The sequence below is a fragment of the Sporosarcina sp. 179-K 3D1 HS genome, assembly GCF_047228905.1.
Lineage (GTDB): Bacteria > Bacillota > Bacilli > Bacillales_A > Planococcaceae > Sporosarcina.
Genome location: NZ_JBFEGI010000011.1, coordinates 1 through 115343 on the forward strand (window position 1 = coordinate 1; position 115343 = coordinate 115343).

The 115343-nt window shown below is 46.6% G+C and carries 117 protein-coding genes, 2 pseudogenes and 2 riboswitches (1 of these 121 running past the window's edge); of the genes and pseudogenes, 92 read left to right on the plus strand and 27 right to left on the minus strand.

Translation table 11 applies throughout. The features are described 5' to 3' along the window. The first annotated feature begins 397 nt into the window (after nt 1-397). A complete protein-coding gene (gene hprK, locus AB1K83_RS13660; protein WP_413058877.1) occupies nt 398-1330 on the plus strand; it encodes an HPr(Ser) kinase/phosphatase in 933 nt (310 codons plus the stop codon). Between the two features lie 32 nt (nt 1331-1362). Here hprK and AB1K83_RS13665 read toward each other — a convergent pair whose 3' ends face one another. The 9 genes from AB1K83_RS13665 to AB1K83_RS13705 all read right to left on the minus strand — a co-directional run bounded on the left by AB1K83_RS13665 (nt 1363) and on the right by AB1K83_RS13705 (nt 8908). Next, nucleotides 1363-2343, minus strand: a complete 981-nt coding sequence (locus AB1K83_RS13665; RefSeq protein ID WP_413058765.1) for an LCP family protein — start codon at nt 2341-2343, stop codon at nt 1363-1365. Nucleotides 2344-2680: 337 nt separating this feature from the next. Then, nucleotides 2681-3472 (minus strand): ABC transporter permease, encoded by a 792-nt coding sequence (locus AB1K83_RS13670; protein WP_413058766.1) that lies wholly within the window; start codon nt 3470-3472, stop codon nt 2681-2683. Between the two features lie 5 nt (nt 3473-3477). Continuing rightward, nucleotides 3478-4245: an ABC transporter ATP-binding protein gene (locus tag AB1K83_RS13675; protein ID WP_413058767.1), complete on the minus strand. Its 768-nt coding sequence runs from the start codon at nt 4243-4245 to the stop codon at nt 3478-3480. A gap of 5 nt (nt 4246-4250) precedes the next feature. Continuing rightward, nucleotides 4251-5321, minus strand: coding sequence for an ABC transporter substrate-binding protein (locus AB1K83_RS13680; RefSeq protein WP_413058768.1), 1071 nt, complete (start codon nt 5319-5321; stop codon nt 4251-4253). 322 nt (nt 5322-5643) lie between these two features. Next, complete coding sequence (gene queE, locus AB1K83_RS13685) at nt 5644-6351, minus strand: 7-carboxy-7-deazaguanine synthase QueE (protein WP_413058769.1); 708 nt, start codon at nt 6349-6351, stop codon at nt 5644-5646. Continuing rightward, a complete protein-coding gene (gene queD, locus AB1K83_RS13690) occupies nt 6348-6773 on the minus strand; it encodes a 6-carboxytetrahydropterin synthase QueD (protein WP_413058770.1) in 426 nt (141 codons plus the stop codon). The genes queE and queD overlap by 4 nt, the downstream gene beginning before the upstream one ends. After that, nucleotides 6770-7435, minus strand: a complete 666-nt coding sequence (gene queC, locus AB1K83_RS13695) for a 7-cyano-7-deazaguanine synthase QueC (protein WP_413058771.1) — start codon at nt 7433-7435, stop codon at nt 6770-6772. The genes queD and queC overlap by 4 nt, the downstream gene beginning before the upstream one ends. A gap of 7 nt (nt 7436-7442) precedes the next feature. After that, nucleotides 7443-7486, minus strand: a riboswitch (PreQ1 riboswitch). A gap of 119 nt (nt 7487-7605) precedes the next feature. Next, the gene (locus AB1K83_RS13700; protein ID WP_413058772.1) at nt 7606-7899 is read right to left on the minus strand and encodes a hypothetical protein; all 294 of its coding nucleotides are present in this window, start codon (nt 7897-7899) and stop codon (nt 7606-7608) included. A gap of 106 nt (nt 7900-8005) precedes the next feature. Next, a complete protein-coding gene (locus AB1K83_RS13705; protein ID WP_413058773.1) occupies nt 8006-8908 on the minus strand; it encodes an aldo/keto reductase in 903 nt (300 codons plus the stop codon). Between the two features lie 81 nt (nt 8909-8989). Between AB1K83_RS13705 and AB1K83_RS13710 the strand changes: the two genes are divergently transcribed. From AB1K83_RS13710 to AB1K83_RS13765, 12 genes are all read left to right on the plus strand, one after another. Next, nucleotides 8990-9535: an NUDIX domain-containing protein gene (locus AB1K83_RS13710; RefSeq protein WP_413058878.1), complete on the plus strand. Its 546-nt coding sequence runs from the start codon at nt 8990-8992 to the stop codon at nt 9533-9535. Between the two features lie 55 nt (nt 9536-9590). Then, the gene (locus AB1K83_RS13715) at nt 9591-10106 is read left to right on the plus strand and encodes a hypothetical protein (RefSeq protein ID WP_413058774.1); all 516 of its coding nucleotides are present in this window, start codon (nt 9591-9593) and stop codon (nt 10104-10106) included. Between the two features lie 84 nt (nt 10107-10190). Then, nucleotides 10191-10658 carry a Fur family transcriptional regulator gene (locus AB1K83_RS13720; protein WP_413058775.1) on the plus strand — a complete coding sequence of 156 codons (468 nt, stop codon included), beginning with the start codon at nt 10191-10193 and terminating at the stop codon, nt 10656-10658. Between the two features lie 134 nt (nt 10659-10792). After that, the gene (gene xerD / locus AB1K83_RS13725) at nt 10793-11692 is read left to right on the plus strand and encodes a site-specific tyrosine recombinase XerD (RefSeq protein WP_413058879.1); all 900 of its coding nucleotides are present in this window, start codon (nt 10793-10795) and stop codon (nt 11690-11692) included. 38 nt (nt 11693-11730) lie between these two features. Further along, on the plus strand, nt 11731-12924 hold the full coding sequence (gene deoB / locus AB1K83_RS13730; RefSeq protein WP_413058776.1) for a phosphopentomutase: 1194 nt from the start codon (nt 11731-11733) through the stop codon (nt 12922-12924). A 14-nt stretch (nt 12925-12938) separates the two neighbouring features. Next, complete coding sequence (locus tag AB1K83_RS13735) at nt 12939-14237, plus strand: pyrimidine-nucleoside phosphorylase (RefSeq protein ID WP_413058880.1); 1299 nt, start codon at nt 12939-12941, stop codon at nt 14235-14237. A gap of 533 nt (nt 14238-14770) precedes the next feature. Further along, entirely contained in the window at nt 14771-15124 is a 354-nt protein-coding gene (locus AB1K83_RS13740; RefSeq protein ID WP_413058777.1) for an anti-sigma factor antagonist, read from the plus strand. Continuing rightward, entirely contained in the window at nt 15114-15560 is a 447-nt protein-coding gene (spoIIAB, locus tag AB1K83_RS13745) for an anti-sigma F factor (protein ID WP_413058778.1), read from the plus strand. The genes AB1K83_RS13740 and spoIIAB overlap by 11 nt, the downstream gene beginning before the upstream one ends. A gap of 3 nt (nt 15561-15563) precedes the next feature. Continuing rightward, nucleotides 15564-16352: a SigF/SigG family RNA polymerase sporulation sigma factor gene (locus AB1K83_RS13750; protein WP_413058779.1), complete on the plus strand. Its 789-nt coding sequence runs from the start codon at nt 15564-15566 to the stop codon at nt 16350-16352. 3 nt (nt 16353-16355) lie between these two features. Beyond that, entirely contained in the window at nt 16356-17804 is a 1449-nt protein-coding gene (locus AB1K83_RS13755; RefSeq protein ID WP_413058780.1) for a spore germination protein, read from the plus strand. Between the two features lie 74 nt (nt 17805-17878). Then, nucleotides 17879-19207 (plus strand): diaminopimelate decarboxylase, encoded by a 1329-nt coding sequence (gene lysA, locus AB1K83_RS13760; RefSeq protein WP_413058781.1) that lies wholly within the window; start codon nt 17879-17881, stop codon nt 19205-19207. A 207-nt stretch (nt 19208-19414) separates the two neighbouring features. After that, the gene (locus tag AB1K83_RS13765; RefSeq protein WP_413058782.1) at nt 19415-19780 is read left to right on the plus strand and encodes a GNAT family N-acetyltransferase; all 366 of its coding nucleotides are present in this window, start codon (nt 19415-19417) and stop codon (nt 19778-19780) included. On the opposite strand, the gene AB1K83_RS13770 is transcribed toward AB1K83_RS13765, so the two are convergent. After that, nucleotides 19777-20292, minus strand: a complete 516-nt coding sequence (locus tag AB1K83_RS13770) for a DUF309 domain-containing protein (RefSeq protein WP_413058783.1) — start codon at nt 20290-20292, stop codon at nt 19777-19779. The two genes, AB1K83_RS13765 and AB1K83_RS13770, sit on opposite strands and share 4 nt — an antisense overlap. Nucleotides 20293-20344: 52 nt before the next feature. Here AB1K83_RS13770 and AB1K83_RS13775 point away from each other — a divergent pair, with 52 nt between their 5' ends. From AB1K83_RS13775 to AB1K83_RS13830, 12 genes are all read left to right on the plus strand, one after another. Beyond that, entirely contained in the window at nt 20345-21094 is a 750-nt protein-coding gene (locus AB1K83_RS13775) for a segregation/condensation protein A (protein ID WP_413058784.1), read from the plus strand. Between the two features lie 2 nt (nt 21095-21096). Next, nucleotides 21097-21705 (plus strand): SMC-Scp complex subunit ScpB, encoded by a 609-nt coding sequence (gene scpB / locus AB1K83_RS13780; RefSeq protein WP_413058785.1) that lies wholly within the window; start codon nt 21097-21099, stop codon nt 21703-21705. After that, nucleotides 21702-22727 carry a D-alanyl-D-alanine carboxypeptidase family protein gene (locus AB1K83_RS13785; protein ID WP_413058786.1) on the plus strand — a complete coding sequence of 342 codons (1026 nt, stop codon included), beginning with the start codon at nt 21702-21704 and terminating at the stop codon, nt 22725-22727. Before scpB ends, AB1K83_RS13785 begins: the two co-directional genes overlap by 4 nt. Before the next feature lie 98 nt (nt 22728-22825). Continuing rightward, complete coding sequence (locus AB1K83_RS13790; RefSeq protein WP_413058787.1) at nt 22826-23557, plus strand: pseudouridine synthase; 732 nt, start codon at nt 22826-22828, stop codon at nt 23555-23557. Between the two features lie 261 nt (nt 23558-23818). Continuing rightward, complete coding sequence (gene resA, locus AB1K83_RS13795; protein ID WP_413058881.1) at nt 23819-24343, plus strand: thiol-disulfide oxidoreductase ResA; 525 nt, start codon at nt 23819-23821, stop codon at nt 24341-24343. Nucleotides 24344-24358: 15 nt separating this feature from the next. Then, nucleotides 24359-26017, plus strand: a complete 1659-nt coding sequence (locus tag AB1K83_RS13800) for a cytochrome c biogenesis protein ResB (RefSeq protein ID WP_413058788.1) — start codon at nt 24359-24361, stop codon at nt 26015-26017. Next, nucleotides 26017-27201 (plus strand): c-type cytochrome biogenesis protein CcsB, encoded by a 1185-nt coding sequence (ccsB, locus tag AB1K83_RS13805; protein ID WP_413058789.1) that lies wholly within the window; start codon nt 26017-26019, stop codon nt 27199-27201. Before AB1K83_RS13800 ends, ccsB begins: the two co-directional genes overlap by 1 nt. 136 nt (nt 27202-27337) lie before the next feature. After that, a complete protein-coding gene (locus tag AB1K83_RS13810) occupies nt 27338-28057 on the plus strand; it encodes a response regulator transcription factor (RefSeq protein ID WP_413058882.1) in 720 nt (239 codons plus the stop codon). Further along, nucleotides 28050-29831 carry an ATP-binding protein gene (locus AB1K83_RS13815; protein WP_413058790.1) on the plus strand — a complete coding sequence of 594 codons (1782 nt, stop codon included), beginning with the start codon at nt 28050-28052 and terminating at the stop codon, nt 29829-29831. Before AB1K83_RS13810 ends, AB1K83_RS13815 begins: the two co-directional genes overlap by 8 nt. 45 nt (nt 29832-29876) lie before the next feature. After that, nucleotides 29877-30413, plus strand: coding sequence for an RNA polymerase sigma factor SigX (locus AB1K83_RS13820; protein ID WP_413058791.1), 537 nt, complete (start codon nt 29877-29879; stop codon nt 30411-30413). Next, nucleotides 30406-31629: a hypothetical protein gene (locus AB1K83_RS13825; RefSeq protein ID WP_413058792.1), complete on the plus strand. Its 1224-nt coding sequence runs from the start codon at nt 30406-30408 to the stop codon at nt 31627-31629. The genes AB1K83_RS13820 and AB1K83_RS13825 overlap by 8 nt, the downstream gene beginning before the upstream one ends. Nucleotides 31630-31872: 243 nt before the next feature. Next, nucleotides 31873-32003: riboswitch (FMN riboswitch) on the plus strand. A gap of 277 nt (nt 32004-32280) precedes the next feature. Next, the gene (locus tag AB1K83_RS13830) at nt 32281-32862 is read left to right on the plus strand and encodes an ECF transporter S component (RefSeq protein ID WP_413058793.1); all 582 of its coding nucleotides are present in this window, start codon (nt 32281-32283) and stop codon (nt 32860-32862) included. A 60-nt stretch (nt 32863-32922) separates the two neighbouring features. Here the strand turns inward: AB1K83_RS13830 and AB1K83_RS13835 are convergent, their stop codons facing one another. Then, nucleotides 32923-33174 carry a ferredoxin gene (locus AB1K83_RS13835; protein WP_413058794.1) on the minus strand — a complete coding sequence of 84 codons (252 nt, stop codon included), beginning with the start codon at nt 33172-33174 and terminating at the stop codon, nt 32923-32925. Between the two features lie 196 nt (nt 33175-33370). Between AB1K83_RS13835 and AB1K83_RS13840 the strand changes: the two genes are divergently transcribed. From AB1K83_RS13840 to AB1K83_RS14030, 39 genes are all read left to right on the plus strand, one after another. Beyond that, complete coding sequence (locus AB1K83_RS13840) at nt 33371-34432, plus strand: helix-turn-helix domain-containing protein (protein ID WP_413058795.1); 1062 nt, start codon at nt 33371-33373, stop codon at nt 34430-34432. Next, nucleotides 34410-35879, plus strand: a complete 1470-nt coding sequence (locus AB1K83_RS13845; RefSeq protein ID WP_413058796.1) for a RecQ family ATP-dependent DNA helicase — start codon at nt 34410-34412, stop codon at nt 35877-35879. Before AB1K83_RS13840 ends, AB1K83_RS13845 begins: the two co-directional genes overlap by 23 nt. A gap of 144 nt (nt 35880-36023) precedes the next feature. Beyond that, on the plus strand, nt 36024-36713 hold the full coding sequence (locus AB1K83_RS13850; protein ID WP_413058797.1) for a LysM peptidoglycan-binding domain-containing protein: 690 nt from the start codon (nt 36024-36026) through the stop codon (nt 36711-36713). A 173-nt stretch (nt 36714-36886) separates the two neighbouring features. Next, entirely contained in the window at nt 36887-37579 is a 693-nt protein-coding gene (locus AB1K83_RS13855) for a metallophosphoesterase (RefSeq protein ID WP_413058798.1), read from the plus strand. A gap of 19 nt (nt 37580-37598) precedes the next feature. Then, entirely contained in the window at nt 37599-38576 is a 978-nt protein-coding gene (locus AB1K83_RS13860) for a YpdA family putative bacillithiol disulfide reductase (RefSeq protein ID WP_413058799.1), read from the plus strand. A 42-nt stretch (nt 38577-38618) separates the two neighbouring features. Then, nucleotides 38619-39302 (plus strand): glutamic-type intramembrane protease PrsW, encoded by a 684-nt coding sequence (gene prsW, locus AB1K83_RS13865; protein WP_413058800.1) that lies wholly within the window; start codon nt 38619-38621, stop codon nt 39300-39302. 129 nt (nt 39303-39431) lie between these two features. Next, nucleotides 39432-40208: a spore cortex-lytic enzyme gene (sleB, locus tag AB1K83_RS13870; RefSeq protein ID WP_413058883.1), complete on the plus strand. Its 777-nt coding sequence runs from the start codon at nt 39432-39434 to the stop codon at nt 40206-40208. 92 nt (nt 40209-40300) lie between these two features. Next, nucleotides 40301-41587 carry a PepSY1/2 domain-containing protein gene (locus AB1K83_RS13875; protein ID WP_413058801.1) on the plus strand — a complete coding sequence of 429 codons (1287 nt, stop codon included), beginning with the start codon at nt 40301-40303 and terminating at the stop codon, nt 41585-41587. 91 nt (nt 41588-41678) lie between these two features. Beyond that, entirely contained in the window at nt 41679-42437 is a 759-nt protein-coding gene (locus AB1K83_RS13880; RefSeq protein ID WP_413058802.1) for a flagellar brake protein, read from the plus strand. Nucleotides 42438-42572: 135 nt separating this feature from the next. Beyond that, complete coding sequence (gene cmk / locus AB1K83_RS13885) at nt 42573-43250, plus strand: (d)CMP kinase (RefSeq protein ID WP_413058803.1); 678 nt, start codon at nt 42573-42575, stop codon at nt 43248-43250. After that, on the plus strand, nt 43247-43828 hold the full coding sequence (locus AB1K83_RS13890; RefSeq protein WP_413058804.1) for a lysophospholipid acyltransferase family protein: 582 nt from the start codon (nt 43247-43249) through the stop codon (nt 43826-43828). The genes cmk and AB1K83_RS13890 overlap by 4 nt, the downstream gene beginning before the upstream one ends. A gap of 79 nt (nt 43829-43907) precedes the next feature. Next, nucleotides 43908-45050 carry a 30S ribosomal protein S1 gene (gene rpsA / locus AB1K83_RS13895; RefSeq protein WP_413058805.1) on the plus strand — a complete coding sequence of 381 codons (1143 nt, stop codon included), beginning with the start codon at nt 43908-43910 and terminating at the stop codon, nt 45048-45050. A gap of 107 nt (nt 45051-45157) precedes the next feature. Continuing rightward, nucleotides 45158-46468, plus strand: a complete 1311-nt coding sequence (gene der / locus AB1K83_RS13900; protein WP_413058806.1) for a ribosome biogenesis GTPase Der — start codon at nt 45158-45160, stop codon at nt 46466-46468. Between the two features lie 30 nt (nt 46469-46498). Continuing rightward, nucleotides 46499-47521: an NAD(P)H-dependent glycerol-3-phosphate dehydrogenase gene (locus tag AB1K83_RS13905; RefSeq protein ID WP_413058807.1), complete on the plus strand. Its 1023-nt coding sequence runs from the start codon at nt 46499-46501 to the stop codon at nt 47519-47521. A 36-nt stretch (nt 47522-47557) separates the two neighbouring features. Next, nucleotides 47558-47752 (plus strand): DUF2768 domain-containing protein, encoded by a 195-nt coding sequence (locus AB1K83_RS13910; RefSeq protein ID WP_413058884.1) that lies wholly within the window; start codon nt 47558-47560, stop codon nt 47750-47752. After that, the gene (locus AB1K83_RS13915; RefSeq protein ID WP_413058808.1) at nt 47752-48465 is read left to right on the plus strand and encodes a hypothetical protein; all 714 of its coding nucleotides are present in this window, start codon (nt 47752-47754) and stop codon (nt 48463-48465) included. Before AB1K83_RS13910 ends, AB1K83_RS13915 begins: the two co-directional genes overlap by 1 nt. An 87-nt stretch (nt 48466-48552) precedes the next feature. Next, nucleotides 48553-50031, plus strand: coding sequence for a stage IV sporulation protein A (gene spoIVA, locus AB1K83_RS13920; RefSeq protein WP_413058809.1), 1479 nt, complete (start codon nt 48553-48555; stop codon nt 50029-50031). A gap of 162 nt (nt 50032-50193) precedes the next feature. Further along, the gene (locus AB1K83_RS13925; RefSeq protein WP_239388627.1) at nt 50194-50466 is read left to right on the plus strand and encodes an HU family DNA-binding protein; all 273 of its coding nucleotides are present in this window, start codon (nt 50194-50196) and stop codon (nt 50464-50466) included. A gap of 562 nt (nt 50467-51028) precedes the next feature. After that, on the plus strand, nt 51029-51598 hold the full coding sequence (folE, locus tag AB1K83_RS13930; protein WP_413058810.1) for a GTP cyclohydrolase I FolE: 570 nt from the start codon (nt 51029-51031) through the stop codon (nt 51596-51598). 68 nt (nt 51599-51666) lie between these two features. Beyond that, a complete protein-coding gene (gene mtrB, locus AB1K83_RS13935) occupies nt 51667-51888 on the plus strand; it encodes a trp RNA-binding attenuation protein MtrB (protein ID WP_413058811.1) in 222 nt (73 codons plus the stop codon). A 50-nt stretch (nt 51889-51938) separates the two neighbouring features. After that, complete coding sequence (locus AB1K83_RS13940) at nt 51939-52673, plus strand: heptaprenyl diphosphate synthase component 1 (RefSeq protein ID WP_413058812.1); 735 nt, start codon at nt 51939-51941, stop codon at nt 52671-52673. Nucleotides 52674-52786: 113 nt separating this feature from the next. Continuing rightward, a complete protein-coding gene (locus tag AB1K83_RS13945; RefSeq protein ID WP_413058813.1) occupies nt 52787-53485 on the plus strand; it encodes a demethylmenaquinone methyltransferase in 699 nt (232 codons plus the stop codon). A gap of 24 nt (nt 53486-53509) precedes the next feature. Then, nucleotides 53510-54484, plus strand: coding sequence for a polyprenyl synthetase family protein (locus tag AB1K83_RS13950; protein WP_413058814.1), 975 nt, complete (start codon nt 53510-53512; stop codon nt 54482-54484). Nucleotides 54485-54565: 81 nt separating this feature from the next. Continuing rightward, a complete protein-coding gene (ndk, locus tag AB1K83_RS13955; protein ID WP_413058815.1) occupies nt 54566-55012 on the plus strand; it encodes a nucleoside-diphosphate kinase in 447 nt (148 codons plus the stop codon). A gap of 107 nt (nt 55013-55119) precedes the next feature. Continuing rightward, nucleotides 55120-55890, plus strand: coding sequence for a CheR family methyltransferase (locus tag AB1K83_RS13960; RefSeq protein ID WP_413058816.1), 771 nt, complete (start codon nt 55120-55122; stop codon nt 55888-55890). Nucleotides 55891-56021: 131 nt separating this feature from the next. Further along, nucleotides 56022-57203 carry a chorismate synthase gene (gene aroC, locus AB1K83_RS13965; RefSeq protein WP_413058817.1) on the plus strand — a complete coding sequence of 394 codons (1182 nt, stop codon included), beginning with the start codon at nt 56022-56024 and terminating at the stop codon, nt 57201-57203. Between the two features lie 2 nt (nt 57204-57205). Continuing rightward, nucleotides 57206-58315: a 3-dehydroquinate synthase gene (gene aroB, locus AB1K83_RS13970; RefSeq protein WP_413058818.1), complete on the plus strand. Its 1110-nt coding sequence runs from the start codon at nt 57206-57208 to the stop codon at nt 58313-58315. Beyond that, nucleotides 58312-58677, plus strand: a complete 366-nt coding sequence (gene aroH / locus AB1K83_RS13975) for a chorismate mutase (protein WP_413058819.1) — start codon at nt 58312-58314, stop codon at nt 58675-58677. The genes aroB and aroH overlap by 4 nt, the downstream gene beginning before the upstream one ends. Nucleotides 58678-58707: 30 nt before the next feature. Then, nucleotides 58708-59814, plus strand: coding sequence for a histidinol-phosphate transaminase (gene hisC, locus AB1K83_RS13980; RefSeq protein WP_413058820.1), 1107 nt, complete (start codon nt 58708-58710; stop codon nt 59812-59814). Then, the gene (locus AB1K83_RS13985) at nt 59811-60917 is read left to right on the plus strand and encodes a prephenate dehydrogenase (RefSeq protein WP_413058821.1); all 1107 of its coding nucleotides are present in this window, start codon (nt 59811-59813) and stop codon (nt 60915-60917) included. Before hisC ends, AB1K83_RS13985 begins: the two co-directional genes overlap by 4 nt. 15 nt (nt 60918-60932) lie before the next feature. Next, complete coding sequence (gene aroA / locus AB1K83_RS13990; protein WP_413058822.1) at nt 60933-62246, plus strand: 3-phosphoshikimate 1-carboxyvinyltransferase; 1314 nt, start codon at nt 60933-60935, stop codon at nt 62244-62246. A gap of 41 nt (nt 62247-62287) precedes the next feature. After that, the gene (locus AB1K83_RS13995; protein ID WP_413058823.1) at nt 62288-63550 is read left to right on the plus strand and encodes a tetratricopeptide repeat protein; all 1263 of its coding nucleotides are present in this window, start codon (nt 62288-62290) and stop codon (nt 63548-63550) included. A 1-nt stretch (nt 63551) separates the two neighbouring features. Next, on the plus strand, nt 63552-64103 hold the full coding sequence (locus AB1K83_RS14000) for a ReoY family proteolytic degradation factor (RefSeq protein ID WP_413058824.1): 552 nt from the start codon (nt 63552-63554) through the stop codon (nt 64101-64103). Between the two features lie 55 nt (nt 64104-64158). Continuing rightward, nucleotides 64159-64608: a DUF2487 family protein gene (locus tag AB1K83_RS14005; RefSeq protein ID WP_413058825.1), complete on the plus strand. Its 450-nt coding sequence runs from the start codon at nt 64159-64161 to the stop codon at nt 64606-64608. Between the two features lie 222 nt (nt 64609-64830). Further along, complete coding sequence (locus tag AB1K83_RS14010) at nt 64831-65334, plus strand: ubiquinol-cytochrome c reductase iron-sulfur subunit (protein WP_413058826.1); 504 nt, start codon at nt 64831-64833, stop codon at nt 65332-65334. A 22-nt stretch (nt 65335-65356) separates the two neighbouring features. Continuing rightward, entirely contained in the window at nt 65357-66031 is a 675-nt protein-coding gene (gene qcrB, locus AB1K83_RS14015) for a menaquinol-cytochrome c reductase cytochrome b subunit (protein ID WP_041074536.1), read from the plus strand. 44 nt (nt 66032-66075) lie between these two features. Continuing rightward, nucleotides 66076-66843 (plus strand): c-type cytochrome, encoded by a 768-nt coding sequence (locus AB1K83_RS14020; protein ID WP_413058827.1) that lies wholly within the window; start codon nt 66076-66078, stop codon nt 66841-66843. Between the two features lie 129 nt (nt 66844-66972). Next, nucleotides 66973-67569 carry a DUF1405 domain-containing protein gene (locus AB1K83_RS14025; protein WP_413058828.1) on the plus strand — a complete coding sequence of 199 codons (597 nt, stop codon included), beginning with the start codon at nt 66973-66975 and terminating at the stop codon, nt 67567-67569. Nucleotides 67570-67636: 67 nt separating this feature from the next. Beyond that, a complete protein-coding gene (locus tag AB1K83_RS14030) occupies nt 67637-68305 on the plus strand; it encodes a zinc metallopeptidase (RefSeq protein ID WP_413058829.1) in 669 nt (222 codons plus the stop codon). Between the two features lie 347 nt (nt 68306-68652). On the opposite strand, the gene AB1K83_RS14035 is transcribed toward AB1K83_RS14030, so the two are convergent. Continuing rightward, nucleotides 68653-69525, minus strand: a complete 873-nt coding sequence (locus tag AB1K83_RS14035; protein ID WP_413058830.1) for a YitT family protein — start codon at nt 69523-69525, stop codon at nt 68653-68655. Between the two features lie 106 nt (nt 69526-69631). Between AB1K83_RS14035 and AB1K83_RS14040 the strand changes: the two genes are divergently transcribed. The 14 genes from AB1K83_RS14040 to AB1K83_RS14105 all read left to right on the plus strand — a co-directional run bounded on the left by AB1K83_RS14040 (nt 69632) and on the right by AB1K83_RS14105 (nt 82948). Continuing rightward, nucleotides 69632-69970: a nucleotide pyrophosphohydrolase gene (locus AB1K83_RS14040; RefSeq protein ID WP_413058831.1), complete on the plus strand. Its 339-nt coding sequence runs from the start codon at nt 69632-69634 to the stop codon at nt 69968-69970. Further along, nucleotides 69967-70767 (plus strand): 4-hydroxy-tetrahydrodipicolinate reductase, encoded by an 801-nt coding sequence (dapB, locus tag AB1K83_RS14045; RefSeq protein WP_413058832.1) that lies wholly within the window; start codon nt 69967-69969, stop codon nt 70765-70767. The genes AB1K83_RS14040 and dapB overlap by 4 nt, the downstream gene beginning before the upstream one ends. 27 nt (nt 70768-70794) lie before the next feature. After that, nucleotides 70795-71931 (plus strand): N-acetyl-alpha-D-glucosaminyl L-malate synthase BshA, encoded by a 1137-nt coding sequence (bshA, locus tag AB1K83_RS14050; protein WP_413058833.1) that lies wholly within the window; start codon nt 70795-70797, stop codon nt 71929-71931. After that, nucleotides 71928-73118 (plus strand): CCA tRNA nucleotidyltransferase, encoded by a 1191-nt coding sequence (locus AB1K83_RS14055; RefSeq protein WP_413058834.1) that lies wholly within the window; start codon nt 71928-71930, stop codon nt 73116-73118. Before bshA ends, AB1K83_RS14055 begins: the two co-directional genes overlap by 4 nt. Further along, nucleotides 73096-74079: a biotin--[acetyl-CoA-carboxylase] ligase gene (locus AB1K83_RS14060; RefSeq protein ID WP_413058835.1), complete on the plus strand. Its 984-nt coding sequence runs from the start codon at nt 73096-73098 to the stop codon at nt 74077-74079. Before AB1K83_RS14055 ends, AB1K83_RS14060 begins: the two co-directional genes overlap by 23 nt. A 237-nt stretch (nt 74080-74316) precedes the next feature. Next, entirely contained in the window at nt 74317-75150 is an 834-nt protein-coding gene (gene panB, locus AB1K83_RS14065) for a 3-methyl-2-oxobutanoate hydroxymethyltransferase (RefSeq protein WP_413058836.1), read from the plus strand. Between the two features lie 4 nt (nt 75151-75154). Continuing rightward, complete coding sequence (gene panC, locus AB1K83_RS14070; RefSeq protein ID WP_413058837.1) at nt 75155-75991, plus strand: pantoate--beta-alanine ligase; 837 nt, start codon at nt 75155-75157, stop codon at nt 75989-75991. Nucleotides 75992-76008: 17 nt separating this feature from the next. Beyond that, the gene (gene panD, locus AB1K83_RS14075; protein WP_413058838.1) at nt 76009-76389 is read left to right on the plus strand and encodes an aspartate 1-decarboxylase; all 381 of its coding nucleotides are present in this window, start codon (nt 76009-76011) and stop codon (nt 76387-76389) included. A 204-nt stretch (nt 76390-76593) separates the two neighbouring features. Continuing rightward, nucleotides 76594-79377: an ATP-dependent DNA helicase DinG gene (gene dinG / locus AB1K83_RS14080; protein WP_413058839.1), complete on the plus strand. Its 2784-nt coding sequence runs from the start codon at nt 76594-76596 to the stop codon at nt 79375-79377. Nucleotides 79378-79452: 75 nt separating this feature from the next. Beyond that, entirely contained in the window at nt 79453-79932 is a 480-nt protein-coding gene (locus AB1K83_RS14085; RefSeq protein WP_413058840.1) for a hypothetical protein, read from the plus strand. Nucleotides 79933-79950: 18 nt separating this feature from the next. After that, complete coding sequence (locus AB1K83_RS14090) at nt 79951-81144, plus strand: pyridoxal phosphate-dependent aminotransferase (protein WP_413058841.1); 1194 nt, start codon at nt 79951-79953, stop codon at nt 81142-81144. Between the two features lie 87 nt (nt 81145-81231). Then, nucleotides 81232-81945, plus strand: a complete 714-nt coding sequence (locus AB1K83_RS14095; RefSeq protein WP_413058842.1) for a DnaD domain protein — start codon at nt 81232-81234, stop codon at nt 81943-81945. Nucleotides 81946-81951: 6 nt separating this feature from the next. Further along, a complete protein-coding gene (gene nth, locus AB1K83_RS14100; RefSeq protein WP_413058843.1) occupies nt 81952-82605 on the plus strand; it encodes an endonuclease III in 654 nt (217 codons plus the stop codon). Further along, complete coding sequence (locus AB1K83_RS14105; RefSeq protein ID WP_413058844.1) at nt 82595-82948, plus strand: YpoC family protein; 354 nt, start codon at nt 82595-82597, stop codon at nt 82946-82948. Before nth ends, AB1K83_RS14105 begins: the two co-directional genes overlap by 11 nt. Before the next feature lie 75 nt (nt 82949-83023). On the opposite strand, the gene AB1K83_RS14110 is transcribed toward AB1K83_RS14105, so the two are convergent. Beyond that, nucleotides 83024-83449: an Lrp/AsnC family transcriptional regulator gene (locus AB1K83_RS14110; RefSeq protein WP_413058845.1), complete on the minus strand. Its 426-nt coding sequence runs from the start codon at nt 83447-83449 to the stop codon at nt 83024-83026. Nucleotides 83450-83546: 97 nt separating this feature from the next. Here AB1K83_RS14110 and AB1K83_RS14115 point away from each other — a divergent pair, with 97 nt between their 5' ends. Next, entirely contained in the window at nt 83547-84653 is a 1107-nt protein-coding gene (locus tag AB1K83_RS14115; protein WP_413058885.1) for an alkene reductase, read from the plus strand. A 34-nt stretch (nt 84654-84687) separates the two neighbouring features. Continuing rightward, nucleotides 84688-85263: a dihydrofolate reductase family protein gene (locus AB1K83_RS14120; RefSeq protein WP_413058886.1), complete on the plus strand. Its 576-nt coding sequence runs from the start codon at nt 84688-84690 to the stop codon at nt 85261-85263. Between the two features lie 89 nt (nt 85264-85352). On the opposite strand, the gene AB1K83_RS14125 is transcribed toward AB1K83_RS14120, so the two are convergent. Both AB1K83_RS14125 and recU read right to left on the minus strand, forming a co-directional pair. After that, nucleotides 85353-88010: a PBP1A family penicillin-binding protein gene (locus AB1K83_RS14125; protein WP_413058846.1), complete on the minus strand. Its 2658-nt coding sequence runs from the start codon at nt 88008-88010 to the stop codon at nt 85353-85355. Further along, nucleotides 88007-88645, minus strand: a complete 639-nt coding sequence (recU, locus tag AB1K83_RS14130; RefSeq protein WP_413058847.1) for a Holliday junction resolvase RecU — start codon at nt 88643-88645, stop codon at nt 88007-88009. Before recU ends, AB1K83_RS14125 begins: the two co-directional genes overlap by 4 nt. 194 nt (nt 88646-88839) lie before the next feature. Between recU and AB1K83_RS14135 the strand changes: the two are divergent. The 9 genes and pseudogenes from AB1K83_RS14135 to adh all read left to right on the plus strand — a co-directional run bounded on the left by AB1K83_RS14135 (nt 88840) and on the right by adh (nt 100088). Next, nucleotides 88840-90512: pseudogene (locus tag AB1K83_RS14135) on the plus strand (DEAD/DEAH box helicase). Continuing rightward, the gene (locus AB1K83_RS14140; protein WP_413058848.1) at nt 90397-91179 is read left to right on the plus strand and encodes a YqhG family protein; all 783 of its coding nucleotides are present in this window, start codon (nt 90397-90399) and stop codon (nt 91177-91179) included. Before AB1K83_RS14135 ends, AB1K83_RS14140 begins: the two are co-directional and overlap by 116 nt. Before the next feature lie 969 nt (nt 91180-92148). After that, nucleotides 92149-93336: a sodium/glutamate symporter gene (gene gltS, locus AB1K83_RS14145; RefSeq protein ID WP_413058849.1), complete on the plus strand. Its 1188-nt coding sequence runs from the start codon at nt 92149-92151 to the stop codon at nt 93334-93336. 203 nt (nt 93337-93539) lie between these two features. Further along, nucleotides 93540-94793 carry a dicarboxylate/amino acid:cation symporter gene (locus AB1K83_RS14150; RefSeq protein WP_413058850.1) on the plus strand — a complete coding sequence of 418 codons (1254 nt, stop codon included), beginning with the start codon at nt 93540-93542 and terminating at the stop codon, nt 94791-94793. Nucleotides 94794-94941: 148 nt separating this feature from the next. After that, a complete protein-coding gene (locus AB1K83_RS14155; RefSeq protein WP_413058851.1) occupies nt 94942-95289 on the plus strand; it encodes a PadR family transcriptional regulator in 348 nt (115 codons plus the stop codon). Next, nucleotides 95279-95893, plus strand: coding sequence for a DUF2812 domain-containing protein (locus tag AB1K83_RS14160; protein ID WP_413058887.1), 615 nt, complete (start codon nt 95279-95281; stop codon nt 95891-95893). The genes AB1K83_RS14155 and AB1K83_RS14160 overlap by 11 nt, the downstream gene beginning before the upstream one ends. A gap of 48 nt (nt 95894-95941) precedes the next feature. Next, nucleotides 95942-96781 carry a DNA-3-methyladenine glycosylase family protein gene (locus AB1K83_RS14165; protein ID WP_413058852.1) on the plus strand — a complete coding sequence of 280 codons (840 nt, stop codon included), beginning with the start codon at nt 95942-95944 and terminating at the stop codon, nt 96779-96781. 676 nt (nt 96782-97457) lie between these two features. After that, a complete protein-coding gene (gene adhP, locus AB1K83_RS14170; RefSeq protein ID WP_413058888.1) occupies nt 97458-98471 on the plus strand; it encodes an alcohol dehydrogenase AdhP in 1014 nt (337 codons plus the stop codon). A gap of 75 nt (nt 98472-98546) precedes the next feature. Continuing rightward, entirely contained in the window at nt 98547-100088 is a 1542-nt protein-coding gene (gene adh, locus AB1K83_RS14175) for an aldehyde dehydrogenase (RefSeq protein WP_413058853.1), read from the plus strand. A gap of 244 nt (nt 100089-100332) precedes the next feature. Here the strand turns inward: adh and AB1K83_RS14180 are convergent, their stop codons facing one another. From AB1K83_RS14180 to AB1K83_RS14210, 7 genes are all read right to left on the minus strand, one after another. Then, on the minus strand, nt 100333-101364 hold the full coding sequence (locus AB1K83_RS14180) for a serine hydrolase domain-containing protein (RefSeq protein ID WP_413058854.1): 1032 nt from the start codon (nt 101362-101364) through the stop codon (nt 100333-100335). A gap of 279 nt (nt 101365-101643) precedes the next feature. Further along, complete coding sequence (locus AB1K83_RS14185; protein WP_413058855.1) at nt 101644-101805, minus strand: hypothetical protein; 162 nt, start codon at nt 101803-101805, stop codon at nt 101644-101646. Nucleotides 101806-101859: 54 nt separating this feature from the next. After that, nucleotides 101860-102147 carry a TIGR04104 family putative zinc finger protein gene (locus AB1K83_RS14190; RefSeq protein ID WP_413058856.1) on the minus strand — a complete coding sequence of 96 codons (288 nt, stop codon included), beginning with the start codon at nt 102145-102147 and terminating at the stop codon, nt 101860-101862. A gap of 150 nt (nt 102148-102297) precedes the next feature. Beyond that, nucleotides 102298-103020: a hypothetical protein gene (locus tag AB1K83_RS14195; protein WP_413058857.1), complete on the minus strand. Its 723-nt coding sequence runs from the start codon at nt 103018-103020 to the stop codon at nt 102298-102300. A gap of 222 nt (nt 103021-103242) precedes the next feature. Then, a complete protein-coding gene (locus AB1K83_RS14200) occupies nt 103243-104667 on the minus strand; it encodes a sigma-54-dependent transcriptional regulator (protein WP_413058858.1) in 1425 nt (474 codons plus the stop codon). Nucleotides 104668-104671: 4 nt separating this feature from the next. Next, on the minus strand, nt 104672-106306 hold the full coding sequence (locus AB1K83_RS14205) for an ATP-binding protein (RefSeq protein WP_413058859.1): 1635 nt from the start codon (nt 106304-106306) through the stop codon (nt 104672-104674). 9 nt (nt 106307-106315) lie between these two features. Continuing rightward, nucleotides 106316-107464: an iron-containing alcohol dehydrogenase gene (locus tag AB1K83_RS14210; protein ID WP_413058889.1), complete on the minus strand. Its 1149-nt coding sequence runs from the start codon at nt 107462-107464 to the stop codon at nt 106316-106318. 200 nt (nt 107465-107664) lie between these two features. Here AB1K83_RS14210 and AB1K83_RS14215 point away from each other — a divergent pair, with 200 nt between their 5' ends. After that, nucleotides 107665-109317, plus strand: a complete 1653-nt coding sequence (locus AB1K83_RS14215) for an alkaline phosphatase (RefSeq protein ID WP_413058860.1) — start codon at nt 107665-107667, stop codon at nt 109315-109317. A 225-nt stretch (nt 109318-109542) separates the two neighbouring features. Here the strand turns inward: AB1K83_RS14215 and AB1K83_RS14220 are convergent, their stop codons facing one another. From AB1K83_RS14220 to AB1K83_RS14235, 4 genes and pseudogenes are all read right to left on the minus strand, one after another. Beyond that, nucleotides 109543-110790 carry a DUF4153 domain-containing protein gene (locus AB1K83_RS14220; protein ID WP_413058861.1) on the minus strand — a complete coding sequence of 416 codons (1248 nt, stop codon included), beginning with the start codon at nt 110788-110790 and terminating at the stop codon, nt 109543-109545. A gap of 48 nt (nt 110791-110838) precedes the next feature. Beyond that, nucleotides 110839-110910 (minus strand): annotated as a pseudogene (locus AB1K83_RS14225) (helix-turn-helix domain-containing protein); the annotation flags it as partial. Between the two features lie 157 nt (nt 110911-111067). Next, nucleotides 111068-111556: a hypothetical protein gene (locus tag AB1K83_RS14230; RefSeq protein WP_413058862.1), complete on the minus strand. Its 489-nt coding sequence runs from the start codon at nt 111554-111556 to the stop codon at nt 111068-111070. A gap of 264 nt (nt 111557-111820) precedes the next feature. Next, nucleotides 111821-112672 carry a glycerophosphodiester phosphodiesterase gene (locus tag AB1K83_RS14235; RefSeq protein ID WP_413058863.1) on the minus strand — a complete coding sequence of 284 codons (852 nt, stop codon included), beginning with the start codon at nt 112670-112672 and terminating at the stop codon, nt 111821-111823. Nucleotides 112673-112960: 288 nt separating this feature from the next. Between AB1K83_RS14235 and AB1K83_RS14240 the strand changes: the two genes are divergently transcribed. Beyond that, complete coding sequence (locus tag AB1K83_RS14240; RefSeq protein WP_413058864.1) at nt 112961-113572, plus strand: hypothetical protein; 612 nt, start codon at nt 112961-112963, stop codon at nt 113570-113572. Nucleotides 113573-113680: 108 nt separating this feature from the next. Here the strand turns inward: AB1K83_RS14240 and AB1K83_RS14245 are convergent, their stop codons facing one another. Continuing rightward, complete coding sequence (locus AB1K83_RS14245; protein ID WP_413058865.1) at nt 113681-114469, minus strand: enoyl-CoA hydratase-related protein; 789 nt, start codon at nt 114467-114469, stop codon at nt 113681-113683. A 337-nt stretch (nt 114470-114806) separates the two neighbouring features. Between AB1K83_RS14245 and AB1K83_RS14250 the strand changes: the two genes are divergently transcribed. Beyond that, nucleotides 114807-115343, plus strand: partial view of an HD domain-containing protein gene (locus AB1K83_RS14250; RefSeq protein WP_413058866.1) — the 5' portion only. The gene runs 330 nt beyond the window's last position; only the first 537 of its 867 coding nucleotides appear in the window; it begins with the start codon at nt 114807-114809; the stop codon falls past the right edge of the window.

Here is a 115343-nt window from a genome sequence, read left to right on the forward strand (position 1 = left end):
CTTTCCGGATTAAAATCTATCCCCATTATTTCACGAGGCAGACATAGAAAGGAGGTGTTGTTCTATTGACGCTTACATATGATCGGTTCTCGAGAGTTATGATCGGTTGCTAGGAGATATAGGCGGTTGTCGATAGTTATGATCGTTTGCGAGGAGATATGAGCGGTTCTCAAAAGTTATGAACGGTTCTAGAAAGTTATCATCGCTTGCGCGAAAATATGAGCGGTCCGAGGGATTATCACTTCTGCCAAGAAGGCCTGCCCCTAGACGCTCTAGCGTGTATGTTGGTAAGCACGTCGATACTTTCCAACATATCCGTTAAGATTCTGCGGATCGCATGCTATACTAAATGAATAAGTTTCTAAGTAAATTTTCGAGTGAAAGAGGGTGGATCTTGGTGAGAACATTGACAGTGGCTGATATTGTACGAAAATTCCCGGTGGAAGTGCTCGTGGGCGAAGACCATTTGAACCGTGTCCTGAAAAAAACGAAAGTGAGACGACCGGGCTTGGAATTCTTGGATAAGTTCGATTTTATTGCGAAAGACCATGTTCAGATTCTTGGGAAGAACGAAATCAATTATTTGCATACGCTTTCCGACGAGGAGTGCAAATTGCGCATTCATAATATTGTTTATTATAATCCGCCATGCATCATTATTACGTCCCAGCAAGAGGAGCCGCTTGGGCTTCGGCAGTTTTGCACGAGAGAGAACATTCCGGTTCTCCGGACGCCTGATTCGATGACCGAGATGAGCGCAAAATTGGATGCGTATGTTGTGAAAGCAATGGCGCCCGAGATTGCGATTCATGGCGTATGTGTCAACGTGGCGGGGATTGGTGTTCTATTGCGTGGTAAATCGGGGGTTGGAAAGAGCGAGACAGCCCATATTTTAATCGGGCGGGGTCATCGGCTGGTGGCGGACGATATTGTGGTGTTAAAGAAGCTCAGTCCTCAAACTTTGCTCGGCACCCATGATGAGAAAAATAAGGAGTTTCTCGCCTTGCGGAGTATCGGACTATTGAACGTTGTCCGCCTCTATGGCCGGGCTGCTTTTCAGGAAGAGACTCGGATTGCTCTTGATATTGAGTTGACGGAGTGGCAGGAGAATAGCCTGAACAATGAATTGGAAGTTGATACGAAGTATAAGATGTATATGGACGTGCCCGTTCCGCATATTCAGATCCAATTACAACCGGGTCGTGATGTCGCCGGTCTGATTGAGGCGGCTGCCAACAATTGGTACTTGCAGCAACAAGGCTATAGTGCCGCAGAAGAGTTCATGAAGCGGCTAGAACAGGAGTTTTCAAAAGATGATCATAAGCAATGAAGAAAGAGGTCCCTTCAATCGGGACCTCTTTTCTATTGCTGTTCGGATTTCGGGGTGTTTTCTGCTGTTTCGTTGGATTCCTGCAAGAAGGTATTCAACGCATTAATATTCTCTTCAAAATCAATGTCCAAGACGTCCCCGACGTTGACTGTTAGGTCTCGGTAAGAGTTGTTTACGGGAATACGAAGCGTTTGGATGCCGTTAGATTTCTTGTCAAGCAAGCCTTTGCCGATCGAGAGCATTGTCTTTTTATCCAAATTCGTATCGATATAAGCCTCTGCAGCTCCCAGCAATTTGGGCAAGTTCATGATATTGTGTAACCCGACAGCTTCTTCCTTCAGTTTGGTGAGCGCTTCTTGCTGTCGTTCTACCCGGCCAAAATCACTTTTCCGATCATAGCGGAATCGAACGTATCCCAACAACTCTTCTCCGTGCAAGGTTTGTTGTCCGGGATGAAGCGTCATCCCGATACCATGTTCCATTTTATATGGAATATCAACTTCTATGCCATCCGGCGCTAAAATATCGACAAGCTTCGGGAATCCGTTAAAATCAACGATCGTATAGTAATGGACATCGAGTCCGAAGTTTTCCTTGATCGTCTGCCGTACCAATTCGGGGCCACCCAAAGAAAACGCGGCATTCATTTTTTGTTTTCCGTAGCCCGGAATCTCCACATACGAATCCCGCATAATGGATATGAGCTTGAGATTACCTGTCTTTTGGGAATAATGGGCGATCATCAGCGTATCGGATCGTCCTTCTTTTTCGTTAGCGCGAGCATCCGAACCTAGAAGAAGAATATTGATTTCCCCATATTGAGGTTCAGGCCCTTCGAATAAATCGAATTCGGAGGATTGCTCTTTCAACGTGCTTTCACCCGCCAATGACTGTCCCTGCTTATATTGATCGACCCAGTAAAAGGCGCCAATACCTATTAATAAAGCGAATATGATGAGGCTGATGCCAAGCCATTTTTTTCTATTCCGCTTCTTGTATTGCTGTCTTTTCATTCCTACAACCACCATTCTCACTAAGTGTACAAAGGTCCCCCTTGTATAAGACGCATCTGATATAAAAAAGTTTTACTTCATGTTTACGCTCAGAGTGGTGTGGCAAGCACAAAAGTCCACCCACTTTCAGAAGAGAAATTAATACAGCGTTTCTCTTCAACCCTATCAATAAATGAAATCGAATACAATCTAATTTTATTTCCATTTATTAGATAAGATATTTATTAACATGGCTGTTCGGAACAACCATCAAAGAATGATGGGATAAGGGGAGGAATGAAAGTACAACAAAGCCCCTTCGCTCCTCAAGGAATGCGAAGGGGCTATTGTCAGACCATCACTTCCATGGCAAGAGCTTGTTTTCCAACCATTGCAAGAAGCGGTTGAAAGTCAAGCCAAGGATGGACAGGACAAGGACGCCTACCATTAATTTGGATGTGATCATAAGGTTTCCGTAATGAAGTACCATGGACCCGATTCCGCTCTGGGCTGCGATCATTTCAGCTGCGACCAAGAGGAGCAGGGAAGTTCCCGCCGCTAGCTTTAAACCAGCGAAAATCATCGGCAAGGCACCCGGAAGAATCACTTTCCGGATCACGTTGAAGTGGTTGGATCCGAAAGTGATGGCCGCTTTGATCAGGATCTGATCGACATTACGGACACCGGAATACGTATTGATGACGACCGGGAAAAATACGCCCAGCGCGATGATGGTCACTTTGGATAACTCACCGATTCCTAGCCATAGCACGAACAATGGCAACAAAGCGATTTTCGGAATCGGATACAGGGAGTACACGACGGGAGTCCCGATGGCATCCGCCCATTTGGAAAAGCCGAGCAGGAGACCGACGATGATTCCGACAGTTGATCCGATCAGGTAGCCGATTCCGATCCGGTACAAACTCGGCCCGAGGTTCCGGGTGATTTCCCCACTTACGAGCATATCCCAACCAGTCAGCACGATGGCTGATGGGGCAGGTAGGAAGAGCGGGGAAACGATTTTAAGGCTACAAACGATTTCCCAAAGACCGAGCAAGCCGATCAGCCCCAAGACGGAAGCGTATAAAGGGACTTTTTTCTCCAGAAATGCGACTCGGTTGGTGATGATTTTTTTCTGATGCGCCATGAATATCACTCCTTTAAGGCTTCGACGGCATCATGGCGGATCATTTGCCAGATTTCTTCTGCATACCGTTCAAATTGTTCCCGATGTTGTTCTTCACCTCTGCCCATTTTAGGCATATCAATTGGAATGATGCTTTTAATTCGGCCGGGATGTCTGGACAACACAATGACACGATCTGCCAAATAAACGGCTTCTTGGATATTATGCGTGACGTATAGTGTGCTCAGTTGGGTCCGGTTCCAGATGGTCAACAATTCTTCCTGCATAAGTGTCCTCGTCTGGGCGTCCAATGCGGAAAACGGTTCGTCCATCAATAACAAGTCCGGTTCGACTGCCAACGCCCTGCCGATTCCGACCCGTTGCTTCATACCACCGGAGAGCTGCTTTGGATACGCATCCTTGAAATCCGTCAAGCCGACCATATCGATGTAATAGTCCGCTTTCTCTTTGATTTCCTGTTTGCTGACCTTTCGTTCCTCCAAGCCATAAATGACATTTTGATAGACTGTCCTCCATGGGAAGAGCGCAATTTCTTGAAAGACGATCGCCAAATTGGGATCCTTATCGATACCTTCAAAATAGACCGAACCGGTTGTGGGGGATAATAAACCGCCTACTATGTTGAGAAGGGTGGATTTTCCGCAACCGCTCGGACCGACCAGGACGACGAATTCCTTTTCGTGGATGGTGAAGTTAATATTCTCTAATGCTGTTGTGACTTCTTTCTTGGTGTTGGTAAATGTCTTCCCGACATCGTCGATGACAATCTTCATTTACATCACTTCCCTAATTGTTGCAGAGCTTCGTCCAAAAGTTCCGTGTTGACAATCTCACTCGGATCGATGGCATCGACCAATTTTTCCTTCACATACCAATCGACCTGTATTGGGATATCAGTAGCTAGAAGCTTGCCGTCCCGGTCCATATATGGAAGTCCCAATTTAATGAGCTCTGGTTCTTGGTCTGTGTATTTTGCTATGATATCGATAACTTCCTCAAAGTTTTCTCCAGGTACGATCTCATCGCCTTCTTTTGTAAGCACGGCATCATAATAATAGCGAGATGCTTTTGCATAAGCTTTCAAAAATTTAACAGCTGTTTCTTTGTCATTCGCAAAAGCTTCAGAGAAGAAAATCCCGGAAGTTTGGTAATCCATTTCATCTCCAACTTGGACGATGACTTTTCCGTATCCTTCCTTTACGACACGGGAAACGTTGGGCTCATTCAATAGAACTGCGTCAACTTGCTTACTCTGTAGTGTTTCCATTAACCCTGGAATACTGTTTACCGGTACTAATTCAACATCCGCCGTTGTTAAACCATGCAAATCAAGAAGTTGACCCGCCATATAGTGGAAAGTCGATCCCGTTTGCGTAATTCCTATTTTTTTGCCTTTTAACTCTTCGATTGTAGCTACGTCTGAATCGCTAGGGACTAAAAGTGCGGTGGATGAATATCCTTGTTGCTCTCGTCCTTTGTCTGCGACAATCAACAGTTTTTCGCCGCCCGCTACCATATTATAAAGGCTCGCTGTAATTCCGGTTGCACCAACCTGAACATCTCCGCTTGCTGTGGCGACGGAAATAGGTTGTGCTGCTTCAAACCACTTCGCATTTGCGTCAATGCCCTCGTCCGCAAAGAAGCCTTTCTCCAATGCAATAAATAAAGGCGCGGAACTTGTCAGTTTCAACATTCCGATATCGACCGATTTGGTTTCAGCCGAATCATTTTCCGCCTTTTGGCCATCCCCTGTAGAAGCAGGTTCTTTTTCGGCACCTTTCCCGCATCCTGCCAAAGCAAAAGCCAAGAGCATTACGGAAAATAGTGCAAACCATAATTTTTTCTTCATCTTGTATCCCCCTAAATATGTAATCTGTGAGTCTCTTTTCTTATTTACCGATGAATGATATGGGGCTTTCCCATTCCGTTCGGGAACTCACTTCTATTAGAATACCATAAAAAATTGTAGAAATTGTTGGATACTTTGAATTACTTGTCGAATTAGATAAATGTTTGAGTCAATTCCATAATTTCCAGTGAAATGTAAGAGGGAAAACAACTTATGTATTTGATATTTAATTGAAAAATAAAAAAGGCCGTTTCCTAAAAATAGGAATGGACCTTTTTTATTTCATCATAATAGATGAGTGTAAGACTTTAAGCTGCTAACTTTAAACGCCTCGTTTATTACCCCACACGAGGGCATGCAGTTGCGGCAACACTTTTACATCGTTCATAATTGGGGAAGCAACAGCCAAATCAATAAGCCATTCAAACCGTTTCAATAAGGTGGATACTAGATAGCTGTCATCTGTTGTCGTCGTGTCATCATTACCCACTTGTAAATAGAAAGGGACTGATGGATAACGTAGATGGACTTCTTCCGCAAATTTGAAATCTAATTCATCAAAGACAACGATTTTCAGACTTGCGTTTGCATCGGTCAGCTTTTCCATGAAGTGATCCAGTTTGTTGATATCCGTTGTCATTTTTGAGCTCGGCGGCTTCGGTGAAAGCGTGATATCGTCGATGTTCATCAACCAATCTTGCCAAAACGTAGCTTGCGTTTCGACGGCAACTTTCCAACCTTCTGCATGGCAAATATCGACCAGTTCTCCGATTCCTTTATGCAAAGCGGGATTTCCTCCTGAAATCGTCACATGCGAAAAGGACTGTCCGCCGATTGCCTTCAATTCCTCAATAATTTCTTGCGGGCGTTTCGAAACGCTTTTGCCTGTGCCGTCCCATGTAAAACTGGAATCGCACCAAGCACAAGAATAATCGCAGCCCGCCGTCCGGACAAACATCGTTTTTTGACCAATGACCATTCCTTCACCTTGGATTGTAGGGCCAAACACTTCCATTACAGGGATTTTCATTGCAACTCCCCCTGTAATGGCCGATAAACAACATAGCTAGTAGGCGTTTCCCGAACGATTACTTGGAGACACACAGGACGATTGTCTCTTGTATGAAGAACATCCTGAATGGTTTTCCAAATTTGTTCTGCCAATCGTTCAGTTGTCGGAAAGGTATTTTGGAACTCAGGATGATCATTCAACACGGAATGATCATATTTTTTATGAACGAGATCTTTCAGTTGTTTGAAATCAATCAAAAAACCGAGCGAATCCAGTTCATTTCCCCCGATGGTGACATTAATGAAATACGTATGCCCGTGCATCATTTGGCATTTTCCGGCGTCTTCATGGGGAATAAAGTGTGCAGCCGAAAAATGCATGTCTTTGTTCAATTCAAATCGATAGTCATGTTGCACTTGCGGATAAAATTGCTGCATCATTTAGAAGCACCTGCAGTCTTTCGCGCTTCATACGTCGCAAGTCCTTCATTGCGCAGCACACACGCAGGGCATTCTCCGCAACCTGAGCTCGGAACGCCGTTGTAGCAGGTGAGCGTTTTCGCTTGCACAAAATCGAGCGCGCCAAGTTCATCAGCCAGTTCCCATACTTCGGATTTATCAAGCCACATTAACGGCGTATGGATGACGAAGTTTCCATCCATGGCCAAATTCAACGTCACATTTAAAGACTTAATAAAATTATTGCGGCAATCAGGATATCCGCTAAAATCCGTCTCGCTCACTCCGGTGATCAAGTGCGGTGCGCCGATTGCATCAGCGTATACCGCCGCGAAAGATAGAAACAGATGATTTCGTCCCGGTACGAATGTTGATGGCAATTCGCCATCCACTTCCTTCACTTCAATGTCATCTCGTGTGAGCGCATTGGCTGACAACTGGTTGATCAAATTCATATCCAGCACTTTGAACGATACACCAAGTTCCTCCGCAATTTTTCGGGCACATTCAATTTCATCCGAATGCCTTTGCCCGTAGTCGAACGTCACTGTTGCGACTTCCCGGAAATTTTTCAATGCCCAAAACAGGCATGTCGTACTGTCTTGACCGCCGCTAAAGACGACCACCGCTTTTTCATTTTTCATTGTACCTATCTCCTTAGTTTTTTATAGAGGGAGTTTGCGAACCTCTTTTTTAGAACCTGTTTCATCATAACATAGGTGACCAGAGGGTGGAATGTTGTCAGTTGACTAGGTTATTACAACATAAAAAAGATTGGAGAGCGCAATCAGCGTCTCCAATCTTTGGGTGATCCTTATTGACTTTCCGTTGTTCCGTCCGTGGATGTATCGCTATCCGGAGTGTCCGAAGGCGTTGTTCCATCCGAATCCGGTGTGCCGGCTGGAGGCGTTGTAGTATCTTCATGGATATCCATGTCCACATCTGTGTCCGTACCGTCATCCACCTCTGCAGGCGGGTTATCGACATTTACGTCGATATCGTCATCTGGATCGTTGTCGTCTGCACAGGCGACGAGCATGCTCGCGGATAATATAGTAGCGGCTCCAAGCTTTAGCCATCTTTTATTTTCCCATTTTGCTAGTTTCATTTCAATCTCCTCCGTAAAATGTATTGATTTTCTAGGTTGCTACTTACTAGATACCCTAGTGGTCTCCAATTCAATCATTACACTTACGTTTCAAAAAGATTACAAATTATAGACGATGCTCCTTGTATTGGTTTTCTCGCACTAGTTTCTCTACCACCTCTATCTGTTTTGGGTCAACAGTTTTGGAATAGGCCACTATGGAATCATGAAGCTGGTCCATCGTCCGCGCCCCGACAAGAGCTGTGGCAACGGTGTCCTGTTGCAGCACATAGGAAATCGCGGTGGCATGTAAATCAACCGATTCTGTACGTAACGCGGCCAGCGTCTCCTGTAACTCATACGAACCATAGTCTAGGAAACCATCCATTTTCTGCGCTCTCGCCATACCTTCTTCAGTTAAAAGCCCTTTTGCGATCGTACCTCGTGTAATAACGGAAGCTCCTTGTCCTTTGATCATTGGAAACCATTCCTCCGGCCTCCGGTCCAATAAACTATATTGCATCATGACTGACACGGCTGAGCTGTTGTCCAAAAATCGTTTGATGACGGTTGGGCGGATAGATGAAATGCCATAGTGCCGGATCAATCCTTCCTTTTTCAAGCTTTCGAATGCCTCAATCGTATCATCGACATCATCTTCCATCGTGCCGCCGTGAAGTTGATACAAGTCGATATAATCGGTCCCAAGCCTCCGAAGACTTTCTTTTACGGCTCCGATAATATGTCGTTTTGTCGGATCCCAAGACCATCCGTTGCCATCGGGATTCAGTCGGTTACCCACTTTAGTTGCCAGAATGATATCTTCCCGTCTGTTCTTCAGCGCATATCCAAGAAGCTCTTCATTTTTCCCGCCATCATATAAGTCGGCCGTATCCAATAAGTTGATACCTGCATCCAAAGCGGCATCGATAATCCGTTTTGACTCCTGCAGGTCATCAGGCAGCGACATGCAGCCGAGCCCCAATTCAGAAACGGTTAGCCCGCTATTTCCCAGTTCTCTTTTCTTCAAGTCAGTGCACCTCCCATTTTCCCCATGGTACAATGCGCTTATAGCAAATGAAAGAAGTTCGCAATGGAAAGGGTGAAGGATTTGGATACTTATGAGGAAAAAACGGTATCGGGGGATACCCTATATGAAGGGAAAATCATCACATTGCGTGTGGAAGAAGTGGAGTTGCCGGATGGCAAGCGGGCGACTCGGGAATTAATTCGCCATCCTGGCGCAGTGGCTATACTGGCGATTACGACGGAGGGCAAATTGGTTGTAGTGGAACAATATCGCAAGGCGTTGGAACGGTCTCTAATTGAAATACCTGCCGGAAAAATTGACGCAGGGGAAGATCCGGAAGTGACAGCGATCCGTGAGCTGGAGGAGGAAACTGGCTATGGGGCACGTGAATTCTCCTACATCCAGTCATTTGCCACCTCTCCAGGATTTGCGGATGAAGTGATCCATCTTTACTTGGCGAGAGATTTATATCCGATTGAAAATCCGGCAGCCGGCGATGAAGATGAATTCATCAACTTGATGGAAGTGTCGATTGCCGAGGCGGAAGAACTGATGGCCAATGGTTCGATTTTCGATGCCAAAACGGCGTTCGCTGTCCTCTATGCAAAAAATCTATTGAATACTTGACCTAAATTGGAACGGACAAGCATATGTTGTACAAACTATGCGGAGGTGCAGGCCTATGGTCCGTTCATTGTCATTCATCCATTTATTCATCATACTAGCGGTCGGTTATATCGGAGGGGCTCTGTTGTTCCGTGAAATTCCTTCTGAAGCCGTGGAAAGATGGATTGCTTTTTACGATGCGCGCGTCGTGGAAGGGCGGGAAGCGGGAGTGATCAGGCCAATCGGTGCGCTAGTGTCCTTTTATATTGTGGCCTATGTATTTGCGAGGATTCGACAGACGCGTCCTTTAGTTTTATTCACAGGGGCGTTAAAGAGTGTTTTTTTTGGTCTGGCCTCATCCTATTTGCTCGGGTCTGGGATGAAGATGCTCGATTATACGGTATGGTGGTTCCCGTTTCAGTTCGCCTCTTGCTTTTTGTTTTTATTGTATTGCGCAGTGCTCCGTCCCCCTTACTTTATGCAGTCAACGATAGGGAAAAGACGCAATCCGCGTGCTTTACCGATACTGCTATTCTTGTCAGCCTGCGTGCTCCTAGGGGAAATGGCCATCTATTATTGGATTCTTCGATAGTTTCCCAATAGGCGACCATTTCCTTTCGGTTGTCATACGGAAAGCCCATTTGATATAATGAAGTCAGTTTGAGGGGGGCGTCGTATGGAGAGCCGGATCGATCGTATAAAGAAACAATTGCATGGGGCCAGCTATAAGTTGACGCCTCAACGGGAAGCGACAGTGAGAGTGCTTTTGGAGTATGAGGAAGACCACCTGAGTGCAGAGGATGTTTTTTTGCTTGTGAAGGAAAAAGCGCCGGAAATCGGTCTTGCCACGGTATATCGTACTCTAGAATTGCTGACAGACCTTAAAATAGTCGATAAAATCAATTTTGGTGACGGGGTTTCCCGCTATGACCTTCGACAAGAAGGGGCAGCTCACTTCCATCATCATCTAATCTGTATTGAATGTGGCACTGTGGATGAAATTCAGGAAGATCTCTTGGGTGAAGTGGAAAAAGTCGTGGAAAGCCGTTTTGAATTCGCCGTAAAAGACCATTGGTTGACATTCCATGGCATCTGCAAAAGATGTCGGTCTGATAAAGGAGAAAAGAAAGATAAGCAAGAGTGAGTAAAGGGATGGCACGCTGCTGTCCCTTTTGTCATTACAGATTTTGAAATGCAATGTGAGTCGACATGCCTTTCAGGAAAGGGGGAAGGGGCATGAGTACATATCAAGATGGAGAAGGAACCCCTCCAACAACGATGAAAGATGCCCGTTTTGCACTGGAAGATTACATTCACTTTCTGCAAGTGGAACGTCAGCTATCATCCAATACGATTTCTTCTTATCGGCGAGATTTGACGGATTATATCCAGTCGATGGAGGAGGAGGGCCATGTATCGATCAATGGCATCGATCGCACGGCCATCGTAGGTCATTTGCAGCGTTTAAAAGATGAAGGGAAATCCGCTAGGACCATTTCCAGGCATATTTCGTCGATCCGGTCCTTCCACCAATTTTTGTTGCGTGATCAAGTGACGAACCAAGATCCTACCGTACATCTGGAATTGCCAAAGATTGAACAAAAGTTACCGCGGATCTTATCGATCGAAGAAGTGGATCGTCTCATCCAAGCACCGGATGTTGGAAAACCGCAAGGAAAACGGGATGTTGCCCTTTTCGAATTATTGTATGGCACCGGCATGCGGGTCAGTGAATTGATCGGGCTTGATCTGCAGGACATTCATTTATCCATGGGCTTTGTCCGCGTATTTGGCAAAGGAGGGAAAGAGCGGATCATTCCTCTTGGCGGGAGCGCCATCCATGCGGTTCAACGCTATGTGGAGGAGGTGCGTCCGCAATTTACAGCGAAACAAAGAAATGTGGAGGCTTTATTTGTCAATATGCGGGGGTCCCGACTGACTCGGCAAGGATGTTGGAAGATTTTGAAGGGGCATGCCCTAAAAGCGGGTATACAAAAAGAACTGACGCCTCACATCTTGCGGCATTCCTTTGCTACGCATCTTATTGAAAACGGGGCCGATCTACGGGCGGTTCAAGAAATGCTCGGCCACGCAGATATTTCCACCACTCAAATTTATACGCATGTGAGCAAAGCCCGATTGAAAGAAGTGTATGTGAAATTCCATCCGCGGGCATAAGCTACAAGTGAGGCGCTGAAAATGGGAGGGACAGACAAATGGGTAAACAACGATTTAAGCGGGTTCATTTAATGGTATTGGATTCAGTTGGCATTGGTGAAGCGCCTGATGCCCATCTTTTCGGAGATGAAGGGGCGGATACGCTCGGCCATATTGGAGAAGCGATGAACGGTTTAGAGATGCCAAATATGGGCCAGCTCGGTTTAGGGAATATCGCGGATATTAAAGGAATTGCACCTGAAGCGAATCCGCAGGGATTTTACACGAAAATGCAGGAAGCCTCCGTTGGAAAAGACACGATGACCGGCCATTGGGAAATTATGGGTTTGCGTATCGACCAGCCGTTCAAAGTGTATCCGAATGGATTTCCCTCAGAGCTGATCGACCAACTGGAACAACGGACCGGGCGGAAAGTGATTGGCAATAAACCTGCAAGCGGAACGGCCATCCTGGACGAGCTTGGACAGGAGCATATGGAAACAGGAGCGATCATTGTCTACACTTCGGCCGATCCGGTACTCCAAATTGCGGCGCATGAGGATATTATCCCGATTGAGGAGCAATACCGAATTTGCAAAATCGCCCGCGAACTGACATTGCAGCCGGAATTTCTAGTCGGACGCGTCATTGCAAGACCTTTCATTGGAGAACCGGGTCATTTCATCCGGACGGCCAATCGCCATGATTATGCGTTGAAGCCATTTGGGCGGACCGTAATGGATGAATTGAAAGATTCCGGTTTTGATGTCATGGCAATCGGCAAAATTTCAGATATTTATAATGGGGCAGGCGTGACGGAAGCAGTGCGGACCGTCAGTAATATGGACGGTGTCGATAAATTGCTGGATGTCATGAAAAAGGATTTCAACGGCCTCAGCTTCGTCAATTTGGTGGATTTCGACGCGTTGTTCGGCCATCGGCGTGACCCGGTCGGATATGGTGAGGCATTGCAAGAATTCGATCGGCGTTTGCCGGAGATCATGGACGCCATGCGACCAGATGATTTGCTCATCATTACTGCAGACCACGGCAATGATCCCGTACATGCTGGGTCGGATCATACCCGGGAATATGTACCACTCCTCGTTTATACGCCGTCGATTTCGAAAGGCGAGGCTATGCCGTTACGGGAAACGTTTTCAGATATCGGCGCCACGATCGCAGATAATTTTAATGTGAAAATGCCTGAATTTGGCACGAGCTTTCTTGGTTTGATCGAAGAAAAGGTGTGATGAACTTGGTTAGAATGGTAGATTTAATTGCAAAAAAGAGGAATGGGGAATCACTTTCCGAACAGGAAATCCGTTTTTTTATTGACGGTTATACCGCAGGATCCATTCCTGATTACCAGGCAAGCGCATTGATGATGGCGATTTATTTCAAAGGGATGAATGCAGCAGAGCAAGGAAACTTGACGTTGGCAATGGCGGAATCGGGGGATCAGATCGATCTGACTTCGATTGAAGGAATTAAAGTCGATAAGCACTCGACTGGCGGAGTGGGCGATACAACGACGCTGGTATTAATCCCGCTCGTTGCGGCGTGCGGTGTCCCGGTCGCCAAAATGAGCGGCCGCGGATTGGGCCATACCGGTGGGACGATCGATAAATTGGAAGCCATTACGGGATTCCATACGGAGCTGACCGAGGCGCAATTCGTCCGCCAGGTGAATGATCTCAAGTTGGCCGTCATGGGACAGAGCGGCAACTTGACCCCGGCTGATAAGAACCTTTATGCGCTTCGGGATGTAACGGCAACGGTAGACAGTATTCCGCTGATTGCAAGCTCGATCATGAGCAAGAAGATTGCAGCTGGTGCGGATGCCATCGTCCTGGATGTGAAGACAGGAAATGGTGCCTTCATGAAAAAGGAGGAAGAGTCGGTCGCCTTGGCGGAAGCGATGGTCGCCATCGGCCGTCAAACCGGTCGACAAACAATGGCCGTCATTTCAGATATGAGCCAGCCGCTCGGGTTTGCGATCGGTAATGCGTTGGAAGTGATCGAGGCGATCGAAACGCTAAAAGGGAATGGGCCAGCTGATTTGACCGAGTTATGCCTGGTCCTTGGCAGCCGGATGGTCGTGGCAGGAGGAAAGGCTGCTTCTGTGGAAGAGGCGCGGGCAAAATTGGAGCAAGCGATGGCGGATGGTTCGGCACTGGAGCGGTTCGAGAGACTGATCGAGGCGCAAGGAGGTAACCCGGCCGTTATCGAAAATCCTACATTACTGCCTTCCGCTGCCTATCAAATTGAAGTGCCGGCACCCGCTTCCGGATTTGTTACCCAGATGGATGCCGATAGTCTCGGAGTTGCGGCCATGTTACTCGGCGCAGGTCGGGCTACCAAAGAAGACGTCATTGATTTGGCGGTCGGCGTCGTCCTGAAGAAAAAGATCGGGGATCCGGTGAAGCAAGGTGAATCGCTCGCTGTAATTCATGCCAACACGGAAAACGTAGAACAATCCTTGACTATGATTCAGCAACATATCCAAATTGGCACATCCCAAGTGGAAGCACCTCCGTTGATCGGGAAATTGATTGGCGGATGAGGAGACGCTTGGCTAAGCGAAGAAATGATCGCTCAACACGGGCGGTTCTAGGTAGTTATAAGCACTTGTCGGTAGTTATGATCGTTTCTCGTTAGTTATGGGCGCTTGCGTGGAAATATGATCGCGCGGTCGAAAATATGAGCGTTTGGTAAAAGTTATGAGCGTTTCACAGGAGTTATGATCGGTTGCGCGGAAATATGAGCGCTTGGTCAAAGAAATGATCGCTTGCATATAAAAAAGCTAAGGCCTTTATTCAATACCATTGTCTCAACTGAAAAATTGGTTTTCAACCCCCGTTCATCGGACATTTTCGATGAATGGGGGTTTTATTTTCAAGCTTTGGCGATTCCTCCAACAAATGGCGGAATTCTTTGCGTGAAATGTGTAAATCCCTTTTCGGTTGTCCATACTTCCAACGTAAGTGAAACTTGTCGGAAAATGGGAACCTTCCACTTTTCCTGACTAGTTCTGTAAGTATGAAAGGATTCGGCCCGTCCCGTGTGGAATAATCCGCAAGTAAGGAGGGGTTTTGTATGGCAAAGATGGAACTTGTCGACAACGGAATATTAGTAGTGTCATTACACGGTGAATTGGATAATCATGAGGCCAACCAAATTCGCACTCATATCTCAACTTCCATTTTCACCGGGCAGGCAAGAGCTGTCATTTGGGATTTGGATGGGCTTGGATTCATGGACAGTGCGGGAATCGGCCTGATTCTCGGCAGGATGAGAGATTTAGCTCCTCTTGACGGAGAAACACTTATTTTGAATCCATCCCCGACGATGGAAAAGATATTTCATTTTTCCGGTCTAGGTCCATATATTAGACATTACACGGTCGCTCAAGCGATCGGGGAAATCGGAGGGGTCTTACATGAACAATGAAATGAAATTATCATTCGTCGCAATTGAAGAAAACGAAGCATTGGCCCGGATGGCACTCACTTGTTTTATCACTCCGCTCGATCCGACAATCGAAGAGATCTCTGAATTTAAAACGATTGTGTCGGAAGCGGTAACGAACGCTATCATCCATGGCTATGAATGCGATGGGACAAGTTTCGTCGAAATTCACGCCCAAATTGAAGGCGATACCGTGAAGATGACTGTGAGTGATACAGGAACCGGCATCTTTGACGTGGACCAGGCGATGGAGCCGATGTTCACAACGCGTCCGCATATGGAGCGATCTGGCATGGGATTCACGATCATGGAGAGTTTTTCCGACAGCTTATCTGTCGAGTCTGAAATGGGAAGAGGAACAGTAGTTAGGTTCGAGAAAACGTTTTCTCCGGTAACGGAAGCAAGCAGAACGAGGTGACGTATGGACCTATCTGTTGATAAGCAAGACGTATTATTATCGCAAGAGAAAATGAGAGAGCTGATCCAAGCTTCGCAAGATGGGGATAAAGAGGCAAGACGGCTAATGGTAGAGGGCAACACGAGGCTTGTCTGGTCGATTGTCCAACGGTTTGCTTCGCGGGGAGCCGATCTCGAAGACCTATTCCAGATCGGCTGTATTGGCCTGATGAAATCCATCGACAAATTCGACCTATCGTTCGATGTGAAATTTTCGACTTATGCAGTTCCGATGATCGTCGGGGAGATCCAACGGTTTTTACGGGACGACGGGATGGTGAAGGTGAGCCGATCCATTCGGGAGCTCAGCTTCAAAATCCGGCATGCGACGGATGATTACGTGAAAAAGCACGGAAAATCCCCATCCATTTCGGAAATTGCGGAGGTGCTTGAAGTCTCGATTGATGACGTCATTCTCGCGTCTGACGCACTTAGGGATCCCGCTTCGCTTCATGAGCAGTTATATGAAAGTGAAGGGGATAGCCTGACTCTAATGGACCAATTGCGGGATAACCGGTCGGAAAAGGTGTTCGATCATATCCCTCTCCGTGATGTCATTTCCCGATTGAACAAACGAGATCAAACGATCATTTATATGCGCTATTATCTTGATTGTACCCAAAGCGATATTGCAGATAGAATCGGTATTTCCCAAGTGCAAGTATCCCGACTGGAAAAGAAAATCCTCGCCCAATTAAAAACATGGATGGGCGTCAATGCCGAAGAAAGTATTGAAAAAGTGAGGACGGAATAAACCATGAATAAGATTTTCAACTCGAAGACAGACGCACAAACATGGTTTGAAGGGCTTTTTGGGAAAGGGGAATCCTTTGATGCGACAGCCCGGACTGTGCATTTATGGGACGTCGAATCATTGATTTTGTATATTAACGGTTTGGTGGATGGGGACACCATCACGGCTTTGCTGACGCAAATGCAGTGGGGCAGTGAAGAGATGGAGAAGGAGAGGGACGGGGCTAGACGGTTCCTCTCCTTTTTTCCCTATCATGCCGTTACGGAAGTAGAAGATAAAAGGGGACTGCTAGACGCCGTATTAAGTGGGCAAGTCGCCTTCATAACGGCAGAAGGATTTGCTTTCACCATTGATGTCCGATCGTATCCAGGAAGACAGCCGGATGAGCCGGATAATGAAAAAGTGATTCGTGGTGCCCGGGACGGCTTCACAGAGAACATTTTGACAAACACCGCTTTAATTCGCCGTAGAATTCGGGTGCCGGAGCTTCGCTTCGAGATGCACCATACGACCGTCAAAGGGAAAACGGATGTGGTCATCGCTTTCATGAAAGGGGCCGCAAGTGAAGAGAACCTTGACTTCTTGAGAAAACGTTTGGAAGAAGTTTGTCATGATGGTTTGACGATGACAGACAAGTCCCTTGAGGAATTTTTATTGAAGCAAGGTTTTCATCCCATGCCTTTTGTCCGTTTCACGGAGCGTCCGGATATTTGCGCAGCTCATTTACTGGAAGGCCATATCGCCATCATCGTCGATACTTCCCCTTCCGTTATCCTCGTTCCCGTCACTATTTTCCACCATTTACAGCATGCAGAAGAGTATAGGCAAGCCCCGTTAATCGGGACATTTGTCCGTCTGGTCCGTTTCATCGGTACGGCAATGAGTCTTGTCCTGCTGCCTTTTTGGTATTTGCTTGCGACGCAACCCCGCTATTTGCCCGATAGCCTCAGTTATATCGGACCGAATGATGTCGGGGAAGTTCCTTTGCTGGTCCAATTGCTGATTGGCGATATCGGCATTGAAGTGCTCCGTATGGCGGCGATTCATACACCTACACCGATGTCAACCGCTATGGGACTCGTCGCCGCGATCGTCATCGGTCAAGTGGCGATCGACGTTGGGCTGTTTTCCCCGGAAGTGGTGCTATATGTGGCAGTCAGTGCTATTTTGACTTTTGCCATCCCGTCTTATGAATTGAGTATCACTACAAAAGTGTTCCGTCTCTCTATATTGGCTCTGACTGCCATTTGGGGAGCGACCGGTTTCTTCATCGGGATTTTCATTTTGTTCTATTATCTCTGCTCGCTGAAGCCGATGGGCATCCCGTATTTATGGCCTGCTGTGCCATTTTTCCCAAAAGCGATGACGCGTATTTTGGTGCGTGTCCCTATGACCATTGATGCGCCTAGACCTTATATCACCGATTCCCCAGACCGGAACCGTACATCATAGATTTGCGCATTGTCTTCTTTCTATGATAAAGTTTGGTTACCATTTGTTTTAGATTCTTGGGAGGGGAAACAGGAATGCATTTCTACGGAACACAGTCGGTCAACGGGAAAGGTCATCTTACAATCGGAGGAGTCGATACGGTCGACCTTGCCCAAATATACGGAACTCCACTTATCGTCTATGATATCGCTTTGTTCCGCGAGCGCGCCCGAGCATTCAAGGAAACGTTTAAAAGTGCGGGTGTCCAAGCCCAAGTGGCGTACGCTAGCAAAGCCTTCTCATCCATCGCTATTTACGAAGTGGCCCAACAGGAAGGCTTATCGCTCGATGTTGTGTCGGGCGGGGAATTATATACTGCAGTGGCAGCCGGTTTTCCGCGTGAACGGATCCACTTCCATGGGAACAATAAAAGTTTTATGGAATTGCAATATGCGTTTGATGAAAAAATCGGTTGTATCGTCATTGACAACTTTTCTGAAATCGCATTGGTGAAAGAAATCGCGGAGTCCCGGAAAGAGAATATGAATGTGCTAATCCGGGTTACGCCTGGCGTCCACGCTTCGACACATGATTTCATCACGACGGGTCAAGAAGACTCCAAATTCGGGTTCGATCTGAAAAATGGGCAAGCCGATGAAGCGTTCCGCCAACTCCACGATCATCCATATATTCAACTTCTCGGTATGCACTGCCATATTGGATCTCAAATCTTTGAAACGGATGCCTTCCGGCTAGCCGCAGAAGCACTTTTGGATAAGATGGAGTCATGGAGGGACGAATATGGATTCGTATGTACCGTCCTGAACTTAGGAGGCGGCTTCGGTATTCGTTATACCGAGGAGGACCGTCCACTTCATCCGTCCGCCTATGTCGATGAAATGGCGAAAGTCGTTCTATCCATGACTAGAAGTGCGAACTATCCAATGCCTGAAATTTGGATAGAGCCGGGCAGGTCGCTAATTGGAGATGCAGGTACAACACTTTACACAACAGGCAGCATGAAAGAAGTGCCGAATATTCGGACTTATGTAGCTGTCGATGGTGGTATGACGGACAACATCCGGCCTGCTTTATATGGAGCGAAATATACGGCTGTGACCGCCAATCGAGTGAATGATGCACATGAAGATAAAGTGACCATTGCCGGTAAGTGTTGCGAGTCGGGTGACAAATTGATTGAAGAGGCATACTTGGCTTCTCCTTCTGAAGGTGATATCCTCGCGGTCTTTTGTACAGGTGCTTATAATTACTCCATGGCAAGTAATTATAACCGGCTTCCTAAGCCAGCTGTCGTCTTTTGTGAGAATGGAGAGCATCGGCTAGCTGTTCGGCGAGAGACTTATGAAGATCTCATCCGACTGGATCTGTCGCTTCAAGCGGTTGAGCGAGGGGCAGTAAATTGAAGAAAAGGAACGTCATTCTTTTTTTATGTATCCTCGGTGCCGCTAGCCTATGGGGGGCGGCATATTGGTATTTCATCATGCCATATCTTCAACCGAAGTAAGGCAAAGGCTTAAGCCAAACAGTAGGAACAAGGTGTATCGCTTACCATTGTGAGTCTTTGTCTTTGAGAATTGACGAAGGATTTTCAGAAAAGAAGGGATCATTTGATGCTTTTACGTTATAAAAAAACTTATGAAAAGATTGCAATGGGTTTGCTTTCGTACATGCCCGGTGAAAAAAATGTTAAAAAGTTGCAAGAATTGATTCATCTCTACGAAACAGATAGTCGTTGGCAATTGTATTTGCTAAAGGAAAACGAAGATTTTATCGGACTGATCGGTTTGCAAATGGACGAAGATGAATACACGATTCAACATCTATCGGTCAACCCATCCTTTCGGGGAGAAGGAATCGGTCAGGAGATGGTGAAGCGGGTTCGTTCCCTTTTCCCTGAAAAAAAGTGTCGGACGACTTCAGAGACGGAATCTTTTATAGAGAAATGTTACGAAAAAGAAGAAGGAGCAGAACTTTAACGTCTGCCCTTCTTCTTTTCTTCGCGTTGGGATAGAATATCGCTCCGGTCCCGTAGCATATGTTTATAAACGACGGCATCGCTCTGGGCGGGAAGTAGTTCCATCGAGGGCTCTATATCGTCAGCAAGTTTTTGTAAACGGTCAGTCACTTGGAGCGGGAATGGTTCAAATTCCAATTCCTGTTCGAGCCGACCGATACTCTGTTGGACATCTTCCATTAGACGTGTATAATCGATCTCTTGAGCGTAAACGGGGTACTCGTTCGGCATTGATTGGAACTTGTCTTCCGCTTTTCGAAGGGTTTTTAGAGCTCCTTCGCCATTTCCGCGGCGCCAGTGGTAAAGTCCTGTCGCTAACAGGATATAGGCGGTCAAGGGATGAGCCTTTCCTCCGTCCGGCAGGGATTTCCAATATTCCTCCAACACTTCATGGCATTCAAAATAGTCTTGATTCCCATTGAAATACACAATAAACTTTACGAATAGTGGATGATGAAGCGGATGCATACTCATACTATCATTCCTCACATTATCAATCTTGTATAACAGGCAGGTGCAGTATCAAATGTCTTATAAAGTGAAGCTGGAAGTTTTTGAAGGGCCTCTAGATCTCCTGTTGCATCTGATCAACCGGTTGGAGATCGACATTTATGATATTCCGATGGCAGAGCTGACAGCGCAATACATAGAACATCTTCATGCCATGCGGGTCCTCCAATTGGACGAACTTAGCGAATACCTGGTACTTGCGGCAACCTTGATTGAAATTAAAAGCAAAATGCTACTTCCCGTTCATGAAGGGGAAGAATTGGACGGTGATCTGGATTATGAGATGGAACCCGACCCTCGTGATGAATTAGTTGCCCGGCTGATTGAGTATCGAAAATATAAAGAAGCGGCCATCAGCCTGAAAGAGTCCGCAGAAGAACGCTCCGAATATTTCACGAAATCACCGGAAGATTTGTCGGCACTCGGTGAAATCAGTATTGGCGAATCCGAGGAACAGTTAAACGTTTTTGACCTGATCGGCGCGTTTCAGAAAATGTTGGAACGAAAAAGGCTGCGTGCCCCGCGTACGGCCAGTATAGCAAGAAGTGAGCAGTCTGTCAGTGAGAAGATGGATGAAATCATGAAGACCTTGGAAACTAAGGGAGGAAGTTGTGATTTTTATTCGCTTTTTGCAGAAGGCGATGCTTCTGGATTGGTCATTACCTTCTTGTCTTTATTGGAGTTGATGAAACGAAGCGATGTCGTTGTCGAACAACGACATAATTTTGAAAGGCTGACGGTTTCGGTCTGTCGGGAGGTTAGTTGAAAATGGATGTGGAAGATCGATTACTTGGAATGATCGAGAGCTTTTTATTTTTAATGGGAGATGAAGGTTTGAGCCGTCCACAACTGGCTGCTTTGACTGGACGGGATGAGGACGAGATCGAGAAGGCTCTTGACCGGCTCCTTACAAGTTATGAAGAGCGGCTTAATAGCGGAATTACGTTGAGGGTGTTTGGCGGATCGTATCGTCTTGTCACAAAAGTGGAATTTGCGGATGATATGAAGCGCTTGCTCGAAAATCCATCCCCTAAGTCCATGACACAAGCTTCGTTGGAGGTTCTTGCGATCATTGCGTATAAGCAGCCAGTTACTCGTGTGGAGATCGACGATTTGCGTGGGGTGAAATCGGAAGGGCCGATTCATACATTGATCGCAAAAGGATATATTATGGAGAAAGGGCGCTCCGAAGGTACCGGACGAGCAATCCTTTACGGAACGACGGATCTGTTTCTGGATCGTTTTGGCTTGCAGTCGATCGCCGATCTGCCGCCGCTTCTTCATCAGGAAGAAGACGAAACTGAGGATGCGGATCTGTTTATGACCAGGTTTCAAGAAGCGTTTTCAATGGAAGAGGAAGGAGGAACTGATTTTTGAAACGGACACTTCTGCTGGCCGTATTTTGTGCATGGTTTACATTGGGAGGGGCAGCAAACGCTTCAGCCGCTCAAGCTTGGGCGGTGATCGATGCGGAGACGGGGAGACTGCTTGATGGAGCGAATGAAGACGCGCCGTTGCCGATAGCTAGTTTGACCAAGATTTGGACGGCATTGACATACCTCGAAAGCGGTGTGGAACAAGGTGAAATTACCATATCACCAGCAGCTGCCTCATCGGAAGGGTCATCCATTTATTTGAAAAGTGGAACGGCCGTTCAAGATAAGACGTTACTTTATGGTCTTATGCTCCGTTCGGGAAATGACGCTGCTCATGCGTTAGCCGAGCATGCTGGCGGATCGGTGGAAGGATTTGTCCAACTCATGCAGGAAAAAGCGATTTTCTATGGACTGGACAAAACGGTATTTACGAACCCGTCCGGCCTACATGATGAACGGCACCTTTCCACAGCATATGAAACAGGGCTTATGCTACGGTTTGCGATGGAAAATGAAACCTTTCGGGAAATTGCCACCGCCAAGAAACATGTGTATCAAAATGAGGAAAACACATACCATTGGAGAAACAAACATCGTCTTCTCCATTCAGAACCGACCGCAATTGCTGGGAAGACAGGCTTTACAAAAGCGGCCGGTCGGACATTAGCCACCTATTTTGAGAAAGACGATAAAAAAATTATTGTCGTGACGTTAAACGACCCAAATGATTGGGAAACTCACCTTGGGTTGGCTGAAAAGACTTTTTCAACGTTCAAACGGGTGACGATCGCTAAAAAGGGCGTGTATAATATTTTCCCCGGGGTACGGGCGGAATTGAAAGAGCCGATTGAACTGTTGATCAAAAAAGGGGAAAAGGAAAAATTATCGAATGTACTACTGGTCCCGCGAGGCAAACAACCAACAGCAACAGGCGTGTGGACTGTATCGTTCAACCATGAACCGATCGTGGCGACCGATGTGGTCATACGACAAACGAAGGAAAGAAGTGCGACAAGTAAATAAGATAAAGCGAAGAAGACGACTTGGTATAGGTCGGTCTTCTTTTCATTTGGCGCAAAATGTGACATAATTTTTTAAGTATGAAAGACGGGGTGACTCAGTTGGAGAGACTACAGAAAGTGTTGGCGCAGGCAGGTGTTGCGTCACGAAGAAAATCCGAGCAATTGATTTTGGAAGGTAAAGTGAAAGTGAATGGGATCGTCGTTACGGAACTTGGAACGAAGGTGACCAATTCGGATCGAGTGGAAGTGGAAGGGGTCGAACTCGTTAAGGAGAAATTTGTCTATTATTTGCTATATAAACCACGCGGTGTGCTTTCGACAGTCCATGATGATAAAGGTAGAAAAACCGTGTTGGATATTTTTCCAGAAGTCGAAGAGCGGATCTTCCCGGTTGGCCGGCTCGACTATGATACATCGGGCGTCATCATCCTGACCAATGATGGGGATTTTTCTTATTTGATGACACATCCAAAATTCGGCATCAAGAAAAAGTATATTGCAAAAGTAAAAGGGATTCCTCTTCGAGAATCTTTACGAAAGTTGGAGCGCGGAATCGAGCTGGAAGATGGTAAAACAGCCCCGGCCCATGTGAAAATGCAATCGGTCGATAAGAAGTCGGGTACGGCTCTGGTAGAGATTACGATTCATGAAGGCAGAAACCGTCAAGTCCGCCGGATGTTCGATGCGATTGGTTGTCCCGTACTGAAGTTGAGAAGGGAATCCTTCGCTATGTTGACGACTCACGGCCTCAATGCAGGAGAGTCCCGCCAATTGACAACCCACGAAGTGAAACAATTGCGCGTTCTGGCGGAAACCGGAAAAATCGGTTGAAAATGGTGAAGGGAAGTTCACTTTATCCTCAATCGAAACGTTCACAATCCTTTCATGAATGCCCGGCTTCCGAGGGAATCGTTTTGTTATAATGGTATACGGAACTCAATCTTTATTCAGCAGAACCGCTGAATAAAGATTAAGCCTCCGGCGGATGTCACGGATTTTTTAGGGGGAACTTTTCGAGCAGCTCGAAAAATCCGGACGCAATTACGCCGAGGCGTAATTGATTTTCAATAGGAGGGGACGAATGTGTCGATGATGGATAAAAAAAGAAAACGTCTAATCATCAGGACAATTGTTTTACTCACGCTCGTTGCGGCAGTCATCTATTCGATCGCCTCAAAAGAAAAAGTGGAAGTGCTGGTGGTCGGTGACAAAGCCCCGGACTTCGAGCTTGTTGACTTGGATGGCAATAAACATCGCCTATCCGACTATAAAGGTCAAGGGGTCTTCTTGAACTTCTGGGGAACTTGGTGTCCTCCGTGTAAAGAAGAAATGCCATATATGGAAAAGCAATATCAGGTCTTCAAGGACAAAGGTGTCCAAATCTTGGCGGTGGATATCGCGGAACCTCAGTTGAAAGTGGAGTCGTTTCGTGATCAATATGGGCTAACGTTCCCGATTGTGATTGACAAGAATAAAAGTGTTATGGAGACCTACAATATTGGACCGCTGCCGACGACTGTGTTAATTGATCCGGACGGCAAGATTGTCCATGTCGAAAAAAGGGGAATGAGTGAAGAGGTTATCAAGTCATTCATGGAACGTATCCAACCGAAGTAAGGAGTTTATTTCAAAATGAGCAAAATCAAATGCCAATGCGGTCATGAAAATCCATTCGGCACGGTGCTTTGTGAACGGTGTGGAAAACCTCAGACGGAAGAAACGAAAAATAGCGATCTCGTCGACATGCGGTATGAAGGGGCGGCGAGAAGGTCTCAGACATATAAAAGTTCCATCATCGACAAGATTTGGAACTTTTTCTCCAGTGTCAAAATCGGGATCAGCATCATCGTTGCGGTGTTGGTTACATCCGCCATCGGGACGATCTTTCCACAAAAGGACTATATACCGGTCAACCCAAACTCGGAAACAGAATTGGCCGCTTATTACGAACGCGTTTATGGCTTTATAGGAAAAATTTATTATCAACTTGGCTTCCATGACATGTACAGCAGTTGGTGGTTCAAGACGCTGATCGGCATGCTGGGAATCTCTATCATTATTGCTAGTGTTGACCGAGTAGTCCCGCTATATAAATCGCTGAAAAAGCAACGGACTAAACGTCATCCATCCTTCATGAGGGTGCAGCGTATTTTCGGAAAAGGTGCCGTCGCCAAACCGGATGATTCGTTGCAAAAGGCGGAAGAAAAACTGAAAGAGCTCCGGTATAATGTGAAAACGGAAAACGGAGCTTTACTTGCGGAGAAAAACCGCTTTTCCCGGTGGGGTCCGTATGTTAACCACACCGGCCTGATCATCTTCCTTTTCGGTGTCCTGATGCGCGGCATCCCGGGATTCTATGTGGATGAGTCTATGTGGATCCGGGAAGGGGAAACCCGTCCGATCAAAGGTGCGGAAGGGTACTACTTGGAAAATCATGATTTTATCGTGGAAAACTATACGAAAGAAGAAGCGGACGAAGTGTTCGGCGAAGCGCTCGAACGGGTCGGCAACATCGTGAAGAATTACCAGACCGATGTTACATTATATAAACAGGCGGAAGGTTCTTTACCTGGACAAACCGATCAGTTGGAGAAGATGCAAGACTATTCCATCATTGTCAATAAACCGTTGAAGTTTGACGGGTACAGTGTATTCCAAATGGATTTCCGCTCGGATGAACTCAGATCGATGACATTCGCATTGACGGAAAAGGAATCGCAAAAATCGCTTGGTGAATTCAAGATCGATCTCGAAAACCCGGAAAAGACATACGAGCTTGGCAAAGATACACGTGTCGACTTATTGGAATATTATCCGGACTACGATGGCATCAAAGACGGTGAAATTGTATCGAAATCACCGATCCCGAATAATCCCGCTTTCATCTTCCGTATGGTGACGCCGGAGAATCCAGAAGGGGAAAAAAGCTTCGTTGCTATCAGAAAGACGTTCGAAGTGGAAGAAAATGATTATAAAGTGAGCTTCGTTGCAGCGGAGACCCGGGATATTTCCGGTCTATCCATCCGTAAAGACAAAACCTTACCGATCCTCTTAATAGGGGGCATCATCTTCATGATTGGTGTCATTCAGGGATCTTACTGGCACCATAGAAGGATCTGGGTACAAAAAGGGGAAGACGGCGAGTTGCTCGTTGCAGCCCATACGAATAAAAACTGGTTCTCTTTACGAAAGGATCTGGACCAAGTGAAAAGTTTCGCCGACTTGCCAGACTACACTGACAAGCAGGATAAGGAGTCCGTATCGGAACTAGAGGAAGGGGAAACAGTCTAATGGATTTAGCTTCGTTAAGCGCTAATTTATTATTAGTTTCATTCATAACTTATCTTATCGCCACCGTTTTTTTTGGTGGTGCCGTAAGAGGGGCGAAATCAGAAGCGTCCTACCAGAACCATCGCTGGGGCAGGATAGGGATCATCATTACAATTATCGGGTTTATTGCCAATGTCGGGTATTTCATCACCCGCTGGATCGCCGGAGGGCATGCGCCTGTCAGTAATATGTTTGAATTTATGACGGCGTTCGGAATGATGTTGGTCGGAGCTTTCATCTTGCTCTTCTTCATTTATCGGACACCTTCGCTCGGTTTGTTTGCATTGCCGATTGCCATTATTATTATCGCCTATGCGAGCATGTTCCCACGGGAAATCACACCGCTCATTCCTGCGTTGAAAAGCTACTGGTTGACCATCCACGTCATTACGACAGTGATAGCTGAAGCGATATTGGTCGTCAGTGCGGTGGCCGGATTGATCTATCTATTGAAAAATGTGGATATGACAAAGAAGTCAAGACAACGGTTCTGGCTGGAGTCCATCATGTTCACCCTCGTATTGGTATTAGGATTCGTCGTTTCATCGCTTGTGTTTTCCGGTACCGGATACGAGGCGAAGTTCAACTATGTGGACAAGGATGGCCTGCCTGCACAAATGGTCTACAATTACCCGCCACTATTCGGGATGAATGAATACGAGGCACTCACACCGGGGGCGATGGAGCCATTGGTTGCCATGCCGGCCGTCATCAATGCGAAAACGTTGACGACGTTTGTATGGTCGGTTGTATTCGGTACGGTGTTGTACTTACTCATGCGTCTCATTATCCGCCGCCCGATTGCGTTGTTATTCCAACCATTTGCTAAAAAAGCGAACTCCCAATTAATGGATGAAATTTGCTATCGTTCGGTGTTGATCGGATTTCCGGTCTTTACATTAGGGGCTCTCATCTTCGCAATGATCTGGGCACATGAAGCGTGGGCCAGATTCTGGGGTTGGGACCCAAAAGAAGTATGGGCATTGATCACCTGGCTATTCTATGCGGCATTCCTTCATTTGCGGCTTTCCCGCGGATGGGAAGGGGAAAAATCCGCATGGCTTGCGGTTATCGGGTTTATCATTATTATGTTTAACTTGATTGCCGTTAACTTAATCATTGCAGGTTTGCATTCATACGCATAAGGAACGGCCAAGACTGCCCTACGTTTCAATTACGGGGGCAGTCTTTTTATTTCTTTTTAGCGGAGCGACTTGTACAATGGAAGTAGAAGCGATGCTAAGCGATGAAACGGATATATTGGAAAGGGGTTTTGGAAACATGGAAGAAAAAGTGAAGTTATTAGTGGTGGATGATGAGGAGCGGATTCTCCGTTTATTGAATATGTATTTGACTCGGGAAGGGTATGAGATCGATGAAGCGATCAACGGAGCGGAGGCTTTGGAAAAAGCGTTGGTCAATCCATACGACTGTATTCTGCTGGATGTCATGATGCCGGAAAAAGACGGGCTGGAAGTATTGCAGGAATTGCGGGAGAAGAAAATCATGACACCGGTCATTTTGCTGACCGCCAAAGGGGAAGAGTCCGACCGGGTGTCCGGCTTCGAATCGGGCGCAGATGATTATATTGTAAAGCCGTTCAGCCCAAGGGAAGTGGTGTTGCGCGTGAAGGCGATTCTCCGCAGATCGGTGGCATTCCCAGGTGCCGTGGCATCGTCCGCTTCGAAAGATCTCGTCGTCTTTCCGCAATTGACAATCGACCACGACGCACACCGGGTTACAGCAGAAGGGAAAGAAGTCAATCTGACGCCGAAGGAATATGAACTCCTTTATTTCTTGGCCAAATCCCCGGATAAAGTGTTTGATCGGGAACAATTATTAAAAGAAGTTTGGCATTATGAATTTTTTGGTGATTTGAGAACGGTCGACACCCATGTCAAGCGGCTGCGGGAAAAATTGAGCCGAGTCTCCGATCAAGCAGCTAAAATGATCGTGACGGTATGGGGAGTCGGATATAAATTCGAGGTTCCTCATGAATAGAATATGGAATTCAATCGTCGGGAAGCTATGGGCCACCATATTGCTTCTCGTTTCCTTTGTTCTATTCATTATTACCGTCCTGCTTCTTGAATTCTTGAGCAACTTTCATGCCAAGCAAGCAGAAGATTCATTACGCAGAGAAGCGTCTACCATTGGAAAAATTGTAGTCGATCATGATAGTGAGTCTTCCATGCAAATGATCATCCATGATATTCTGGATGAGGAAAAGAATGCTATGATTGTCGGTCCGGATGGTGAACTGAAATACAGTTTTCATTATGGAATGAACATAGAGCCGATAGAAAAGAAAATTCTGGAGGAACGTTCTTTATTTACATTCGACATGGATGATCAGGAACCAGTACTTAAAGAGATGATCCTTCCTTCCAATTCCGAAACAAATGTCATGGAACAATATTTTGTGTTAGGTTATCCAATTTCAGATTACGGAGAACTAGTCGGGTCCGTCATCATCTATCAAAACATGGATGCGGTTCATCGGACGACGCAGCGAACGACGCATATTGTTCTATTGTCTGCTTTGATAGCCTTTGTTCTGACGACTTTTTTTGCCTTCTTTCTATCGACTCGGATCACCTCTCCATTGCGGGGCTTGCGGCAAGCTGCGGGTGAGCTCGCGAAAGGGAATTTTGATACTCGGCTGCCAGTTTTCCAGAATGACGAGATTGGACAATTGGCCGTGGCGTTTAATCAGATGGGAAGACAGCTTAAATATCATGTCGAATTGATCAATCAAGAAAAGGAACAGCTATCCAGCATTTTGACTTCAATGACCGATGCCGTCATTACATTCAATCGGGACGCCACTATATTACTTAGTAATCCCCAAGCAGAACGGCTGCTTCAAAATTGGTATGTCAAAAATGAATCAATCGATGATACGATCCCTCCCGAAATCGTCCATATGCTGGACCATGTCGTTTCCTTTGCAGAAGAAGTGGAAGACGAATTGGAACTCGGCGGAAGATTTTATATGATCTCCATCAGTCCTTTGTACAGCGGAAACACCATCCGGGGAGCTGTTGCCGTATTCCGTGATATGACGGAACAGCATAAGTTAGATAAACTGCGATCCGATTTCATTGCCAATGTGTCCCACGAACTTCGGACCCCGATTTCCATGTTGCAAGGATATAGTGAAGCGATCATGGATGACGTCATTACAAATGAAGAGGAACGTAATGAGATGATTCAAATTATCCATGATGAATCCATGAGGATGGGCCGACTTGTTACGGATCTGCTGGATCTGGCGAGGATGGAATCAGGAAATATGCGGTTGTATGAAGAGGATATTTCGATGATCCCATTCCTAGGTAGGATTCTGAATAAGTTCTCGCAAATTGCGCGTGATGCCGATGTGGATTTGACGTTTCTGCATCCTGACGAGGGCGATATCATTCTCCATGTCGATGAGGATCGATTGGAACAAGTATTTACGAATTTAATTGATAATGCGGTCCGTCACACACCGGAAAGTGGCCATGTTGAACTGTCTATCTCAAAGAAGACGAATGTTGTTGAAATTACGGTTTCCGATACAGGAAGCGGAATACCGGAAGAGGATTTGCCATTCATTTTTGAACGGTTCTATAAAGCTGATAAGGCGAGGACTCGGAAAAAAGGTGGCACTGGCCTGGGCCTCGCCATTGCCAAAAATATTATTGACTCTCATGGCGGTACCATTGCAGCGCGGCGCGGGGAAGAAAAGGGAACGATATTCACATGCCGCCTGCCATTAAAGAAAATGTAACGTTTCTATTGCAGAAACGACTAATCCATTGAACGGGGGGATTGGATGAACGACTCCGTTTTCCACCGGCTCTATGATGAATATCACCACGATGTGTTTAAATTTCTCATTTATTTGACGGGCGACCGTGATCAGGCCGAGGATTTGATGCACGAAGTGTACGTGAGGGTGCTCAGGGCATATGCCGGATTCGAAGGGAAAAGTTCTGAAAAGACTTGGCTTTTTTCGATTGCGAAAAATGTGGCGATCGATCATTTCAGGAAGTCTGCAGTCCGAAAAAAGCATTTATTCGATAAGTTTGACTGGGAAAAGAGTGAGCTCGTTTCCACCAGCATCCTCCCAGATGACCTCGTTTCGCTGAATGACGAGATGAAGGAATTACTGCAAGCATTGGATACCTGTACAGGCGATCAAAAAATGGTTGTAGTCATGCGATATTTTCAAGATTTATCCATTGCGGAGACGGCCGAAACGCTCGGTTGGACGGAAGGGAAAGTGAAAACAACGCAGCATCGCGCGATCAAGGCGTTGCAGAAGAAATTACAAGCCCGTTCGGCAGAAGGGAGGAGACCGCATGAGTAAAGAGAAACGGGATGATGCCGAGATCGAGAAATTGCTAGGCAGCATGCCGGATATTCGAGATACTCGTTCCAAGTCTGAGATTCTGGATCGGTTACGAAAAGATGAAAGATTGCAGCGTCCCGAAGGGTCCCTCCCAACCCGTAGAAAATCACCTGTCAAATGGATGCCTGCGTTAGTAACGGTTGCCGCCATTTTAGTTCTTAGCTTGCTTCTCCCATCGATGTTACAAAACAACGATGGGGCGATGAGTGATGAGGCTGCCGAATCGCAAAATATGGAAATCAAAACATTCGGGGACGGTTCGCAAGATGATACGATGGATGCCTCCTCCTTTAAAAGAAGTGGAGAGGTGGAGGAATCCGCTGCTTATTCACTCGGTACCGCGGCCACCAGCTATGTCGTGTTGGCGGATGAATTAGCAGGGTACCATCCATTCCGGATCGGGCTGACGTATGCAGCCGATGTCATTCCTGTCACGTTCTTGATTCCTGAAGAGCGCGTTAGCGAAGATTTTCCGGGAGGGGACCGTGACAGCGTCCGTTTATACAATCGATATGCTTCGGAAATCCCTGAAGAGGAACTCGGATTCGACGACTATCATCCTTATATTGGTGGAATCATTGACGCGGGCGACGACATCAATCACCAAGTGCCGCCAGACCATGGCTATGACATGTCATCCGCTACATTAGAAGTGTATACCAATACAGTGCTTGAAACGTTTACCGATCATCTGAGACTGAAAACGATTGATGAAAAGGGAAATCTAGTTACTTTCGACCAAGTGGGGACGAAGGAACCGATTCCTCTGACAGCCGGCAAGCGCCCGCTGCCGTATTATAAATATAGTTTGCCATCGGGGAAAACGTATCTCGTGCCAAGTGGAGGGATACCTATCGAAAATGTGGAAAGCGCCTTGCAAGCAATGAAGGAAGCCCCGAATGATCTGGTCGACGCAATTGTGCCGGAAAATGTAGATTACGATGTAGAAGTCACGAAAGGAACCGTGACAATTTCATTCAAAGAGCCGTTGGATTTGGAGGGGATGTCCCCGGACGCCGCCAATGAACTGATCGAGGGTTTCATGTTGACAGCGAATAATTATGACATGGTGGTTAAACTAGAACATACAGTGCAGGACTATTTCTCCAAATATGATTTGACTACTGTACTACCAGAACCAGTTGGCGTCAATCCGATGCCATTTCCAGAATGAAGAAGTGAGAGAAAGGGCTATCCGAACCGTCGGATAGTCCTTTTGCTGTGGAGTGACAGTGCTGGAGTGTATAGGAGAACATGTTTTGTAGTAATGATCCAAACGCAATCAGAGTGAGTACCTGACGCAGGCGTCTCGGAGTCGTTTCAGTCCAACCTCGCAAACTATTTATTTACGTAGGTAAACTATCTTGTTTACAAAGTAGGGAAATTCGTATATAATAGAAAATGTAAAAGAATATTGATTCATCTTCGGGGCAGGGTGTAATTCCCGACCGGCGGAAATGGAAAGAAATTTCTTAGCCCGCGAGCGTAATAGCTGATTCCGGTGAGATTCCGGAGCCGACAGTATAGTCTGGATGGGAGAAGGTGAAGGTGCAGTCCTATTTTGTGAATTCCACAAAAAAGGGCGCTTATTTAAGCTTGGATTTGATAAGTCTAGATATAGACGAGAAAGCAAAAGGCATACGCCGGCTTGCTTCCTCCAGGCAGTTTGCTTTTTGGCAACTGACCGCTCGCTAGACATCAAACCTATGTCTTTTAAGTATGCCTGATAACTCCCTAAAGCGAACTTGCTTTGGGGATTTTTTGTGAAGGAACGATGGACGGCCTTTCCTCTTTTGAAGTGAATCGCAAAAGGAGAGAGGAAACAATGAAGAATAATAAATTGCGAAAGATGATTCTCATCGCAATCTTGGGAAGTATCGGTACGATATTGATGCAATTCAACTTCCCGCTGCCGGCATTGCCTGCATTCTTGAAAATCGACTTTGGTGAAATTCCGGCCGTCCTTGCGGTAATGACAATGGGTCCGGTTGGCGGAATCGCAGTTGAATTGATCAAGAACATTATGCACTGGTTCATGTCAGGAAGTCCTACTGGTGTCCCTGTCGGAGAAATTGCCAACTTTACAACTGGAGTTCTCTTCATCATGCCGATTTATTGGATTTTCAAGAGATTCCAGAATACAAAAGGATTGGCTGCCGGTTTGATTGCCGGAACAGTCGCAATGGCAGTCGGGATGAGCATACTGAACTATGTTCTATTCTTGCCAATGTATACGTATTTCCTGAATATGCCGGTCATGTCCGGGGATGCGCTTTACTCCATGATTGTATTGGGTATTCTGCCTTTCAACCTGATCAAAGGCATCATGCTTCTCGCTGTTTCACTATTGCTATTTAAAAGTATGGAGAGATGGATCATCCAACAAAGAACGCAGTTGTCTGCATAATATAAACGAAAAAAGTAAAAAACCGCGTCCCTCCATTAGAACAGGGGACGCGGTTTTTCATTATTCATATTTTAATGGATCGCCATCAAACGGTTCATCTGCCATTTTGATCGAGTCGGTTGGGCAGCCGTCGAACGCGTCTTCCAAATCATCCATCAATTCTTCTGGAACCGCCACAGTACCCGTGTTATCATCGAGGATAACGTAAGCGATCCCTTCATCGTCGTAATCGTAAATATCGGGCGCTGCGGCACCGCATGCTCCACAAGCAATGCATGTATCCTTGTCGACGATGGTGTATTTTTTTGACATAGTGTTTCTCTCCTCTTTTCTACATAAAACGATTTAGTTCTCATTCTATTCTAATGATGTTGGCGCTAGTTTTCAACAATCAAATCCAGCACTCGTAAATAAGCAACTTCTTTCGTATGGGTTTTTTCCATGAATGTATAAATGTGTAAGTTAGTGCATTTAAATTACATACACTGCGTTAAGGGGGTAGGAAACCTTGAAACTCTCCACCATTCTATTGGCGATCATCCACCGCATGGATGGTGAACGGACGATGACGGCCGGTTACCATCTGTTGCGGGGCAAGCGTTCTGGACAGACTCTGCAAGACGTGAATTATTATGGATTACAACCATTTTTCGGTATATTACCAAAGTTGGAGGAAGCGCAATTTAAAAAAGCTTCTAAAGATTTGCAACGAGCGGATTTTCTCGTGGTAGCTCCTAATGCGCTTGTCGCATTAAGTGATGCTGGGCGGGCAGCTGCGGAAAAATTGCCGCCTTTCCATTTCTGCGGGTTGGATTATCAAGGAAGGGAATTGATTTTTTTTGGAAGGCTATCGTTAACCGTCCAAACGCTTTCCCATTTCAGGGCAGGCCATTCGTCTTTTTTACCCGTCCAACAAGATCGCGACATCCAGCAGTTTGTCAAACGGCTTCTTGCACAACAGCCGATCCATGATCCTGCTTTTGCTGAACGTCTTCAAGACGAGTTGGAACAAGCTCTAGTCCGCAGTGGTATGTCGGATCGACAGAAAGTTATCTTCGTCCATCGTTTGGCGGGCTATCAGATGACCGGCTGGACTTGGGACCAGGTCGGGGAACGATTGCAGATGGATCCTTTCGATGTCCGTCTATTATTCATAGAAAGTTTGCATCGAATCCTGCGGGCGGTTGAAACGTCAGTAGATTTGTCTTTTTTGCATCATATGGCTGAAAACGTTAAAGTGACTTCCTATTTAACCGAATCATCGAGAAAAACAAAGCAGTTGTTTGAGTGTGGAAAGACGATGGAAGAGATTGCGGCAGCCCGCCATTTGAAAATGAGTACAATTGAAGATCATTTTGTGGAGATGGCCATTCATGATCCCTCTTTCCCTCTCTTCCGCTTCGTATCGGAAAAGGATGTGAATCAAGTGATTCAAAAAGTGCAGGAAATGGGAACCAAACGGCTTCGTCCTTTAAAGATGGAGTTTGACGCCTTATCGTATTTTCAATTACGCCTTATATTAAGCGCGCGGATCGGGAGGGAAGCGGATGGATTTGCGGAAAGCACTTAACACGTATTTTGGATATGACCAGTTTCGACCCGGTCAGGAAGACGTCGTCCGGCATATTGTGGACGGGAAGGACACGATTGCGATCTTGCCGACCGGCATGGGTAAATCGCTTTGCTATCAGTTACCCGCCTATTTGAAAAAAGGAGCCGTTCTCATCATTTCTCCTCTCGTGGCACTAATGGAAGACCAAGTGGCCATCATGAAGAAAAATGGGGAAAAGCGGGTCGTGGCGTTAAATTCATTTCTATCATTTTCCGACAAAAAGCAAATTATGGAGCAATTGTATCGGTATAAATTCATCTTCATATCTCCCGAGATGCTTGCCCAGCCTTATGTGGGGAAGAAGCTTGGTGAACTCGAGTTATGCTGCATTACAATCGATGAAGCCCATTGCATCTCGCAGTGGGGCTTTGATTTCCGGCCCGATTATTTGAGGTTGGGTGACTTTTTCAGCAGCCTTCCTAAGCGTCCACCAGTTTTAGCATTAACCGCCACGGCAAATGGCAGAGTAACGAAAGACATTGCACGTTATCTTCAATTGACACAGCCGGCCATTATTAGACAATCCATTGATCGGCCGAACATTTTATATTCGATCGTTCCATTAGATTCAGAAATCGAAAAGACGGACTGGTTGCGGATTCGACTACGGGAATCGGTCGGTCCCGGAATCATCTATGTTGCCTCGCGGAAGCGGGCCGATGAACTTTCACTTGAGTTGCGAAATGCGAATCGGGCCATCGCTTCTTACCATGCCGGCAAAGAGCCGGAAGACCGGGCGTTTATCCAAGAGCAATTCATCAATGGGGAATTGGATTGGATTTGTGCCACAAATGCGTTTGGAATGGGTATACATAAAGAGGACATTCGACAGGTCATCCATGAACACTTGCCTCAATCGATTTCCGGCTATGTCCAAGAAGTGGGACGGGCGGGTCGGGACGGGAAGGATTCGGCAGCGACTTTGCTCTATGCAGAGGAGGATGGACAGAGAATCCGTTTTATTATCGAGGAAGATCTGCCTCATGCAAGTGAAGTTCGCCTCTATGCGCAGCTACTGTCAGAAGGGATGGCACCGGAAGAAGCTGCGAATCAGGCAGGACTCAGTGAAACTGGAAAGCGTGTGATTGACTTTTATTTGGAACAGCTGTCAGTCGATGAAGTCAATGCCCGCATGGACGCCTTGCGGCATGAGAAGATATTGGAATTGCAGAAGATGATCCGCTTGGTTCATTCCGAGGTATGTATTCGTGAAAAACTTTTGTCTTTTTTCGACGAAAATTGTGAAATGAAACCGAAGTCCTGCTGTTCTGTTTGTGGGAGGGTCGACGATGGATGGATATGGGACACAGTAGCGAATTCGACAAAGAAAGAGTGGGTTGGCTGGGAGGAAAGACTTGCCGGTTTGCTGGGAAGTCGGTCGGTTGACCCTGAAAACGGATCATAGATTTCTTGATATTGTCATTTCCAGCTTTCCTTAATAGGGTTTCCTGGATGGGCGGAGAGTAATGCAATACGCGCGGGCAATTGATTTTTTGGTCGGAATTCGTCATAATAAGGAGAACAGCACGTCGGGATAGGAGAATGCTACATGAATAAAGATGATTTCAAAGCTGAATTCGAAGAACACCGGAAGGAGATTAACCTAGAAGAAGAGGTTGAATCGGAAAGTTTGCCGTCCCGTGTTGAATTGCATCGAAAAAAACGGAATCCGAATAGGAAATCCAATCATCTCATGCTCAATATTATTCTTGGCCTTTTTACTCTCATTCCTGTCGGGATATTAGTGTATGTCATCTCCGATTTTTATTCACCGGACGATAAAACATCAGCTCAAGTCGAGGATTCTGGCATACGTTTTGAAATCGGCAATACCGCTCCGGAAGAAGAAGCTGCAGGAACCGAGAAGGATCCTGATGAAAAGACATTAGCAGAAACAACGGGTGATCCTGAAAAAGAAACGGCTACGCCAAAAGTGCCAACTACTGAATCGAAGCCTGATCCGAAACCGGTATCGAAGCCGGAAAACAAACCAGCTCCGCCGAAAACGGAACAGCCTGAAAAGAAACCAGCCGCTCCACCTGTTGAAAAGCCGAAAGCGGACCCGGTGCCAACACAACCCTCCGGTAAAACGCATACTGTAGCCCAAGGCGAGACCTTATACCGCATCTCCGTAAACTATTATGGCTCAGGTTCTGAATCTTCTCTAGAGAAGATTCGTCGCGCCAACGGACTTTCATCCAATAATATTAGGGCGGGACAAAAACTGATTATCCCTTGATAGAAATATATGGTTCCTCATTGGAGATTAAAAAGGCAAAGTGCGTACTTTGCCTTTTTATACGCTTGTAAAGGTGGTGCATCATTACGGAAAAAAAGATAGTTTGGGCCTCCTTTTCCATACTGGCCGGTTTCTTCTCTTATATGAACTTAAATGCCAAGCGGAGAAACGTTGTGTTTCATTCGATGACCGTCAATGCCAAGGATGGCAAGAGTAACGAGTTGTCGGTCTTTTTTATTTCAGACATTCACCGCAGAAAAATTGATGAGAAACTACTTCGGAAATTACGAAAGACGGGTCAATTTGATCTCGTCATTATCGGGGGAGATCTGGTGGAACGAGGAGTGCCGCTTTCCCGGGTTGAACAGAATGTAAAGCTGTTGTCCCAGTTAGGCCCGCTTTTTTTTGTGTGGGGAAATAATGACAGGGAAGTGGGAGAGCCGCTCCTCCGCGATATTCTCGGCCGGCATGGCTGCACTATTTTAGAAAACTGCGCTGTTCCGGTTCCTGGGCATTCTGACTGGATGATTTGCGGAACGGATGACCCATCAAGCCGAAAAGTCGATATCGATTCTACTCTACGGTATATTGATAGAGATAAGTATAGTATTTTAGTCACTCATACACCGTCCGTGTTCCGGAAGGTGGAGCAACAATATAAGCCTTGTTTAATGTTGGCTGGCCACACGCATGGGGGGCAAATTCGACTTGGCAGGCTGGCCCTGCAAGAAAAAGGGAAGTTCTGGCTGGAAGGCGAGCGAGCGAAATTGATCAGCAATGGCTATGGAACATCCACTCTCCCATTTCGCTTGGGAGCGGATCCGGAATGTCATATTATCAAGATCATGTATGGGGATTTGCAGTGAAGGAGTGCAATGTAAAGAAATGATAGTAAAAGATGCAATTGTGGTCGGTGGCGGCCCATGTGGATTGTCGGCAGCCATCGAGTTGAAGAATAAAGGGTTGGATGTCTTAATTATTGAAAAGGGTACGATTGTGAATGCCATCTACCATTATCCGACCCATCAAACCTTTTTTAGCTCGAGCATCAAGTTATCGATTGGCGATATTCCCTTTATTACAGCTACGGAAAAGCCGAAACGCAATGATGCACTCGTGTATTATCGATATGTAGCGATGTTGAAGGAATTGGACATCAATAGTTATGAAAAAGTGCTGGATGTTGTAAAAGAACAGGACGGATTCCGAGTGGTTTCGGATAAGGCCGAATATCGAGCGCAGCATGTCGTCATCGCAACTGGATATTATGATAATCCCAATCGTCTGGGCGCTGAAGGAGAAGATCTTCCGAAAGTGTTCCATTATTTCAAGGAAGCACATCCGTATTTCCGGAAACATGTCGTGGTCATTGGCGGCAAAAATTCCGCGGTTGACGCAGCGATTGAGTTAGAACGTGCGGGCGCTTATGTGACGGTCGTCTATCATGGATCCGACTATTCCCCAAGCGTGAAGCCGTGGATCTTGCCAGGATTTGAAAGCCTTGTCCGCAATGGAGCGATTGCGATGCATTTCGATTCGTCTGTTGTGAACATCACCGAAGAGGCAGTGACGATCAGGAAAGGCGATGAAGTCTTTACGATCGACAATGACTATGTGTTTGCCATGATCGGCTACCATCCGGATCAAGACTTTTTCAGGAAGATCGGCATTCAAATTGATGAAAGTAATGGCAGTCCAGTATTTAATGACGAGACGATGGAAACGAACGTGGAAGGGCTTTACATTGCCGGCGTCATCGCCGCTGGGAACGATGCCAACCGGATTTTCATCGAGAATGGGAGATTCCATGGAGGATTGATCGCAGAGGCCATTGCGAAAAAACGAATTACGGTAAGCGAATAAGGTTGCGGTTCGATTGCCGGCTGGGATAGGGGGGCGCCATCCATGTTCATATTGCTCACTGTAGCGATTGCGCCTGGATTGGCGCTCTTCAGCTATTTTTATTTACGGAAACAGATTGCGAAAGAACCGTCCCGCACATTGTTCCATACATTCATCTATGGGGCCATCATGACGTTTCCGATTCTGTTCATCCAACATGTCTTCGAAGAAGAGGATGTCTTTTCTAGTGAATTCCTTCGAAGTGTCATCTTTACAAGCGGATTAGAAGAATATTTTAAATGGTTGATTTTACTGATCGCCATCTATCGTCATATGGAATTTGAAGACGCGTACGACGGAATTTTATATGGAGCGAGTGTGTCTCTAGGGTTTGCGACGGTGGAAAACATCATCTATTTGCTGACGTTCGGGACGGATACCGCCTTCATTCGAGCGCTGTTGCCGGTCTCCAGCCACGCGCTGTTCGGAGTCGTGATGGGCTATTATATCGGAAAGGCTAAATTCACTGTCGAGTCAAATAAGCGCTGGGTTCTCTTCATTGCGTTCCTTGCACCGTATTTTCTTCATTGTGTATATAACACAATCCTTCTCATCCACGATCTTTGGTTATATTTAATCATACCTTTCATGTTGTTCCTTTGGTGGTTCGGCTTGACCCGGGTGAAATATGCCCATATGTATGCAATGCGACAATTCAGAAGAAAAGCTCAAATTGACCAAAAGTGATCCTGCCCACCGCAGGATTTTTTTTATGGGGAAAATAACAGTCGAGTGCGAGGGAATCGTTCAGTTTTTGCTTAATAAAATTCCGTTCTTTGGGCAAGCTGATAGAAAGGAGGAATGCAAGTGAAACGAATGGTGATCCGGATGGTGGCTATCGTCCTATTATTAGGATCAGCGTATGCCACTTCTCCAATTCAAATCGAGGCATTTAGCGCACGCGATTTAGCACGGGGCGCAAACGGGGATGATGTCATTGAACTCCAGGCGAGACTCCAATATATCGGATACTATCACGGAGCCATTGACGGGAAATTCGGTTATTCGACCTACTGGGCATTGCGCAATTTCCAAGAGAAGTTCGGCCTTCCAGTCGATGGAATCGCGGGAGCTAAAACGAAGAAAAAGCTGGTGGCGTCGTCCAAGTACGATGAAAGTTTTGTGCAAAGCAATTTGCGGAAGGGCAATAAATTCACTCACTACGGTAATCAACCATTGTCAGCGCAAGTATCACAGGGTGGTGCCAAAAAAGAGAATATCCAAATGCCCGCCAAGTTCTCCGATCAAGATTTGAAACTCATGGCCAATGCGGTTTATGGAGAAGCGCGGGGCGAGCCGTATGAAGGGCAAGTCGCCGTTGCGGCCGTCATATTGAATCGCCTCGAACACCCTGATTTCCCCGATACTGTCGGCGGTGTCATCTTTCAGCCGCTCGCCTTCACCGCAGTAGCGGATGGTCAAATCTGGCTGGAGCCGAATGAACGGGCCAAAGAGGCAGTGTTGGATGCCATCAATGGGTGGGATCCATCGGAAAATGCCATTTATTATTTCAATCCGATCACAGCGACAAGCAAATGGATCTGGTCGCGCCCGCAAATCAAGAAAATTGGGCTGCATATTTTCTGCATGTGAATTTGGAAGGCAAAAAAGTGAAAACGGCATGAGAGGAGGCAGGCGATTGTGAACGGGAATCTGTTATTCCCTACGAAGCAATTTGCCGATTTATGAAAAAAATAATATTTGTTTTAGTATATGCCATCGCAGCCATTTCGATTTATGCCTATGGGAAAGCAACGGAGAATGACCGACTTGCTCTCGCGCTAAGTGGGCAATACGCGAAAGAAATGGCCGATGCCTCGGAAAAGTTGGGAGAGCTGGATACGGCGGTCAAGAAAACATTATTGTTCAATGAATCTGACGGCTCGGCAAAAGCGAAGGAAGATATTTGGCGGCTATCCTCTGATATTAAAAAATCCATATCCGCTTTGCCGCTCGACCCCAGTTTTTCCACGTCATGGATGAATTATTTGGGCCGTTTGGGGAATTACGCAAAAGTCGGCGACCAGCACCACGATCCCAATAAGTTCCATCAAGTGATGAGACAAGCTTCAAAAAACTTGGGCGAGCTGTCAGATGAGTGGGAAGTGGCGACAGCTGGCATGGTAGATGGAAGATTGTCAATGGATGGATGGACGGATCGATTGAGTAATGAGAAATCAGGCTACGATTGGTCTAAAATGGGGAATACGGTCAAACAGTATACGGAAGCAGACTTTCCGTTGACGGCCAGTGAGTCGGATTCAATGAAGAAAAAGGAACTCCGGGATTTGAATGATGCGGAAGTGACCCGTGAGCAAGCGATGGACCGTTTTAAAAAATTGTTTCCGTCCGTATCCAATGAAATCGTAGAAGTGGGGTCAAGCCAAGCTGGATCGCCTTATCCCTTCTATCACATCCGCTTTGCGGAAGACCAGTCGATCGGCTATATAGACATTACGAAAAAAGGAGGCCACGTCCTATCCTACTTGTCCGAAAGGCCTTTCGGAAGGGAACAATTGCCTTTCGAGGATATCCAGCGGAATGCGGAACGCTTTCTAAAAGCGGCAGGATATGATGACGTGGTTCAGGAAGAAGCCCGGGAAAACAATAATGTGTGGCATCTCGTCTATGTCCGGGTCGAACCGGAATATGGCGCTAAAGTCTTTTCGGATGTTATCCATCTTAAAATGGCCAAAGACAACGCCAGTGTAGTCGGTTTGGATGCTTCCGAATACATCCGAAAAGAAAAAACGGCAAGTCAGTCTATGCCTGGTATTGACTGGAATGCTTTTTTCCATTCTAATGTTGAAATTATCAAAAATGAATTGGCTTATGTGGAAAACGATCAGATGGAACAGCGACTGGCGCACTATTTGACGGTTATGTCCGATGAACATGGCATACCTGGCACATATGCTGTCTTAGTTGACACGGAAACGGCAGAAGTTATCAAGACGGAAAAATTGCAATAGAACATATGTCGTCCAAATTCCATATTGGAATTTACATCCTGACATGCGATAATGAAAATAGGAATAGTGGAATGGCATCAGGGGATGTTGCATGACTTTAGCCCGAGGAAAAGGGTTCTGTGGTCATCACATTGAAAGTCATGCGATGCGGCATCCCGCTGCCAAGAAACGGAATCGGATGACTTCAGGATGGCAGGTGTTTTCATTGCTATTAACTATCGGTACTATCGTTGTGATTGATAAAGAGCATACGAAGGATAGTGAACAGTATAAAAGCAAGGTGGTTGATATTGGGGAAGATTTTGTCTTAATCGATTATCCGACGCATATTGAATCGGGACGGACCACCTTCATCATTGATGGAACGACGTTGCTTGTAACGTTCATCGATCAAAATAAGATTTCATATGCGTTCAAGACGGAAGTTTGTGGCAGGTTAAACAAAGGGATTCCTATGTTGAAATTGTCATACCCGGGCGATGACCAACTTTACAAAATCCAGCGCAGGGAATTTGTCAGGGTGGAAACCCCGATCGATGTGGCGGTCCTTACCGAGGACGGCTTCCATCAATTTGTCGCGGAAGACCTGAGTGCGGGCGGCATTGCCCTTAATATTCCGCGTGACGTTCCTTTCAGTGAGGGGGATACGGTCAAACTGACAATTGTTCTCCCATTCATTAATAAGGAAATCAAATACGTCCATTCCAATGCTAAATTAGTTCGAGTATGGGACAAAAAAGGCCGGACCATCGCTTCTCTCCAATTCGAGGACATTGAAGATGTTGACAGGCAATATATCATCCGCTTTTGCTTTGAACGGCAATTGCAAACGAGAAATCGAGAGTCGTAAGCATTCTCATTTTCTTAAAATGCGTTTTGTTCCAATCAAGGCCTATATATTGAAAAGGGGAAAGTCTTCGTACGCGGGACTTTTCCCTTTTCAATATGATACAATGTTTTCGAATTGACTACGGGGGTAGATGAAATGGTATATGGCATTCAAATTGCGATTGATGGTCCGGCGGGCGCAGGGAAAAGCACTGTTGCTAAAATGACAGCCGAAAAATTAGGTTTCACCTATATTGACACAGGTGCGATGTATCGCGCCCTTACGCATAAGGCGCTAAGCGAGGACATAGATATAAATTACGAGGATGCGATGAAGCATTTGCTGGAGGATACAGAGATCCGCTTGTTGCCTTCCACGAAAGGGCAAGCTGTCCTGGTCGATGGGGTGGATGTATCGGAAGCGATCCGTTCACAGGAAGTGACGAAAAGGGTATCGGCTGTTGCCGCACATCCATCCGTCCGTTTATTGATGGTGGATAAACAACGCCAGTTGGCGAATGATAAAGGTGTGGTCATGGATGGTCGGGATATCGGAACGGACGTATTACCTGATGCACAATTGAAAATTTTCCTGACCGCTTCTGTTGAAGAGCGGGCGTTGCGTCGATTCAAGGAAAATAGTGTTCGCGGAAACGCTACTTCTTTGGAACAACTGCAAGCCGATATAAGTGAGCGTGATCGTGCGGATAGCGAACGGAAAGCGTCGCCCCTCCGGCAAGCGGATGATGCTGTTCTGATCGACTCCACCGCGATGACTATCGAAGAAGTCGTAGATAAGATTAGTGAGTTGGCGGAAGAGAGGATGGTCCGATGAATCTGTATCCATTGGGAAAGGCGGTCGTCAGCACGCTTTTTTATCCATTATTCCGCATTCAAGTGATCGGCACAGAACATTTTCCAAAAGAAGGCGGCGTTCTGTTATGTACCAATCATATACATAACTTCGATCCGCCTGTTGTCGGCATCACCTGTCCAAGAACGGTGCATTTCATGGCGAAAGAGGAACTGTTTCATACACCTGTGCTGAAAAACCTCCTTCCAAGCCTTCAAGCATACCCTGTAAAGAGGGGGATAAGTGATCGGGAGGCTTTTCGGAACACGTTGAAGCATCTTCGCTCTGGAAAAGTGGTCGGCCTGTTTCCGGAAGGGACAAGAAGCAAAACCGGCGAATTGGGCAAAGGTTTGGCGGGTGCCGGGTTTTTCGCATTAAAGGGTGATGCGGTAGTCGTTCCATGCGCGATCATTGGTCCCTATGCACCGCTACGAAAATTGAAAGTCGTCTATGGTAAACCGTTGGATATGACCCCGTATCGTGAGCGGAAGGCATCTGCGGAAGAGGTGACAGAAGTCATCATGGATGAAATCCGCAAGCTCCAACTACAAAATAAATGAAAAATAAGAGTAAATTTTTGTTTTTATGGATAGATTCGCATACTATAGAGTTAGGATCTTTATGGAGGAGGACTACATAATGACTGAAGAAATGAACTTTGAAACTGAAACAGGTTATAACGAAGGAGACCGTGTTACTGGAAAGGTAACAAAAATCGATGATAAATCGGTAACGGTTGAAATTCCAGGAGCACCTTTTGATGGTGTCATTCCAATCAGCGAACTATCCAGCCTTCATATTGAAAAGGCATCCGACGCCGTAGAGGTCGGCCAGGAGCTCGAGTTGAGCGTTATTAAAGTGGAAGAGGAAAATTACGTTTTGTCCAAGCGGAAAGTCGATGCGGAAGATGCTTGGGGCTCGTTAGTTGAAAAATTCAATAATGGGGAAATCATTGAGACAGAAGTGAAAGACGTCGTCAAAGGCGGACTCGTCGTGGATCTTGGCGTCCGCGGATTCATCCCGGCTTCGCTTGTCGAAGACTATTTCGTGGAATCATTCGATGAGTACAAAGGCCGTACAATGACGTTCAAGATTGTCGAAATGGATCAAGAGAAAAATCGCCTGATCCTTTCCCACCGTGCCGTTATCCAGGAAGAGAAAGCTGCACAAAAAGAAGAGGTGCTCGAGGACCTGAAAGCCGGCCAAGTGCTGGAAGGAACGGTACAACGTTTGGCTTCCTTCGGTGCATTCGTTGACATCGGCGGCGTCGATGGACTTGTCCACATTTCCCAACTGTCCCATGAACACATCGACAAAGTATCCGATGTGTTGAAAGAGGGCGACAAAGTGAACGTGAAAGTCCTTTCGGTCGATCGCGATTCGGAGCGCATTTCGCTGTCCATTAAAGACACTCTGCCTGGACCTTGGGAAGGGATTGAAGAAAAAGCGCCGAAAGGTTCAATTTTTGAAGGGGTTGTCAAACGCCTCGTTTCTTACGGAGCATTCGTCGAAGTTCTTCCTGGTGTTGAGGGGCTCGTCCATATTTCCCGCATCTCCCACAAACATATCGGCACGCCGCATGATGTGTTGCAAGAGGGTCAAACAGTCCAAGTTAAGGTGCTGGATGTCAATGCGGACGAAAAAAGACTGTCGCTTAGCATTAAGGACTTAATTGAAAAAGAAGAGGATAACAACTACGGCGACTATGAAATGCCAGAAGAAGCATCGGGCTTTTCCATTAGCGACGTCATCGGGGACCAGTTGAAGAAATTCTCGGAATAACCCCGTTCATGTGACAATCAAATTCTTTGAGGTGATGGTGCTTGTACGGGCATCATCATCTTTTTTTGTGTATACTATCAGAAGATAAGCTGGAAGGATGGTAACGAATGACGAAACCAACAGTGGCGATTGTCGGAAGACCTAACGTCGGGAAATCCACAATATTCAACAGAATCGTCGGGGAACGGATCTCCATCGTGGAAGATGTTCCGGGGGTGACACGCGATCGCATTTACAGTTCTGCAGATTGGCTGACCCATGACTTTAATATTATTGATACGGGTGGGATTGATATCGGAGACGAACCGTTTCTCGAGAAAATCCGAGCGCAGGCAGAAATAGCTATTGATGAAGCCGATGTCATCATATTCCTGACAAATGGACGGGAAGGCGTGACAGACGCGGACGAGCAAGTGGCCAAAATTTTATATAAAACGAAGAAGCCGGTCGTGTTAGCGGTGAATAAAATCGATAATCCCGATATGCGGGACATGATTTATGACTTTTATTCCCTAGGATTCGGCGATCCGTACCCTATTTCGGGATCCCATGGTCTCGGACTGGGCGACTTGCTCGACCAAGTCGCAGCTAGTTTCCCGGAACCGGGGGACGAGGAAATCGAAGAAGATACGATCCGCTTTAGTCTCATCGGCCGACCGAATGTCGGGAAATCTTCTCTCGTCAATGCGTTCATTGGTGAGGATCGTGTCATTGTCAGTGATGTGGCTGGCACGACGACAGACGCTATCGATACGACTTATGAGTATGAGGGGCAAAAATTTAAAATTATTGACACGGCAGGCATGCGTAAAAAAGGAAAAGTGTATGAAAACACCGAGAAATATAGCGTGCTGCGGGCCTTAAAAGCGATTGAACGCTCCGATGTCGTCCTCATCGTGTTGAACGGAGAGGAAGGGATACGCGAGCAGGACAAGCGCATCGCCGGCTATGCGGAAGAGGCTGGGAAAGGCGTCATGATCGTCGTCAATAAATGGGACGCCGTCGAAAAAGACGATAAGACGATGGATCTTTTCACGAAAGACATCCGGGAAAACTTCCAATTCCTTGATTATGCGCCGATCGCTTTTGTTTCCGCGAAAACGAAGCAACGGGTCCATAGCTTATTTGATAAAATTATCATGATCAGCGAAAACCATGCACTTCGCATCCAGTCTAGCGTCTTGAACGAGGTAATAGAGGATGCGGTCGCACGGAATCCGGCACCGACTGACAAAGGACGTCGTTTGCGTATTTATTATGTCACCCAAGTGGCTATCAAGCCGCCGACTTTTGTCGTATTTGTCAATGAACCGGAGCTCATGCACTTCTCATATGAACGGTTTTTGCAAAATCGTCTACGTGAATCGTTTGGATTCGAAGGAACACCGATCCGGCTCATTACACGGGCGAGAAGCTGATCTTTTTCCCATGGAAAGGATGGATTGACATTGAAAAAAGTTGCTGTACTCGGGGCGGGAAGCTGGGGCACTGCCATTGCCTTCGTCTTGGCCGAAAACGGGCATGACTGTCTCATTTGGGCGCGGCGTTCTGAACAAGCCGAAGAAATCAATCAGCGGCATTCGAATGAATCTTATTTGCCGGGCATGCAATTGCCGCACTCTTTGAAAGCGACAGCCGATCTGGCAGAGGCGGCGAATCACGGAGATGTGGTGATTCTTGCAGTGCCGACCAAATCGATGCGCGAAGTGTGTGCCGAATTGAACAGCATTTTGGATAGTTCTAAACTGGTTGTTCATGTATCGAAAGGGATCGAACCGGATTCGTTAAAGCGGATTTCCGAGATCATTGAAGAAGAAATCCATGCTTCGAAACGGGATTCGGTCGTAGTACTTTCCGGTCCGAGCCATGCGGAAGAAGTTGTGTTGCGACATCCGACGACGGTTACGGCCGCCTCATCTAATATGGAGGCGGCGGAACAGGTGCAGGATTTATTCATGAATCCGTATTTCCGGGTCTATACAAATAATGATCTCGTCGGTGTGGAAATCGGAGCGGCGCTGAAAAACGTCATCGCCCTCGCTGCCGGCGTCTCGGACGGGCTCGGCTATGGCGATAATGCAAAGGCTGCGCTTATTACGAGGGGGTTGGCTGAAATTACGCGTCTCGGTGTGAAAATGGGGGCTAGTCCGCTCACTTTTTCCGGATTGACGGGGCTGGGCGATTTGATCGTCACTTGTACGAGTGTCCATTCGCGAAACTGGAAGGCGGGGAATATGCTCGGGCAAGGGAAAAGCTTGGAAGAGGTCATTGCGGGTATGGGAATGATCATCGAAGGGGTACGCACGGCCAAAGCGGTCCATCAGCTGGCGATCCGTTATGACGTTCCAATGCCTCTCTCTGAGGCTCTTTATACCGTCCTGTTCGAAGACGTGCCGCCAAAAGAAGCGGTCGATCAATTGATGAAACGGATGAAAAAGCAGGAAGTCGAAGATCTCTTCGGCAACCGTTGATGTACGATGATGAAAGGATGACGAATCTTGTCAGCAATGGATAAGATGTGGCTGTCGTTTTATGCAATGGGATTCATGGCGATTTCCATGGGTCTCATTTATGCGAGCCGCCATAAACTGAAAAATCGATTTCTAAAAGTGATCTTTGCCCTCGTGGCCTATTCCCTTCTGATCATTTCGTTTTTTGCCATGGTCTATCTCGTATTTAATGGTCCTACAGGAGGGGCGTAATGAAATATAATGTAAAATGGATCGGAATCATCTTGCTTGTCGGGTCTTTGATGATGCTGACGGGCTGCATGTATCCCGGAGACGAGAAGGCAACCCGGGAAATTCCTTATGAGGACCAGCTGAACAGTGTGCAGCTGGCAGTGGATACATATCAAAAAAACTCAGGTGGCCTTTTGCCGATTAAAACCCGAGACCAAGAAACCGATCTTTATATCAAGTATCCGGTAGAGTTCTCAAAAATCGTTCCAGCCTATATGGAAAAAATTCCATCCAATGCCTACGAGACTGGCGGCATCTATCAATACGTATTAATGGACGTAGAAACCAAACCGGTAGTGAAATTGGTGGATTTGCGCGCCGCCGAACGGATCCGGGAACTGAAGCTGCGGCAGAATATCAATAGCTCCGTCCCATTCAAAGAATCGGTTGGGGAGCACGTCTATGCGATTGATTATAAAAAAATGGGTTTTAAAGAGCCGGTGACGGTCCCAAGCCCATATTCTGATGCACAATTGCCGATCGTTATCGGGGGCAATGGGGAATTTTATGTGGACTACTCCATCGATTTGCATCGAATTTTGCAAAATGAAAAGCCGAATGTCCAAGCAGGAGAAGATATCCGTCATTTATTGTCTGATGACTACCCGGTATTACCGGCGTATTCCCTTCCTTATACGGTGAATAGTGAAAATGAGCCCGTCTTCCTGAAATAGGCGGATTTTGAAAAACGTTTCATGTCTTAGGCATGAAACGTTTTTTACTCTCATAAACTACTATGCGCAGAAAAGGAGGACGATGGAATGAAAGAAGAATTGTATGAAAGTTTGGCTAGACGCACAGACGGTGATATTTATATCGGTGTTGTCGGCCCGGTCCGGGTAGGCAAGTCGACATTCGTGAAACGGGTTATGGAAGAAGTGGTCATACCGAATATGACAGAGCCGTCCGACCGAATCCGGGCGCAAGACGAACTTCCCCAAAGTTCACCGGGCCCTGTCATTATGACATCGGAACCGAAATTCGTTCCGGCACAGGGGACATCGGTTTCGGTTGGGGAGGGAGATTTGAAGTTCCAGATCCGGCTGGCAGATTGCGTCGGCTATGTGATCGATGGCGTGAAGGGCTATGAAGACGAAGATGGACCGAAATATGTCCATACACCTTGGCATAACGAACCGGTCCCGTTTGAAGAAGCCGCACGCATCGGGACGGATAAAGTGATCCGTGACCATTCCACGATTGGCATCCTCGTGACGACGGACGGGACGGTGAATAATATTCCGCGTGAAGCGGCGGAAGTGGCGGAGACGGAAATCGTCGGCAAATTAAAGGAGATCGGCAAACCGTTTGTCATCGTGCTGAATTCCAAAATGCCGGCGAACGAGCGGACGGTCCAATTGAAGCAGCAGCTGCATGAAACGCATGGCGTGCCAGTCATTGCCATTAGTGCCGATCAATTGAACGCGCAGGAAATCCAACTCATACTAAAAGAAGCGCTCTATGAGTTCCCGATTTCAGACATCGAATTGCAAAAGCCCGACTGGATGGACGTGCTCGGAAGTGAGCATATGTTAAATGCCTCTATCGATAATGTGATAAATGAAGGATTTCTCGGCATATCGAAAATCCGGAAAGTACAGGAGATTGCGGAACTGTTACGGGATGTAGACCATGTAAAATCTTCCGAAGTCGTCGAGGTTGATGCGGGGAAAGGGAAAGCCATCATCCGTATTGAAGTCGAGGAAGGCGCTTTCCGGGAAGTGTGCGAAGAAATTATGGAGCAAGAGATCGGCACGAAGAAAGATTGGCTCCTTTTTGTAAAAGAAGCGGCCAAAGCGAAAAAGTCGTACAATTTATATGCAGAAGCAATTGAAACGGCGAAGAAGGATGGGTACGGCATCGCTTTACCATCGCTGCATGATTTTAATCCATCCCCGCCGGAGCTTATTAAGCAAAACGACTTCTTCGGCGTCCGGATGAAAGCGACAGCTCCATCGTTACACGTCATCCGGGTAGATATGGAAGCCGAATTTTCACCGCTCATCGGCTCTGAATTCCATAGCCACCATTTGCTGAAAGAATTAAAGCATGCGTATCTGCATGATCGGGATGCTTTATGGCAAACTTCTCTATTTGGCACACCGCTGCACGAAGTGATGAAGGAAAGTATCCGCTTTAAAACGAACTCCGTCCCCGGCAATGCCCGGAATCGGTTGCGCGAAACGATTGAGCAAATGGTCAATGATGGGAATAAGGGCATGGTCACTTTCATCGTTTGAACCAAAAAGATCCGTGAAAAGCGGATCTTTTTTCGTTATTTTTGGAGAAACTGCATCATAATGGGGAAAACACGATAATATTGTTGCGTCGCGGATGCTGGTATGATACTCTTTTTACAGTGTTATCAGCGAAAGCATCCCCTTTGAGAGGAGGTGAATGGTGTGAATAAAACAGAATTGATTAACTCTGTAGCCGAAGCGGCAGGTCTTACAAAAAAAGATGCTACAAAAGCTGTTGAGGCTGTATTCGATACGATCCAGTCGACTCTTGCAAAGGGAGATAAAGTGCAACTGATCGGTTTCGGAAACTTTGAAGTTCGTGAGCGCGCTGCTCGTAAAGGACGTAACCCGCAATCCGGGGAAGAAATCGATATCGCAGCAAGCAAAGTTCCTGCTTTCAAAGCAGGGAAAGCGCTTAAGGATGCTGTGAAATAATTACGAACCTACATAGGAGTCCATCCATCACCCTTGCTTCGGCAGGATGATTGGATGGGCTCCTTTTCAGTGGGGCATGGTGGGTTTATGGGCGGTTGTTTGGAGTTATGGGCGGTTGTTTGGAGTTATGATTGGTTGTGGCGAGTTATGGGCGGTTATCTGGGGATATGATCGGTTGTGAGGAGTTATAGGCAGTTGTCTGTAGTTATGATCGTTTGCGGTGAGTTATGGGCGGTTATCTGGAGTTATGATCGGTTGCAGTGATTTATGGGCGTTTGTTTGGAGTTATGATCGCTTGCGGAGATTTATGATCGTTTCTCCGGGTAAATAATCGCTTGCTTGTATGGTTGATTTTGCCCGGATCATTTAAAGGTTGTAAACTGTACGGATATGCGGGAGTATGCTACTATTTTTGATGTACTCGCTCCCTCCGTTGAAACAGCGGTCCGCACCCCTACTATTAGGGCGGACAGATGAGGGTGCCGTACCGGTCCGATAGCGGGAAGAAATCCCCTCCGGTCAGCCATTACTTACATTCCGATTGAGGAGGTTTCTTAAATAAATGCAGCAGTTTGATAATCAGAAACTTGAAGAGGCGGTCAAGATGATCCTAGAGGCGATCGGGGAAGACCCGAACCGGGAAGGATTGTTGGAAACGCCAAAGCGGGTCGCCAAAATGTATGCCGAGGTCTTCGAAGGCATGGGGAAAGATCCGAAAGAATACTTTACGACCGTATTTAACGAAAACCATGATGAAGTCGTTTTGGTGAAAGATATACAGTTCCATTCAATGTGTGAACACCATCTCGTCCCTTTTTTCGGACTGGCCCATGTTGCATACATTCCGCGTGACGGTGTTGTAGCGGGACTCAGCAAATTAGCCCGGGCGGTGGAAACAACAGCGAAACGCCCGCAATTGCAGGAGCGTATCACCTCCACCGTAGCGGATACGATGATGGACATGTTGAATCCGTATGGGGTCTATGTGGTCATTGAAGCCGAGCATATGTGCATGACAATGCGGGGCATTAAAAAGCCGGGTGCCAAGACAGTTACGACTGTGGCGCGTGGTGTGTATGAGCATGATGAAGTGAAGCGTGCCGAAATTCTTTCCCTTATCCGGATGTCCTGACTATTTTGCGGCATTCTCCTCTTCTATGGTATGATGGGAACAACAATTTACAGATGGGAGAGGGGACTATGGTACAGCCCGAATATATCGTCATCAAAGCGAAAGAAGATGGTGTGAACGTCATCGGATTGACGAGAGGGAATGACACGAAATTTCATCACACGGAGAAACTGGACCGTGGAGAAGTGATGATTGCCCAGTTCACGGAACACACTTCAGCGATTAAAATTCGCGGGACCGCTGAGATTCACACAGCATTCGGTGTTGTGGAAAGTGAAGGGAAGGAATAACTGTCGCTTGGCAATCTTGTCGAGGGGCGCCTTTGATTGGAGATCCGATGATGGAAAGACAAAAAATGAAGAGGCAAATCGAAAATTACATACTTGAAGTGGAGCTTGCCATCCGGGAGCCGATTGTCGAAAGGGATATCGGTGGGACGGTGATTAATTCCAAAAAGGCGTTATTTCTCTTATTGCCCATGCTGAATGACGAGAGATGGACAGCCCGTTTAAATACGGCCGCCATTGCCGTGGGAGCGGTACATGCAGCATTTGATGCACATGATTCCATTTCTCCCCGATCAGTCTCTACGAAGAGGCAGCAATTGACTGTGCTGGCGGGAGACCATTTCAGCGGAGTGCACTACAAGCTGCTTGCCTCGCTTCCGGAATTCGACTTTATCCGATTGCTATCTCAGACAATTGGCCACATAAATGAAATGAAGACAATCTGTCATGAACAGATGCCCGATTCAGTTGAGGAGCTCCTAGTCGCATACCAGCTCATTGAAGCGGGTTGTGTTGTGGAGTTTCTAAACGCCTTCGGATTCTCGAGATACGCGCCGTTTGCTAGTAGTGCGTTGCCTTTGCTTCGATTGACCGCGATGCGAAAAGAGGACGGTGCCATGGTGGATGAACAATTTGGAAGACGACTGGAAGCTGAGAGCCACCAACGCCTCGTCACCCATTTGACTCGGCAACTACAGGAAGCCATTGACTCGTCCGATTTCCTTGCACCCTATTTGCGGAATGAAATTCAGCAGGTTATTGCGCCTCTTACAGGTAAAATGATTTGATGGACGTTGCGATGGAAGCGGCTGGGTCAGGGGTCTGTTGTTGATGTCCCACTCGGCGGCCTGGCGCCTCACTCGCGCCCCGAGTCGCCATTGAAAGAAAAGAGGTTAGTCCTTTGTCGATATCTAAAGAACAAAAAGTACATAAGGTATTTGAGAAAATATCCAGCGATTACGACAAGATGAACTCCGTGATCAGTTTTAACCAGCATAAAAAATGGCGGGAAGATATTATGATGCGTATGGCGATCCGGAAAGGCTCCCATGCGCTGGATGTTTGTTGTGGAACAGCGGATTGGACGATTGCCATGGCGGAAGCGGTCGGGCCGGAAGGTAACGTGGTCGGCCTTGATTTCAGTGCGGGCATGTTGGAAGCGGCACAGCCGAAAGTGGAGAGTTATTCCAATATTACGCTTCAGCAAGGAAATGCCATGTCATTGCCGTTCGCAGATGGATCGTTCGATTATGTGACGATCGGCTTCGGCTTGCGTAATGTCCCTGACTTTGCAACAGTTTTATCCGAAATGCATCGCGTGTTGAAACCGGGTGGAATGATTGCTTGCTTGGAAACTTCCCAACCTGAAGCCCCAGGCTATCGCCAGCTATTCCGTTTTTATTTTCGGTTCATCATGCCATTTCTCGGAAAAGTATTTGCAAAAAGCTACAAGGAATATTCATGGTTGCAGGAATCGGCTCATGATTTCCCAGGTATGAAACAACTGGCCCAATTATTTGTCGACGTCGGTTTCCGAGATGTCTCGTATAAATCTTATAGTGGCGGCGCGGCGGCAGGCCACATCGGATTCAAACAATAATTACCGCGAGGGAAGTGGGTCATTTTGGAAAAAATGAAGTTAATGTCGCTTTATGCCAATTTCCGGAAAGATCTCACCTATGTCGAGAAGGAATTGGAGCGCTCGGTCCACTCCGCTTCCCCCGTCATAGAACAGGCTTCTTTGCACCTTTTACGGGCAGGAGGGAAGCGGATCCGTCCGATTTTCGTCATATTGGCATCTAAATTCGGTGACTACTCGATGAAAGAGATGGCGAAGGTGGCTGTTTCCTTGGAGCTGATTCATATGGCGTCCCTTGTCCATGACGATGTGATCGATGACTCAGATATGCGGCGCGGAATGGAAACGGTGAAAGCGAGATGGGATAACCGAGTTGCGATGTATACAGGCGACTTTATTTTCTCCCGAGCCCTTACATCGATTGGCGAGATTCAAGTCCAACCGGTCCATCAGCTTCTTGCCAATACGATGCTGGAAATCTGCAAAGGGGAAATCATTCAAATTGAACATCAGCAAAAAGTGGAACAATCCATCCGCGACTACTTGCGTCGTATTAAGCGGAAAACCGCTCTACTTTTATCATCCAGCTGTGAACTGGGCGGCCTCGTCTCCAATGTCGAGCCCGCTCTTGTGAAACGCTTGGGCCGTTTCGGGTATTACGCAGGAATGGCCTTTCAAATCGTCGATGATATTTTGGATATTACCTCTACGGATAAAGAATTAGGGAAGCCGGCGGGTAGCGACTTGCTCAACGGCCATTTAACTCTGCCCATTTTATACATCAAAGATGATTTGGAATTTAGGCCCTATATGGAACAGGCCTTTGATGGCACCTTGACCGAGTCTGGGCGGCGTGAAATGCTGGCGTACATCCGCCAGTCGGATGCGATAGAAAAAGCCCAGAAAGTGAGCGATCTTTATTTGCGGAAAGCACTGGATGAAATCAAAGCCTTCCCGGACGGGGATGCCAAAAAAGCGTTCATGCAAATCGCGGCTTTTATCGGGAAACGGAAATATTGACTAAAAGTTGAAAGTTCCGATACCGGATGGTACGATTTATGAGGATAAAATCCGATACATATGTTGAAGGAGTGGACAAAAATGGAAAGAACATTTTTAATGGTAAAGCCTGACGGCGTACAACGTAACCTGGTCGGCGAAATCGTAAGCCGTTTTGAAAGCAAAGGATTCCAATTAGTCGGCGGTAAATTGATGCAAATTACACAAGAGCTTGCAGAGCAACATTACGGTGAGCATAAAGAGCGTCCATTCTTTGGCGAATTGGTTGAATTCATCACGTCCGGCCCTGTTTTCGCGATGGTTTGGGAAGGCGAGAACGTCATCTCGACTGCGCGTCTCATGATGGGAGCGACAAACCCGAAAGAATCTGCACCAGGCACCATTCGTGGTGACTTTGCAGTAACAGTCGGCAAGAACATCATCCACGGTTCCGACTCACCTGAATCAGCGGTCCGTGAAATCAATCTCTTCTTTAAAGAAGAAGAACTCGTTGCTTATGACAAATTAATGAACAATTGGATCAACTGATTTTGGAAAACAGCCATACGTCTCGCATGGCTGTTTTTTTGTTATACAAAACGTTTGATAAATCAGTTATAATGAAAGAATGGACGGGTGAAGCAGGAGGGTGAACATTGGCTGATTATGGAACTTTTATTGAAAATATCAAGCGGAAAACGGGCATTGATCTGTCGCTCTATAAAGAAGCTCAAATGAAAAGAAGGCTGACATCCCTTTATGAAAAAAGGGGATATCGGAATTTCAACGATTATTACGCAGCCATACATAATAATAAGGACATGCTGGAAGAATTTTTGGATCGAATGACGATTAATGTGTCGGAATTTTACCGCAATGCCCAGCGCTGGGACGTATTGGAAAAGAAAATCTTTCCGAAACTGCTCGCCAATAATAAAAAATTGAAGATTTGGAGTGCCGCCTGTTCGACAGGGGAAGAGCCATATACAATCGCAATGGTGTTATCCAACCATATTCCGCTGCGTGACATTTCTATCCTAGCGACCGATCTGGATGTGGGGGTTTTGGAAAAAGCGAAAGTCGGCCTCTATCCGGAACGTTCTTTGAAAGAGGCTCCAACCCCAATCGTCTCGAAGTATTTTAACAACGAGGGCGCCTTTTACCAAGTGAAGGATGAAGTGAAGCGCACCGTGACGTTCAAGCAGCATAACCTGCTGGATGATCGATATGATACGGGGTATGACTTGATCGTTTGCCGGAATGTCATGATCTATTTCACGGAAGAGGCGAAGGATCAGATTTATAGAAACTTTTCCAACTCCTTGAAACCGGGAGGCATTCTTTTTGTCGGAAGCACCGAACAGATTTTTAATCCCGGAAAATACGGCTTTGAATCGGAAGATACGTTTTTCTATAGAAAACTTTGACCGTCTGTCCAAATTCGTGAGCTATCCGGATATTCTCCGGATTTTTTTCTATTTTAACATGGTCAAAAACCCTTTAGTTTGATAAAGTGCATTCATACAGATGTTATCAAGGCCCCATAGGAGGAAATGAAATGAGATATTTTACTGCCGGTGAATCACATGGCCCACAATTGACGGCAATCATTGAAGGGCTGCCCGCCCAAATGGAATTGACTGCCGAGATGATCAATAAAGAACTGACAAGAAGACAAGGCGGCCACGGCCGTGGCAGACGCATGCAAATTGAAAAAGACCAAGTGGAAATCACATCTGGCGTGCGGCATGGCAAGACGCTCGGCTCGCCGGTCACGTTGACGGTCGTCAATGATGATTGGAAGCACTGGACGTCGATCATGGGCATCGAGCCGCTCCCGGAAGATACGAAACCGGAAGATATTCGTAGACAGATAACGAGACCGCGTCCCGGGCATGCGGATCTGGTCGGCGGCATCAAATACGGACATCGTGATTTACGAAATATTTTGGAACGATCCTCTGCACGGGAAACGACGATGCGTGTGGCGATCGGTGCGGTGGCGAAGCAGTTTCTTCGGGAATTGGGCATCCGTACAGTCGCTCATGTGACTGAAATCGGTGGCATTACAACAAATCCCGATACATATGCAGGGAAAGATGTAGAGGAGCTCCGAGTAATCATCGAGAGTGACCCTGTCTATTGTGCGGATCCGGAAGCTTCCAAGCGGATGGTGGAAGCGATTGACACGGCGAAGGAACGCGGCGATACGATCGGCGGCGTCGTCGAAGTGGTCATTGAAGGCTGCCCTCCTGGAATTGGCAGCCACGTCCAATTTGATCGCAAGCTGGATGGCAAACTGGCAGGCGCCATGATGAGCATTAACGCGTTTAAAGGTGTTGAAGTTGGCCTTGGTTTTGAAATGGCGAAAAAGTATGGTAGCGAAGTACATGATGAAATCGCTTGGGATGAAGAGCGCGGCTATTATCGGAAATCCAACCGGCTCGGAGGTCTTGAAGGTGGAATGACTTCCGGCATGCCAATCGTCATCCGTGGAGTAATGAAACCGATCCCGACCCTTTATAAACCCCTTGAAAGTGTCGATATAGATTCCAAAGAGCCGTTTGTCGCTACCATTGAGCGTTCCGACCCTTGCGCGGTGCCTGCAGCGTCTGTCGTTGCAGAGCATGTCATTGCTACAGAACTGGCGAAAGCGATCATGGATGAGTTCCGTTCCGATATGATGGATGCTTTGAAACAGGACATGGAAGCGTACAGACGCTATGCAAAGGAGTTTTGATTGTGGGGAAACTGACCGTCGAGATTAAAGACCATGAATATGAAGTCCATATCGGCCGGGAAGCGTATTCTTTATTCGCCACGGACTATGCAGCTCTGTTGGATAGCGCCGATCGCATTGGTATCCTGGCCGACGAGAACGTTGCCGAACTCCATTTGCCTTTATTGCAGGAAGCATTGCGGAAAAATGGAAGGGACATCTTGGTCAAGACGGTTCCGGCGGGGGAAAGCTGCAAGTCCCCGGCCGTCTACGTCGAATGCCAATCCTTCCTTCTCCAAAATAATTTCACGAGGAATTCCTTGCTCATTGCCTTCGGTGGAGGAGCATGCGGCGACTTGACCGGTTTTGTTGCCGCGACTTTTATGCGGGGGATCCGCTATGTGCAGTGCCCGACAACGATCCTTGCACATGACAGTGCGGTCGGCGGGAAGACGGCCATCAATATGCCGGAAGGGAAGAATATGGTCGGTTCTTTCCACCAGCCGTCGGGTGTCATTTTCCAAACGGAACTTTTTGAGACTTTGCCACCGCGTGAAATTCGATCCGGTATGGCGGAACTTTTGAAGCATGCTTTCATTTCCGACAAGGATTGGACAGATGCTTTGCTTTCCAACCCTTCATTTTCCAAGCCATCCGTTGAATGGCTGGCTACGGAGCTTTTGAAAGGAATTGACGTAAAAGCGCGCATCGTCGCGGAGGATGAATTCGAGCATTCCACCCGTAAATTCCTGAATTTCGGCCATACGTTCGGCCATGCGGTGGAAGCGGTTTGCGGCTTTGGCGGCTTGAGCCATGGCGAGTGCGTCATGATCGGGATGGCTTATAGCTTGATTTTAAGCGAAGAACAGGACGGATCGATTGACGCGGAAGTGACGAAACGCTTCATTCAATTCGCTTTATCTAACGGCTATACATTCCAGCCCGTGCATGAGCACTCCTTCGAACAATTCCTTCAATATATGGAAAAGGACAAAAAAGCGTCATTCGGCAAATTGAACTTTGTTTTATTGAACGAAGTTGGAAAACCGTATGTCACGGAGGTAACGAGAGAACATTGTGAATTTGCGTTTGATCGTTTAAGAGAGAAAACGGAGGGGGAACCGATTCGATGACAGTAAGAGGGATCCGTGGGGCGACAACCGTCCAGCAAGATGAAGAACAAGCCGTCCTTCAATCGACAGAAGCACTTGTGCAAGAGATGGCAGAGGCGAATAAAATAGCCCCATCTGATATCATTTCTGTTATGATATCAACAACCGTAGACGTGAAGTCAACGTTCCCGGCAAAAGCGGTCCGCTCCATCGAGGGGTGGAAATATGTGCCGGTCATGTGCTTTCATGAAATGGATGTACCCGGTGGATTGCCGCTTTGTATCCGGGTATTGATGCATGCGAATTCAGATACGCCACAAAGCGATGTGGAACACGTGTATCAAAACGAAGCGGTGAAATTAAGACCTGATTTACAAAAATAATACGAAATGTATGGACAGGTGGGAAAAAAGATGAAATGGAAAAAGGAACTCGGTGGAATGAGACCGTACAAACCAGGCAGATCAATTGAAGATGTGATGAGTCAGTATGGCTTGAAAGAAGTGCATAAATTGGCTTCCAATGAAAATCCATATGGCTGTGCGCCGTCAGTAAAGGAATTCATATGCGAAGGGCAGCTACAACCTGAAATTTATCCAGAAGGCCATGCGGGGGAATTGCGTACCAAACTGGCTAGTAAACATCAAGTGGGAGAGGACTTCCTCTTATTTGGGAATGGATCGGATGAAATCGTGTCCATCATTTCCCGTGCACTTCTCGGACCGGATACGAATACGATCATGGCGACTCCGACATTTCCACAATACGCTCATAACGCGAAAGTGGAGGGCGCCGAAGTGATAGAGCTGCCGTTGGTGGACGGACAGCATGACCTGGATGGATTCCTCAAAGCGATCGATGACAAAACGTCCGTGATCTGGGTTTGTAATCCGAACAATCCGACAGGGAATCTCATTCCAGCAGGCGTATTGGAAGTGTTCTTGGCGCAAGTGCCTGAACATATCCTCGTCGTTTTGGATGAGGCCTATTATGAATATATAACAGAGTCTTCACACGCCGATTCCATCCGGCTAATTGACAAATTCCCGAATATCCTGGTCCTTCGTACGTTTTCGAAAGCATACGGATTGGCAGCATTCCGTGTCGGTTACGCGGTAGGCCAGCCAGCCATTATCACCGAGTTGAATAAAGTGCGGAATCCATTCAATAACAACACCCTCGGGACTGCTGTGGCGGCAAAAGCGCTGGAAGATGAACAATTCATCGAACAATGCCGGGAATTGAACCATGTGCAACGGGAGCGGTTCAAACAGTTTGCCGAGGCGAATGAATTGGATCTGTTCGATTCCCATACGAATTTCGTATTGATCCAAGTTCCGGGAGATGCGGATGAAGCATCTGAGCATCTATTGCAATATGGCTATATTGTTCGTAGCGGAAATGCGCTAGGCACGCCTGGCTATGTTCGCGTCACAATCGGTTCAGAAGAGCAAAACAGCGGCTTCTTCCAAGCGATGGCGTCATTAATTTCCGAAAAAGGCAGGCATCCGGTAAAGTGAGAGTAGCAATTATTGGACTTGGCTTGATCGGCGGTTCGCTCGGTCTTGCCATCAAACGAAACCCTGCTATTCATGTAACAGGATTTGACAGATCGTACTCGACGGCGGACGAAGCGTACCGCCGTGGCATAATCGATGTGATTGCCCCATCCGCGAAATCCGCTTGTTCGCAAGCGGATTTCATCATCTTTGCGACGCCGGTCAATACGACCGTGTCCTTGATGTCCGAAATGTTGGATTGGGAGTTGAAAGAGGATGTCATTTTGACGGATACGGGCAGCACGAAGCAGCCCATCATGCAGGCTGCCCAGGCTCTGGAAGACAGGGGTTGGACGTTCATCGGGGGACATCCGATGGCCGGCTCGCATAAGAGCGGGGTTTCGGCGGCCAAAGCGCACTTATTTGAAAATGCCTATTTTATTTTGACGCCTTCCGAAAAAGCTTCCACGGAACAAGTGGACAGGCTTCGCGACCTGTTGGCCCCGACAAAAGGGAAGATTGTTGTCTTAGGAGCGGATGAGCACGACCGGATGACAGCCATTGTCAGCCATTTTCCTCATATTGTCGCTTCCTCTTTGGTCGGCCGGCTGGCGGATCAGCAGGAAGGACAACCATTCGTCAAAAAGCTCGCGGCGGGTGGATTCCGTGACCTTACACGGATCGCTTCTGCAGATCCGGTCATGTGGCGGGATATCACGATTCAAAACCGGGAAGAGCTATTGACGCAATTGAATGGCTGGATTGATGAAATGAGCAATATCCGCGAAATGTTGAAAATGAATGACCCGGACCAGATCTACGACTTCTTTGCAGATGCGAAGAAATTCCGGGATGAATTGCCATCCACTTATGAAGGAGCGGTCCAAGGAGCGCTCTATATGACGTTTGATTTACATATCGATATTCCGGACACCCCTGGGATTGTCTCGGAAATCACAAAAATCTTGGCAGATGAGCGGATCAGTTTGACGAATATCCGGATTGTTGAAACAAGGACGGATGTCTACGGCATCTTGGTGATCAGTTTTCAAACGGCGGAAGACCGGAAGCGAGCGAGGGCAGCCCTGTCGAAAGCGACGGATTATTCGATGCAAATCATCTAAGGGAGGAATCGCTTCATGACGCAAAAGAAAACGGTAGCGTTTAACAAGCCGCGACTGCATGGCGAAATTAGAGTACCGGGTGATAAATCGATTTCCCACCGGGCAATCATGCTCGGTGCCATCGCAAAGGGAAAAACGAATATCTCCGGTTTCCTAGAAGGGGAAGACTGCTTGCGGACGCTTGACATTTTTAAGCAGCTCGGTGTATCCATTGAGCGGGATGGGACGGACGTGGCGATTGACAGTCCGGGTATGGCTGATTGGCACACTCCAGCGGGTGAATTGTATGCAGGGAATTCCGGGACGACTGCCCGGCTCATGCTCGGCATCCTGGCAGGCTCCAACGTCGAGTCGGTGCTCACTGGCGATCAGTATCTGTCGAAGCGCCCGATGAAGCGGGTGACTGGCCCTCTTTTGTCGATGGGTGCTTCCATTACGGCGGAAGGAACGGATAGCGATCTGTTGCCGCTGCGAGTCAAAGGGACCCCGCCGTTGAAGGCGATCGATTACAAGATGCCAGTCGCGAGCGCCCAAGTGAAATCCGCTATTCTTTTTGCGGGTTTACGAGCAGATGGTATAGTAACCGTTCAAGAAGACTCGGTTTCCCGCGATCATACGGAGCGCATGCTTCAGCAGTTCGGTGTCGTTCTCCAGAAGGAAGGGGATACGGTATCTATGGAGGGGGGCCAGACATTGGCCGGCACCGATGTCGTCGTACCGGGGGATATCTCGTCGGCTGCATTCTTCATGGTTGCGGCCGCCATGGTACCAGGCAGTGAAGTCGTATTTACGGACGTCGGGTTGAACCCGACACGGACCGGCATCCTCGATGTGCTCCAAGCGATGGGCGCCCAAATCGAGTATCTGGAAGATAAAGGGCAGCAAGGCGAACCGTATGGCACAGTACGCATTTCACATGCCGATTTACGCGGTACGGAAATTAGCGGCGATATCATCCCGAGGCTGATCGATGAATTGCCGATTCTCGCTCTCCTCGCGACACAAGCGGCAGGCAAGACGGTGATCAAAGACGCGGAAGAACTGCGCGTCAAGGAGACGGACCGGATCAAAGCCGTTGTGACCGAACTGAAGAAGCTGGGAGCAGCTATCGAAGAGACGGAAGATGGTATGATTATCGAAGGGCCGACACCACTTTCAGGAGGAACCCTTTCTTCCTACGGGGACCATCGCCTCGGCATGATGGCTGCTATTGCAGCGCTTGCCGCTTCGGATGCTGTGACAATCGAAGACCCAGCTTGCATTGCCATTTCCTATCCGAATTTTTTCGAAGATCTGGAAAAATTGACAGCATTCCAAGGCGCTGAATAATATGCGGCTGGTGTATATATCACGAAAGAACAGGTGAAAATATGGGGCAGTTACAGGAAATCGAAACAATTATTTTGGACGGCGATCTCGACGCACTTCATCAGGCGATCGGAAAGCTGGAAGCTTCGACCGATTTCGATGCGCTCTATGACGCTGCCGGTTTATTAAGTGAATATGGTTTTATTCAGGAAGCGGATCGCCTATACGAGATGTTACGGGTCCATCTTCCTGATGAAGCCCAGTTGAAAATTGACCGGGCCGGCACGCTGCTGGAACTCGGAGAAGAGGATGAGGCACTTTTGCTTCTTTCCGAAGTCAAGCCGGATGATGATGAATATGTCCAAGCGTTGTTGGCGCTGGCTGACTTCTATCAAATGACCGGCATGGCGGAAGCGGCGCTTTCGAAGATTAAAGAAGCCCATTCTCTTGTTCCCCACGAGCCGATCATCCGTTTCGCATATGCGGAATTGTTGTTGGACGCAGGGAAATTTGGGGAAGCGGCCCGCCTTTATTTGGAACTGTTGAAAGAGACCGACGAAGTGGGGGGCGTCAGCATCGCTTCCCGGCTGGCGGAGGCTTACAGTGCAGGCGCGGCTTATGAAGAGGCCATTCCGTATTACGAAGAGTTATTGGATTCCCAAAGGACGCCGGATAATCTGTTTGGCGCAGCGTTTGCCTATTATCAGACACGTCAGTCGGAACAGTCGATTCGGTTGTTGACCGAATTGATTGATATGGATCCGGATTATTTTTCGGCTTATATGCTCATCGGACAGGCGTATGTCCTGACAGGAGACGATCGGAAAGCGTATGAATGGTTTCAGGAGGGGATTAAGCGCGACCCGTACGACAAGGAGCTCCGGCTAGCGGCGGGTAAGTCCGCTGTGAAATTGGGTCTGCCTGACGAAGCGGAACAGCATCTGGAAGAGGCGCTGGCGTTGGACCCGGAATATATCGAGCCGCTCATTACGCTCGCTTCCTTGTATAATGAAAGAGAAAAAGACGAAGAATTGCTTGATCTATTGGCCGATTCAAAAGAAGTGGCCGGCGATATCCCGCTTTTGAATTCATTTATGGCGTATGCTTCAGAACGGATGGAACAATTTGAGGAGGCATACGTATTCTATAGTAAGGCATATAATGGAATGAGAGAAGACTTCGGGTTTCTTGAAAGCTACGCCAATTTCCTTTTGGAAGAGGGCAAGCGCAAAGAAGCGATCGCAATTGTCCGAGAGTTGGTCGAGCTTGTTCCTGATGAGAATTGGAGGACTTTTCTAGAAGCGCAAAATGACGAGGAGGTGTGATATGACGGCCATGATTCCTGTCACAGCAAAAAAGGACTTTGTTCGATGGTTCTTGAAACGGTATAAATTGAAACGCCGTGAATGTGTGTGGATCTTGAATTATCTCCTAAGCCATGAGCACCTTCTACAGAACGTTCATTTTACAGATGAAGCGCATTATTGTCCGCGGGCGATGGTCATGTCGACAACGGATTCCGAAAGCATCCCGTTCCGCTTTTATAAAGGGAATTTGATGACGGCGGATGCCGAGAAATCATTTCATGACTTGCGGCTGCATCCGGATGACAAGATGTATATCCAGCTGAATTTCCCAAATAGCCATGCTTGTCCGCAATATGCGAGCGTTCGTGAGGAAAATCCGTTTCTTCCGGCCTATTTGCAAGTGAGTGAAAGCGACCGGAAATTGGCGGAACGATTGATCGAAGAAAGTATTGAGTCCATGACGATGGAGTCGTTGATGAAACGCGTTGATGAGGCGTTAGATTCTAACGATAGGGAACGTTTTATCAAGCTTTCTGCCATGCTGAACGATATGAAATTATCAAAAAACTGATGACTCCATCATTTGAGATGGAGTTATTTCATGAGGAAAAAAGGGGGATTTTCGAATGAATTGGACTGCAAAGGATTTGGATACATACTTGCAGCAAGTAGAATATATTGATACGTTGCTCGTCCCCCTTGTAAAAGTGGAGACGGATTTGGCAAAGATGAAGAGTGCAGCGTCTTCTTCCGATTTCCTTATGCACTTGACAATGTTTGTCGAATCGCAATTTAAAGGAAGAATGGTGCTCGTTCCGCCGTTTTCCTACACGCCCTCCGTTGATATGGAACAGATGGGCAAAGCATGGGGGGACGACTTGTCCCAAATGCCGTTCAAACATATATTCTTCCTGACAACAGATCCGGCATGGACAAGCATAGAGCTTAAAGGACAGGTGATCTGGCTTCCGGCGATTCCTCTTGAAAGCATGGACGCCCAATTGAAGCAATCCATTTTAGAAGATCAATTTCGTCAATTGGTCCCGAAATTTACGGCAGCTTGGTCTGGGCAATGAAAGAAAGGTGGCAGCAGGTAGGATACGCTGCGCTTTGAGAAGGCTTGACCTGCGGAAATGGACGGGTTCATCAAAAATTCAATATTTGTTCACAAACTGAAATACGTATGGAAAGCATGATTGAATTTCCATACATATTGATATATCATAGATATGTCCTAGTATTACAATTAGAAAAAGCATGTCCGTTGGACTGACCTTTAAGTAAGAGGAGGGAAATTGATGAGCAAGAAAGTGTCTAGACGCCAATTCCTTAGCTATACATTGATGGGTACAGGCGGCTTCATGGCTTCTGCAATGCTGATGCCAATGGTTCGCTTTGCAATCGATCCGGTCTTGCAAGCTTCTGGCGGTGGTGATTTCATCCCGACAGAGCATAAAGCGGACGAGCTGACGGAAGTACCGGTGCGTGTCGACTTTACCATCAAGGATCGCCAAGATGCATGGTATAAATCCGACGTATCCAACACGGCTTGGGTTTATAAAGAAGGCGATAAAATCATCGCGCTTTCCCCTGTCTGTAAGCATTTGGGTTGTACGGTGAACTGGGGAGGGGACCCGGCACACGCGAATGAATTCTTCTGCCCATGTCACGCAGGACGTTACTTGAAAAATGGCGAAAACGTAAAAGGGACGCCACCGATTGGTCCACTTGACGAGTATGAAGTCGAAGTGGTAGACGGTTATGTCTATATCGGAAAAACAATACCGAACACATTAGTCTAAAAAGTAAGGGGGTACGACCGAAGTGCTGAATAAAATTTATGACTGGGTTGACGAACGGTTGGATATCACCCCGATTTGGCGCGATATCGCTGACCACGAAGTACCTGAGCACGTAAACCCTGCACACCACTTTTCCGCATTCATTTATTGTTTCGGGGGATTGACGTTTTTCGTCACTGTCATCCAGATCTTATCCGGTATGTTCTTGACGATGTACTATACACCGGACATTGAAAATGCTTGGAAATCCGTTTACTATCTTCAAAATGAAGTCGCATTCGGTGAAATTGTGCGTGGGATGCACCACTGGGGGGCATCGCTAGTTATTGTCATGATGTTCCTACATACATTACGTGTATTCTTTACAGGTTCTTACAAGAAGCCACGTGAATTGAACTGGGTTGTCGGCGTGCTTATTTTCGCTGTCATGCTCGGCCTTGGATTTACTGGTTATCTATTGCCATGGGATATGAAAGCATTGTTCGCTACGAAAGTAGGAATTGAGATTGCCGCTTCTGTCCCGTTCATCGGTGAATCGATTAAAATCCTCCTTGCAGGGGATTCGACAATTCTCGGTGCACAAACATTGACACGTTTCTTCGCGATTCATGTATTCTTCTTACCGGCTGCTTTGCTTGGGTTGCTTGCGGCACACTTTATCATGATCCGAAGACAAGGTATTTCTGGACCGCTATAAGAGCGCGCGTCCAACGTTGATTTTTTAATTAAGGAGGGGACACTATGCAGCGCGGTAAAGGGATGAAGTTTGTCGGGGACTCACGTATCAAGGCTGAAGGTAAAATGCCGAACGTCCCGAAAGACTACTCAGAATATCCTGGTAAAACGGAAGCATTCTGGCCGAACTTCCTTTTGAAGGAATGGATGGTCGGAGCTGTATTCCTCATCGGTTACTTGATCTTAACAGTCGCTCATCCGTCTCCGCTTGAACGTCAAGCAGATCCGACGGACACGACATATATGCCGGTTCCGGACTGGTACTTCCTGTCGATGTACCAATTGCTGAAATATGAGTTCGCTTCCGGACCATGGAACGTCATCGGAGCGATCGTAATTCCTGGACTAGCTATGGGTGCTTTGATGCTTGTCCCGTTCATGGACACGACGAAAGAGCGCCGTCCGTTTAAACGCCCACTTCCAACGGCATTCATGTTGTTGACTTTCGCAGCACTTTTCTATTTGACTTGGGAATCATACGTGAACCATGACTGGGAAGCAGCGAAAGCACAAGGTGCGATTGTCGAAGAGGTTGAATTTGATGCAGAGGCTGAAGGATATCAAATCTACGCAGCTTCATCTTGTATCGGATGTCACGGGGATGCCTTCCAAGGCGGGCTCGGTAAACCGCTTTCGGGTACCGGCTTGACAGCGGAAGAAATTGTAACTATTGCACATGACGGGGTTGGCGACATGCCTCCTGGAACATGGGATGGTTCAGAAGAAGACCTCCAAGTCATGGCTGAATTTATTGCGGAATTGGGTGCTGAATAAGCATCTCATGCAGGAGCGCATTAAAATGGCCCTTGGAGCATAACAGTTCGAAGAAAAAAAGAGTCAGGAAACTGGCTCTTTTTTTCATACATAAGATAAGATGAAGGTAAACCAATCGGAGAGATGTCCATGGGTTCATTACTAAAACTGGCTTGGTCAATTTTATCGCATAAATCGTTTTTATGGATTTTGCTGTATGTCAACATATTCGGAACGGTATACGGTTACTATTGGTATATGTGGCAGCTTGAATTGACAGAACCGGTCTTCTGGATTTTTGTGCCCGATAGCCCAACAGCGAGTCTGTTTTTTTGCTTGGCAATTGTCGGCTGGCTTATCGGACGGAATTTCAAATTAATCGAAGCGCTGGCCCTCATCACATTGGTGAAATACGGCTTATGGGCAGTCGTCATGAATTTGCTGACATTGTATGAAACAGGTTCTATCGGGCGGGTTGGCTGGATGTTGGTCCTCTCGCATTTTGCGATGGCAGTCCAAGCCGTGTTATACAGTCCGCTGTACCGTTTCCGTTTGATCCACATTGTGGTGGCAGGAGTTTGGACACTGCATAATGACATCATTGACTATGTGTTCGGCCAAATGCCGATTTATCACGATTTGATGAAGCATATGGAGCAAATCGGCTATTTCACATTCTGGCTTTCGATTGCGTGCATCTGGCTCGCCTATCAAGTTTGGAAAAAAAGACCTCGCGCGGCATCATAGCAAATAGTTGCGGTTCGGGCAGGGGCATACTAAAATAAAGAATAGAGAGAAAGGGAGGGAACTGACAATGTTTTGGATTTACTTCGCAGCGATTATCATCTTGCCGCTATATGCTCAATTCAAAGTGAAAAGCACATACAAAAAATATGCGAAAATTCCTTCGACATCCGGCAAGACGGGTGCCGAAGTGGCTCGTCTAATTTTGGATCAGAACGGATTGCATAATGTCAAAGTGGTAGAAAGCCAAGGGTTATTAAGCGACCATTACAATCCACTAACGAAAACTGTCGCCTTGTCGACGGCTAACTTTCATGAAGCTTCGGTTGCGGGAACAGCGGTCGCTGCGCATGAGGTCGGACACGCCATCCAAGATAAGGAAGCCTATTCATTCTTACGCTTGCGCCATCGCATGGTGCCTGCCGTCAACTTGACTTCCAACGCTTCTTGGATTTTCATAATGATCGGTCTCATCTTCTCCAATTTGAATTCGATGTTGCTGATCGGGATTGTCCTATTGGCTGTCGGGGTCGTGTTCCAGCTTGTCACACTTCCAGTGGAATTCAATGCCTCCAGCCGCGCGATGAATCAAATCGTAGAACTTGGCGTTATCCGCAATGAGGAAGAGGCACATGCGAAAAAAGTGTTGAGCGCCGCCGCGATGACATATGTGGCAGCCGCTGCTGTCGCCGTTCTGGAATTGTTGCGTCTCATTTTGATTTTTACAAACAGAGAATAAAGGAAAGGGCTGTCCGGGAAGGGCAGCTTTTTCTGTCTCGAAAAATCTAATTCTTCTCGCCGCGTTCATATTTCAGAAATTTGCTCATAAGCCTGCAATAAGCTCATAACTTCGGCTATGCGCTCATAAATCAGGCAAAACGCTTATAAGTTCGAGGAAGCGCTCATAACTCCAATTACGCGATCATAACTCGATAGAATCGCCTATAATTCTGCGTAAGTGCTCATAATTTTCATTGTGCGCCCATAACTCGACAGAAGCGCTCATAATCGGGGGATGGCCTTCTTGCTGTAATGCCCTGATTGCAAGAAAAAAGGTTGTCCGGGTACACGGACAACCTGCTTCCATTACCGATCAATCGGCCGTTTCTGATCATCGAGAGTGAATCCTTCGCCCATGACATCGTACACATCGGTCAAGGTGACGAACGCATGCGGGTCGACTGAGGTGATAATGTTTTTCAGCCGCATAATTTCATTGCGGCCGACCACGCAGTAGAGGATTTCCCGATCGCCTTTCGTAAAATGGCCGTAACCGCGAAAAACGGTAACACCCCGTTCCATGTCCAAAGTGATTTTCTTAGCAATTTCATCTTGGTGCTCCGAGATGATGAAGGCTCCTCTGGCAGCATAAGCCCCTTCTTGGACGAAGTCGATGACACGTGCACCGACATACAGGGCAACGAGCGTATACATCATCGAGCGGTGATCTAAATAGACGGCCCATGATACCAAAATGACGAGTGCATCGAACATGAACATCGTCTTTCCCATGCTCCAGCCCATATATTTATTCATAAGCCGCGCAATAATATCGACCCCGCCTGTCGTCCCGCCGTTCCGGAAAATGATGCCGAGCCCGATTCCGATAAAGACGCCGGCGAAGAGGGCAACGAGGAACATATCGTCTTGCAAATGGACATCGATTTGATACTTCATGAACACTTTTATGAAAATGGATACGGCGACGGTCCCGATAATCGTATAAATGAACATCCGCTTGCCGAGCAATTTCCAGCCGAGAAAGAACATTGGGATGTTCAACACCAAGTTCATAATGGCCGGGTCCCAATCAAAAGCGAAAAGCAAAATGAGCGTAATTCCTGTGAAGCCGCCTTCCGCAAGCGCATGTTGGATGTTGAAATGGACAAGGCCAAAACTGAAAATGGCTGCGCCGAGAATGATGAAGAGTATATTTTTGATTTTAATTTGTTCGAGCAATCGTGGCACTCCTTCCCATTTGGTACAATAAGGCCATTATCAATGATATTTTTTATTTTGACAATACTGGCGTTAATGAATACGATGAATAAGGGAGTTGGCGTTCATGGAACAAGCAAAAACGTTGGAAAACTGGCAACAGGAAGTCGATCAATACATAAATGGTTTTAAAGAAGGGTACTTCCCCCCGATGGAGTTGCTGGCTCGGTTGACTGAAGAGCTTGGGGAGTTATCACGGGAAGTGCAACATGTATATGGAATGAAAAAGAAAAAGCCGGAAGAGGCGATCCGTTCTATGGAGGAAGAGGTGGGCGATCTGTTTTTCGTACTCGTCTGTTTTGCCAATTCCCAAGGCATCAGCCTGGAAAGTGCATTGAGTACCGTCCTGCACAAATTCAAAGTGCGGGATGCGGATCGCTGGACTAAAAAGGAGGAACTGGAATGACGATTAAAGTAGCAATTGCAGGAGCACGAGGCCGAATGGGTGCGACTGCAATCCAAGCGATCACTGAAGCGCCCGACATGGAAGTAGTCGCGGCACTTGATTATAAATTTGAAGGGCAGTACATAAAGGATGGCGAGGTCGTCCCGGACGGAGGCGGGATACCGATTTATACATCACTTGCCCATCTGGCCGATTTCGACAAGCCGGATGTCTTGCTCGATGTGACCGATCCCGATGCGGTCTTCCAAAATGCGACAGAGGCGATCATGCAAGGTATCCGCCCCGTCATCGGTACGTCCGGCTTAACCGCCGAAGAGATCGATTCGTTGACCGATATGGCCCACAAAGCCCAGATAGGCGGTATCATTGCACCGAATTTTTCCATCGGCGCTGTTTTGATGATGAAATTTTCCGTTATGGCAGCCCGCTATTTAGGGGATGTTGAAATCCTTGAAATGCACCATGACCGCAAGCTGGACGCTCCATCAGGAACAGCTGTCAAAACTGCGGATATGATCAAAGAAGTGCGGACGCCGCATATCCAAGGGCATCCGGAAGAACAGGAGCACCAACCGGGCGCGCGGGGTGCCGATGTGGATGGCATGAAAATCCATAGTATCCGCCTACCGGGTCTCCTGGCTCATCAGCAAGTGCTACTTGGCGGCGAAGGCGAACTGCTTAGCATCCGTCATGATTCATTCGACCGCAAGTCTTTCATGCCGGGCATTATCATGGCAATCCGACACGTCATGGAAGGGGAAGACTTCATCTATGGACTGGAGAACATTATCGATTAAGAAACGGTTTCGGAAGGGTGGTCGCGATTGAATAAGCTGAAAGTGGGCGTCATCTGCTATCCTTCGTTAGGCGGTTCGGGCGTCGTGGCGACGGAGCTCGGACAAAAAATGACGGAACGGGGCCATGAAATGCACTTCATTTCCTCAGGCCGTCCGTTCCGTCTTACTGAAGAAAATCCACGGATCATTTTTCATGAAGTGAAAATCGATGACTATGCCGTATTCCAGTATCCACCCTATGATATTGCGCTTGCCAACGAGATTGCCCAAGTGATCGAGGAGGAAAAGTTGGATCTGCTCCATGTCCATTATGCGGTGCCTCATGCGATTTCCGCATCGCTTGGGAAAGACATGGCCCAGTCTGATATCGGCATTATCACCACATTGCACGGAACGGACGTCACGATCCTTGGCCATGACCCGGGATTGCGCAATACGGTTCGCTATGGCATCAACAAGTCGGATCGGACAACCGCTGTTTCTGAATTTCTTGCGCAGGAAACGATGGAATTGATTCGTCCCGACCGACCCATTATGAGAATTCATAATTTTATTGATGAAAATCGCTACCGTCCAGTAGAACCTGGACTCCTCAAAGAAGAACTCGGAATCCGGCAGGAAGAAAGAGTGATGATTCATATCTCCAATTTCCGTAAGGTGAAACGGATTCCCGATATCATTATGAGTTTCCAAAAAGTGGTCGAGAAAATGCCCGACGTCAAGTTGCTGCTTGTCGGAGAAGGACCGGAAAAGCCGGACATGGAGCAACTCGTCCTGGACTTACACCTCGAGAGCCACGTCATCTTTACCGGTAAACGGAATGATTTGCCTGAACTGTTAGCGATTAGCGACGTCATGTTTCAAATGTCCGAAAAGGAAGCGTTCGGCCTTGTGCTGCTGGAAGCCCTCGCGTGCGGTGTCCCGTCCATCGCAACGGATATCGGAGGCATTCCGGAAGTGATTGAGGATGGTGTCAACGGTTTTCTCGTGCCGCTCGGAGACTGTGAGGAAGCGGCCGCTAAAGCGGTCACGCTGCTTCAAGATGATGCTTTGTTGGATACTTTCAAAAGACATGCCTTGGCGATTGCCAATGAAAAGTTCGATACGGAAACGATCGTTTCCCAATATGAATCACTCTATTATGAAGTGGTGGGAAGAACATGATCCAACATTTCGGGACTGCTGCGGGGCGTAAAGTCATCTCCGCATTAGAGAGAGAAGGGTACGAAGCGGTTTTTGTAGGGGGCTCCGTAAGGGATCATCTCCTTGGAAAACCGGCAAAGGACTTTGATATCGCAACATCCGCGGAGCCAACAGAGGTAAAAGCGATTTTTCCATCCACGGTGGATGTCGGCATCGCCCATGGCACTGTCCTCGTGTTGATAGATGGGGAAGCGATCGAAGTGACGACGTACCGGACGGAAGGAACATATTCGGACCATCGGCACCCGGATGAGGTTCGATTTGTCCGATCATTGCAGGAAGACTTGGCCCGTCGTGATTTCACAATCAATGCCCTAGCGGTGACGCTGGAAGGTGAATTGATCGATCTATTCGGCGGCAAAAACGATTTGGAACAAGGTATGATTCGGGCAATCGGGGAAGCGGCAGAGCGATTTAATGAAGACGCTCTCCGGATGATCCGGGCGATCCGCTTTGCTGCCGTGTTGGATTTTACAATCGATGAAAAGACTTGCCACGCGATCAGAGAGCAGAAGGCGCTTCTGCGGCATGTCGCCGTCGAACGCATCAAGGCCGAAATGGACAAACTATTTACTGGTGTCAATCCCGGTAAAGCATTTGACTATGCCGTGCACACCCAACTTCGCGAAGATTTACCGCTGTTCCCGCAGGACAGCACGACGCTCGGCAAGACAGCTCCGTATGAAACAGCGTTGGAAGGCTGGGCCAGCTTGATGGCGGTCGGTAATTTCGGACCTTCCGAGATGGTGCGAGCTTATAAATTGTCCAATCGGGAAAAACAGTTCCTCCACGCCGTCGATGACATGATGGAAAAGCGGAAAGTCCGTCCGTATACTGTAGAAGACTTTTACACATATCCGATGGATGTCCTCATCGTATGTGAGAAACTGGTACGCAAGCTAATGCCTGGGGCTGAGCCGGTATCTTTCGAAGAGATGGAAAGAAGGAAATGCGACTTGCCGATCCGCTCAAAAGCGGAGTTGACCGTAAGAGGCAGCGATTTGATCAGCTGGGCAGGTGTCAGGGGAGGCCAATGGACCGGCGAATGGCTCCAAAAAATTGAATCGGCCGTTCTCCATGGGAAATGCATCAATGACCCGGACGATATAAAGGGATGGTTTTTGAATGAGTTCAATCGTGAAGAATGAATTATTGAAAAGGTTGTTTGAAGCAGGAGGCGAACCGGTTTCGGGTCAAGAAATCGCGGAACAATTCGGCCTCTCACGAACAGCAATTTGGAAATATGTCAAAGAACTGGAACAGGACGGTTACGAAATCGGAACAATCCGCAAAAAAGGGTATTACTTAATCCAAGCACCCGACTTGGTCAATGAAGCCAATGTCCAAAACCACCTGGCGACGAAAACATATGGAAGGAACATCCTCTATTATGAAACATGCCCATCCACTCAACTCATTGCGCATGATGAAGCTCAAAACGGAGCAGCGGATGGCACGGTTGTCATATCGGAAGAGCAAACTTCCGGAAAAGGGAGGCTGTCCCGGCCATGGAGCTCGGTGTCAGGTAAAGGCATTTGGATGAGCGTCATCGCACGTCCGCAGCTCACTCCGCAACAAGCACCCCAAATGACGTTGGTGGCGGCAGTCGCCGTGACGCGAGCCATCGAAGAGCTCACGGGGATCGAACCGTCGATCAAATGGCCGAATGATATTTTGGTCGATGGAAGAAAAGTGACCGGCATATTAACCGAACTTCAAGCGGATCCCGATCGTGTGAAGGCGATTATTCTAGGGATTGGCATGAACGTCAATCAGGAGGAAGCCGATTTCCCGGAAGAATTGCGGGACATTGCAAGCTCTTTGAAGTTAGCTACGGGAAAAGAAGTGGACCGGGCGAAATTGATTGCAAAAATATTGGGTTACCTTGAATTATACGTCGACATGTACGTCAAACATGGTTTTGCGCCGATCAAGCTCGTGTGGGAAGGCTACTCGAACACGATGGGTAAGCGGATCCGCGCTGTCATGCTCCACGAGACGATCGAAGGGACGGCGATCGGCATTTCTGATGAAGGCGTGCTCGAAGTCCGTCTCGATGACGGTTCGATTCGAGGCATCTTTTCCGCGGACATCGAAATTCCAAAATGAATCATATACAAAATAGTCCCAATTTGGTATAGTAATGTCGAAGGGCGGTATCAATCGGAACTGCACCTACCCAGAACATCTAGAAAACTGCATAAATCAACAAGATCTGCCTTGATCTTTCAACAGACAGGGACGGAGGAAACCATCAGAATGATGCCTACACAACCCTTCTGTCCATTTTCGGCGGAAGGGTTTTTTGATTGAATTCTGGTTTTCTCCCCGAGAGGAGAGGAAAGTGTGAAGAAGAGTACACAGGATTTTATTAAGATGAAGCAAGCGGGCGAGAAGATCGTCATGCTGACTGCCTATGATTATCCGTCGGCAAAATTGGCGGAAGAAGCGGGCGTCGATGTCTTGCTGGTCGGTGATTCGCTCGGGATGGTCATCCTTGGATACGATTCGACGACGGCGGTGACGGTGGATGATATGATCCATCATGGCAAAGCGGTCAGAAGAGGAGCAGCCAACACGTTTACGGTTGTTGATATGCCATTTGGTTCATACCATGGTTCTGATGATCGGGCTTTGACGGAAGCGATCCGCATCTTCCAAGAAACCGGAGCGGATGCGCTAAAAGTAGAGGGCGCGGGCGATGTGATCGAGAAAATTCGCCTCATGACCTCGACCGGCATTCCGGTTGCTGCCCATCTCGGTCTACTGCCGCAATCGGCTGCCGTGCTCGGTGGGTATAAAGTGCAAGGGAAAACAGCGGATGCCGCGAAACAACTGATCGATGATGCGATCGCCTGCGAGCAAGCCGGCGCCTGCATGATCGTGCTCGAGTGCATACCGTACCAATTGGCCGAACAAGTGACGGCGGCAGTTTCCATCCCGATTATCGGCATTGGCGCCGGAGCCGGGACGGATGGCCAAGTGCTTGTATACCATGATACATTGAAATATGGCAGTCACCGGATTCCAAAGTTCGTTCAATCGTACGCGGATCTCAGCCCGATCATCCTGGACGGGATAGGCCAATATGTCGCCGCGGTCAAAGAGGGTTCATTCCCTGCTGAACAGCATCGCTTTACGATGAAGGAAGAAGAACTGGCTGTCTTGTATGGGGGTTGAACCAATGGAGATCATTCATTCAATTGAGAAATTACAACAGATATTGAACCGCAACGAACGGGGGAACCGGACAGTCGGACTTGTCCCAACGATGGGCTTCTTGCACGAAGGCCATTTGGCGTTGGCGGAGCAAGCAAAAGAGCAAAATGATACGGTTGTCATGAGCATTTTCGTCAACCCAGCTCAATTCGGTCCAGGGGAGGACTTCGAATCGTATCCTCGGGACACCGAACGGGATGCCAAGCTTGCGGAAAGCGCGGGAGTCGATTACCTGTTCATCCCGTCAGTAGAAGAGATGTATCCGACGGACGGGGGCATCCGGATTCTGCCCGGACCGCAAGCGACCGCACTTTGTGGAGCGTCCCGCCCAGGCCACTTCGACGGCGTCTTGAAAGTCGTCTTGAAGCTATTCAATATCGTCGATCCAGACCGTTCCTATTTTGGAATGAAAGACGCACAGCAATTGGCGATCATCGAGACGTTTGTCCGGGATTTCAACTTGCGCACGACAATCGTCCGGGTGCCGACGGTCCGGGAAGAAGACGGACTTGCAAAAAGTTCACGCAACGTCAACTTATCCGAGATGGAACGCAATGAAGCGCCCGCCATTCGGCAAGCGCTGGAGCTCGGAGCGAAACTTTTTGCGGAAGGAATTTCAGCGAAAGAGATTGAAACGAGAGTGGCGGCGTATATTACGGAGAACAGTTCGGGGACAATCGACTATGTATCCATGCTGACCTATCCTGAATTGACCAAGTATGAGCCGTCTTCGAAGGAAGCCATATTAGCCTGTGCTGTGAAGTTTGAGAAAACTCGATTAATTGATAATATAATCTTATAAATAAAGGGTGGGTACTTATGTTCAGAATGATGATGAACAGCAAATTGCACCGTGCGACCGTGACACAAGCGGATTTGAATTATGTGGGGAGCATTACGATCGATCAGGATTTGCTCGATGCGGCAGGTATGTTGCCAAATGAAAAAGTCCATGTCGTCAACAATAACAACGGAGCCCGTTTCGAAACGTATATCATTGCAGGGGAGCGCGGCAGCGGCGTCATTTGCGTCAACGGTGCAGCGGCGCGTCTCGTACAGCGTGGCGACATCGTCATTATTTTGTCGTATGTCTATATGACCGATGAAGAAGCGCGCACCCATGAGCCGACTGTGCTGATCATGGACGAAAACAACGGTATTCAGGAAATCATCAAAGAAAAAGAAGCCATGACCGTCTAACAATTATATGAGAGTCATCTGGAAACGAAGAAGTTTAACATCCGGATGGCTCTTGTTTTTGCTTCTTTTTGGGCGCCTGTCACCCGGCGGCGTCATCCGGCAGACCGGTGGTTTTCACGGTGGTTCTATGTGTTTCTATGTCTAACGCCGCCCAGAGTATGATACAATTTGCTGTAGTATGAATAACAGGAAGTTGATGATGGAATGGATAAAAGAACTTATGCGGTAGTGGATTTGGAAACGACGGGTCATTCTTCGACCAACGGAGATCGGATCATCCAGATTGCCATCGTGTTCATTCAAAATGGCCGGATTGGAGATGCGTATGTTCGATTCGTCAATCCCGGGAAGGAAATCCCCGCGTTTATCCGACAGTTGACGTCGATTTCGGATGAGGATGTCCTTGAGGCGCCCTCCTTTGAAGAAATCGCGGAGGAAGTGGCGGATCTGCTCGAAGGATCGGTTTTTGTTGCGCATAATACGGATTTCGACCTCGCCTTTTTGCAAAATGAATTTCAACGCTGTGGCATCAGACCATGGTCGGGGCAAAAGATTGACACCGTGGAATTGGCGAAGATCATGTTCCCGTCCTCTCCGAGTTACCGATTGCAGGATATTACAGAGGAGCTCGGCATTCCGCTCGTTTCTGCGCATCGTGCCGATGATGATGCTGCTGCAACGGCACAGCTTTTCATGGCCTGTCTTGCTAAATTGGATGATTTACCAAGAGAAACGTTGGAGTTGCTGCATCGGAGATCCTTCTTGCTGAAATCCGACCTGTCGACCGTTTTCTATGAAGCCTTAAAAGCTGCACGCACGAGAGCGGATGACGATCGCGCCATTTCGTCTTATCGTGGGATTCCTTATCGAATTGCCAAAGCTCCTGCTGAGAAGGTCACAGAGTTGCCTAATTATCCTGAGAGCGAGGAGGCGAAAATCGCTTTATTTTCGAAGCGGTTCAACGGATTCGAGAAACGGGATGCCCAATTCGATTTCATGGATGCTGTCCGGGATGTCTTCGCGGAACATTCGGAAATGGCAGCGGAGGTCCCGACAGGCATCGGCAAGACCATTGCCTATCTTCTGCCAGCTGCCATCCATTCCGTCCAAAGTGGAAAACCGGTTGTTGTCAGTACATACACCAACCATCTCGTCGATAAGATTGTCGGGGAAGAAATGGATAAAGTGCGTCTTTTGCTAGGGGCTGAACTACCGGTAGCTGTACTGAAAGGCAGGGAGCAATATATATCCTTAGGGAAATTCGAGGAATTGCTCCGGATTACGGATGAGTCGTACGATGAAACATTCACGGCCATGCAAATTCTTGTCTGGCTGACTGAAACGGTGACCGGTGATTTGGAAGAGCTGAATGTCTCAGGCGGTGGGCAGCTCTTCCTGAACCGGATTCGCAAACGGTCGGAGCAAATGCCTCCTGACGAGAAAGCGGCAGACTATCATGCAAAGCAGATCACCGCTTGTCAAAGCGCTAATCTAATAATAACGAATCATTCGATGCTGCTTTCAGACTTGAACCGGGAGCAAACCGTATTGCATCCGCTGGCCGGGGTGATTGTCGATGAAGCCCATCAATTCGTTCAAACCGCATCCCGTATGAATGAAACCGTATTTTCCTACACCAATTGGAAATATTGCATGGGGCAGGTCGGGTCGGATGCAGAAGGACAATTGCTCCAACAAATGGAGTCGCTGAACATAGATTGCCGAAGAGAATCCTATCGTCCGATTGAAAAAGCGAAACTGGATGCGGCATTCATTGATTTTTCCGTAGCCTTTGAAAATGCGGTCGATTATTTAACCGGGCACAAGCCTACCACTTCGGAAAAACAATCCGGCAATCGAATCACCTATCCGCTCCCCGATACGGAAGCGGATCCATCCTTCCGGGAGGTCGCCTTCCGCTTATCCGTTTATTTAGATCAAGCCGACCGGTTCGCCCAAGAAGTGGTGGAAAACCGCAACCGATTGACGAAAAAAGGAGCGGCCATTTTAGCGGAGTGGGAGTACTGGGTCCGGGAATTAAAGATTAAGGCCGGCGAATGGATCGAGATTTTCTTGGACGATGAACGGCAAGATTATGCTGTCTGGGTCGAGAAAGACCGCCGAAGTATCCCGGGCAGTTTGATGGTCATGAAAACTCGTCTATACGGCACGGGATTGGTCCGCCAATTTGCTGAACGGATGAAAACGGAGCAGGCCGGCATCATGTGGACATCCGGGACACTCTCAGTGGCTGGTGATGAACGATATGTGACGAGACAACTCGGCATGGCCGATTCGGTGCCTCTATTGAAATTCGATGCGCCGCCTCATTTCTATGAAGGGGCTGAGATCTTCATCGTCGAAGATATGCCGGACATCCAGCAGGTCGCCCAGAGTGATTACATCGAAGCGGTCGCCAATGCGGTCGTGCAGACGGTGCTCGTGACAAACGGCCGGCTTTTTGTCTTATTCACTTCGCAAGATATGTTACGAAAAACGTATGAACTTATCGTCGAAAGTGAGCAATTGGAAGATTTTGTGCTTATTGCGCAAGGGGTCAGCTCTGGCAGTCGGATGCGGCTGTTGAAATCGTTCCGCCAATATAGCAAAGCGGTCCTGTTTGGAACGAGCAGCTTCTGGGAAGGGGTCGATGTGCCGGGTGAGGCGTTATCCGCCGTCATCGTCGTGCGTCTTCCGTTCTCATCGCCGGACGATCCTTTATTCAAAGCGAGGGCGGCCAAGTTGACAGAGCAGGGAATCCATCCGTTCAACGGCTATTCCTTGCCGGAGGCGGTCATGCGTTTGCGGCAAGGATTCGGGCGGCTGATCCGTGCCTCGTCTGACAAAGGATTTTTCATTTTGCTGGACCGACGGATTGAGACAAAGTCGTATGGACGCCGGTTTCTCGAGTCGTTGCCCGATGTGCCGATCCGGAAAGTGACGCTAGAAAACATGGTGACCGAGCTTGAAAATTGTTATAATGACTAAGGATTCAAATGAAAATGAGGCAGGGAAATAAATGAGGCAATTGAAGATTCCAGACCGGATAGGACGTGTGGTTTCATGCTGAATTGGATCAAGTTCATCACCACTTTCCTTTTGGCATTAACGGTTGTCATCGCGATTATTGTGCTGTACAACGCAAACAAGCCGTTTACCCAAGCGGAACAGGCTGCCATTGAATCGGTCATGGGAACGGGCCAGTTGAAAGACGTTCAGCGGGCGGATACGTACCAAGGAAGCGCGGCGTGGGTGACTGTCCGGGGAGTGGACGGCGAAGGGGTGGAAAAAGCCGTATTTGTCGGTCCACAAGCGGAAGAGGCCTATAAGGAAGTCAAACTTGCCGAAGGGATTTCCGCCGATACCGCCATCGAGACGGTGAAAAAGGAACTGGACGTCAAAAAAGTGCTCCATACGGCACTCGGCATGGAAGAAATCGGTCCCGTCTGGGAAGTTGCGTTTACAAGCGCGGACGGCAAACTAAATTATGTCTATGTCCAATTTGAAAATGGACAATGGTGGAAAAGAATTCTGAATTTATAAGTAGGGAGCGAATTAAAAATGACAAAATCATTGGCATCCAGAGTTAGCACGCTTTCACCTTCTACGACTCTTGCTATCACGGCGAAAGCAAAAGAAATGAAAGAGTCGGGAATCGACGTCATCGGGCTCGGTGCAGGTGAACCGGATTATAATACGCCGGATCACATTATCGAAGCAGCCTATCGATCGATGAAAGAAGGAAAAACGAAATATACGCCATCCGGTGGGCTCCCAGCACTGAAGGATGCCATTATCGCAAAACTGAAAAGAGACCAGGGCCTCGACTATGCGCGCAATGAAATCATGATCGGCATTGGCGCAAAACATGTCCTGTATACATTGTTTCAAGTCATCCTGAATCCGGATGATGAAGTGATCATTCCGACACCGTACTGGGTCAGCTATCCGGAACAAGTGAAGCTTGCTGGCGGACAACCGGTCTATGTGGAAGGGACGGCTGAATCACAATTTAAGGTGACGGCTGATCAAATCCGCAAAGCTATTACCTCAAAAACGAAAGCGGTCATCATTAATTCACCAGGTAATCCGACAGGGATGATCTATACACAGGCAGAATTGGAAGAGATCGCAAAAGTGTGCCAAGAGAAGGATCTGTGGATCGTATCCGACGAGATTTACGAAAAATTGGTGTACGGAGATGCGGAACATGTCTCCATCGCAGAGCTTTCAGAGGATGCGAAGAACCGGACATTGATCATTAACGGTGTTTCCAAATCGCACTCCATGACAGGCTGGCGAATCGGCTACATCGCAGGTGACGCGGCAGTTGTCAGCGCGATGACAGACCTCGCAAGCCACTCGACGTCCAATCCGACGACGACATCACAATACGCGACGTTGGAAGCGTATAACGGTCCGCAAGAGGCAGTCGAAACGATGCGCCAAGCATTCGAGTCCCGATTGAATCAAATCCTACCGAAGCTGTCTGCCATTCCGGGCTTCAAAGTGATCAAACCGCAAGGCGCTTTCTACTTGCTTCCGGAAGTAACCGAAGCAGTGGAGAAAACAGGATTTGCCAATGTCGATGACTTTGCAAAGGCTTTGCTGGAGAAAGCAAACGTCGCGGTCATTCCGGGATCCGGTTTCGGTTCTCCGACAACGATTCGTTTGTCCTATGCGACATCGATCGATCTATTGGAAGAAGCGGTCCGCCGCATTCATGCGTTTGTAGAAGAAAACTGGAAAGCTTGATCGATAGGGTTCATTACAGGTGCTGGGGACTGCGAATTGTCGCGGGCCCTTGCTGCTTGTACATAGATAATAGAGAGGAGTTCGGACATGCAGCACGAAGAACGGCTCCGGATTTGGATTGAGCAGGGGAATGTACAAGTTTCTCAGCTTTTTTTTCACCACTATAAAAATTTGGGAATGAAAGACTTGGACGCCATGCTGGTTCTACAGATGACGTCTTTTCAAGCGGAAGGAAATCAGTTCCCAACCCCCGCCGATTTTGCAGATCGGATGGAGCTGACAGAAAACGAGGTGTCTCGCATTTTGCAGCGTCTCATGCAGAACGGCTTCCTTCAAATTGTCCAAAGCAAAGATTTGGATGGAGTCCTCATCGAAACTTTCACGCTTCAGCCACTCTGGAATCGCCTGGTCGATCATGTTTTATTGACAGCATGCGATACAGAGGTAGAGCAGAAGAAAGAGGAAGAGGGAGAAATTTTCACGCTGTTCGAGCAGGAATTCGGGCGTCTGTTATCCCCGATGGAATGCGAATCGATTACGATGTGGCTCGATGAAGACGGCCATTCCGTCGAAATCATCCGCGCAGCGCTGAAGGAAGCCGTGCTCGCTCAAAAATTAAGTTTGCGGTATATCGACCGGATTTTATTCGAATGGAAAAAGAAGAATGTCAAAACATTGGCGGATGTTGAACGGCAGACGAAATCGTTCCGGACCGTCAGCGGGACACGCCCACCGCAATTCCAACAGAAAATCCAGGTCAAACGGGTGCCTTTTTATAATTGGTTGGAAGAACGGGAGTAGATCTAGATGTTGACGAAAAAACAATGGGAATATTGCCTGGAGCAATTCGGGGAAATGTTCCCGGATGCGCATTGCGAACTTGTACATGCGAATCCGTTTGAGTTGCTCATCGCGACGCTTTTATCCGCCCAATGCACGGATGTATTGGTGAATCGGGTGACGGCGGATTTATTCAAAAAATACAAGACGCCCGAAGATTATTTGGCGGTAGAGGTGGCGGAGCTCGAAAACGACATCCGCTCCATCGGCCTCTATCGCAATAAAGCGAAGAACATCCGGGCACTCAGCCAATTGCTGATCGACGAATATGGTGGCATCGTGCCACCGAACCGGGATATCCTCATGACCTTCCCGGGAGTAGGGCGGAAGACGGCAAATGTTGTCGTCTCAAACGCATTTGGCATTCCCGCCATGGCAGTCGACACCCACGTCGAACGGGTGGCGAAACGGCTTGGCATGAACCGTTGGAAAGACTCTCCACTGGCCGTTGAAGAAAAGATCATGCGCTGGACGCCGAGAGAACAATGGACCGACACGCATCACCGGATTATTTTCTTTGGACGTTATCACTGTAAGGCGCAAAATCCCAACTGTCCGGAATGCCCGCTGTTGCCGCTGTGCAGGGAAGGGAAGAAGAGGATGAAAGAACGTGCTGACTGACGGGAAACGGTTTAATAAGGAAATTTTCGCCCCGTATTTTGCAGAGTGGGAAGCAAAGCGGGGGACGATTGAAGCGTTGTATGGAGAGAAGGATGAGCGGGCCGTGGACAAGATGCGGGAAGCCATAGCGATGTATGAAGGAATGTTAGCATTGGGCGGCGTGGAGATCGATGCACGGAGCGGACGTGAAGTCTACCGTTTATCTCCTTTGAACGGCACCGAACGGCTGGAGTTCGTGAAAGCGAAACTGGCTAGCCATTATGCGTTTGTGCAGCTGGATGCGTTGTTTGGGGAAATGAAGAAGAAGGTAGCTCGGTTGGCGTTGCAGGATAAAAGGAAATGAATTGCAGGCGGCGGAAAGCGACAGGTTTTCAGCCGCCTGCTTTTTGTTGAACTTCTTATTTCAAGAAATTCTCCATCAAGGGAGAATTTTTTTGTTTACGATGGGAGAGGAGAGGACAATTAGAGTAGTGGAGTCCCCATACGTTCCCATAGCATTAATTTGATCCTCCAAGGTTTGCAAAGATTCAGTCACCAATTTCACTAAAAAGTTATATTGCCCGCTAATTCGATGGAGTTCCACGACATCGGGAGAGCTTTGGCAAAAAGAAACAAAACGCTCACAGCCTTTCGTATGGAATAGTAGAAAGGCAGAGATTTGTTTATTAATCTTCTGAGGGGAGACAATTGCCCGGTAATGATCGATGATGCCTTTGTCTTCCATTCTCCGCACTCTTTCGGTAACCGCAGGCTGGGAAAGAGCCACCGCTTTGCCCAACTCCGTCATGGAGATTCGGGCATGGTCTTGTAATACCATCAGTATTTCTTTGTCCAATTCATCCATTTCAAGCACTCCTTTCTTTTTAATGCAGTTCGGTAAAATAAACAGGAAATAATAAGTAGATTAAGCTTAATAACTTTATCGCCTTATGTAAAGGTTACTGGATTTTTTGTACCATTATTCTAAAGAAGCCTTTCATGAAGGAGTGGAAGAAATGGAACAGAACCAGTTGTTAAATCGCGTCACGATAGGGGATTGGAATCTCCGAAACCGGATCGTCATGGCACCGATGACACGTAGTTTTGCTGATAACGAAACTGGGGTGGTGGGACCGGATGTAGTGGAATACTATCGTAGACGGGCAGCAGATGGCATTGGGCTCATTATTACAGAAGGGATTAATCCAAGTCCGAGAGCAAAGGGCACTTTTGGCGTTCCTGGATTGTATACGCAAAATCAAATCGCGGGGTGGAAAACCGTAACACACGCTGTCCATCAAGAAGGAGGAACGATTGTGGCACAACTTTGGCATGTCGGCAGGCTGACCCACCAGGAGCTAACAGGCGGATCCCCACCCCAGGCACCTTCTTCTTTAAGAGCCAAAGGATTGGTTCACCGCTTGCGCAAACCGTATGAAATGCCGGAAGAAATGTCAGCGGCCGCCATTCAAACCGTCATAGAAGAGCACGTACAAGCAGCACGAAATGCGATGGTTGCCGGATTTGACGGAGTTGAAATCCACGGAGCCCATGGATATTTGATTGACCAATTCAATAGCGAAGCTACCAATTTGCGTCAGGATCGGTACGGAGGAAATTTGAAGCAGCGGCTTACTTTTATGAAAGAGCTCATCGCAGCGGTGGTTCAAGAAATCGGAGCAGAAAAAACAATTGTGCGCTTTTCGGAAATAAAGGACGACATGCCGAATTATAGATGGGAAGACCCGGAAGAAACCATCAAAACATTTGTTCAAACCTTCCGGGAAATCGGATTACAGATCCTTCATCCATCGACCAATCATTTTACGGAAATTCTTACAAATGGAATGACTCTGCATGAATTGGTACGAAAACATTGGAAAGGGATCATTATTGGAGTAGGAAACTTAGAGGTGGAACTGGCTGCTCATTCAATTGGAAAAGGGACGATTGACTTAGCTGCATTCGGACGTCCGCTACTGGCAAACCCCGATTTTGTTCAAAAGGTGACACATGGAATGGCTTTGGAACCTTATGATGCACAGCGACATCTTAGTATTCTAGTGTAAACTTAAGAAATAGCGTTTAAAAGGAGGCAGAATGATGTCACATCACACAAGATCCAGAAGAATAATTTTAGATTTAGCTGTGTCGTTAGATGGTTTTATTGAGGGAAAAAATGGGGAAGTGGATTGGTGTATTATGGATTCCGAGATGGAGTTTATTGATTTCCTCCATCAAATTGATACGATTTTATACGGAAGAAAAAGCTATGAGTTATGGGGAGAGTATATGCCTGAAAATGAAGCCGAGGTCACTCATGCTGAAAAAGAGATGTGGGAAGTCCTTCATCGAAAAGAGAAATATGTATTTTCCAGAACCCAAAAGGGGAATGGAAGTAATGCAGTATTCATAAATGAGGACATTCAGGAAGAAGTAAACAAATTAAAGAACAAGCCGGGCAAAGATATCTGGCTATATGGCGGGGCGAGTCTTATTACGACGTTTCTCAATTTAGGGCTTGTCGATGAATATAGATTATCGGTTCATCCGGTTGTATTGGGAGAGGGCAAACCATTGTTTGTGGATCTCAAACAAAGGATGAACTTGACTTTGGTTCAAACCAGAACGTTTTCTTCCGGCGTTGTTCAGCTTTGCTATCAAACGCTAAGAAGCTGAGTTTCTATGATGTACATTCATTTTACAATTGAATAGATAAAAACCGGGCTGGCAGTCGATTGTTAACTGCCAGCCCGGTTCATTTTCAATTATGGAGTGGGTTCGGCTTCCGTTCCGCCCTCAGGAATTGGATTCTCGATACCTGGGTTGTTCGGATCGGTAGGGGTATTGGGATTGCCACCTTGGCCTCCGTTGCCCTGATTACCAGGGTTCCCTTGGTTGCCAGGATTCCCCTGATTCCCTTGATTCGATCCATTGTCGTTCGGATTGCCATTTCCATTGTTCCATCCGTTATCCGGATTTTCCTCATCGTCCGGAGTTTCTTCCGGTTGTTCTTCTTGCGGTTGCTCATCTGTGTATTCCTCGATTTGCAGGCTTGTCGTAGCCGGAGCACTCTTCAGCTCGCCTACTTTCGCAATGACGGTAAAGGAATAGGTGCGTCCCAGTTCCGCGGAATTGAATGTGACGGACATATTCGATGTCGTCGTCATCAATTGCGGTTCGCCGCCATCGACACCGACATACACTTCAAATTCAACCGGTCCTTCGATCACCGCCGGATCTGGAGGATTATGGCCCCATTGAAGCGTGAGCGTGTTCGAATTGGCATCAAAGTTGGCATTTAATCCGTTCGGCGCTTCCAGCTCTACAGTTTCCTCTACCGGCGCTTGCTGTTCCGGTAGGGTGCCTCGGACAAACAATTCCGTTCGCTGTAAATTGGATGGTGTCGAAGAGCTGGCCAAGACGAGCGGGTTCGAACCATATACGATATTCGCTTCCTCTACAGACCCCGGACGTTTGAATGAAGCGGTGTTTTTCCCGGCGGAAATTTCACCCATGACTGTCCGGAACAGATTTTGCGGAACTAGTCGTCCCGGGTTGTACGTGGTAATCGGGGTCGTATAGTCTTTGTACCCGCCCCAGACAGCGATCGTATAATCGGTCGTGTATCCCGCAAACCAGGAGTCCGGTACAGCGCCACTTGGTATGCCGTGTTTCTGAATGGTTTCTGCCGAATAGTTGGTCGTTCCGGTTTTCCCGGCATCGTCCAGCCCGCTGACATTTGCATTTTTCCCGGTTCCGTCCGTCATGACATCACGTAAAATATCGGTCACCATGTAGGCTGTGGAGTCTTTCATGACAACTTGCGGTTTTGGCGTCAGATCGTGTTTCGATTTGCCGTCCCGGAAAATGACTTCCTTCACCGCATGAGGCTTCGTATAGACCCCGCCGTTGCCGAACGCGGCGTAAGCTCCGGCCATCTGGGTAGTCGAAAACTGGACTTCGCCGCCTCCGAGGGCATTGGAAGAGTTCAATTTATCGACCGGTAGCCCTAGGCTTTTCGCGAAATCGGCCGCTTTTGACGGTCCGACTTCTTCAAAAATTTTCACCGCTGGTACGTTCCGGGAACGGTACAGCGCTTCTCGTATCGTGATGGCGCCTTGGTAGCGTCCGTCCACGTTCCGGATAGGCTGATTTGTGCCGCGGTAGTTATATGGGTCATCATTGGTGATTTGTCCAGTCGACCAGCTAAAGTATTCGATAGCCGGGCCATAGGACAAAATCGGTTTAATGGCCGATCCGGGTTGACGTTTCTGGTCGGTCGCAAAGTTCAAATCCCGTCCGGAATAGTCACGTCCCCCGCCGATTGCCACAATGGTACCCGTTTTCGTATCGACAACCGTCATGCCAGCTTCCATTTCTTCAGATTCGTACCAGTTCGGATTATTGATTGCTTTTTCAACTGCATCTTGTGCAGCCGGGTCTAAGCCTGTCTGAATTTTAACACCTTCAGATAAAACATCTACCATCCCCGCTGCTTCCAATTCATCCAGCACGACATCGACATACGCCGGATATTTTGTATCTGACGATGGAAGCTTCTCCTCCGGCAAAATCAGCGAAGCGACGGGGACCGCTTTTGCTGCGTCTGCTTGATCCTGCGTAATTTTTTTGTGCTGCACCATCAAGCCCAGCACGATATCGCGTCGCTTTTCGGCGCGCTCCGGATTTTTATACGGATTATAGCCGTTCGGAGATTGAGGCATCCCCGCCAGCATAGCGATTTCCGGTAATTCTAGTTCATTGAGCTCCTTGCCGAAGAAATAATCGGCTCCCGTTCCGAAGCCGTGTACCCGTCCCGACATGAGCATTTTATTGAAATACATCTCGAAAATTTCTTGTTTGCTATACTTGCGCTCCAGCTGGAAGGCGAGCCAAGCTTCCTGCGCTTTCCGTTTCAGTGTCTTCTCATTGGTCAGGAAGGAGTTTTTGATTACCTGTTGGGTAAGTGTACTAGCCCCTTGGGAACCAAATCCGCTCCGGAAATTGGCCAAGACCGCGCCGCCGAGTCGCCAAAAATCCATCCCATGGTGGGAATAAAACCGGACGTCCTCCGTCGCAAGAATCGCATCTTCCATCAGTTTCGGGATTTCGTCATACGGTACATACTCCCGCCGTTCCGCTCCGAATTTCATGAACACATTGCCATCTTTGTCCAAAAACTCAGAGGTTAATGGATCTTTTAGTAGCGCTTCATCCAATTTTGGCGCCGAGCTCGCATAATAGGCGAACAAGCCAACACCGCCAAGGAATAGCGCCATTCCAATGGCAAGGACTGCAATAACTATCTTTTTAAATAAGCCTTGTTGCTTCAAGCCTTTTTTCGGCTTTTTCCCTTTTTTCTTCGCCCGTTCCGCCTCCATTTGTTTGCGGCGGGCGGCACGTGAATTTATTTGATCACTCATAGGTTTTCCTGCCTTTCGATTGGTTCACCGACTTGGGGGAATAATGGTATGATGCCCGGCAAGTAGTCTAGCACGGGATGAAAACGAGGCGTGATCTCGCTAGCGGCCTCTTCAAATTCTGCCAGTGTGATCGATTTCCGACCGCCGGCTAGCATACGCTCCCATTTTTCTTCGAGACTATCATACGGGAGGATGAAATAGCGGTCAAGCGTCGTAAATTTCACGACGAGAAACGCGATTCCGCCCTGTACTGTCACTTGCTTCATATGGTCTACTTGGTGAACATGGATATTTTGAAGCGGAAAGGACGTTGCACTTTTCGTCTCCTTCGCTTCAAAGTCGATGTAATGCCCGCGCCATACGCCGTTGAAATCGGTCGTCGACGGGGTCCGGAAATATGCTTCCGTGATAACGGCGGCACTCCGGGCGGGGTAGTGGACATTGACGACTTGGATCGGGATCGGCTTTTTATGGATGACCGCGATGCCTTGACTCAGGTAGTAGGCATTCGAGTCATTCAACTCATCCTCCAATGATTTACCCCGGTTGCTATAGGAGATATCCGCCTTCTTCCGGCTGCCCGTCTGCTCGGCCGGTCGCACATACTTCTTCCCATTCGGGTATCGGATCGTCATTTACCTCACCTCACATCTACTAATCATACCACAAGCATTAGACGGATTTGAGAGGAGAAGGTTGCAAAGGTGCCTGTGCACCACACAGTCATTTTTGTTTAAACTTTTACATTTGTTTGGGCGCCTGGCACCAAATACATAGAAATTTCTTCTTTGGACAATCTAACAGGAAAGAAAATGTGGGGGGAGAGGGGATGTTCATGCGAATCGAAAGGTCGTCCGAATGGAAGGAAGGCTTGTTGGAACGATTGGAAAACCGGAAAGAATGGGACCGGAGTTGGACGTTATATAAAATGTGCTATGACGTGGAAAAAGCGAGGTTGATCCCGGATTTCCACGGTCTTCAATGTCCAAAGTATTTACCCGGCCTCACCCCCTTGCCCCATCAATTGGAAGCAGCGGAGACGGTCATTGAACGGATGAATGGAAAGGCCATTTTAGCGGACGAGGTCGGTCTCGGGAAAACGATTGAAGCGGGTTTGATCCTCAAGGAATACATGATCCGGGGCCTTGTGAAGAAAGCGCTCATTTTGACGCCGGCCTCTTTGATGAATCAATGGATCCTCGAATTGAATCAAAAATTTCACATCCCCGCCGTGCCTTTTCATAAGAAGTATGATTTAAACTACTGCAATATAGTCGTTGTCAGTATCGACATGGCCAAAAGAAGTCCGCATAAGGAAAACATTTATGAGCAGGATTTTGATTTGGTCATTATCGATGAGGCGCATAAGTTGAAAAACCAGAAGACGAAAAACTATGAGTTTGTCCAAAATCTTAAGAAGAAGTTCTGTTTGTTGCTGACGGCAACGCCTATTCAAAATGATGTGTTTGAACTCTTTAATCTGATTTCTCTTCTGAAGCCGGGCCATTTGGGGAATTTCGAGACGTTTCAAACTGTGTTTTCTGCGAGTAAACACCATGTGGATGAAGATGACTTCCTGAAAGAACTGATCCATCAGGTGATGGTGAGAAATTCAAGACAGGACACACGGATCGCCTGGACCCAACGCCGCGTTCAGATCATACCGATCGAGTTCACGGCACAAGAAAAAGAAATCTATGAGCTCGTTTCACAATTAAAAGACGTGTCCTCTCTTTTTTCGGATGCCTTCACGCTAATTACCTTGCAGAGGGAACTGTGCAGCAGTATGGCAGCGGCTTTTCTGACACTAGAAAAAATTCGCCAAAAATGCAGTGAACCGGAAGAGATTTCTATTGTGGAAGGAATCCTTCAAAAAATGAAGGAGCTCACAATCAATTCAAAAGCCGAAAAGGCGTATGAAATCATTCGGCAGGCAAACGACGACAAAGTTATCATTTTCACCGAATACCGGGCAAGCCAGGCCTATTTGCAAGCTTACTTGCACTCCAAAGGCATCACAAGCGTCCCGTTCAACGGACAGTTTAATAAAAGCAAGCGAGAATGGATGAAACAACTTTTCAAAGATAAAGCCCAAGTGCTGATCGCAACGGAATCCGGAAGTGAAGGGATCAACTTGCAATTTTGCCATCATGTAATCAATTATGATTTGCCATGGAACCCGATGAAGTTGGAGCAGCGCATCGGTCGTGTCCATCGGCTAGGGCAAACGAACGACGTCCATATTTACAATTTAGCCATAAAACATACAATTGAAGACTCTATTTTGGAATTGCTCCAGGCGAAGATCGGCGTCTTTGAAAAAGTGGTCGGGCAACTCGATGATATTTTATCGGAATTCAGGTTATCCATATAGAGGAGTGTGCCCATGTATCCACAACAGATTCATCAGTATGTTCGTCAATTTTTCAAAGAAAACAAATGTCCGATTTTACAGGAGAGCGACCATTACCTTTGTGTCCAATTGACGGTGGAAATGGATAAACGAATCATGAATCGGCCTTTTTACTGGAGTTACGTAGAAAGTACAGGAAGCGAGCCCCGGCCCGCACAACTGACAGTAATAACCGATAAAAGCAAGCTAGTTCAACAGATGCCGGGAGAAGTGCTGCACTACGGATCTCCCCGACTTCATCAACTATTTCAGGTGACAAGAGAACAAGCCGCCTTCGTGCAAATGTATGAAAGGGCAACAAATGAGTCGGGACCACAAACGATTTTAACGCCTTGGCTGGGTGTGAACTACAAAATCACCTACTCCAGTGACCGCACGAAAGAAATCCTTTATTCCCTCGGCATGAACTTGATGACAGGGGCTATCGTAAATGGATTTCAGGAAGACTTGAGCAAACGGGAAATGGAAGCGACCATTTCGGCAAACACCTTCCATTTGCCGTATATTATCAAACCGCTGCGGGCCTTGGAGCGAATGGATGACTTGATCGAAACGTTGATCCAAGAAGATGATCACACTTGGGCGGAAGAGGCAAAGACCAGAAAGATAAAGGATTTGCGAGTGCTCGAGTACTTTTATGAAGGGGTCGAGGAGAGGCCGGAATGCTATGAAATGGAAAAGCGGGCGATCGAGGAACAGTATGAAGCGAGAATCCGAGTCGAAATTATCAATGGAGGGTTGTTTTATTTAAAGTGAGCCATGAGCGGATTCGTATTGATTTCCCGAAAAGGCTGTCCGCCCTCCGAGTCAGGCGACTGTTGAAACAGGCGATGTTCCATTGGGGCATCGTTTTTTTATCGCTTAGGAAATTATAAAATTTTGGCCTGTGGATAATCTACTAAGCCAGAGTATTTCCGTCTAGGCTCCGGGCGCCAGAGGCTCGGGGTCATAAGTAAAAGCTGCTCAAGAAACGTGCCTTAATTTCTGCAAATTACGCATAAATACGGCAAATCGAACCCTTCGCTGTTCGATTGGCAAAAGACGCCACGCCGCATCTTCGTCTTATGCCTGAGGCCGGCAGGATGCCGGTCATGCAGCCGTTGCGACAGGACGTCGCGAACTTAGGCTGCGAACCCTAACTAGGCAGGCGCCCTGCGCTTTTGTTCTCGGGGAAGCAGTTTCCAGGAAATAGTCCTAACGGCATAGGGTACAATGTGCGGTTAAAGGGAATCAAGGAATAAGAGGGACGAAGAAATGATGGATCAAGCCGAATGAATGGGAATCGGTTTTCCTTCTTTTCGGACTGATTGAATTTAGACAAGCAATGCACTTTTGTGAATAGTACGCGTTTGATTGAAACTATTGCAAATGATTCCGTGCAGAGACTATACTCTAAAATGTGCATTGTTAGAGAAGCAGACTGTTTGAATCAAAGAAAGCGATTCCAGAATCTTCCCATTGCGGTTTCTCCGAAAAATTCTGCAACGGCGAAGGATTTGATTCCTGGTCGCGGCGACATTGCCAGGCCTACGTGTCCCGATCCGCAGTTTGGCGGTCCGGGATAGCGGTGGGAGCATGATGAAAACGCTGTCTGTGCAATTGCGGATGCGTGTCGGAACTTGAGAAAGCGGTTCAAGGTCGGCACAGCAAAACATTATAGTATGAACGGTCAGGTCCGATACGGTTCCGAAGCCGTCATGATTTTTTTAGGAAAGGTGAACGGATATGATTGAAATCAACCAGATTACGACGTTGTTCCTAGCGGTGGCGCTATTCCTCCTGGGGACGGCACTCGTCAACCGGATCGGCATTCTAGGACGGTTTTTAATTCCAGCGCCGGTCGTCGGCGGCCTAATATTTGCCATTTTGGCATTAATTCTGCAAACAACGGGAACTGCGGAAATTTCCCTCGATACGTCCCTGCAGTCGCTGTTCATGATTGCATTTTTCACGACGGTCGGGCTCGGAGCCAGCTTTAAGCTCATTAAACTCGGCGGTAAGCTACTGATTATCTATTTGCTGTTGTGTGGGGTCACCATTTTCATGCAGAACTTCATCGGCGTCTCACTGGCGAAGGTATTCAATATTGAGCCGCTGCTCGGAGTCATGAGCGGAGCCGTGACCATGAGCGGTGGGCACGGCGGTGCTGCAGCCTATGGAACGACGATTGAGCAACTTGGCATTTCATCTGCCGTGACAATCGGGATGGCCGCGGCCACTCTCGGCCTGATTTGCGGTAGTCTTTCCGGAGGCCCAGTCGCACGTCATTTGATCAATAAGTATAATCTCAAGCCTGCAGAAGGCAAAATCGAAGAATATGTAGAAGAAGATGAAAAGCCGGTCAATGAGCGGTCCTTCATGATTCAGGTCGCAATGATCACGGTTTCCATGGCTGGTGGGTCGTTCATCGGCGAAATGTTCACGGAAGCTACCGGCTTCGTCCTCCCTGGTTATATTGGAGCGATGTTCGTCGCGGTCATTGTCCGTAACCTGATGGATCGCTTCCTTCCAGGAACGGTTAACATGAAGGAGATCGACTTGATCGGCGGCGTCTCCCTTTCGATTTTCCTTTCCATGGCATTGATGAGCATCAAGCTTTGGGAGTTGGCAGGACTGGCACTTCCACTTATCGGCATCATCGCTGTCCAAGTTCTGTTTATCGTCCTGTTTGCTGTCTTCGTGATGTTCCGGGCGCTTGGCAAGGACTACGATGCAGCTGTCATGATTTCCGGATTTTTAGGACATGGACTCGGCGCTACGCCAAACGCGATGGCGAATATGGGTGCGACGGTCAATAGGTTCGGCCCGTCCCGTACGGCATTCCTCGTTGTACCGATTGTAGGTGCTTTCCTGATGGACGTCATATTCGGGGCACCGATCATCATTACGACGATCAATATACTGGCACCGTAACTAGTTGAACAAAACCTCGGAACCCGATTGGATGGGTTCCGAGGTTTTTTTGGTGATAGCGTATGGGTGTCAACGGGAGTCTTGTCGAAAAAGCTCGATTTTTGCAGATTGAAAGATTGACAATTTAGCAAGTGTATTGATAATATAAAGTAAGCGCTTTCATAGTATTGTAATCACTCAAATAAAATCCGAGGAGGGGTTTCATGAAACTGGCAAGAAACATCATCATTGCGCTCATTGCAGGAGTCATCATCGGTCTGATTCTGAATCTCTTCGCGCCCGGTGCATTCACAAAGGTGGATGCCTTCTTATTCAAACCGCTCGGCACCATATTTCTCAACCTCATGAAGATGCTTGTCGTCCCGGTTGTCTTTATCTCAATTGTGCTTGGAACCGTCGGTATTGGTGATCCGAAGAAGTTGGGGCGGATTGGTGGAAAAACGATTGGATACTTCCTTATCACTACAGCGATCGCCCTCGTCATTGCCTTGTCGCTTGGTCTGCTTCTAAAACCGGGTGCGGCAGGGGACTTTGAGACGTCCACCGCAAATTACGAGGCGCAAGAAGCGCCGCCAGTGGCCGATACGCTATTGGGTATCATCCCGACGAACCCGATCACCGCGATGGCAGAAGGGGATATGTTGCAGATCATCTTTTTCGCAGCTTTGATTGGTTTCGGAATCGCAATGCTCGGTAAGAGGGTCGAGAAGATCACGGAGTTGTTCGAGCAGGGGAATGAACTGGTCATGTACCTCATCACCTTCGTCATGAAGTTCGCGCCGTACGGGGCTTTCGGCTTGATCGCATCCGCAGTCGGCAGCCAGGGTATCGACGCGCTCAGAGCAATGGGCATGTACATGGGTGTGGTCCTGGGAGGCCTTCTTATCCATTCGATTGTCGTTTACGGCGGTTCGGTTGCGTTACTCGGCAAGCGGAATCCGGTCTGGTTCTTTAAGAATTTCTTTCCGGCACAGGTGGTCGCATTCAGTACGGCCAGCTCCGCCGCGACGCTTCCAATTTCAATGAAAACGGCACAGGAGAAGCTGAAGGTGCCTGAGTCGATCAGCTCGTTCACCCAGTCGCTCGGCGCCACGATCAATATGGATGGAACAGCGATCATGCAGGGCGCGGCGGTTGTCTTCATCGCGCAGGCTTATGGCATCGACCTGTCGATGGGGCAGCTGATGACGGTTGTCCTGACCGCGGTGCTGGCGAGCATCGGAACGGCTGCTGTACCGGGTGCAGGTCTGATCATGCTGGCCATGGTACTGACGTCCGTCGGTCTGCCAGTGGAGGGCATCGCACTTGTCCTCGGTGTCGACCGCCTGCTCGACATGGTTCGTACCGCCGTCAACATCACAGGCGATGCGGCATGCGCGGTCATTGTCGCACAGACGGAAGGCGTTCTCGGCGAGCCGGACGCAGAAGGTGTTTTGACTGGTACGGAGAATGCCTGAGCTAACTGAAATGAAAAGGAACGCAGCACCCTGTCTCGTGGGGGAGCTGCGTTTTTTGTCCAAATTTTTTTCTTGAAATATACAGTCTGACTGTATACAATGTAACTATATAGTTGAACTGTATAGTCGGTTTGAGGGGATGAACTGGATGGAATTACACAAGTATTTGCCGATGACTGAAACGACGTATTATATTTTATTGTCGTTGCTTGAGCCGGCTCATGGTTATCTGATGATGCAGAAAGTGGAGGAACTTAGTAATCATCGTGTAAAAATTGCCGCGGGTACGATGTATGGGGCGATTGAGAATTTAGTCAAACAGGAATTGATCACAGCAGTAAAAAGTACGGATAAACGGAGAAAAACGTATGTCATCACTGAAAAGGGGCGGGAAGTATTGCGTCTGGACTGTGAGCGGATGAGACATCTCGTACAAACGACTGAAAGAGTATTATCTATTGAAGTAAGAGGAAACGGAGGGGTTGATAATGTATAGGATGCGGTTTTTCATCGACTTTGAAAAAGAGGAGAAATGGCTGGAGCAGATGGCGAAGGAAGGGAACCATTTACGGGGGACCTTCTGCGGGTACCAATTTCAAAAGGGGGAACCTGAAGAATCCACGATCAAGATCGACTTCAGACGATTCCGGAAAAAAGACGATTTCATCGATTACTGCACGATGTTCGAAGACAGTGGCTGGCAGCATCTTGCCGGCACGAAGAACTCAGGGATACAGTACTTCAAAAAAATAAGGAATGACGCGGGGGATGAGATCTTCTCCGATCCCTTTTCAAAAGCTGCCCGATATAAGAGGTACGCGAATATGTGCTTTGAGACCGCGATCAGTTATCTGCCGCTCTTGCTCATATTCTATTGGTCGGGTGTCATTGATTTGAAGGCATTCGTCGATCCGAAAGAGCTCTATTTCACTCCGGGTTTATGGGAGAAGACCGGGTCTTCTTTCTGGTTTTCCTTCCTCTTTGAAACGCCTTTCGCCTTGATGCGTGGGATCGCTTGGACCTTTATCCCGCTGACGATGATCTTCTTTTTATTCTTCGGTTATCAATCGAATCGGCTGTATTTGCAAAGTAAAAGGTGATCTTGGTTTTTTCCTTAAAGACTTTGGGGGAAGAAAGGGGGAAGCGAGATGCAAATTTCACTACCGTTCCAATATGATTTTGACCGTGCAATGCAGCGATTGGCGGCGGATCCTGTCAATGCGGTTGATTTGCAAAAACGGGAAGTGCGGATTCCCATGGAGGAAGGGAACATTGTCACTCTTCGTGGTGTAGGCTCCATCGAAGCGCCTTTGTTTGAGCTGGAAAACGTAAGGGGTGATGCCCAGGTAGAGAAAGTGAAATCCATATTTCATTTTAATCGGCGGCTGGACACGATAGCACGCCATTTCTTGAATACCGATCTGGAACAGCTCTTCATCGATCATGCTGGAACACCGCTCATTAAAAGTTTCTCGCTTTACGGAACATTGATGAAAAATATTATTCATCAACAGCTGAACCTAGCTTTTTCCCATGTGCTGACGATGCGATTCGTGGAAAGCTACGGGAAGAACGAGGACGGGGTTTGGCGCTATCCAAGTCCTGAAACAATCGCGTCGTTGAATGTGGAAGACTTGCGGAAACTTCAATTCAGTGGAAGAAAAGCGGAATATGTCATCGGTCTTTCCAGGTCGATTGTCGAGGGGAAATTGGATTTAAACAAGTTTGAACGGATGGAAGACGAAGAAGTGATGCAGGAACTCGTAGCTCATCGTGGCATTGGACCATGGACGGCCCAAAATTTCCTGATGTTTGGGTTGGGGCGCCCCAATCTGTTTCCGCTGGCGGACATCGTATTGCAAAATGCGTTGAAAAAATTATGGGGTCTCGACCGGAAGCCGACTAAGGAAGAGATGGTTGGCCGCTTTCCTGAATGGTCCCCGTATTTGAGTTATGCTGCCTTGTATTTATGGAGAAGTATCGAATAACCCTAGACATGTAGGGGTTTGCGACACAACCTGAAATTTGAAAGAGCAGCTGAGGTCGTATGAAAACTGGGATGAACCAGATGAAGATCCATGAAATTCATCCGTTACAGTCGGATCGAAATTCCGTCAATCGAGAAATTAATGGTAATCTTAATAAAATAAATGTGATGATGACTTATGGAAAAATTTATTTGTAAGCGGATAAGACTTAACCCTGTTATTAGAAATCAACAGCCCTTTTGCATAATCGACATGATTTGAACTGTCTAATTTGCGAAAGGGCTGTTTTCTTTATTGCATGGTACTGTGGTCCTTCTTTATTGCTACGGGTTGCACATAATGAGCTCCCTATCCAACCTTTTATCGACAGCCTAAAATCTCGGCACTGTTTCATGCAAATGAATGCGTCTTTGTCGACGGCTCGTACTGAGATAAATTTTTTTCTCCCTATTTGTAAGCGATTGGTTCTTTACATTTTGCCGTTTTCCTGTCAATTCGAGCCGGAAAATCGGCCCATTTCGCCGTATTATCGATTCTTTCGCTTGAAAAACAAACTGTCAGCGGGAATTTAGAGTTGGCACGCTTTTTGCAATATTTAGAATGAACAACAAAAAAGGAGGAATTTCTTATGAAATCAGCAGTTGAAAGAGGAACGGTAACAGGGAAGAAGTCGGTTATGAAGGCGGCTGTTGTAAGCGAATTCAGACATGAGTTGGAAGTTATGAATCTACCTAAACCAACACCAGGGCCGGGTCAGGCACTAGTGAAAATGGAAGCGTGTGGGGTATGCCATACCGATCTGCATGCAGTGAATGGGGATTGGCCGGTTAAACCGAAACTTCCACTCATCCCGGGTCATGAAGGGGTCGGCGTCGTGGAGGCAATCGGGCCGGGCGTGACGTCCGTGAAAGTGGGAGATCTTGTCGGAATTCCATGGTTATATTCTGCATGCGGAGAGTGCGATTATTGCCTAAGCGGCCAGGAAACGCTTTGCCTTGACCAAGAGAATGGTGGGTACTCCGTTGATGGGGCTTACGCAGAATATTGTCTGGCAGCAGCGGACTATGTGGCAAAAATTCCGGATGGTCTCAGTTCAGTTGACGCGGCACCTATTTTATGCGCAGGGGTGACGACTTATAAAGCACTTAAAGTATCTGGAGCCAAGCCAGGCGATTGGGTAGCGATTTATGGAATCGGCGGACTTGGGCATGTCGCATTACAGTATGCAAAAGCGATGGGATTCAATGTGGTAGCGGTTGATATTGCAGATGGAAAACTGGAACTTGCGAAGGACTTAGGGGCCGATGTAATGGTAAATGGACTAAAAGAGGACCCGGCTGAAGCGATTCAATCACAGGTCGGCGGAGTGCAGGCGGCTATTAGTGTGGCCGTGACAAAGATTGCATTTGAACAGGCATATCGCTCGGTTAAACGGGGAGGTACGCTGGTCGTAGTCGGATTGCCAAATGATGAATTGCCGATCCCTATTTTCAACACTGTGTTAAATGGGGTTTCCGTGAAAGGTTCCATCGTCGGCACACGAATAGATATGAAAGAGGCACTTGATTTTGCGGCTCGTGGAAAGGTGAAGGCGCAGATCGAAACAGCACCGCTTTCCGAGGTCAATACGATACTGGACAAAATGGTCAATGGCAAAATCAATGGAAGAATCGTCTTAACGTTTGATTAATGGAGGAAGTTTTTTGAATGAAATGTCTATCTCAAGTTGGCAGAAGAACGTGTAGGATGCGAGGAGGAATTAAGGATGGTGCAAGCTGTAGAGAACCAAGTATATGCCTTTCCGAATACAGAAGGTGCGAAGGTGAATTTCAAGAAACGTTACGACAACTTCATCGGTGGAAAATGGACGGCTCCTGTGAGTGGTCGCTATTTTGATAATATGACACCGGTAACGGGTAAAAAGTTTACTGAAGTTGCACGTTCGACAGCTGAAGATATTGAGTTGGCTCTGGATGCGGCACATGCTGCGAAAGAGGCATGGGGCAAGACATCTGTTACAGAGCGTTCCAATATTTTATTGAAAATTGCGGAACGAATGGAACAGAATCTGGAAATGCTGGCCGTGGCGGAGACATGGGAAAATGGAAAAGCGGTACGTGAGACGTTGAATGCGGACTTGCCGCTTGCGATTGATCACTTCCGCTATTTCGCCGCCGCGATTCGAGCCCAAGAAGGTGGCGTGAGTCAGCTGGATAACGATACGGTTGCTTACCATTTCCATGAGCCAATCGGTGTCGTCGGACAGATCATTCCCTGGAATTTTCCATTGCTCATGGCTGTCTGGAAACTCGCTCCCGCGCTTGCTGCTGGAAATTGTGTGGTGTTGAAACCGGCGGAACAGACGCCTACATCCATTATGGTATTAGTGGAATTGATTGAGGATTTATTGCCGCCGGGTGTCCTGAATGTTATAAATGGGTTCGGTGTGGAAGCAGGGAAGCCGCTTGCATCAAGTCCTCGGATTGGGAAAATTGCATTTACGGGTGAAACGACAACCGGACGTCTGATCATGCAGTACGCCTCACAGAACATCATTCCGGCAACGCTGGAGCTTGGTGGGAAATCGCCAAATATCTTCTTTGCAGATGTGCTGGCCGAGGACGATGCGTTTCTGGATAAAGCCGTCGAGGGATTTGTCATGTTCGCGCTCAATCAAGGCGAAGTTTGCACTTGTCCATCGCGTGCTCTCATCCAAGAGTCCATCTACGATCAATTCATGGAACGGGCATTGGAGCGGGTGAAGGCGATTAAAATCGGAAATCCACTGGATCCGACGGTTATGATGGGGGCTCAGGCCTCGTCGGAACAACTGGAAAAAATCCTTTCCTATCTGGCTATCGGAAAGCAGGAAGGGGCGGAATGCCTTGTAGGCGGTGCGCAAAATAAATTGGATGGCGAGTTGGAAGGTGGGTATTATATCCAACCGACAGTCTTTAAAGGTACTAATAAAATGCGTATTTTCCAGGAAGAAATTTTTGGTCCAGTCGTATCTGTTACTACATTCAAGGACCAAGAAGAAGCATTGGAAATCGCAAACGATACACTATATGGCTTGGGCTCTGGTGTATGGACGCGAGATATGAATACGGCGTACCGATTCGGTCGTGGGATTCAAGCGGGACGTGTGTGGACAAATTGCTACCATGCGTACCCAGCGCACGCTGCATTTGGAGGCTACAAGGCTTCAGGTATCGGTCGGGAAAATCACTTGATGATGCTAAGTCATTATCAGCAGACGAAAAACATGCTTGTTAGTTATTCGGAAAGTAAGCTAGGATTCTTTTAAATGATATGAGATCAGAGAAAAAGAGTAATGGGTTCGGTTGATTGGGAGAAAGACGCTTTTAACCGTGTGAATATTATGCTGATATGTTTCAACAGTAAATTAACTATATAACAAAAAAACGCTCAAATTGAGCGTTTTTTGATGTATATATACTATCCTTATTTTACTATAGCACCTGTTAGTTGAAGAAGGATTTACAAGTAGGGACACCCTACTCTCCAAAATTCGTCCGATTAAATTAGACCTATTCTGTTATTTTCACATTTTTAATTATTTTCATCATCATCTTTGAAGCAGCACTATGCCCGTAAAACTGATTGACCGTTCCTGTAAAGTATAGGTCAGTCTTTGGATGGTAAAATGAAAAAGCACCTGTCTGCCCCCAATGTCCAATTAATCCATTTTTTAATTCTTTAATAGATATGGGTTGATTTGCAATCCCAACACCATAAAAGAATAATCCTGGACCAAAAAGAATTTTCCAATCTTTAAGCTCATTGAAATATTCTTTGGGAAAGAAATGCCCATTGATAAATGCCTTTAAAAATATCATAGTTTCCTTCGCTGTCGATATAATGCCTCCTTCTGGTCCTATTGATGACATATATTTGGGTAAGTAGATTTCTTTATCTTTGTAATAAATAGGGGCTGGTCGTTTATCATTCACATTTTCATATAAGTACGTATTCTCCAATTTTAGTTCATCAAAAATAAATTCCTTGAAAACAGTATGGATGTCTTTTTTGGTAATCGTTTCAATAATCTTACCTAAAAGCTGATAATTTGTATCGGAGTATTGAGCCTTTTTACCAGGAGCAAATTTTGGTTTCTTTTGTTTTACACTTGCTATTGTTCTTTCAAAGCCCCAACTCTGATCTATTCCTGCCGTTAATTCCCCAATTACATCAGAGGAGAAGTAATCAGGTATTCCTGATGTATTGGACATTAAATGTTTGATTGTTATATCTTTGGTGTGTTCTATGCCTTTATATAGGTGGAGTTCATGTAGAATTTCATCAGAAAAATATTCGGAGATTTTATTTTGGAGATTCAGACATTTTTCTGATCTTAATTTTAATAAGACAGCCGTGACGTATAATTTTGTTACGCTTGCTATAAAATATGGCTTATCTGAAGTTAGATTTCCAGCTCCGTATAAGAGCGATAAAGAGTTGCTTCCATCTTCGACACATAATACAGCACCATATATGTTTTTCTTTGATACTGCAGTTGACACTAATTCCTCAACAAATGATGGCTCAATAGTTGTTAACAATTATAATAGCCTCCTCTCTTTCATAATGGATCTTTTACTTTTATCTTCCATCTTCCAAAAAAATAAATTCTTCAAGTATCAATAGTTCATGATGGTCCTTGATCTAAAGATATATATTCACAACCTCAATTCTTATAACCATAATACTGATAGCATTATTCTCGTTTAACTATCCTGCCCCGTTGAACAAGAAAAAAGAGCCGTCTAAGCAGCTCAACGATCTTCAAGTAAAGCACCTGTTAGTTCAAGAACATTGACGTCTTAGTAGCTCAACGTTTTTCAAGTTACGCACCCGTTAGCTACTTTTTTTCTTTTTAATAAGCGATTTATTCCAACCACCAGAACAATTATTGAAATCGGTAGAGTAATAAAATCACTAACAGGAGTAAGGAAGCCAAAAAGAAATATTAAAACACCCAGAATTATTAAGCCTATCCCCAAGTTAATCCCCCCTTTAATTAAAAACCTCTTATTAAACTAAACTGCCCCGTTAGTTCAAAAAGACTTTTTATAAGTAACGAGAAAAGGTGCCAACATAGAACCAATAATTAGAATAAAAATAGCTATACCAAGTGTCACAACACCATTGCTAAAAGGGGACAGAAAAAAACCGAAAGAGAGCATAGGGAAAATAGTTAAAGAGACAAAAATTAATCTGCTTGGCATTGTTATCTTATATGTTGTATCGCATTCGTTACATTTAATAGGATTATAATTCCACCATAAGGATTTATATATTTTACGCCAACTAAAATGTGCATTGCATTTCCCGCATTTTTGCAAAGCTAAAGACCTCCATTATTAGTTCTAAATTTCTTAGTAACCTGCCCCTTTAGTTGAACAAGTAAAAAGAGCCGTCTAAGCAGCTCAAGCTCAATGATATTCTAGTAAAGCACCCGTTAGTTTAAGCACAAAGACCTTTGCCTTTCACTATCAACTAATTCCACCATTTTTATCACAATGAAATTCTAATTCTATGTTATGAAAAGAAATAATACCATTTTCGGAGTATTTTCCTCCTACAGCAATCATGTATGAGATTCCATCATCAATTAGTAAAGAGTCATGTCCTGTTTGACTCCAACTTCCATCATTCCCCTCTATTTCTGAAGAAATAGAGTTGAACTTTGAAAATAGTTGTCTCCCACCGGGTGTATTAGAATTTAACTGTGTCTCGAACGAACCTTTAAAATTAATAGTTGTTACATTTGAGCCTATATATAATTTTGCTATCTTCGGCACTGAAACCGGTGAATATTTATCGCTGTTCTTTGACACAACAAACTTATCATTTGCTCTTTCTTCTACCCTTTTCTCAAATTCTTCTATTTCAACCCAATCTTCATCTTTAAAATTGTCAATAGGTTCAATTTCTAGGACTGCATTATGATACTCTGACTTTGCTAACTCTATGAGAGTAACGTATTCCTTGTAATAGTTTTCTTTTTGTTCTTGTGTTAAATCCAAAGGAGGCACTGACACAACTTCTTCTTTATCCGTATCAGGTGAAGTCTCAACTTCTACTTCTTGTCCATTAGTTACATCTTCCACTTTCTCTTCTTTTGCTGGTACTTGTTCTTCTGTTACCTCATTTGCACTACACCCAGCTAACACAATAGTTCCAAGTAAAATCCCCGTGTAAAGATATTTCTTCAATATTCCCACTCCTTTATAATTGCCATCTTACCATAAAAAACCAATTGTTATTGAACTAACCTGCTCCGTTAGTTTAAGTGAACCTTTCACAATATTTAAAATTAACTTACCATAAAATCTCCAAATTCTATTAATTAATGTTTCTCACCATTAACCGAACCCGTTAGAAAAAGAGGGTGCCTTCCAGGTCGGTATGTGACGGACTGGAAGTGGCCCTCTTTTTCATGTTTCATTTAAGTAATAGCGGATTCTCCTTGGAGAGACACCGAGTTTTTGGGCTGTTTCTTTGCGACTGCCCGCCGTTTCATGAAGTGATTTTTTGATAAGGGCGGCAGCTGTACGTTTTTCCATCTTCTTGATGAGGGACAGTACGTCATCAAGAGATTGTTGTTCGTCCCCGTTATAAATGGCCATTACTTTTTTTGAAAACTTGTTCCACTCATCGGGGAAACGAACAGGCTCAACGGAAGGGGAGACAGGAAAAGTTCGGGTTTGTCCGGTTATTCTAGTTGGAAGCAAATCGGGTGTGATGATAGCTCCTTCGCTAGAAATAGCAGCTGTTCTTCGGATCACATTCGACAGTTCACGCATATTTCCCGGCCAATCATATTGACTCAGTAGTTCCAATGAGTCAGGTGCAAAAGTGATCGTCTCCCCGTAACGCTTCACTAATAAGTCAACTAATAGGGGAACGTCTTCCCGTCGTTCGCGTAGGGGAGGGATGACCAGTTTCACGACATCCAGACGGAATAATAGGTCTTCCCGGAATGTCCCGTGCTGTACGGCTTCTTCGAGATTGACGTGTGAAGCTGCAATAATACGAGCGGAGGTGCGCTCTGTTTTCGTTCCGCCGATTTTCATGAACTCGCCCGTTTCAAGCACCCGCAACAGTTTTACCTGTGTGGAGTGGGTGGCTTCCGCGATCTCATCGAGAAAAAGAGTGCCTGATGAAGCGACTTCGAAAAAACCGGCCCGATCGGCCAAAGCACCTGTGAAAGCACCTTTGACATGGCCGAATAGCTCAGTCTCCAAAAGCGATTCAGATAGGGCGCCACAGTTAATGTTCAGTAGGGGGCCGGCGGAACGGGCGCTTGCCGCATGTATGAATTTGGTCAGCACTTCTTTTCCAGTGCCTGTTTCGCCTTCGATTAACACGGTAATCTGTTTGGAGGCAATTTTATAGGCGAGCTCATACAGCTGATGCATAGGGCGGCTGTTCCCTAAAAAACAACCTAATTCACGGGCGATCAATTGATATTCCGCCTCTTCCCCTGCAATTGGTGGTTCGTTCAATAGAAGACGGTCAATCAATTGATCAATGACGTTAATATCTTCAAATGGTTTTTCTATAAAATCAGTCGCTCCATGTTTAATGGCATCCACTGCAATTTTCACCGTGCTGTAACCGGTCATAATGACACAGTGGCAGTGTGGCGCTTTACTCTTCATCATCTTCAACACATCGATACCATTCCGATCAGGAAGCCGAACATCGATGAACGCTAGTTGAAACGACGATAAATCAGGGAGGGTATCCAATTCAATTCCGCTTTTGACATGTGTTGCATGGAAACCTTTTAATTCAATAAGACGTGTTAAGAATCGGCCAAGTTCTATTTCATCTTCGACAATTAAAATGCGCTTCAAGTTTTCACAGCCTTTCAGCAGATAATGGAATAGACAGAGTAAATGTGGTCCCGCTGCCTTCCTTGGTAGTGACAGACAATATCCCTCCGTGCGCTTGAGCAATCCCGAAACTGACGGACAAGCCGAGCCCGGTCCCATTGTCGGCGACTTTCGTAGTGAAGAAGGGATTGAAAATGTCGTCAAGCACTTCATTTGCAATGCCCATGCCATTATCCGTAATCGATAACATGGCGGATCCGTCCAGTACTCCAGTCTGAATGAGAATTTTTTTTTCGTCGATCGAAGCGATGGTCAAAGCATCTTTCGCATTCATCAGCAAGTTGACAGCCACTTGTACAAGCTGCTGTAAATTCCCATTCAATACGGGAAGAGCAGGATCGAAGTTCACTTCAATTGAAATATGATGTTGTTCAATTTGCCTGCGGGTCAAGCTTAGGGCTTCTGTGACGGCATCGTTTAGTGAACAGGATTTAAAGGTAGGAATCTCCTGTCGTGAAAAGGCGAGCAAGCTACGAATAATCGTTCGGCATCTTTTCCCACACTGGTCGATGTCATCGAGCAATGGTTTAATTTGGTCATTAGAAGATTGGGTCCTCAAGAGAAGTTGCGTATTCCCGATAATGGCAGTCAGCGGGTTATTGAGCTCATGTGCCACACCTGCAGCCATCTCTCCAATGGCTGCCAGCTGTCCCGAGTGCATGAGCTGCATTTCCATCAGGCGTTTTTCTGTCACATCTTTACGATAGAGAATGACTGCGTCAATAGAGTCATCGATTCCCATAAGCGGATAGCAAGAACAATCATAGATTTTGTTTTCAAAATACAGTTCGGCCGACTGCGGTTTTTTGGATTGAAGGGTCATCTGAAAAGGGTCTTCCGTAGACCGAGCAGCTTGCTCCATAAATTGGCCGATATTTTCTCCGATATGAAAAGGCCAGTCCAACCGGGCGGCATCATTTCTGGATAAAATGGTGCCATCAGGAGCGATGATCAAAATCGCGTCAGACACGGCTCGAAAGGTTTCTTCCCACTGCTGTTTTCCAGCTAGAACCTCACCGTAAAGCCGTGCATTTTCCATACAAACCGCAATCTGGTCTGCAAAATGAAAAAAGAAAGAGAGGTCGTCTTCATCGCACTGAAAATGGGTTCGGCTGCCGAGCGATAAAACCCCTATCGTTTTTCCGCTGCTTTTCAATGGGAAAAGGTGCACGGAGGCGAGACCAAGGTGCTGGAATCCTTCTTTCTCAAAGTATGCTTCGCTTTCATTTTCGTCATAAAAGGCATATTGTCCTGTTGTAAAGACCCTATGATAGAGAGAACCTTCCTTCGGGAATAGCGTGCTTTTCTCGAAATAAATATCATGTTCGGGATATACATAGGATAGGACGAGTTTCTGTTCATCTACAAGGGCAGCACTGACTCGATCAATCGGGTACAGGGCCTGTAACTTGGCAAGAGCTTTTTCCAGCATATGCGCCACCGAGAAATCAACGGTAAAACTCCTCATCACTTCATTGATGATTTCCAATTGGCTGTTTTTCTTTTTTAATTGGTCCACGGTTGACTTCAACTCTGAATAATAATTTTGTTTGGATGACTGGACACCCGTTAATAAATCAATCATTTCAAGTCGATTCATCGCAAACACCTACAAAGCCTGCCGAAGAAGAAACGCTACTTCTTCCGCTGAAATATCTCGTGGATTGGTGATCATACAAGCATCCAATAGCGCTATTTCGCTAATGACGGGTATGGCTGATTCCTCGAACCCCATTTCAGTTAACGTCAAAGGAGCACCGATATCAACGGCAAGTTTTCTGACGTGGCTAACTGCTTTTTCACAGGCACTGGAGACGGAAAGGGAGCTGACGTTTTCTCCCATCAATGCAGCGATCGTCTTAAATTTTTCCGGTGCAGCCAGGGCATTAAACTCCATGACATGGGGCAGCAGGACAGCATTAATATCCCCGTGCAAAAAAGGGTAGCGTCCACCGATGGTATGCGCCATGGCATGAACAGCACCTAGGATGGCATTGGAAAAGGCGAGCCCGGCATGAAGGCTAGCCATCGCCATTTGCTCTTTTGCTTCTATATTAAAGCGGGACGCAACAGAGGGTCGCAAGTATTGAGTAGCCAACCTGATGGCTTGTTTAGCATGCACATCTGTCAGCGGCGTAGCGGCCATGCTGACGAAGGATTCGATGGCATGTGTTAGCACATCTAGCCCAGTGGATGCGGTAAGGCGGGCACTTTTAGTAGCCAACACGTCAGGATCAATGATTGCGATATCTGGGACCAGTGATTTTGAAACAATCGTCATTTTAATATGACGTTCACTATCCACGATTACGGAAAATTGAGACACTTCCGAACCGGAACCAGCCGTCGTCGAGACCATCACTAGTGGGGGAAGAGGTTTGGAAATACGATCGACCCCTTCATAATCCCGGACCTGTCCGCCATTGGTTGCGAGTATCGCAGCGGCTTTTGCAATGTCAATGGCACTGCCGCCTCCGACTCCGATGAGCGCATCGCATTCATTTTCAAGATACACTTGCGCACACTTTTCCGCTTCCATCCCTGTTGGATTGATACTGATGTCTGAAAAAAGAACAGAAGCCAGTCCCGCTTCCTGGCAACTTTGTTCAATAAACTCCACCCAACCCGCATCGATCACACCTTGATCTGTGACAATCAGCACATTTCGCGCGCCTAGACGCGCACAGCTTTCCCCGGCTTGTTTGATGGAACCGCTTCCAAAAATGACTTCAGGCATAACAAATTTAAACATATTGATACACCTCTCATTAATTTGACTATTCTATCTATTGTAACATTATTTGCTAGAAATTTTCATTCTAATTTAATAGGGGTCTGTTCTGAATATTTGTAGAGAACTTCATTTAACAAATAATTAACCAATAATTCATACTAGATTAATAACCACCCTCTATGATAACTAATGAGTTACCTACTTTCATAGAGGGGGATGGCAACATGAAGAATGTTTGGAGAAAGAAAGCAGCAGCTGTGTCACTGGCCGCTGTTGTCGCTTTTTCATCGTTAGGTTTTGGCTACAACCATATCACTGAGGCGAAGAACAACAAGAATGAACCGACCAATGTCATTATGATGGTGATGGATGGAACGAGTGCAGGGGCTACTTCGCTTGCCAGATGGTACAAAGGCGAGAACCTGGCGATGGATGAAATCGTGATCGGAGGCGTGCGCACGCATTCAGCCGAGTCAGCGATCACCGATTCTGCTCCAGCTGCCACGGCCTTGGCGACGGGCCATAAGAGTAATGATAAGATTGTTGGCCTTCTTCCTGAGTTAGTGAATACACCAGGTGTCGAAGCGGTGGATCCTGAGGATGCTTTCAAACCAGTTGCGAATGTATTAGAGGGTGCAAAACTACAAGGCAAGGCAACGGGCATCATTTCCACATCTGAAATTCAACATGCAACGCCTGCGGGCTTCTCTGCTCACGCAACACATCGCAGCAACTACCAAGATATCGCTGAGCAGCAAGTGTATCAGGAAATCGATGTCGTGCTTGGGGGAGGAAAAGAATCGCTATTACCTGGCGAAGGTAGAAATTCCCGAGTGGACGGTGAAGATTTAACGGAAGTCCTTGATGAAAAGGGCTATGACTTTGTCGAAACACGTGAGGAGCTATTACAATCAAATTCAGATAAAATTTGGGGATCCTTTTCTCCCTCCGCTTTAGCCTATGACTTTGACCGTGAAGCAACGAGCAATCATGAACCAACTCTTGCCGAAATGACGAAAAAAGCAATTGACACGCTCTCCACAGATCAAGATGGCTTCTTCCTATTTGTGGAAGGGAGTAAAGTGGACTGGGCGGCACACGCTAATGACCCGATTGGCATTATCAGTGATGTATTAGCATTTGACGATGCGGTGCAGGAAGCATTGGACTTTGCGAAGAAAGACGGAAATACAATGGTCATTGCAGTAAGTGACCACGGGAACAGCGGGATTACAATGGGGAATGTAAACACAAATGGCAACTACCCTGAAATTCCGGTTTCTGCGTATATCGATCCTTTGAAGAAAGCTACGATGACGGTGGAAGGCGCGTTAAAGCAATTGAACGACGATCGTTCCAATATGAAAGAAGTAGCAGAATTATACGGTTTGGACAATCTGACAGAAACAGAAATCGAAACGCTCAAAGCATCAAAATCGTTACAAGCGGACATGACGAAAATGCTGTCAAATCGAGCGAACATCGGCTTCTCTACAGGAGGCCATACAGGTGAGGATGTCTTCCTGTACGCCTATGGTCCATCTAAACCGTACGGATTGGTAGATAACACAGATCTTGCGAAAACAATGGCGTCCTTCTTAAGAGTTGATCTGAATAAAACAACGGACAAGCTATTTGTCAATGCAAGAGAGTCTTTCGAGCAAAGAGGATTCGAAACTCGCATTGATGTGACAGATGAGCACAACCCGGTATTTATTGCAGAAAAGAACAATATCAAGATCGAACTCCCTGTTAATAAAAACGAGGCGCATGTAACGAAGAAAAACCAGTCATACATGAAGCAACTAGACGGGGTGACCGTTTATAACGAAAAAGATTTCTATGTATCCGAATCTGCATTGGACCTATCTAAATAATCTTGTAAACGAATGCTTCCCCTATGTAGTTAGTCTAGGGGAAGCATTCGATTTTTATTGAATAGTGTCGGTGTCTGTATGTGGTAACTAGCGTTGCAGCATACAAAGTAATCAAACTTTTATAATGAAGTTGTATACCAAAGAAGAGTATGTTTTGAAGATGGATCAAACATGTAACGGGTTTGTAATAGAAGATTAGCATTTCGTTACATTAACAGAGCCTTTCTATTTAAAAATTATAGGAAAAGTAAATGTAACGAAAGCTGCCCAAAGTCCGTAGACCGGCAAATACTTAGTAACGGCATCTTGGATAGTGGAAGGTCCGGATTTGTTTTGTAGAAAACGCATATAGGAGAGCATAATCCAAATTAGATTTGCCCAGATAAGTATGTTTACTCCTAAAACAGCAAGTCTATTAGGCGTAATTCCATAAGAAGAAAGTCTGAACACGATGGCTGACAAAGCCACACTGTCAATGATAAGCGCAAGAACAATTAAGGCAAAATTTATATAATCTGAAATGTTCTTTTTCTCGTTTGAGTCGCTCTCGATAATGGAAAATATGGTAACGGCCAATACACCAAGGAGTATTCCGTTGAAGGCTATCAGGAAATTGCGGTCCAAGAATGGGTTTTTTCCGACCCATAAAACCGTTATTAGATAGACCAATAATGTGACCAGGACAAGAGGACTAAAAATTTTAGCTATATATGGTGTAATATTCTTAGCAAGTTTAAGATTCATTGATACCAGGTATGCAGCCACAATAGCGAGCGCGGCAGCACCAAATAAAACAACATTCCTAAAATAGAAGTCTTCTATATCCAAGCCAACAAAGCTAAATAACTGCATGGTTAATGCTGCTAGTACCATTCCGCTAACTGCCATGCTGGCGTAGAGAATACAATATTCCAAATTAAATTTAATATAGGCTAATCTTGTACTACCTTTCGAATATTCATTTCCTGTAAATGCAAGTCCTACCAATACCCATAAGAATATGGGAAGGTGTAAATAAGCAAGGATAATACTGTCTTTATAATTTAATGGCAGCATATTAAGATAAAACCCGGAAATCAGGAACAACGCAGCAAGGGAATAAATAATACTTTTTTTCGGAGTATTATTGTAAACAAAATAGGCAGCGATAAAGGGAATTATACCAAAAGCCAGGTTAATAGGAGCAATTGCTTCCTGTTCGACAAAATGGAAAATGATCCTGGTGCTTATCCCGGCCAGAATGGCTAAAATGCCCATGAATAAGAAACCTTTTTGAAGCAAGGAAGATTTTTCTGTATTTGCCCTCTCCATGAAATGCAATCTTTCATACCAAACACCAAGAACCTGAGAATCAGGATTTTGTTCCCAGGCATGTGAGAATGACTTTTTAAAAGCTTTCGGGTCTTTTCTATACATTCTCTCCAGCTCATGAGGATTATCAATGTTTTCAATAATCAAATCGTTAATGTCCATAGTTATACCTCCCCCAATAATTGTTATATTAAGTTTCCTCCACAATGTTTAACTGTCTTCGTCACTTTTGTATTCTAAAATATCTCCAGGCTGACATTCTAAAGCCTTACAAATTGCCATAAAAAGCACCTCCCTTATTTATTTTGATTTTAATATATATTTTATCGTTTTACAATAAACTTTTATTGAATTGAGCAACATTTTTATTGCGGGTTTTGTTTTAAGCAAAAATAAAAAGCATTCCTCATTCAAAGAAATGCTCTATAACTTTAAACCATTAATTCATAACTGTTACAGCTAACCTACTCCGTTCAACAAGGTTCCAGTATTTTTTCAAGTACAATAGGCCCGTTTTCTTTGTCGTTGTATTGACTGTCCGAACTTTGATACGAGTAGGTCGCATTACAGGAGAAACTTCATCCAAATTCCCAGCCCAAGTAGTTTCTCCATATTTAGTTAAAGGAGACAATGAGAAAATCCAACTTATTTCCTGCGGAATATATGCTAATACTTCATAACCATCATAATCCCCAAAACTAGCTGGTTTTGGTAAATGGAGTGCGTGAACACTGAGACTTGTTCGTTCATCATTAAACTTTCTCTCAATATTGTAAATCAGTGCTACTCCTCTGGCATTTTTAGGCATGTTTTTTGTTGGTTCAAGTATTGCTGAACAAGGTGGCAACTCTTCAGTTTTATTTTCAGAGTGTGTTTGTGAAGGAAGAATTACTAAAACGAAGATAAGGCTAAAAAGCAATTTATTCATTTCTATTTCTCTTTAAAATTTGTTTAGTATCATTATTCCCCGAAACTCCATATTTATTGTATTTCAATCGTTCCTTATTGTACTATCTGCCCCGTTGAAGAACATCAATCAATTGTGGTTCCAGTTCGTCTATATAAAGCATCTAAATGTTGATACAACAAAAACAGGGGACACCAATTCATATGCGAATTGCGTCCCCGAACACTATGTTTTTATTGTTTTCTCCACGTGTATCGAACCCGTTACAAAACATGCTTTTTCTGTTTATTGATTATGCACCGGATGGTAATAGACATGCTCTGGAAAGTCTGAAACAATTCCATCTACATTTAAATCGAATAAGTGGTTTGCTTGTTCTTGGGATCTGGATGTATAAGGGAAAATCATCATACCGACTTCATGAACCCGATCCACAAGTTCAGGCGTTACAATGTTCATATTGGGGTTGAAGTAATCTGCATAGGATGCAAATTCTGCTAACTGTTCATCTGTCACATTGGCCCAGCTTGGTCCTGCCAGTACACCATGAGGTACCTCAGGTAATAGCTCTTTTGATTTTTTCATGGATTCATGGTTAAAGGACTGGATGATGATTTTATTATTATTTGGTTTGTGCATATTTCGTTCTATCAAGGCTACAGCCACTTTTTCTTCTATTCCCGGATAAAGCTCTGGCGCCTTAAGCTCAATTAAAATTCCGGTTTTCCCACGAAAGGAGTCTAACACTTCATCAAAGGTAGGAACTTTTTCTCCAGCATATTCTTCATGAAACCAGCTGCCGGCATCCAGTTGACGAATCGCCTCAAATGTCAAATCTCCTACGTACCCTATGCCATCTGTTGTACGATCCACGGTGGTGTCATGAATAAGAACGAGTTCTCCATCTTTTGTCATTTGGACGTCGATTTCGATATAGTCTGCTTTCATGTCCACTCCTTTTTGGAACGCGGCCATGGTGTTCTCTGGTGCGTGTCCAGATGCTCCCCGATGTGCTACATTGATCATTTGTTGTTGCTGCTGCTTGGAAATTTCATTCACCGGCGTGGCAAAGGCGGGCTGGCTAGACAGTGTAATCCCTATACCCATCAAAGCTAAAATGGACAGAAAACGCTTCATACAATCACTCCCTATCAATTTGTTAACTCTATTATCAGAGAGGAATATGAAGCGCATATTAATAGACCGTAAAAATATGCTAATAGACTGTAACAAATATATTACTAGACTAAGCGTACTTAGACGGTTGGCAAATTTCCGATTGGACGTCCTGAACTTGGAGTTGAGCGTAGTTTGTTTCTGATGATATAAAAGAGGAAATTTCCTCAAAATGTTGAATATATACCCCATAGACAGTTCGAGTCAGAACAATGTGCGGAACATGTTCTCTAAGTTAGGGGGACAAGTATGGAAGGGATAAAGAAAGTTTGGCAGATTAGCGATTTCGCAAAAAAGGTAGGAAGATCGAAGAAGACGGTGAATTCTTGGTTTTTGCTCCTTGAAAATCAAGGGGTACATTGTTTGAACAGGATTGATGGACAAAAAAGAGTTTTTGATGAGCTAGATCTAAAGATTGCTCAGTTCTTTGTTAAAGGGAGAGAAAAGGGATTTAGCCTGTCATTGCTAGCCGAGCAACTTCCGAAATACTGCGAGGTAAGACCACTTGCCCTTATAGAAGAAATGAAGGAGAAAGAGGAGGCTTCTCCAATTGCTCTCCATGCTTTAACAGAGTCGCTTGTTCAGCATATGGACTCGACAATAAAGCAATCATTTGAGCTCTATGAGCAGTCCTTTGCGGTTCAGCAAAAAGCCATTCAAGAAGAATTAAGAATTCTTAGACTGGAGAGAGAGGCTCAATCCAAATGGAAAAACCTACCTTACAAAGAGCGTTTTAGAAGAAGAGGATTTCTTAAAATTGAAGACTTAGAGAAGAAAGACCGATTTATCCTTGATTATGTGAAGAACAAGCTTACTATTTTAGATACCTTGAATCCGACTCACCGAAGCTGGGACCTCTGACAAGACCTAGGAAATTTTTCAGTTCAAAGCAAATTTAAAGAGCAGCACTAGTGATCAAAAAAGGTTGGAAATCAATTCGATTTCCAACCCTTTTTTCTACAAAAGCCATTATTTTATTTCTTGTTTCGGTTTATCGTTCCATTCGGGTGTTCGCTTTTCCAGAAAAGCATTAATGCCTTCTACTGCATCCGGATGCTTCGTATTTAAAGCAATCACTTCAGTTGCATAATTTAACGCTTGAAAATCTTCCATATTGAGTTGTTGGTAAAATTGTCGTTTCCCTAATTCGATAATGTTCAAGCTTTGTTTCGTAATGTCTCTCGCTAGTTGATCTGTGGCGTCATCCAATTTCTCAACAGGAACGACTTTATTGACTAGCCCCTCCGCTTTCGCTTCTTCTGCCGACATCAGATTGCCTGTAAATAATAATTCGGCTGCTTTCTTCCGTCCGATATTCCGACTTAAAAATACGGCGGGTGTACTGCAAAATAGCCCACTATTAATTCCTGGAACTGCAAAACGCGCTCCCTCACTTGCCACCGCTAAATCACTTGCTGCCACGAGTTGACAACCTGCTGCCACCGCCACACCTTCCACTTTCGAAATCACAATTTGTGGGATTTCTCTGATTCGTTTCATGAGTTGCTGGCATACCTGAAACAAGGCCAATACTTCATTTTCCGTTCTCGTTTCGATTTCTCGTAAACTATGGCCTGCACTAAACGCCTTTTGGGAGCCTTCGATAATGATCACTTTCACTTCACGTTTTATGGCTATTTCTTGGAGTAATTGATCAAACTCTTGCATCAATGGCAATGACAATGTGTTAAACTCTCTCGGGTTTTCCAATGTAATGTATCCTATATCTTCTGCCTGTCTAAACGATAAAAACTCCATGAAAACACTCCCTTTTTTCATATAGTTTGCAAAATTCACACATAATATATGTTTATCATAAAGAAATATAAAATCTCTGTCAATTGGAGTTTACTGATTTTTCTTCATTTAACAATTGCTAGAACGTCCTGTCGTATTAGCACGAAAGGCTGCGGAAAACTGTTATTGGGGGTAGAGCTGATTCGCGGTTGATTTGTTAGAGGTTTTTGGGTGAATAATAAGTTATGGTAAAATTGAATTATGGAAATTTCTGTTTCTTTAAGATTAAATAAACCCGTGAAATGGTGTGGATATCTCAATAAGATGAATTGATATGATGCATGAAAAGGGGAGTGAAATGAATATCATCGAAAAAGCATTTCAGTTTGCTATGGAAAAACACGATAGTCAATATCGCAAGGGGACAGACATCCCTTACATCACACATCCGTTTGCGGTGGCGATGATTTTAAAACACCATCGCTATTGTGATGAAGTGGTAGCCGCCGGTTTACTGCATGATACGTTGGAAGATACCGACACGACGGAACAGGAATTGCTACTACACTTTGGTTCGAATGTCCTCAAACTGGTACAAGCTGCATCGGAACCCGATAAATCGCTGCCATGGGAACAGCGGAAACTTCGGACGATTGCCGATCTGGCGAATAAAAGTCCAGATCAGTTGGCCGTCATCGTGGCGGATAAACTGCATAATATCCGTTCAATACAGTCCGATATCGACGAGGTAGGAGAACTGGTCTGGACCCGATTCAATCGAGGGAAACGCGAACAGTGTTGGTATTATATGAGTATCCTAAATGCGGTGGAACCATTCAGGAGGGAAGTACCGTTGATCCGGATCCTTGATGCCGAGGCGAAACGGATTTTCATC

Excerpts from the sequence above, each read along its gene's own strand:
- AB1K83_RS13665 (WP_413058765.1), bottom strand. The coding sequence starts at position 2,343 with ATGAAAAGACAGCAATACAAGAAGCGGAATAGAAAAAAATGGCTTGGC.
- AB1K83_RS13670 (WP_413058766.1), bottom strand. The coding sequence starts at position 3,472 with ATGGCGCATCAGAAAAAAATCATCACCAACCGAGTCGCATTTCTGGAG.
- AB1K83_RS13675 (WP_413058767.1), bottom strand. The coding sequence starts at position 4,245 with ATGAAGATTGTCATCGACGATGTCGGGAAGACATTTACCAACACCAAG.
- AB1K83_RS13680 (WP_413058768.1), bottom strand. The coding sequence starts at position 5,321 with ATGAAGAAAAAATTATGGTTTGCACTATTTTCCGTAATGCTCTTGGCT.
- queE (WP_413058769.1), bottom strand. The coding sequence starts at position 6,351 with ATGAAAATCCCTGTAATGGAAGTGTTTGGCCCTACAATCCAAGGTGAA.
- queD (WP_413058770.1), bottom strand. The coding sequence starts at position 6,773 with ATGATGCAGCAATTTTATCCGCAAGTGCAACATGACTATCGATTTGAA.
- queC (WP_413058771.1), bottom strand. The coding sequence starts at position 7,435 with ATGAAAAATGAAAAAGCGGTGGTCGTCTTTAGCGGCGGTCAAGACAGT.
- AB1K83_RS13700 (WP_413058772.1), bottom strand. The coding sequence starts at position 7,899 with ATGAAACTAGCAAAATGGGAAAATAAAAGATGGCTAAAGCTTGGAGCC.
- AB1K83_RS13715 (WP_413058774.1), top strand. The coding sequence starts at position 9,591 with ATGGTCCGTTCATTGTCATTCATCCATTTATTCATCATACTAGCGGTC.
- AB1K83_RS13720 (WP_413058775.1), top strand. The coding sequence starts at position 10,191 with ATGGAGAGCCGGATCGATCGTATAAAGAAACAATTGCATGGGGCCAGC.
- xerD (WP_413058879.1), top strand. The coding sequence starts at position 10,793 with ATGAAAGATGCCCGTTTTGCACTGGAAGATTACATTCACTTTCTGCAA.
- deoB (WP_413058776.1), top strand. The coding sequence starts at position 11,731 with ATGGGTAAACAACGATTTAAGCGGGTTCATTTAATGGTATTGGATTCA.
- AB1K83_RS13735 (WP_413058880.1), top strand. The coding sequence starts at position 12,939 with ATGGTAGATTTAATTGCAAAAAAGAGGAATGGGGAATCACTTTCCGAA.
- AB1K83_RS13740 (WP_413058777.1), top strand. The coding sequence starts at position 14,771 with ATGGCAAAGATGGAACTTGTCGACAACGGAATATTAGTAGTGTCATTA.
- spoIIAB (WP_413058778.1), top strand. The coding sequence starts at position 15,114 with ATGAACAATGAAATGAAATTATCATTCGTCGCAATTGAAGAAAACGAA.
- AB1K83_RS13750 (WP_413058779.1), top strand. The coding sequence starts at position 15,564 with ATGGACCTATCTGTTGATAAGCAAGACGTATTATTATCGCAAGAGAAA.
- AB1K83_RS13755 (WP_413058780.1), top strand. The coding sequence starts at position 16,356 with ATGAATAAGATTTTCAACTCGAAGACAGACGCACAAACATGGTTTGAA.
- lysA (WP_413058781.1), top strand. The coding sequence starts at position 17,879 with ATGCATTTCTACGGAACACAGTCGGTCAACGGGAAAGGTCATCTTACA.
- AB1K83_RS13765 (WP_413058782.1), top strand. The coding sequence starts at position 19,415 with ATGCTTTTACGTTATAAAAAAACTTATGAAAAGATTGCAATGGGTTTG.
- AB1K83_RS13770 (WP_413058783.1), bottom strand. The coding sequence starts at position 20,292 with ATGAGTATGCATCCGCTTCATCATCCACTATTCGTAAAGTTTATTGTG.
- AB1K83_RS13775 (WP_413058784.1), top strand. The coding sequence starts at position 20,345 with ATGTCTTATAAAGTGAAGCTGGAAGTTTTTGAAGGGCCTCTAGATCTC.
- scpB (WP_413058785.1), top strand. The coding sequence starts at position 21,097 with ATGGATGTGGAAGATCGATTACTTGGAATGATCGAGAGCTTTTTATTT.
- resA (WP_413058881.1), top strand. The coding sequence starts at position 23,819 with ATGGATAAAAAAAGAAAACGTCTAATCATCAGGACAATTGTTTTACTC.
- AB1K83_RS13800 (WP_413058788.1), top strand. The coding sequence starts at position 24,359 with ATGAGCAAAATCAAATGCCAATGCGGTCATGAAAATCCATTCGGCACG.
- ccsB (WP_413058789.1), top strand. The coding sequence starts at position 26,017 with ATGGATTTAGCTTCGTTAAGCGCTAATTTATTATTAGTTTCATTCATA.
- AB1K83_RS13810 (WP_413058882.1), top strand. The coding sequence starts at position 27,338 with ATGGAAGAAAAAGTGAAGTTATTAGTGGTGGATGATGAGGAGCGGATT.
- AB1K83_RS13815 (WP_413058790.1), top strand. The coding sequence starts at position 28,050 with ATGAATAGAATATGGAATTCAATCGTCGGGAAGCTATGGGCCACCATA.
- AB1K83_RS13820 (WP_413058791.1), top strand. The coding sequence starts at position 29,877 with ATGAACGACTCCGTTTTCCACCGGCTCTATGATGAATATCACCACGAT.
- AB1K83_RS13825 (WP_413058792.1), top strand. The coding sequence starts at position 30,406 with ATGAGTAAAGAGAAACGGGATGATGCCGAGATCGAGAAATTGCTAGGC.
- AB1K83_RS13830 (WP_413058793.1), top strand. The coding sequence starts at position 32,281 with ATGAAGAATAATAAATTGCGAAAGATGATTCTCATCGCAATCTTGGGA.
- AB1K83_RS13835 (WP_413058794.1), bottom strand. The coding sequence starts at position 33,174 with ATGTCAAAAAAATACACCATCGTCGACAAGGATACATGCATTGCTTGT.
- AB1K83_RS13845 (WP_413058796.1), top strand. The coding sequence starts at position 34,410 with ATGGATTTGCGGAAAGCACTTAACACGTATTTTGGATATGACCAGTTT.
- AB1K83_RS13850 (WP_413058797.1), top strand. The coding sequence starts at position 36,024 with ATGAATAAAGATGATTTCAAAGCTGAATTCGAAGAACACCGGAAGGAG.
- AB1K83_RS13860 (WP_413058799.1), top strand. The coding sequence starts at position 37,599 with ATGATAGTAAAAGATGCAATTGTGGTCGGTGGCGGCCCATGTGGATTG.
- prsW (WP_413058800.1), top strand. The coding sequence starts at position 38,619 with ATGTTCATATTGCTCACTGTAGCGATTGCGCCTGGATTGGCGCTCTTC.
- sleB (WP_413058883.1), top strand. The coding sequence starts at position 39,432 with ATGGTGATCCGGATGGTGGCTATCGTCCTATTATTAGGATCAGCGTAT.
- AB1K83_RS13875 (WP_413058801.1), top strand. The coding sequence starts at position 40,301 with ATGAAAAAAATAATATTTGTTTTAGTATATGCCATCGCAGCCATTTCG.
- AB1K83_RS13880 (WP_413058802.1), top strand. The coding sequence starts at position 41,679 with ATGACTTTAGCCCGAGGAAAAGGGTTCTGTGGTCATCACATTGAAAGT.
- cmk (WP_413058803.1), top strand. The coding sequence starts at position 42,573 with ATGGTATATGGCATTCAAATTGCGATTGATGGTCCGGCGGGCGCAGGG.
- AB1K83_RS13890 (WP_413058804.1), top strand. The coding sequence starts at position 43,247 with ATGAATCTGTATCCATTGGGAAAGGCGGTCGTCAGCACGCTTTTTTAT.
- rpsA (WP_413058805.1), top strand. The coding sequence starts at position 43,908 with ATGACTGAAGAAATGAACTTTGAAACTGAAACAGGTTATAACGAAGGA.
- der (WP_413058806.1), top strand. The coding sequence starts at position 45,158 with ATGACGAAACCAACAGTGGCGATTGTCGGAAGACCTAACGTCGGGAAA.
- AB1K83_RS13910 (WP_413058884.1), top strand. The coding sequence starts at position 47,558 with ATGGATAAGATGTGGCTGTCGTTTTATGCAATGGGATTCATGGCGATT.
- AB1K83_RS13915 (WP_413058808.1), top strand. The coding sequence starts at position 47,752 with ATGAAATATAATGTAAAATGGATCGGAATCATCTTGCTTGTCGGGTCT.
- spoIVA (WP_413058809.1), top strand. The coding sequence starts at position 48,553 with ATGAAAGAAGAATTGTATGAAAGTTTGGCTAGACGCACAGACGGTGAT.
- folE (WP_413058810.1), top strand. The coding sequence starts at position 51,029 with ATGCAGCAGTTTGATAATCAGAAACTTGAAGAGGCGGTCAAGATGATC.
- mtrB (WP_413058811.1), top strand. The coding sequence starts at position 51,667 with ATGGTACAGCCCGAATATATCGTCATCAAAGCGAAAGAAGATGGTGTG.
- AB1K83_RS13940 (WP_413058812.1), top strand. The coding sequence starts at position 51,939 with ATGGAAAGACAAAAAATGAAGAGGCAAATCGAAAATTACATACTTGAA.
- ndk (WP_413058815.1), top strand. The coding sequence starts at position 54,566 with ATGGAAAGAACATTTTTAATGGTAAAGCCTGACGGCGTACAACGTAAC.
- aroC (WP_413058817.1), top strand. The coding sequence starts at position 56,022 with ATGAGATATTTTACTGCCGGTGAATCACATGGCCCACAATTGACGGCA.
- aroH (WP_413058819.1), top strand. The coding sequence starts at position 58,312 with ATGACAGTAAGAGGGATCCGTGGGGCGACAACCGTCCAGCAAGATGAA.
- hisC (WP_413058820.1), top strand. The coding sequence starts at position 58,708 with ATGAAATGGAAAAAGGAACTCGGTGGAATGAGACCGTACAAACCAGGC.
- aroA (WP_413058822.1), top strand. The coding sequence starts at position 60,933 with ATGACGCAAAAGAAAACGGTAGCGTTTAACAAGCCGCGACTGCATGGC.
- AB1K83_RS13995 (WP_413058823.1), top strand. The coding sequence starts at position 62,288 with ATGGGGCAGTTACAGGAAATCGAAACAATTATTTTGGACGGCGATCTC.
- AB1K83_RS14000 (WP_413058824.1), top strand. The coding sequence starts at position 63,552 with ATGACGGCCATGATTCCTGTCACAGCAAAAAAGGACTTTGTTCGATGG.
- AB1K83_RS14005 (WP_413058825.1), top strand. The coding sequence starts at position 64,159 with ATGAATTGGACTGCAAAGGATTTGGATACATACTTGCAGCAAGTAGAA.
- AB1K83_RS14010 (WP_413058826.1), top strand. The coding sequence starts at position 64,831 with ATGAGCAAGAAAGTGTCTAGACGCCAATTCCTTAGCTATACATTGATG.
- AB1K83_RS14020 (WP_413058827.1), top strand. The coding sequence starts at position 66,076 with ATGCAGCGCGGTAAAGGGATGAAGTTTGTCGGGGACTCACGTATCAAG.
- AB1K83_RS14025 (WP_413058828.1), top strand. The coding sequence starts at position 66,973 with ATGGGTTCATTACTAAAACTGGCTTGGTCAATTTTATCGCATAAATCG.
- AB1K83_RS14030 (WP_413058829.1), top strand. The coding sequence starts at position 67,637 with ATGTTTTGGATTTACTTCGCAGCGATTATCATCTTGCCGCTATATGCT.
- AB1K83_RS14040 (WP_413058831.1), top strand. The coding sequence starts at position 69,632 with ATGGAACAAGCAAAAACGTTGGAAAACTGGCAACAGGAAGTCGATCAA.
- dapB (WP_413058832.1), top strand. The coding sequence starts at position 69,967 with ATGACGATTAAAGTAGCAATTGCAGGAGCACGAGGCCGAATGGGTGCG.
- AB1K83_RS14055 (WP_413058834.1), top strand. The coding sequence starts at position 71,928 with ATGATCCAACATTTCGGGACTGCTGCGGGGCGTAAAGTCATCTCCGCA.
- AB1K83_RS14060 (WP_413058835.1), top strand. The coding sequence starts at position 73,096 with ATGAGTTCAATCGTGAAGAATGAATTATTGAAAAGGTTGTTTGAAGCA.
- panC (WP_413058837.1), top strand. The coding sequence starts at position 75,155 with ATGGAGATCATTCATTCAATTGAGAAATTACAACAGATATTGAACCGC.
- panD (WP_413058838.1), top strand. The coding sequence starts at position 76,009 with ATGTTCAGAATGATGATGAACAGCAAATTGCACCGTGCGACCGTGACA.
- dinG (WP_413058839.1), top strand. The coding sequence starts at position 76,594 with ATGGATAAAAGAACTTATGCGGTAGTGGATTTGGAAACGACGGGTCAT.
- AB1K83_RS14085 (WP_413058840.1), top strand. The coding sequence starts at position 79,453 with ATGCTGAATTGGATCAAGTTCATCACCACTTTCCTTTTGGCATTAACG.
- AB1K83_RS14090 (WP_413058841.1), top strand. The coding sequence starts at position 79,951 with ATGACAAAATCATTGGCATCCAGAGTTAGCACGCTTTCACCTTCTACG.
- AB1K83_RS14095 (WP_413058842.1), top strand. The coding sequence starts at position 81,232 with ATGCAGCACGAAGAACGGCTCCGGATTTGGATTGAGCAGGGGAATGTA.
- nth (WP_413058843.1), top strand. The coding sequence starts at position 81,952 with ATGTTGACGAAAAAACAATGGGAATATTGCCTGGAGCAATTCGGGGAA.
- AB1K83_RS14110 (WP_413058845.1), bottom strand. The coding sequence starts at position 83,449 with ATGGATGAATTGGACAAAGAAATACTGATGGTATTACAAGACCATGCC.
- AB1K83_RS14120 (WP_413058886.1), top strand. The coding sequence starts at position 84,688 with ATGTCACATCACACAAGATCCAGAAGAATAATTTTAGATTTAGCTGTG.
- AB1K83_RS14125 (WP_413058846.1), bottom strand. The coding sequence starts at position 88,010 with ATGAGTGATCAAATAAATTCACGTGCCGCCCGCCGCAAACAAATGGAG.
- recU (WP_413058847.1), bottom strand. The coding sequence starts at position 88,645 with ATGACGATCCGATACCCGAATGGGAAGAAGTATGTGCGACCGGCCGAG.
- AB1K83_RS14140 (WP_413058848.1), top strand. The coding sequence starts at position 90,397 with ATGTATCCACAACAGATTCATCAGTATGTTCGTCAATTTTTCAAAGAA.
- gltS (WP_413058849.1), top strand. The coding sequence starts at position 92,149 with ATGATTGAAATCAACCAGATTACGACGTTGTTCCTAGCGGTGGCGCTA.
- AB1K83_RS14150 (WP_413058850.1), top strand. The coding sequence starts at position 93,540 with ATGAAACTGGCAAGAAACATCATCATTGCGCTCATTGCAGGAGTCATC.
- AB1K83_RS14155 (WP_413058851.1), top strand. The coding sequence starts at position 94,942 with ATGGAATTACACAAGTATTTGCCGATGACTGAAACGACGTATTATATT.
- AB1K83_RS14165 (WP_413058852.1), top strand. The coding sequence starts at position 95,942 with ATGCAAATTTCACTACCGTTCCAATATGATTTTGACCGTGCAATGCAG.
- adhP (WP_413058888.1), top strand. The coding sequence starts at position 97,458 with ATGAAGGCGGCTGTTGTAAGCGAATTCAGACATGAGTTGGAAGTTATG.
- adh (WP_413058853.1), top strand. The coding sequence starts at position 98,547 with ATGGTGCAAGCTGTAGAGAACCAAGTATATGCCTTTCCGAATACAGAA.
- AB1K83_RS14205 (WP_413058859.1), bottom strand. The coding sequence starts at position 106,306 with ATGAATCGACTTGAAATGATTGATTTATTAACGGGTGTCCAGTCATCC.
- AB1K83_RS14215 (WP_413058860.1), top strand. The coding sequence starts at position 107,665 with ATGAAGAATGTTTGGAGAAAGAAAGCAGCAGCTGTGTCACTGGCCGCT.
- AB1K83_RS14220 (WP_413058861.1), bottom strand. The coding sequence starts at position 110,790 with ATGGACATTAACGATTTGATTATTGAAAACATTGATAATCCTCATGAG.
- AB1K83_RS14230 (WP_413058862.1), bottom strand. The coding sequence starts at position 111,556 with ATGAATAAATTGCTTTTTAGCCTTATCTTCGTTTTAGTAATTCTTCCT.
- AB1K83_RS14235 (WP_413058863.1), bottom strand. The coding sequence starts at position 112,672 with ATGAAGCGTTTTCTGTCCATTTTAGCTTTGATGGGTATAGGGATTACA.
- AB1K83_RS14240 (WP_413058864.1), top strand. The coding sequence starts at position 112,961 with ATGGAAGGGATAAAGAAAGTTTGGCAGATTAGCGATTTCGCAAAAAAG.
- AB1K83_RS14245 (WP_413058865.1), bottom strand. The coding sequence starts at position 114,469 with ATGGAGTTTTTATCGTTTAGACAGGCAGAAGATATAGGATACATTACA.